107 protein-coding genes, 1 pseudogene and 1 riboswitch (2 of these 109 running past the window's edge) are annotated in these 114,864 nt (G+C 58.6%); of the genes and pseudogenes, 33 read left to right on the forward strand and 75 right to left on the reverse strand.

The window, feature by feature from the left end; all coding sequences use genetic code 11:
- Positions 1-228: the 5' portion of a ferredoxin gene (gene fdxA, locus H6F58_RS13010; RefSeq protein WP_060703425.1), read on the reverse strand. The gene continues 96 nt to the left of window position 1, outside the view; the window shows 228 of its 324 coding nt (coding positions 1-228); its start codon is at positions 226-228; its stop codon lies beyond the left edge, outside the window.
- A gap of 232 nt (positions 229-460) precedes the next feature.
- Here fdxA and H6F58_RS13015 point away from each other — a divergent pair, with 232 nt between their 5' ends.
- Both H6F58_RS13015 and H6F58_RS13020 read left to right on the forward strand, forming a co-directional pair.
- On the forward strand, positions 461-688 hold the full coding sequence (locus H6F58_RS13015) for a hypothetical protein (RefSeq protein WP_216660930.1): 228 nt from the start codon (positions 461-463) through the stop codon (positions 686-688).
- Positions 689-784: 96 nt separating this feature from the next.
- Positions 785-1,288: a helix-turn-helix domain-containing protein gene (locus tag H6F58_RS13020; protein ID WP_060702065.1), complete on the forward strand. Its 504-nt coding sequence runs from the start codon at positions 785-787 to the stop codon at positions 1,286-1,288.
- An 82-nt stretch (positions 1,289-1,370) separates the two neighbouring features.
- Here the strand turns inward: H6F58_RS13020 and H6F58_RS13025 are convergent, their stop codons facing one another.
- The 7 genes from H6F58_RS13025 to thiO all read right to left on the reverse strand — a co-directional run bounded on the left by H6F58_RS13025 (position 1,371) and on the right by thiO (position 7,764).
- Positions 1,371-1,808 carry a hypothetical protein gene (locus H6F58_RS13025; RefSeq protein ID WP_060702066.1) on the reverse strand — a complete coding sequence of 146 codons (438 nt, stop codon included), beginning with the start codon at positions 1,806-1,808 and terminating at the stop codon, positions 1,371-1,373.
- Entirely contained in the window at positions 1,789-3,696 is a 1,908-nt protein-coding gene (typA, locus tag H6F58_RS13030) for a translational GTPase TypA (protein ID WP_146275524.1), read from the reverse strand. The genes H6F58_RS13025 and typA overlap by 20 nt, the downstream gene beginning before the upstream one ends.
- A gap of 146 nt (positions 3,697-3,842) precedes the next feature.
- A complete protein-coding gene (locus H6F58_RS13035) occupies positions 3,843-4,385 on the reverse strand; it encodes a GNAT family N-acetyltransferase (RefSeq protein WP_195181912.1) in 543 nt (180 codons plus the stop codon).
- A 46-nt stretch (positions 4,386-4,431) separates the two neighbouring features.
- Positions 4,432-5,577, reverse strand: a complete 1,146-nt coding sequence (locus H6F58_RS13040) for a ThiF family adenylyltransferase (protein WP_195181913.1) — start codon at positions 5,575-5,577, stop codon at positions 4,432-4,434.
- A complete protein-coding gene (locus H6F58_RS13045; protein WP_146275530.1) occupies positions 5,577-6,395 on the reverse strand; it encodes a thiazole synthase in 819 nt (272 codons plus the stop codon). The genes H6F58_RS13040 and H6F58_RS13045 overlap by 1 nt, the downstream gene beginning before the upstream one ends.
- 2 nt (positions 6,396-6,397) lie before the next feature.
- Positions 6,398-6,643, reverse strand: coding sequence for a sulfur carrier protein ThiS (thiS, locus tag H6F58_RS13050; RefSeq protein WP_146275532.1), 246 nt, complete (start codon positions 6,641-6,643; stop codon positions 6,398-6,400).
- On the reverse strand, positions 6,640-7,764 hold the full coding sequence (thiO, locus tag H6F58_RS13055; protein WP_195181914.1) for a glycine oxidase ThiO: 1,125 nt from the start codon (positions 7,762-7,764) through the stop codon (positions 6,640-6,642). Before thiO ends, thiS begins: the two co-directional genes overlap by 4 nt.
- A riboswitch (TPP riboswitch) is annotated at positions 7,762-7,867 on the reverse strand. (Overlaps the previous gene by 3 nt.)
- Before the next feature lie 80 nt (positions 7,868-7,947).
- Here thiO and H6F58_RS13060 point away from each other — a divergent pair.
- A complete protein-coding gene (locus H6F58_RS13060) occupies positions 7,948-8,910 on the forward strand; it encodes a GNAT family N-acetyltransferase (RefSeq protein WP_195181915.1) in 963 nt (320 codons plus the stop codon).
- Positions 8,911-8,996: 86 nt separating this feature from the next.
- Here H6F58_RS13060 and H6F58_RS13065 read toward each other — a convergent pair whose 3' ends face one another.
- The 8 genes from H6F58_RS13065 to H6F58_RS13100 form a co-directional block, all read right to left on the reverse strand.
- Positions 8,997-10,226, reverse strand: a complete 1,230-nt coding sequence (locus tag H6F58_RS13065; RefSeq protein WP_195181916.1) for a mechanosensitive ion channel — start codon at positions 10,224-10,226, stop codon at positions 8,997-8,999.
- Positions 10,227-10,519: 293 nt separating this feature from the next.
- Positions 10,520-10,951 carry an OsmC family protein gene (locus H6F58_RS13070; RefSeq protein ID WP_060702073.1) on the reverse strand — a complete coding sequence of 144 codons (432 nt, stop codon included), beginning with the start codon at positions 10,949-10,951 and terminating at the stop codon, positions 10,520-10,522.
- Between the two features lie 4 nt (positions 10,952-10,955).
- Positions 10,956-11,417: a GNAT family N-acetyltransferase gene (locus tag H6F58_RS13075; RefSeq protein WP_195181917.1), complete on the reverse strand. Its 462-nt coding sequence runs from the start codon at positions 11,415-11,417 to the stop codon at positions 10,956-10,958.
- A gap of 131 nt (positions 11,418-11,548) precedes the next feature.
- Positions 11,549-12,343, reverse strand: coding sequence for an alpha/beta hydrolase (locus tag H6F58_RS13080; protein ID WP_195181918.1), 795 nt, complete (start codon positions 12,341-12,343; stop codon positions 11,549-11,551).
- Between the two features lie 156 nt (positions 12,344-12,499).
- Complete coding sequence (locus H6F58_RS13085) at positions 12,500-13,195, reverse strand: VOC family protein (protein ID WP_195181919.1); 696 nt, start codon at positions 13,193-13,195, stop codon at positions 12,500-12,502.
- A 107-nt stretch (positions 13,196-13,302) separates the two neighbouring features.
- Positions 13,303-14,070, reverse strand: coding sequence for an isocitrate lyase/phosphoenolpyruvate mutase family protein (locus tag H6F58_RS13090; protein ID WP_195181920.1), 768 nt, complete (start codon positions 14,068-14,070; stop codon positions 13,303-13,305).
- A gap of 83 nt (positions 14,071-14,153) precedes the next feature.
- Positions 14,154-14,642, reverse strand: a complete 489-nt coding sequence (locus H6F58_RS13095) for a GNAT family N-acetyltransferase (RefSeq protein ID WP_195181921.1) — start codon at positions 14,640-14,642, stop codon at positions 14,154-14,156.
- Complete coding sequence (locus H6F58_RS13100; RefSeq protein ID WP_195181922.1) at positions 14,639-15,169, reverse strand: GNAT family N-acetyltransferase; 531 nt, start codon at positions 15,167-15,169, stop codon at positions 14,639-14,641. Before H6F58_RS13100 ends, H6F58_RS13095 begins: the two co-directional genes overlap by 4 nt.
- Before the next feature lie 277 nt (positions 15,170-15,446).
- Here H6F58_RS13100 and H6F58_RS13105 point away from each other — a divergent pair, with 277 nt between their 5' ends.
- The 3 genes from H6F58_RS13105 (at position 15,447) to H6F58_RS13115 (ending at position 17,697) form a co-directional block, all read left to right on the forward strand.
- Positions 15,447-15,743, forward strand: a complete 297-nt coding sequence (locus H6F58_RS13105) for a hypothetical protein (protein ID WP_060702080.1) — start codon at positions 15,447-15,449, stop codon at positions 15,741-15,743.
- A 124-nt stretch (positions 15,744-15,867) separates the two neighbouring features.
- On the forward strand, positions 15,868-16,980 hold the full coding sequence (locus H6F58_RS13110; RefSeq protein ID WP_195181923.1) for a DNA alkylation repair protein: 1,113 nt from the start codon (positions 15,868-15,870) through the stop codon (positions 16,978-16,980).
- 102 nt (positions 16,981-17,082) lie between these two features.
- Positions 17,083-17,697, forward strand: coding sequence for a CDP-alcohol phosphatidyltransferase family protein (locus H6F58_RS13115; protein ID WP_195181924.1), 615 nt, complete (start codon positions 17,083-17,085; stop codon positions 17,695-17,697).
- A gap of 137 nt (positions 17,698-17,834) precedes the next feature.
- Here H6F58_RS13115 and H6F58_RS13120 read toward each other — a convergent pair whose 3' ends face one another.
- Entirely contained in the window at positions 17,835-18,341 is a 507-nt protein-coding gene (locus H6F58_RS13120; protein WP_195181925.1) for a 2'-5' RNA ligase, read from the reverse strand.
- Between the two features lie 367 nt (positions 18,342-18,708).
- Between H6F58_RS13120 and H6F58_RS13125 the strand changes: the two genes are divergently transcribed.
- The 4 genes from H6F58_RS13125 (at position 18,709) to H6F58_RS13140 (ending at position 22,570) form a co-directional block, all read left to right on the forward strand.
- Positions 18,709-19,560, forward strand: coding sequence for an alpha/beta hydrolase (locus tag H6F58_RS13125; protein ID WP_060702084.1), 852 nt, complete (start codon positions 18,709-18,711; stop codon positions 19,558-19,560).
- A 72-nt stretch (positions 19,561-19,632) separates the two neighbouring features.
- On the forward strand, positions 19,633-20,781 hold the full coding sequence (locus tag H6F58_RS13130; RefSeq protein ID WP_060703427.1) for an acetyl-CoA C-acetyltransferase: 1,149 nt from the start codon (positions 19,633-19,635) through the stop codon (positions 20,779-20,781).
- Positions 20,782-20,841: 60 nt separating this feature from the next.
- Entirely contained in the window at positions 20,842-22,041 is a 1,200-nt protein-coding gene (locus H6F58_RS13135) for an acyl-CoA dehydrogenase family protein (RefSeq protein WP_348536398.1), read from the forward strand.
- Positions 22,042-22,105: 64 nt separating this feature from the next.
- A complete protein-coding gene (locus tag H6F58_RS13140) occupies positions 22,106-22,570 on the forward strand; it encodes a phage tail protein (RefSeq protein ID WP_195181927.1) in 465 nt (154 codons plus the stop codon).
- On the opposite strand, the gene H6F58_RS13145 is transcribed toward H6F58_RS13140, so the two are convergent.
- Positions 22,567-23,400: an MBL fold metallo-hydrolase gene (locus H6F58_RS13145; protein WP_195181928.1), complete on the reverse strand. Its 834-nt coding sequence runs from the start codon at positions 23,398-23,400 to the stop codon at positions 22,567-22,569. The genes H6F58_RS13140 and H6F58_RS13145 overlap by 4 nt on opposite strands.
- 235 nt (positions 23,401-23,635) lie before the next feature.
- Here H6F58_RS13145 and H6F58_RS13150 point away from each other — a divergent pair, with 235 nt between their 5' ends.
- From H6F58_RS13150 to H6F58_RS13160, 3 genes are read left to right on the forward strand one after another with little or no spacing between them, the layout of a single operon-like run.
- On the forward strand, positions 23,636-24,319 hold the full coding sequence (locus H6F58_RS13150; protein WP_146275569.1) for an MSMEG_4193 family putative phosphomutase: 684 nt from the start codon (positions 23,636-23,638) through the stop codon (positions 24,317-24,319).
- A 10-nt stretch (positions 24,320-24,329) separates the two neighbouring features.
- Entirely contained in the window at positions 24,330-24,857 is a 528-nt protein-coding gene (locus tag H6F58_RS13155; protein WP_195181929.1) for a DUF3090 domain-containing protein, read from the forward strand.
- Positions 24,854-25,621 carry an SCO1664 family protein gene (locus H6F58_RS13160; RefSeq protein ID WP_195181930.1) on the forward strand — a complete coding sequence of 256 codons (768 nt, stop codon included), beginning with the start codon at positions 24,854-24,856 and terminating at the stop codon, positions 25,619-25,621. Before H6F58_RS13155 ends, H6F58_RS13160 begins: the two co-directional genes overlap by 4 nt.
- On the opposite strand, the gene H6F58_RS13165 is transcribed toward H6F58_RS13160, so the two are convergent.
- From H6F58_RS13165 to H6F58_RS13180, 4 genes are all read right to left on the reverse strand, one after another.
- Complete coding sequence (locus H6F58_RS13165; RefSeq protein WP_195181931.1) at positions 25,618-26,148, reverse strand: GNAT family N-acetyltransferase; 531 nt, start codon at positions 26,146-26,148, stop codon at positions 25,618-25,620. The genes H6F58_RS13160 and H6F58_RS13165 overlap by 4 nt on opposite strands.
- On the reverse strand, positions 26,145-26,867 hold the full coding sequence (locus H6F58_RS13170) for a class I SAM-dependent methyltransferase (protein ID WP_195181932.1): 723 nt from the start codon (positions 26,865-26,867) through the stop codon (positions 26,145-26,147). Before H6F58_RS13170 ends, H6F58_RS13165 begins: the two co-directional genes overlap by 4 nt.
- Before the next feature lie 16 nt (positions 26,868-26,883).
- Positions 26,884-27,309: a VOC family protein gene (locus H6F58_RS13175; protein WP_195181933.1), complete on the reverse strand. Its 426-nt coding sequence runs from the start codon at positions 27,307-27,309 to the stop codon at positions 26,884-26,886.
- Positions 27,310-27,389: 80 nt separating this feature from the next.
- On the reverse strand, positions 27,390-28,214 hold the full coding sequence (locus H6F58_RS13180) for a hypothetical protein (RefSeq protein ID WP_195181934.1): 825 nt from the start codon (positions 28,212-28,214) through the stop codon (positions 27,390-27,392).
- 134 nt (positions 28,215-28,348) lie between these two features.
- Between H6F58_RS13180 and H6F58_RS13185 the strand changes: the two genes are divergently transcribed.
- Positions 28,349-28,849 (forward strand): DinB family protein, encoded by a 501-nt coding sequence (locus tag H6F58_RS13185; RefSeq protein ID WP_195181935.1) that lies wholly within the window; start codon positions 28,349-28,351, stop codon positions 28,847-28,849.
- A gap of 234 nt (positions 28,850-29,083) precedes the next feature.
- Here the strand turns inward: H6F58_RS13185 and H6F58_RS13190 are convergent, their stop codons facing one another.
- Both H6F58_RS13190 and H6F58_RS13195 read right to left on the reverse strand, forming a co-directional pair.
- Positions 29,084-29,386, reverse strand: coding sequence for a hypothetical protein (locus tag H6F58_RS13190; protein WP_195181936.1), 303 nt, complete (start codon positions 29,384-29,386; stop codon positions 29,084-29,086).
- A 97-nt stretch (positions 29,387-29,483) separates the two neighbouring features.
- Complete coding sequence (locus H6F58_RS13195; RefSeq protein ID WP_060702097.1) at positions 29,484-30,491, reverse strand: AsnC family protein; 1,008 nt, start codon at positions 30,489-30,491, stop codon at positions 29,484-29,486.
- A 117-nt stretch (positions 30,492-30,608) separates the two neighbouring features.
- Between H6F58_RS13195 and H6F58_RS13200 the strand changes: the two genes are divergently transcribed.
- The gene (locus H6F58_RS13200; protein WP_195181937.1) at positions 30,609-32,036 is read left to right on the forward strand and encodes an MFS transporter; all 1,428 of its coding nucleotides are present in this window, start codon (positions 30,609-30,611) and stop codon (positions 32,034-32,036) included.
- A gap of 16 nt (positions 32,037-32,052) precedes the next feature.
- Positions 32,053-33,225, forward strand: coding sequence for an amidohydrolase (locus H6F58_RS13205; RefSeq protein WP_195181938.1), 1,173 nt, complete (start codon positions 32,053-32,055; stop codon positions 33,223-33,225).
- Between the two features lie 907 nt (positions 33,226-34,132).
- On the opposite strand, the gene H6F58_RS13210 is transcribed toward H6F58_RS13205, so the two are convergent.
- The 5 genes and pseudogenes from H6F58_RS13210 to H6F58_RS13230 all read right to left on the reverse strand — a co-directional run bounded on the left by H6F58_RS13210 (position 34,133) and on the right by H6F58_RS13230 (position 36,197).
- Entirely contained in the window at positions 34,133-34,669 is a 537-nt protein-coding gene (locus H6F58_RS13210) for an isochorismatase family protein (RefSeq protein WP_195181939.1), read from the reverse strand.
- A complete protein-coding gene (locus tag H6F58_RS13215; protein WP_171919681.1) occupies positions 34,669-34,968 on the reverse strand; it encodes a HigA family addiction module antitoxin in 300 nt (99 codons plus the stop codon). The genes H6F58_RS13210 and H6F58_RS13215 overlap by 1 nt, the downstream gene beginning before the upstream one ends.
- Before the next feature lie 8 nt (positions 34,969-34,976).
- Positions 34,977-35,258, reverse strand: coding sequence for a type II toxin-antitoxin system RelE/ParE family toxin (locus tag H6F58_RS13220; protein ID WP_195181940.1), 282 nt, complete (start codon positions 35,256-35,258; stop codon positions 34,977-34,979).
- 145 nt (positions 35,259-35,403) lie between these two features.
- Positions 35,404-35,958 carry a GNAT family N-acetyltransferase gene (locus tag H6F58_RS13225; RefSeq protein WP_195181941.1) on the reverse strand — a complete coding sequence of 185 codons (555 nt, stop codon included), beginning with the start codon at positions 35,956-35,958 and terminating at the stop codon, positions 35,404-35,406.
- Positions 35,955-36,197 (reverse strand): annotated as a pseudogene (locus H6F58_RS13230) (HigA family addiction module antitoxin). The gene H6F58_RS13225 and the pseudogene H6F58_RS13230 overlap by 4 nt, the downstream one beginning before the upstream one ends.
- Before the next feature lie 427 nt (positions 36,198-36,624).
- Between H6F58_RS13230 and H6F58_RS13235 the strand changes: the two are divergent.
- The 3 genes from H6F58_RS13235 (at position 36,625) to H6F58_RS13245 (ending at position 42,986) form a co-directional block, all read left to right on the forward strand.
- Positions 36,625-37,497: a hypothetical protein gene (locus tag H6F58_RS13235; RefSeq protein ID WP_195181942.1), complete on the forward strand. Its 873-nt coding sequence runs from the start codon at positions 36,625-36,627 to the stop codon at positions 37,495-37,497.
- 8 nt (positions 37,498-37,505) lie between these two features.
- Positions 37,506-41,078 carry a DEAD/DEAH box helicase gene (locus H6F58_RS13240; RefSeq protein ID WP_206693687.1) on the forward strand — a complete coding sequence of 1,191 codons (3,573 nt, stop codon included), beginning with the start codon at positions 37,506-37,508 and terminating at the stop codon, positions 41,076-41,078.
- A gap of 711 nt (positions 41,079-41,789) precedes the next feature.
- Positions 41,790-42,986: an IS110 family transposase gene (locus H6F58_RS13245; protein WP_195181943.1), complete on the forward strand. Its 1,197-nt coding sequence runs from the start codon at positions 41,790-41,792 to the stop codon at positions 42,984-42,986.
- A 408-nt stretch (positions 42,987-43,394) separates the two neighbouring features.
- Here the strand turns inward: H6F58_RS13245 and H6F58_RS13250 are convergent, their stop codons facing one another.
- From H6F58_RS13250 to H6F58_RS13270, 5 genes are all read right to left on the reverse strand, one after another.
- The gene (locus tag H6F58_RS13250) at positions 43,395-45,974 is read right to left on the reverse strand and encodes a DEAD/DEAH box helicase family protein (protein WP_195181944.1); all 2,580 of its coding nucleotides are present in this window, start codon (positions 45,972-45,974) and stop codon (positions 43,395-43,397) included.
- A gap of 2 nt (positions 45,975-45,976) precedes the next feature.
- A complete protein-coding gene (locus tag H6F58_RS13255) occupies positions 45,977-48,076 on the reverse strand; it encodes a site-specific DNA-methyltransferase (protein WP_195181945.1) in 2,100 nt (699 codons plus the stop codon).
- A gap of 176 nt (positions 48,077-48,252) precedes the next feature.
- The gene (gene ychF, locus H6F58_RS13260; protein ID WP_195181946.1) at positions 48,253-49,338 is read right to left on the reverse strand and encodes a redox-regulated ATPase YchF; all 1,086 of its coding nucleotides are present in this window, start codon (positions 49,336-49,338) and stop codon (positions 48,253-48,255) included.
- A gap of 61 nt (positions 49,339-49,399) precedes the next feature.
- Positions 49,400-50,497: a 4-hydroxy-3-methylbut-2-enyl diphosphate reductase gene (locus tag H6F58_RS13265; protein WP_060702139.1), complete on the reverse strand. Its 1,098-nt coding sequence runs from the start codon at positions 50,495-50,497 to the stop codon at positions 49,400-49,402.
- Between the two features lie 100 nt (positions 50,498-50,597).
- Positions 50,598-51,791: an SH3 domain-containing protein gene (locus H6F58_RS13270; RefSeq protein WP_171919678.1), complete on the reverse strand. Its 1,194-nt coding sequence runs from the start codon at positions 51,789-51,791 to the stop codon at positions 50,598-50,600.
- 295 nt (positions 51,792-52,086) lie between these two features.
- Between H6F58_RS13270 and xseA the strand changes: the two genes are divergently transcribed.
- Positions 52,087-53,349 (forward strand): exodeoxyribonuclease VII large subunit, encoded by a 1,263-nt coding sequence (xseA, locus tag H6F58_RS13275; RefSeq protein ID WP_146275621.1) that lies wholly within the window; start codon positions 52,087-52,089, stop codon positions 53,347-53,349.
- 32 nt (positions 53,350-53,381) lie between these two features.
- Entirely contained in the window at positions 53,382-53,612 is a 231-nt protein-coding gene (locus H6F58_RS13280; protein ID WP_060702142.1) for an exodeoxyribonuclease VII small subunit, read from the forward strand.
- 17 nt (positions 53,613-53,629) lie between these two features.
- On the opposite strand, the gene H6F58_RS13285 is transcribed toward H6F58_RS13280, so the two are convergent.
- From H6F58_RS13285 to H6F58_RS13300, 4 genes are all read right to left on the reverse strand, one after another.
- On the reverse strand, positions 53,630-54,493 hold the full coding sequence (locus tag H6F58_RS13285; RefSeq protein WP_146275623.1) for a PPK2 family polyphosphate kinase: 864 nt from the start codon (positions 54,491-54,493) through the stop codon (positions 53,630-53,632).
- A gap of 248 nt (positions 54,494-54,741) precedes the next feature.
- The gene (locus tag H6F58_RS13290) at positions 54,742-55,962 is read right to left on the reverse strand and encodes a pyridoxal phosphate-dependent aminotransferase (protein WP_060702144.1); all 1,221 of its coding nucleotides are present in this window, start codon (positions 55,960-55,962) and stop codon (positions 54,742-54,744) included.
- A gap of 109 nt (positions 55,963-56,071) precedes the next feature.
- Entirely contained in the window at positions 56,072-56,977 is a 906-nt protein-coding gene (locus H6F58_RS13295; protein ID WP_171919676.1) for a glycine betaine ABC transporter substrate-binding protein, read from the reverse strand.
- A gap of 40 nt (positions 56,978-57,017) precedes the next feature.
- Positions 57,018-57,488 (reverse strand): NUDIX hydrolase, encoded by a 471-nt coding sequence (locus H6F58_RS13300; RefSeq protein WP_146275627.1) that lies wholly within the window; start codon positions 57,486-57,488, stop codon positions 57,018-57,020.
- 112 nt (positions 57,489-57,600) lie between these two features.
- Here H6F58_RS13300 and H6F58_RS13305 point away from each other — a divergent pair, with 112 nt between their 5' ends.
- A complete protein-coding gene (locus H6F58_RS13305; protein ID WP_146275629.1) occupies positions 57,601-58,107 on the forward strand; it encodes an Lrp/AsnC family transcriptional regulator in 507 nt (168 codons plus the stop codon).
- Positions 58,108-58,196: 89 nt separating this feature from the next.
- Here the strand turns inward: H6F58_RS13305 and H6F58_RS13310 are convergent, their stop codons facing one another.
- Complete coding sequence (locus H6F58_RS13310; protein WP_146275631.1) at positions 58,197-59,057, reverse strand: MFS transporter; 861 nt, start codon at positions 59,055-59,057, stop codon at positions 58,197-58,199.
- 174 nt (positions 59,058-59,231) lie between these two features.
- Complete coding sequence (locus H6F58_RS13315) at positions 59,232-59,858, reverse strand: GNAT family protein (RefSeq protein WP_146275633.1); 627 nt, start codon at positions 59,856-59,858, stop codon at positions 59,232-59,234.
- Between the two features lie 86 nt (positions 59,859-59,944).
- On the opposite strand from H6F58_RS13315, the gene H6F58_RS13320 reads away from it, so the two are divergent.
- Both H6F58_RS13320 and H6F58_RS13325 read left to right on the forward strand, forming a co-directional pair.
- Complete coding sequence (locus H6F58_RS13320; protein ID WP_146275635.1) at positions 59,945-60,559, forward strand: 5-formyltetrahydrofolate cyclo-ligase; 615 nt, start codon at positions 59,945-59,947, stop codon at positions 60,557-60,559.
- Between the two features lie 83 nt (positions 60,560-60,642).
- Entirely contained in the window at positions 60,643-61,353 is a 711-nt protein-coding gene (locus tag H6F58_RS13325) for an SAF domain-containing protein (protein WP_146275637.1), read from the forward strand.
- 8 nt (positions 61,354-61,361) lie between these two features.
- On the opposite strand, the gene H6F58_RS13330 is transcribed toward H6F58_RS13325, so the two are convergent.
- The 9 genes from H6F58_RS13330 to H6F58_RS13370 form a co-directional block, all read right to left on the reverse strand.
- Positions 61,362-61,679 (reverse strand): hypothetical protein, encoded by a 318-nt coding sequence (locus H6F58_RS13330; protein ID WP_060702152.1) that lies wholly within the window; start codon positions 61,677-61,679, stop codon positions 61,362-61,364.
- Positions 61,676-65,896 carry a DUF4011 domain-containing protein gene (locus tag H6F58_RS13335; protein WP_244652588.1) on the reverse strand — a complete coding sequence of 1,407 codons (4,221 nt, stop codon included), beginning with the start codon at positions 65,894-65,896 and terminating at the stop codon, positions 61,676-61,678. Before H6F58_RS13335 ends, H6F58_RS13330 begins: the two co-directional genes overlap by 4 nt.
- 222 nt (positions 65,897-66,118) lie before the next feature.
- Entirely contained in the window at positions 66,119-67,705 is a 1,587-nt protein-coding gene (guaA, locus tag H6F58_RS13340) for a glutamine-hydrolyzing GMP synthase (RefSeq protein WP_060702154.1), read from the reverse strand.
- 158 nt (positions 67,706-67,863) lie between these two features.
- The gene (locus H6F58_RS13345; protein ID WP_146275639.1) at positions 67,864-68,328 is read right to left on the reverse strand and encodes a DUF3817 domain-containing protein; all 465 of its coding nucleotides are present in this window, start codon (positions 68,326-68,328) and stop codon (positions 67,864-67,866) included.
- Positions 68,329-68,375: 47 nt separating this feature from the next.
- The gene (locus H6F58_RS13350; protein WP_146275641.1) at positions 68,376-69,185 is read right to left on the reverse strand and encodes an SURF1 family cytochrome oxidase biogenesis protein; all 810 of its coding nucleotides are present in this window, start codon (positions 69,183-69,185) and stop codon (positions 68,376-68,378) included.
- Positions 69,186-69,395: 210 nt separating this feature from the next.
- On the reverse strand, positions 69,396-70,547 hold the full coding sequence (locus H6F58_RS13355; RefSeq protein ID WP_060702157.1) for a GuaB3 family IMP dehydrogenase-related protein: 1,152 nt from the start codon (positions 70,545-70,547) through the stop codon (positions 69,396-69,398).
- Positions 70,548-70,727: 180 nt separating this feature from the next.
- Positions 70,728-72,044 (reverse strand): BtrH N-terminal domain-containing protein, encoded by a 1,317-nt coding sequence (locus H6F58_RS13360; RefSeq protein ID WP_171919544.1) that lies wholly within the window; start codon positions 72,042-72,044, stop codon positions 70,728-70,730.
- A 364-nt stretch (positions 72,045-72,408) separates the two neighbouring features.
- On the reverse strand, positions 72,409-72,981 hold the full coding sequence (locus H6F58_RS13365) for a TetR family transcriptional regulator (protein ID WP_171919545.1): 573 nt from the start codon (positions 72,979-72,981) through the stop codon (positions 72,409-72,411).
- 4 nt (positions 72,982-72,985) lie between these two features.
- Entirely contained in the window at positions 72,986-73,570 is a 585-nt protein-coding gene (locus H6F58_RS13370) for a sugar O-acetyltransferase (RefSeq protein ID WP_195181948.1), read from the reverse strand.
- A gap of 110 nt (positions 73,571-73,680) precedes the next feature.
- Here H6F58_RS13370 and H6F58_RS13375 point away from each other — a divergent pair, with 110 nt between their 5' ends.
- On the forward strand, positions 73,681-74,895 hold the full coding sequence (locus H6F58_RS13375; RefSeq protein WP_171919547.1) for an MFS transporter: 1,215 nt from the start codon (positions 73,681-73,683) through the stop codon (positions 74,893-74,895).
- A gap of 215 nt (positions 74,896-75,110) precedes the next feature.
- Here H6F58_RS13375 and H6F58_RS13380 read toward each other — a convergent pair whose 3' ends face one another.
- The 4 genes from H6F58_RS13380 to H6F58_RS13395 form a co-directional block, all read right to left on the reverse strand.
- Positions 75,111-76,043, reverse strand: coding sequence for a 3-keto-5-aminohexanoate cleavage protein (locus tag H6F58_RS13380; protein WP_171919548.1), 933 nt, complete (start codon positions 76,041-76,043; stop codon positions 75,111-75,113).
- An 11-nt stretch (positions 76,044-76,054) separates the two neighbouring features.
- Positions 76,055-76,840, reverse strand: coding sequence for an SDR family oxidoreductase (locus H6F58_RS13385; RefSeq protein ID WP_206693688.1), 786 nt, complete (start codon positions 76,838-76,840; stop codon positions 76,055-76,057).
- 28 nt (positions 76,841-76,868) lie between these two features.
- Positions 76,869-78,191 carry an MFS transporter gene (locus tag H6F58_RS13390; protein ID WP_253917501.1) on the reverse strand — a complete coding sequence of 441 codons (1,323 nt, stop codon included), beginning with the start codon at positions 78,189-78,191 and terminating at the stop codon, positions 76,869-76,871.
- An 89-nt stretch (positions 78,192-78,280) separates the two neighbouring features.
- Entirely contained in the window at positions 78,281-79,324 is a 1,044-nt protein-coding gene (locus tag H6F58_RS13395; RefSeq protein ID WP_146278168.1) for a LacI family DNA-binding transcriptional regulator, read from the reverse strand.
- A gap of 592 nt (positions 79,325-79,916) precedes the next feature.
- Between H6F58_RS13395 and H6F58_RS13400 the strand changes: the two genes are divergently transcribed.
- Positions 79,917-80,333, forward strand: a complete 417-nt coding sequence (locus H6F58_RS13400; RefSeq protein ID WP_280521050.1) for a VanZ family protein — start codon at positions 79,917-79,919, stop codon at positions 80,331-80,333.
- Positions 80,334-80,396: 63 nt separating this feature from the next.
- Here H6F58_RS13400 and guaB read toward each other — a convergent pair whose 3' ends face one another.
- From guaB to H6F58_RS13425, 5 genes are all read right to left on the reverse strand, one after another.
- Positions 80,397-81,902 carry an IMP dehydrogenase gene (guaB, locus tag H6F58_RS13405; protein WP_060702166.1) on the reverse strand — a complete coding sequence of 502 codons (1,506 nt, stop codon included), beginning with the start codon at positions 81,900-81,902 and terminating at the stop codon, positions 80,397-80,399.
- Between the two features lie 121 nt (positions 81,903-82,023).
- A complete protein-coding gene (locus tag H6F58_RS13410; protein WP_171919550.1) occupies positions 82,024-84,117 on the reverse strand; it encodes an acyltransferase family protein in 2,094 nt (697 codons plus the stop codon).
- A gap of 351 nt (positions 84,118-84,468) precedes the next feature.
- Entirely contained in the window at positions 84,469-86,073 is a 1,605-nt protein-coding gene (gene groL / locus H6F58_RS13415; RefSeq protein WP_060702168.1) for a chaperonin GroEL, read from the reverse strand.
- Between the two features lie 33 nt (positions 86,074-86,106).
- Complete coding sequence (groES, locus tag H6F58_RS13420) at positions 86,107-86,403, reverse strand: co-chaperone GroES (protein ID WP_022874060.1); 297 nt, start codon at positions 86,401-86,403, stop codon at positions 86,107-86,109.
- Between the two features lie 193 nt (positions 86,404-86,596).
- The gene (locus H6F58_RS13425) at positions 86,597-88,099 is read right to left on the reverse strand and encodes an amino acid permease (protein WP_146275657.1); all 1,503 of its coding nucleotides are present in this window, start codon (positions 88,097-88,099) and stop codon (positions 86,597-86,599) included.
- A gap of 502 nt (positions 88,100-88,601) precedes the next feature.
- Between H6F58_RS13425 and H6F58_RS13430 the strand changes: the two genes are divergently transcribed.
- The 3 genes from H6F58_RS13430 to H6F58_RS13440 all read left to right on the forward strand — a co-directional run bounded on the left by H6F58_RS13430 (position 88,602) and on the right by H6F58_RS13440 (position 91,755).
- Positions 88,602-89,843, forward strand: coding sequence for a class I SAM-dependent methyltransferase (locus tag H6F58_RS13430; RefSeq protein WP_146275659.1), 1,242 nt, complete (start codon positions 88,602-88,604; stop codon positions 89,841-89,843).
- 153 nt (positions 89,844-89,996) lie between these two features.
- On the forward strand, positions 89,997-91,139 hold the full coding sequence (locus tag H6F58_RS13435) for a glutamate--cysteine ligase (protein ID WP_060702171.1): 1,143 nt from the start codon (positions 89,997-89,999) through the stop codon (positions 91,137-91,139).
- A gap of 343 nt (positions 91,140-91,482) precedes the next feature.
- Entirely contained in the window at positions 91,483-91,755 is a 273-nt protein-coding gene (locus H6F58_RS13440) for a hypothetical protein (protein ID WP_146275661.1), read from the forward strand.
- A 267-nt stretch (positions 91,756-92,022) separates the two neighbouring features.
- Here the strand turns inward: H6F58_RS13440 and H6F58_RS13445 are convergent, their stop codons facing one another.
- The 4 genes from H6F58_RS13445 to H6F58_RS13460 all read right to left on the reverse strand — a co-directional run bounded on the left by H6F58_RS13445 (position 92,023) and on the right by H6F58_RS13460 (position 96,988).
- Positions 92,023-92,496 carry a helix-turn-helix domain-containing protein gene (locus H6F58_RS13445; protein ID WP_146275663.1) on the reverse strand — a complete coding sequence of 158 codons (474 nt, stop codon included), beginning with the start codon at positions 92,494-92,496 and terminating at the stop codon, positions 92,023-92,025.
- Positions 92,493-94,787: an MFS transporter gene (locus H6F58_RS13450; RefSeq protein ID WP_244652590.1), complete on the reverse strand. Its 2,295-nt coding sequence runs from the start codon at positions 94,785-94,787 to the stop codon at positions 92,493-92,495. Before H6F58_RS13450 ends, H6F58_RS13445 begins: the two co-directional genes overlap by 4 nt.
- Before the next feature lie 258 nt (positions 94,788-95,045).
- Positions 95,046-95,720 carry an FCD domain-containing protein gene (locus H6F58_RS13455; protein WP_146275665.1) on the reverse strand — a complete coding sequence of 225 codons (675 nt, stop codon included), beginning with the start codon at positions 95,718-95,720 and terminating at the stop codon, positions 95,046-95,048.
- Positions 95,717-96,988, reverse strand: a complete 1,272-nt coding sequence (locus tag H6F58_RS13460) for an MFS transporter (protein WP_257745340.1) — start codon at positions 96,986-96,988, stop codon at positions 95,717-95,719. Before H6F58_RS13460 ends, H6F58_RS13455 begins: the two co-directional genes overlap by 4 nt.
- 200 nt (positions 96,989-97,188) lie before the next feature.
- On the opposite strand from H6F58_RS13460, the gene H6F58_RS13465 reads away from it, so the two are divergent.
- Positions 97,189-98,022, forward strand: coding sequence for a fumarylacetoacetate hydrolase family protein (locus H6F58_RS13465; RefSeq protein ID WP_195181950.1), 834 nt, complete (start codon positions 97,189-97,191; stop codon positions 98,020-98,022).
- A gap of 68 nt (positions 98,023-98,090) precedes the next feature.
- Here the strand turns inward: H6F58_RS13465 and H6F58_RS13470 are convergent, their stop codons facing one another.
- The 8 genes from H6F58_RS13470 to H6F58_RS13505 all read right to left on the reverse strand — a co-directional run bounded on the left by H6F58_RS13470 (position 98,091) and on the right by H6F58_RS13505 (position 107,721).
- Positions 98,091-99,668: a glycoside hydrolase family 32 protein gene (locus tag H6F58_RS13470; protein ID WP_261382991.1), complete on the reverse strand. Its 1,578-nt coding sequence runs from the start codon at positions 99,666-99,668 to the stop codon at positions 98,091-98,093.
- Positions 99,669-99,685: 17 nt separating this feature from the next.
- Positions 99,686-100,633, reverse strand: coding sequence for an ATP-binding cassette domain-containing protein (locus tag H6F58_RS13475; protein WP_146275669.1), 948 nt, complete (start codon positions 100,631-100,633; stop codon positions 99,686-99,688).
- Positions 100,630-101,547 (reverse strand): ABC transporter ATP-binding protein, encoded by a 918-nt coding sequence (locus tag H6F58_RS13480; protein ID WP_146275671.1) that lies wholly within the window; start codon positions 101,545-101,547, stop codon positions 100,630-100,632. Before H6F58_RS13480 ends, H6F58_RS13475 begins: the two co-directional genes overlap by 4 nt.
- A complete protein-coding gene (locus H6F58_RS13485) occupies positions 101,544-102,518 on the reverse strand; it encodes an ABC transporter permease (RefSeq protein ID WP_146275673.1) in 975 nt (324 codons plus the stop codon). The genes H6F58_RS13480 and H6F58_RS13485 overlap by 4 nt, the downstream gene beginning before the upstream one ends.
- Positions 102,519-102,523: 5 nt before the next feature.
- Complete coding sequence (locus H6F58_RS13490; protein WP_195181951.1) at positions 102,524-103,501, reverse strand: ABC transporter permease; 978 nt, start codon at positions 103,499-103,501, stop codon at positions 102,524-102,526.
- A 71-nt stretch (positions 103,502-103,572) separates the two neighbouring features.
- A complete protein-coding gene (locus tag H6F58_RS13495; RefSeq protein WP_146275677.1) occupies positions 103,573-105,249 on the reverse strand; it encodes an ABC transporter substrate-binding protein in 1,677 nt (558 codons plus the stop codon).
- A 44-nt stretch (positions 105,250-105,293) separates the two neighbouring features.
- A complete protein-coding gene (locus H6F58_RS13500; RefSeq protein WP_146275679.1) occupies positions 105,294-106,319 on the reverse strand; it encodes a LacI family DNA-binding transcriptional regulator in 1,026 nt (341 codons plus the stop codon).
- Between the two features lie 373 nt (positions 106,320-106,692).
- Positions 106,693-107,721, reverse strand: coding sequence for a LacI family DNA-binding transcriptional regulator (locus tag H6F58_RS13505; protein ID WP_146275681.1), 1,029 nt, complete (start codon positions 107,719-107,721; stop codon positions 106,693-106,695).
- 122 nt (positions 107,722-107,843) lie between these two features.
- Between H6F58_RS13505 and H6F58_RS13510 the strand changes: the two genes are divergently transcribed.
- From H6F58_RS13510 to H6F58_RS13520, 3 genes are read left to right on the forward strand one after another with little or no spacing between them, the layout of a single operon-like run.
- Entirely contained in the window at positions 107,844-109,316 is a 1,473-nt protein-coding gene (locus H6F58_RS13510; protein ID WP_186468086.1) for a glycoside hydrolase family 32 protein, read from the forward strand.
- Positions 109,313-110,218 (forward strand): carbohydrate kinase, encoded by a 906-nt coding sequence (locus H6F58_RS13515; protein WP_146275685.1) that lies wholly within the window; start codon positions 109,313-109,315, stop codon positions 110,216-110,218. Before H6F58_RS13510 ends, H6F58_RS13515 begins: the two co-directional genes overlap by 4 nt.
- Before the next feature lie 39 nt (positions 110,219-110,257).
- Positions 110,258-111,556, forward strand: a complete 1,299-nt coding sequence (locus tag H6F58_RS13520; RefSeq protein WP_146275687.1) for an MFS transporter — start codon at positions 110,258-110,260, stop codon at positions 111,554-111,556.
- Between the two features lie 350 nt (positions 111,557-111,906).
- Here H6F58_RS13520 and tsaD read toward each other — a convergent pair whose 3' ends face one another.
- The 5 genes in view from tsaD to alr are tightly spaced (each overlapping or abutting the next) and all read right to left on the reverse strand, a layout consistent with a single transcriptional unit that may run on beyond the window.
- Complete coding sequence (gene tsaD, locus H6F58_RS13525; protein ID WP_146275689.1) at positions 111,907-112,977, reverse strand: tRNA (adenosine(37)-N6)-threonylcarbamoyltransferase complex transferase subunit TsaD; 1,071 nt, start codon at positions 112,975-112,977, stop codon at positions 111,907-111,909.
- Positions 112,974-113,453, reverse strand: a complete 480-nt coding sequence (rimI, locus tag H6F58_RS13530) for a ribosomal protein S18-alanine N-acetyltransferase (RefSeq protein ID WP_146275691.1) — start codon at positions 113,451-113,453, stop codon at positions 112,974-112,976. Before rimI ends, tsaD begins: the two co-directional genes overlap by 4 nt.
- Positions 113,450-114,127: a tRNA (adenosine(37)-N6)-threonylcarbamoyltransferase complex dimerization subunit type 1 TsaB gene (gene tsaB, locus H6F58_RS13535; protein WP_195181952.1), complete on the reverse strand. Its 678-nt coding sequence runs from the start codon at positions 114,125-114,127 to the stop codon at positions 113,450-113,452. Before tsaB ends, rimI begins: the two co-directional genes overlap by 4 nt.
- Entirely contained in the window at positions 114,120-114,698 is a 579-nt protein-coding gene (tsaE, locus tag H6F58_RS13540) for a tRNA (adenosine(37)-N6)-threonylcarbamoyltransferase complex ATPase subunit type 1 TsaE (RefSeq protein WP_060703438.1), read from the reverse strand. Before tsaE ends, tsaB begins: the two co-directional genes overlap by 8 nt.
- Positions 114,691-114,864, reverse strand: the 3' end of a protein-coding gene (gene alr / locus H6F58_RS13545; RefSeq protein ID WP_236995183.1) for an alanine racemase. The gene runs 996 nt beyond the window's last position; the window shows 174 of its 1,170 coding nt (coding positions 997-1,170); its start codon lies off the right edge, out of view; its stop codon occupies positions 114,691-114,693. Before alr ends, tsaE begins: the two co-directional genes overlap by 8 nt.

Below are 114,864 nucleotides of genomic sequence, written 5' to 3' on the forward strand. Positions count from 1 at the left end.
GAAAAAGTCGACGTTGGCCTTGTAATAGTCGGCCCATTCGTCCGGCACATCATCTTCGTAGTAGATGGCTTCAACGGGGCAGACCGGCTCGCAAGCGCCGCAGTCTACGCATTCATCCGGATGAATGTACAGCGAGCGCTCGCCTTCATAAATACAATCTACCGGGCACTCTTCGACGCACGCCTTGTCTTTCACGTCGACGCACGGCTGAGCGATGATGTAAGTCACGAGGGCCGAGACCTTTCCTTGCACTTGGTGGTTTCAACACGAGCCGGCCGGATTCCTGGATGCTCTTTGAATCCCTTACCAGCTCAAACTACAGTCTAGTCCTGATATCAATACATCAAAGCGCCCGTGGGCCTGCTGTGACGTAACCGACCATTCACATTTCAGCTTCAGAGGGTTTAGATGAATTCTTCTTACGAAAAGATGACGCGCAAGAATGCTTAGTTTTAGTGATATGACTCCCGGTGAACGCCTAGTTGTGCGCTACCGCCTGCCTGTGGAAGCCAGCACGGCAAGCGGGCGCTTTAGCGACGCGTTGGGCGAGTTGCGGGAAGTCACGGCGGATTCGATCAGCGTGCAGACCCGATCGGGTCTTGTGGTCATCCCGCGGGCGTTGATCACCCATGCCAAGCTCGTCCCTCCGGCCCCTCAGCGCCGCCGGCCCCGGACGCCAAGGAACTAGTACCCGGCAAGATCAACGCTTCGCGGCGAACCGCTGTTGCGCGACATGTGATTTGATTCTGCCAATCACTCAACGATTTTCCCGTATGCTGTTTTTATGCCTTCTGACAAACTTGTCCAATCGCGAGCACGTGCACTCAGCTCACCGCTGAGGCTTCGTATCCTGCGCTTGTGCCTCCACGAGTCACGAACGAATAAGGAAATCGCGGACATTCTTGATCTGAATCCGGCCACGTCGCTGCACCATGTCCGGACCTTGGTGAACAACGGCTACCTCGCCCCGGAAGAGGCCCGGCGCGGCAATCGTGGCGCCAAGGAAGTTCCCTACCGGAGCACCAAGCAGTCGTGGGGAACGCGCATCCCAGACGCTGCTCCCATGCTTGTCGATACCTTCCTGCAGGAAATCGAGGGACTGGATCCCCAAGAAATCCAGATCATCCGCGTGGGCCTGAAGCTCAGCGAAGAGTCCCGCCAGGAAATGATGTCGCGGCTGCGTTCGGTTATTGAAGACTACGCGATGCGTGAGCCCGAAGAAGATGGCGTGGCAACCTCGCTCTTCTTGGCCCACCACCTGGACATCACCGGCAATAAGAGCAGCTAGAACTGCAGATTCCAAGATCTTTGCACTTGGCGTTAACCAGCGAAGGCGCACTTCCCAATCGCGGGAAGTGCGCCTTCGGTGTTTAGTCCGGGCGATGCTGTTTGCGAATAGCTCGCAGGGCCAGCACCAGGCCGATGATCGCAGGAATGATCATCCCATACATCCACAGGGCCGAAGCCAGCGCCGGTCCGGGGAGGTATTGGTAGTACTGCATGCCGAGGATCAGCTGGTCATTGCCGACGTAGGATATCAATCCCACGCAGACGTAGCAGCCGATCAGCGCCAGCGCCCCGGACCACAGTTTCCCTGAGGACACCGCAGCCCAGTACACCAGCAGGCCAAGCAGCAGCCAGGCTACTGCGACGCCCCACACCAGCGGCACGTCGTTTCCGGCGTAGCTGATGGAGGCGTGGATAGCAGTGCCGAACAGTCCTGCTACCAAGGCGGCAACAGCTCCGCGCCACAGCGCCGAGAGGTTGCTGCCCTGGTTTTTTCGCTGATTAGGCGCGAGCGCGTGCACGGGTTGCCTTGGCACGGTCATTGGCGTTCAGCAGCACCTTACGGATACGGATAGCTTCCGGGGTAACCTCAACGCACTCGTCTTCGCGAGCGAATTCCAGGGACTCTTCCAGGGTCAGAGTCTGTGGCGGGGTCAGGTTCTCGAAGCTGTCCGAGGAAGCAGCACGCATGTTGGTGAGCTTCTTTTCCTTGGTGATGTTCACGTCCATGTCATCGGCGCGCGAGTTCTCGCCAACGATCATGCCCTCGTAAACCTCTTCGGTTGGCTTCACGAAGAAGCTCATGCGCTCCTGCAGGTTGATCATTGCGAATGGAGTCACAACGCCAGCGCGGTCGGCAACAATCGAACCGTTGATGCGGTATTCGATGGCACCTGCCCATGGCTCGTAGCCTTCAGCCAGCGACGAAGCGATGCCTGCGCCACGGGTTTCGGTCAGGAAGCGGGTACGGAAGCCGATCAGGCCACGTGCAGGAACCATGAATTCCATGCGAACCCAGCCGGTGCCGTGGTTGGCCATGTTGGTCATGCGGCCCTTGCGCGAAGCCATCAGCTGGGTGATGGCACCCAGGTACTCTTCGGGCACGTCAATGATCATGTGCTCCATTGGCTCGTGGACCTTGCCGTCAACCATCTTGGTCACTACCTGTGGCTTGCCAACGGTCAGCTCGAAGCCTTCGCGACGCATCTGCTCAACGAGGATAGCCAGTGCCAATTCGCCACGGCCCTGGACTTCCCAAGCGTCCGGACGCTCGGTAGGCAGGATGTTCAGCGAAACGTTACCGATCAGTTCCTTGTCAAGGCGGTCCTTGACCTGGCGTGCGGTGACCTTGGCGCCCTTGACCTTGCCAGCAAGTGGCGAGGTGTTGATACCGATGGTCATCGAAATTGCTGGTGGATCAACGGTGATCAGTGGCAGCGGCTTTGGGTTCTCCAAGTCGGTGAGGGTTTCACCAATCATGATGTCCTCGATACCGGCCACTGCGACGATCTCGCCTGGTCCAGCTTCTTCAGCTGGAACACGCTGCAGACCCTTGGTAGCCAGAAGCTCGGTGATCTTCACCTGCTTCATGGTGCCGTCCTGGCGGGCCCAGTTAACCTGCTGGCCCTTGCGCAGGGTTCCGTTGATCATGCGCAGCAGGGCCAGACGGCCGAGGAATGGCGATGCGTCAAGGTTGGTGACGTGTGCCTGCAGAACTTCGCCCTCTTCGTAGGTCGGAGCAGGAACGTGCTTGATGATGGTCTCGAACAGCGGCTCGAGATCTTCATTGTCTGGCAAGGTGCCATCAGCTGGCTGGTTCATCGAAGCGTAACCGGCCTTGCCCGATGCGAAGACCACAGGGACATTCAAGATGGCGTCCAGATCCAGGTCTGGAGCTTCATCAGCCAGGTCCGATGCCAGGCCCAGCAGCAGGTCCATGGAGTCCGAGATGACGCCATCGATGCGGGAGTCCGGGCGGTCGGTCTTGTTGACCACGATGATGACTGGCAGGTTGGCGCTCAGGGCCTTGCGCAGCACGAAGCGGGTCTGTGGCAGTGGGCCTTCAGAAGCATCAACGAGCAGAACCACGCCGTCCACCATGGACAGGCCGCGCTCGACCTCGCCACCGAAGTCAGCGTGACCCGGGGTGTCGATGACGTTGATGGTCATGTTCTTGCCGTCAGCAGCTGGGCCGTTGTAGAACACGGTGGTGTTCTTGGCAAGAATGGTGATGCCCTTCTCGCGTTCCAGCTCGCCGGAGTCCATCACGCGATCTTCGGTTTCACCATGGCTGTCGAATGCGCCGGTCTGCTGGAGCATTGCGTTGACCAGGGTGGTCTTGCCGTGGTCAACGTGTGCAACGATGGCTACATTGCGAAGTTCGTCGCGACTAATGGTGTTAGCTGACATGCGTGAAGGCTCACTTCCGCTCGAGGATTTTGGGTCTAAGGAGTCGGGGCCAAAGTCGACCCAACAAACAAGTTTACGCTGTTCCAGCAAATACTCCGGCGCTCTGTGTCAGAACATACAAGAATTTCACGTAAAGTCGCGGAAAATCATGGGGTGGATTGGGTGGAAATCCAGTAGCGCAGGGTCTTGGATCCGTCGGCTGCTTCCAGGTAGGGAACCTGCGAGTCTGGAACTCCCCCGCACTTTAGTATCGTCGCGATGGAACCGAGATTCGTGCCCTCGCAGGTAACCAGCGCGCTCGACACGCCCGCCTCCTGGACTTCGCGCAGGCCAAACTGGCAAAGCGCAGTTGCCAACCCACGGCGGCGGTGCTCGGAAAGAACTCCGTAGCCGATGTGCCCGCCATTTTGAAGCAAGAAATCGTTAAGCTCGTATCTCACCGAGACACGCCCTACCAGTTCGCCGTCATCGAAAGCGCCAAAGAGCGCCGAGCGCACCCAGCCCTGAGGGATATGCTCGCCGCGGCGTCCTGCGCTCATCCGGTAGGTGTAGTCCTCCCACAGCTCATCAGCAGACCACGTCGGCAAGAATTCGAAATCGTCGTCCAGCATGGCCCAATGGGCGTCGATGGCCTGCTGCTCGTCTTGACTAGCTAGTTCGCGGAATTCGAGTGCGGCTGAAAGGGTCATGAAGCCATTATGCCAGTGCACAAATCCTTGCCAGCCCAGCCTCCGGCTAGTAGGCGATTTCCTGCCCCTCGATTTCTGCGAACCACTGCACTGTCCCGCCATCCAGGCTGTAAACCGTGCCGGTTCCCGTCTGTTGCCGCGACATATGGCTGGCGGCCTTTCGGGAGCGGACACCGCTCTTGCAAACCATCACGATGATGCCGGCATCGCGTGGTATTAGCGCATGCTCTCCGGCCAGCAATCGGTCCAATGGCACATGAATGCTGTGGGGAATCGCGATGATGTCACGCTCCCACGACTCGCGCACATCAACGACGAGCACCTCGTTGTCCCGTTGCATGGCAGCCAGCTCATGCACGCCCAGGCTGGCGCAAGGTTCTTCAACGGCGCAAGCCACCGGCTGGTACTGGCCCAGCTGGACGACTCGCTCGCGCTGCGGGTCGGCGACAAATTCCAAGGACCGGACACTGGCAGCCAAGGCATCGTAGAGCCAGAGCTTGCCGCTGAGCGTGAGGCCAATACCTGTAATCAGCTTGAGCGCTTCGGTGCTCATTACCGAACCCACCACTCCGCATAGTGCTCCGAAGACACCGCCTTCGGAGCAGCTCGGAACCGAATCAGCATCCGGGATTTCCGGGAAGATATCCCGCAGCATCGGGCCGGTTCGCGGGTCAAAAACCGATACCTGGCCCGAAAACTGGAAGAGCGTGCCCCACACCAGCGGGGTCCCGGTGATTTCGGCAGCGTCGGAGGCGAGGTATCTCGTGGAGAAGTTGTCGCTGCCATCAATGACAAGGTCGTAGGCGGCGAAAAGCTCCAGGGCGTTGTCTTCGCTGAGCCGCTGGTTGAGCGGGTCAATGACGACAGTGCTGTTGTGTTCGGCGGCCAGCCTCTGCACGGAATCGACTTTTGGCCGGCCGACATCGGATTCGCGATGCATGATCTGGCGCTGCAAGTTCGACAGCTCTATCGAGTCATCATCGAGTACGCCGATCCGGCCTACTCCGGCGGCAATCAGATAACTGGCGATGGGACTGCCCAGTCCCCCGGCGCCAATAATCAGGACCTTGGCGTTGATGATGCGCCGTTGGCCCTCTTCGCCTACCCCGGGCAGGGTCAGATGCCGTGAATAGCGGGCCAGCTGCCCCGGATCGATCCCTGAAGCAGGTTCGCAGAGCGGTTGGCGCAGCATTAGAATTCCCCGACCAAGGTTTGCATCATTCCCTGTGCGGGCGAGGAAGCAAGTGCGGTATCGCGTCGTGGAATCCTGCCGGCCAAACGGGCCGCGCGGCCAGCTCGCACAGCGTCCCTCATGGCCGCGGCCATCAGCGGAGCGTTATGCGCGCGAGTCACTGCGCTGGCCAGCAGCACGGCATCGCAGCCTAGTTCCATGGCCAGCGCCGCGTCGGAGGCTGTTCCCACCCCGGCATCCAGGATCACCGGAACATTGGCACGGGAAACAATGGTGGAAATATTGTGCGGGTTCAAAATTCCCAGACCTGAACCGATCGGAGCGCCAGCAGGCATGATAGCTGCCACGCCGGCATCCTGGAGCCGCTGCGCCAGTGCAGGGTCATCATTGGTGTAGGCGAAGACCTGGAATCCATCGGCCACAAGCTGCTCGGTTGCCGAGTACAGTTCCAGCGGATCTGGCAGCAAGGTGTGCTCGTCGGCAATCACTTCAAGTTTGATCCAGTCCGTTTCCAGCGCTTCACGGGCCAGCTGCGCGGTCAGTACCGCATCACGGGCGGTGAAACACCCTGCGGTATTAGGCAAAGGAATGACGTTGTTGCGCTGGAGCAGCTCATAGACATTGCCTGCCCCGGCAGCAGAGAAATGGCGGATGGCAACGGTGGTCAATTCCGTGCCAGAAATGGTGAGCGCGCTATCCAGCGTGGTTAATGAGGTGGCCCCTCCGGTGCCCAGGATAAGCCGCGAGGAAAGGGTGCGCCCGGCGACGACAAAAGGATCGTTGTTGAGATCCAGCTCGGTGAATTCTTGCGATTCCATGCTTAGCCTCCCTGGGCTGCCGTAACGAGTTCTATGCTGTGCCCGTCTTCAAGAGCTTTGCTGTTCCAGCTGCTGCGGGGAACGACTGCGCCGTTCACGGCCGCGGCCACCCCCAGCTTGCTGCCGTCGACTGCTTTTGAATCTGCGTCGAGTTCCTTGCCGATTTGCGCGCTGATGAATTCGCGCAGGCTGGTACCGGCCTCCAGCTGAACTTGCTGGGAATTAAAAATGATGTTGATCGATGTCATCCGAGGGCCTCCAGTGCGGCGGTTGCGGAAAGTGTTGGAAAACGTTGCGGATCAACGTCATTCAACAGTGGATTTCTTTTGTTGTTTTCAGCGAGATCCGCAGTCAGTTCGGATCCCAAGGGGCTGAGCAGCACCCCATGGCGCGAATAGCCAGTGGAGAGCACCAGCCCCGGGTCAATGCGCCCGATCAGCGGGCGGTCATCGGCGGTTGCCGGCCTTGGCCTTGCGATGACTTCGTTCAGCGAGCAGTCGATAATTCCCGGGACAAGCCTGCGGGCGTTGTCGAGCAAGTTGTACATGGCGCCCACATTGACTTCCGGGTTCTGGTCTTCCCGAACGCTGGCGCCGAGCACGAGGCTGCCGTCCTTGCGCGGAACCAGATACACGTTCTGCCGGTGGACAATGCCTCGAATAATCCTGGTCAGCAGGGCGGGGCCTGGCGGGCTTTGAATCCGCAGGATGTCGCCGTGCACCGGGCGCAATGGCAGCTTGCCCAGCCCCTTCACCGTGCCCAGCGCGGTGGCGATAATGGTTTGATCGGCTGCGAAAACTTTTCCTGTGGCCGTGCGAACGGCGCTGGTGCGTGATCCTTCGGTGATCAGCTCTTCGGCCTGCTCATGGACCAGGTCATTGTGGAAGTGCTGGAGCAGGATGCGCACGACGGAACGGGGATCGATCTGGTGGTCCTCAGCGCAGAGCACCGCCCCGGAAATATTGCTGGCCAAGGCTGGTTCCAAGGACCTGGCTTGGCTCGGCAGCAGTTTTTCGGCGGACAATCCCAATGAGCTCTGCAGCTCCACGAGATCGTGGAGCGCTTCGCGGTCGGCAGGTTCTGCCGCGACGACCAGGGTTGAGCTTTGCAGGTAGTCGGGACGCACGCCCGTGGCCGCTTCCAGGCGATCAACGAACTGGGGGTAGCGGGCGCTGGATGCGGACAGCAACTGGTGCAGGGGGCCTTGGCCCCAGACGGTTTCGGCAGCTGGGGCCAGCATCCCGGCCGCTGCGTAGCTGGCGCCCTGGCCAGGTGCCGGGTCGATGATGGTGATGGTGTGGCCGCGTGAACTGAGCTCGAATGCGGTGGCTAGGCCGATGATTCCGGAGCCAACAATGTTGACATGCACAGTGGCACGCTTCCTTCCTACGGCGGCATGACCCGCATCAGGTGTAGCGGTCGGCTCAGTGCCCTCTCAGCCTGGTCGGTTTCAGGCTCCCGCGGAGTATTTGCGATTATAAGCATGAGGCAGCCCTGAAAAGCGAACTGCAGTTGACTTAGTTCCGTCATCTTTTGTGATGTACTTACCGGCATGGCGCAACAGGAATATCCCTCAGAATTGCCCGTCGATTCTCAACTATTCAGAGCGGTTGCCGGTCTGGAACAGCAGCTTCTCAGTGCCTCGCTGCGTGGCAACCGAAAATTGCTTGGCGAAATCCTGCATGAGAACTTCTTCGAAATCGGCGCAAGCGGAAGAACGTACGACAGGGATCAAGTCATGGAATTGCTGGCCACTGAAGATCCTTCCGCTGAGCGGTTGCGCTTTAGCAAGCCCTTGGCCATCCGACTATCAGAAAACCTCATCCAATTGCGCTGGAAGGCCAGCGGCCATCGCCCGGCACTTCGCAGCTCATTATGGTTCCGCGAGCAAGGCAAGTGGCAGATGCTGTTTCACCAAGGCACGCTCACAGGCCACGGCGGAAGCAAGCCTGCAGGGCCTGGCAGCGTCCGGGCAACAGGCGTTGCCGAGGAATTCAGCGTGAGGCAGCTCAGCGCGTTGGACGCGGGCTCCGTATACGAGGCGTTCATTTCCCATCCGGATATGCGGCGCCAAGGCGATGCCGATACGCCGGCAAAAGCACGGGCCTACGTAGATGCCCTGTTGAACGGCGAACAAAGCCAATTCCCGTTGGCGATCACTGCCAATGACCGGTTGATCGGGCTTGTTTGCGGGACGCTGGATCATTCAAATGCCAATGCTTGGATTTGGTACTGGATGCATAAGGAGTATCGCGGTCGTTCGCTCACTACGAGGGCAGTTGCCACACTGGCGAATTATCTTTTTGATGATCTTGATTTCTACCGCTTGGAGCTTGGCCTGCGGGCCAATAATCCCGGTTCACGCAGCGTGGCCGAGAACAATGGTTTTCTGCGTGAAGGAACCGAGCGGGGCAAATTCCTCGTCGATGGTGAACGCATCGACGTCTACACCTACGCCCGGCTAAGAACTGATTTGCCCGGCGCTGTAGCTCCGCTGCCACTTCGCCTGCCCTAGGGCTGGGCCCAGACACAGAAACGCCGCGGAATCCTCGGTGGATTCCGCGACGCTCCTGACGTCCCCTTAGGTTCTGTTCGGGATGTTTATATGCCTGGCGACGCCGGCGGTGCCGGTGGTGCCGAATCCGGGCCGTTGGAGCTCAGCTTGTCGGTATCGATCTTGTTCAGGGTGCGAGCTGCTGCTTCGCGGCCGCCAAGCCCGAAGGCCAGGGCCGCTGCCAGGGCTGCGCCGATGACAATTGCGCCGAAGGCCATGTTGATGATCGAGTCCGCAATGCCCATGTATTTCAGGCCCATTGCAACGAACAGCGCAATGGCCGTGTAGCGGATAATCTTCGACGCAGTGGTGTCGCCCATGAACTTGCCGATCACGTTAGCGACGACGAAGCCTGCGGCAACGATTGCTGCACCGAAGAGGATCTTGCCACCCAGTTCCAGAATCTCATTGAGGATATTGGTGATAGCCGGGAAGTTCAGCATCTGTGCTGCCATCACGCCGAAGAACAGCACGATAGCAATCTTCACGATGCCGGCAATGATGCCCGATGCGCTCTTGCCTTCTGGAACAACGCCCCAGCCGGCAACGACGCGATCAGTGCTTACACCGTGGAGGGTAGACTCCAGCAGCTGTCCAACAAACTTTGCAATCAGGAAGCCAACTGCCAACAGCACCAGTGCCATGATGACCTGTGGGATGGCGGTGAAGACCAGCTGAAGCATTTGCTCAGCAGGCTGCGAAATGGCCGCGATTCCCAGGACCTGCAGTGCAGATATGGCAACAACCAGAAGGATCAGGGCGAAGACGATATTCGCGATGATATCGACGATCTTTGCTTGGGCCTCGCGAGACTGGACTTCATCTACCGGCTCATCGCCTGGAGTCAGCTTGCGGACTAGTCCGCTGAAGTCGACAGTTCCCAGGCCAGTGGTCAATAGCTGACGAACAATGTTTGCGATGACGTAGCCAATGAAGAAGATAAAGCCGGCGCCGATGAGGTTCGGGATGAATGCCATGACTCCGCCGAGCAGGCCCTGAACTGGCGTAAGAACTTCAGAAAGTGCAAAGACCTGAAGGATTGCCACGAGGCCAAAAAGCCAAACAATCAGTCCAGCGACCTTGCCAAGAGATTGGCCTATTTGAGCTCCGTCGTTTCCCTGCTTCTGCAGGAATTTCACCCTGGTCACTAGCTTGGCTGCAGCCCAGCGAACTATTCGCGCCACAAGCCACGTAATGATGAGAATGACTAGCGCAATGGCTACCTTTTGTAGCATTGACGCCCAGTCGATGTTGCCTAAGACGTTCTCAGTTTGCATGTCTGCTCCTTCAACGTAGGGACACCACGACCCTACGATGAAGGAACAGCTCTGACTAGGGTAAAGAGTTGATTTTATAGCCTGATTCATTGGAGTTACACAGCTCCAACTGCGAAAACCGCATCTTCCAGACAAGGATTCAACTAAAACCGCAGAAAGTGATTTCAAACACTACTGAAATGCAAAAAATTCGAAAGTTCCCAAATCGTCTATTCCGTGAATTTCCTTGGAGTGACTTGTAGTTTCTACGTTCCAGCGCTAGCTCACGAGTAGAAAAGTTGAGCTTTAACTATTTATTCAACTACTTCGCTGACGACCGAAGCCCCGAGTTCGACCGTGCGTGAGACAGTGCAGTATTTATCGTGCGACAACTTCACGATTCGCTCGACCATGCTGGCTGCTTTGCGTCCCTCTTCAGTATCAGGGAATTTCAAATCGAACCCGAGATGAATGTCATCCATGCGGCTGGCACCGTCTTCGGAAATCTTGTAGCCGCTGGCGCGCACATCAAATTTCTCTGGTTCGCTGCGACGAGTCGTCGCTACATCTACATCGATTGACGAGCAGCCGGCAATAGCTGCGAGCATCAGCTCCACCGGTGTCAGCAGTCCATCACCCTGGCCAAATTCAACGCTTGCCCCTGTTGCAAGGCTGGTGGCTGTGTACTTGCTCGATTCGGTGCGCTGAACAATAACTTCGCGAATTTCTCGGCTGTTTTCACTCATGAAACTATCGTGCCACGTTATCCACTCGTGAGAAGTCATACCGCCATAAAAGCCGCGGTGAAGACTCTTGAACGGCAATTGGCACCTGCCGGAACCCGCAGTTTTGGAAAAATTCAATGGCAAGTGTCCGTTGCGCGTCCAAATGAACGCCAGCTTCCGGGCTGTGTTCGATGATGTGGCTCAGGAGCAATCTGCCCACTCCATGGTGGCGATCAGCATGCCTCACCCAAAGAATTTCAATTTCCGAATCATTCCAAGCGGCGAAACCCTGAATCTGATCGCCTTGTTGGGCAATTCGCACGTGCAAAGTTTGCGAATATATGGATTCCAGAGCCGTGGCTACGGCATCGAGGTCATGTGCCGAGAGGAAATCAAGGCGGCATTCAACAGAGCTTTTCCAGACATCTAACAAGTCCGGAACTTCATCGATGCTCGTCCATTCGCGAAGGACAATCGAGTCTTCCATGAGCTGATTCCTGCTTTCGAACAACTAACCACCATGCTTGAAGGAAATCTAATCCCAGATCAGACTTTACTCAACAACTATTTTCAAGAATCAATCGGATTAGTAGTGGTAGACAGAGATAATCCAGGCTGCTACTTCGACAAAGGCAAACGCTGGACTCGTTCTGCCCAAGCCCGAATTTCGTGCGCCACTAGCGCCGGTTGCTCAATATGCACGTTGTGCCCAGCCGATTCAATAATCTTTAAATGCAAATCCGGGTAGCGCAATGTTAATCGTTGAGGATCTTCGAATCCGGTGACATGATCATCCCTGCCGCAGACGATTGAGACTGGAATGGAGAGTTGATTCTCCCGATGAAGCGGCAGCGGTTCAAGGAAATAGCGCTTGGCAAGTTTGGCCATGGCCCTCAAATTAGCCGACAAAACTCCGGGCAGAACCCATTTCGAGAATTCTTCCCATGCATCCCGAGTTTGGATGACGGCAACATCGGCGAATAGCTCAGCGTCTCTCTTGCTCAGGGACAGAAACAATTCCTGATCGTGGATTGCGACAGCACGTTCTGGAAGCGTCCGCTGCTCGCTATCCGGGTACACCGCCGGAGCAATGAGGAATATCCCTTGCACAGCATCCTCAAATCTGTCAGCGATCTCTTGGCATAGGAGCCCGCCCATTGAATTGCCCAGTACAGCGAACGGCCCATCGCCGATGATGGAATGAATTTCGCTCTCCAGCCAAACCGCGAGCTCAGGAAGTCCTCCAGCATTGGAAAGTGGATCGCTTTCCCCGAAGCCAGGCAAGTCGATGTAGTGGCGTTCGAAGATCCCGCTTTCGGCGAGCGCCCCGTCCAGCGGCAACAGGATCCGGTGATCGACACCATTACCGTGAATCATGAATAGCGGTAAACCACTGCCGTGGATCTCGTGCATCGGGTGTCGCTCATTTCCTTCGTCGGTGCTGGTCCAGGCTTGCTGGGACAGGACCGTGGCCAAGCATTCAATTGGTGGTCCTGGCCCTTCCAATACGCGTGGTTCTCAACCTCTCGCTACTCTTGCCCGGCAGCGACATGGATTTTTGGCAATCTGCTATGGCTGGCTGTTGGCGGCAGGGGCAGGCAAGATGCAGAATTCGTTTCCCGACGGATCCAAAAATACTCGCCAGGGAACCTCGCCCCATTTGTGATCGAGTTCAGTTCCACCCTGTTCTTGAACCATTTCCACAATCTGATTGGGGTCATCTCCCGGCTCCAGCCGCAGATCGAGATGGACCGAAGACTTGGCTGCGGTTTTAGGCTGCATTTCGGGAACTAGCCTGATTAGCGCTCCGGTACCGCTAGGGTGCACCAGAACGGTCGGGTCCTGGGAATCGGTGCGGAAACCGGTGAGATTTGCCCAAAACTGCGCGTCGCGTTCTGGATTGGCGCTGCGCAATTCCACGGCGAATAAATTCAGCGGACGCGCTCTTTCGGCAGAGCCATTCAGGACGAAGTACTGCCGGCCTGCGATGTCATTGCGCTCTTCGCGAGGCGGATTCTTCTTGCCAGCATCCGATGATGCGATACGGCTGCTGGAAGCTAATACCGGAAAGACACGTTGTGAAGCGGGTTCGGGATCGCTGACCGTGGGAAAACATAAATCCAGATATCGTCCGCCGGAAAATTGAAGCCGGGTTTCTAGCCCTCCTTCGTTGTCCGTAAAGGTTTCGGTATCCAGCAGTTCTTCCCAATACTTGCCCTGCTCGTGTGGCATCGCAGCATCAAAAACCAGGTTCTCCCAGTACATCTAGCCTCACTCATTCTTGTGCCGGCAGCTGGCACCTTTCCAGCGGCCTATTGGCCCGCCGCACCCAACTTCATTGCGGCGGGACCAAATCCAGCGGTGACTATTCTCTAGCTCGGGCGCCACGCGCTGAGCTGCTGGGAAGAAACTTCGGCCAGCCATTTTTGCCATAGCGGCCCGAAACTCACACGCCGCACGCCAAGTTTGCGCAAAGCCGAAAGGTCCCCGGCGGCGTGTGCTGTGACCGGGTGAGCCGTGACATTCACGGGAATCGAGACAGCTTGCACTGCTTGTTCCACCTGATCTGCTGTTGAGAGGGCCACCGGGTAAACGCTGCGGGCACCGGCTTGTTCAAGCAGCTTGATTCGCTCTATAGCTTCAGCCAATGGGTCAGCGAAGTGCTCGGTGAGTTTCACTGCGTCGGTGCGCCCATTGATCACAAAATCCACACCGGCTGCATCCGCGGCTGCTCGAACGCCATGGATGTAGTCTGCATGTTCTTGGCGGGCACGCACGCGTTTGCCCTCCCTGTGCACGACATCTTCAATATTGACCCCCACCGCACCTGCCGCGAATACACGCTCGAACAATTCTTGCGGGCTCAGGCCATATCCGGATTCCACGTCTGCGCTCACGGGCACGTCCACGGCCGAGGTGATGCGCTGGACTACAGCAAGGTAGTCGGCAAAATCCATCTTTTCCCCATCAGCACTCCCGATGGAATCTGCGACCGGATGGCTGCCAATCGTCAAGCTGGCAAACCCGGCATCGGCGGCCAATGCGGCACTGAAGGTATCCCACACTGTGGGCATGACGAGAAGATCACCAGATTCGTGCTGGTTCGCCAGTGTCCGGGCACGTTCTTTAAAATCCGACAAAGCTGCCTCCTGAAGAAAGTGGTTCGAGCCCAGTCTACGGAGCCTGAACCACTTGCCAACAGGTCAACAGCAATTTTTCAGCCTCAGGCTGATGCAGCCACCTGGGCTAGCGGCTTGACCATAATCAAACACGGGGTCCCAGCTCCCCAAAGCTCCGTTTCTTCCAGTGAGAGGAACCCCAGCTTTTCGTAGAATCGCCTCGTCTTGGCATAGCCGGCATCAGGATGCGAAGCACCTAGCGTCTTGACCTGGATCAGCCGCACGTTCCCGGCGAGCGCGTCGCGCTCAATGGCCGCAACAAGTTCGCTGCCGATTCCTAGTCCATGGTGCGCCCGATCCACCACGATCAGGTGAATCTCGACGGCTTGTGGAAAGTGGCGATCTACCAGGGCCACTGCGAGAACCTGCTGCTTGGTGTCGCGAACTGTCCAGGTTTCCTTGGAACTCGCTGCCCGGATGTATTGCGCGTTGGATTCTGGCTGGGCAAACCATTCGGGAACACTGGCTAGCAGGCGTGCAACGTCCTCCGGCACGGGTTCATCACGCTTCGCAATAATTTCGCTGGGATTCACTGGTCCATTGCCCCTTCACCGGATTCAGGCGCTTTCAAGGCATAAACCAGTGACTCTTTCCTTCCTCCAACGGTCGGTTCAGTGGCCATTCGGCGCTGGACGAATCTAAATCCAGATTTTTCCATGACGCGAATGGAGGCAGCATTCCCGGGGTCGCAGGTGGCTTCAACCCTGGTGAGACCCAATTTTTCGAACCCCAGCTTGAGCAGCAAATTTGCAACTTCAGTAGCAAAACCTTGACCCCAATATTCCTGGTTCAGGGTATAGCCCATCGCCCCTGCCTTTTGCGTTTCGCCGGTTCGCCAAATGGCGGCGGAACCTATGACCTTCCCCGCCACCATCACTGCCGCCATGATGCGTCCGGGTTGCCGTTCCATCGCGTCGGCGAGGAACTCCTCGGTTTCAGCGAGAGTGTTTGGCCCCCAGGTGCTATAGCGGCAGACCTCGGGATTTGATGTGTAGGCGTGAACAGCATCAAGATCGCTCCTGAGGAATTCTGCGAGCTCGACTCTTCGGCCAATGGCCACAACTTGCCGGGATCCGGCTGGAGCCGATGCCGGTCTTTGCTTGTATTGGCCTTCAGATCCAGATTTGATGACTCATTCCTTTAGTTTGTCGGGGCGTTTGGGGATGAAGCGCCGCAGCCTGGCGCCAGCTTCGGGGCCGGACCCTATCTGATTCCACAGCTTACCTGTGAGGATATTTCGTTGCTGTTAAGCGCGTTTGAGATTCTGAGTTGTTTTTGGAATCGTGGCACCCACATGCCCTGACCTTGGTATGTCCGCAACCGGAAGGAGAGCCACCGTGCTCGCACTGACCGATCAAGCAGCATCCATCGTGACCGCTATCGTCACCAACCAGTCCGAGGCCGAAAAGGCTGGCCTGCGCATCCACCAGGCAGAAAAGACCAGCACGCCTGAGGAAGCAGCATTTGCCATTCAGATCGTTCCCGAGCCAGAGGAAACTGATACGGTTATTTCCGGCGAAGGCAGCCCGGTCTACCTTGATGAACTAGTGGCCGACGAGCTAGACGACAAGGTACTGGACGCCGCCGTTGATGAACAGGGAAGCGTCAGCTTCCAAATCCTCGTCCAGAACTGACCCACTCTGGCTGGGAACCCCAAATGCTTCCAATGGGAGCCGCCTGTTCTGGCGGCTCCCATTGATTTTGAAGTTCATGTTCGGTTGATTCGCGCATTGCCGGGTTCCGGTAAAGAATGGCCTCATGCCATTTGCCGATCAACTCATTGGCGTTCCTGTCGCCAAGCAACTTATCCGCGAGCTGCAGGACGCTGCCCCTGGGCATGCCTTGAGCTCCCTGAACGCTGCAACAAAAAGCCTGCCTGATTTGAGTTTGCGGGAACGCTCAGATGCACTTCGCGACGGGCTCCTGGCGGACTTCCCGGAGAGCTACTCACAGCTCGCCGACGTCATCAAGGCAGCAGCACATGAATCGCCGTCCTTCACCGGTTGGATGATCTGGCCGGTCACCTCGGCCCTGGCCACTCGTGCGGCGAGTGAAAGTACGCAGACCGCGTTCGAGGATGCAATGGACATGATGGCCTTGCTCACCCCTCGCTTGAGCTCAGAATTCGCAATCCGCGTCCTGCTCAAGCACGACCTTGAGGCAGCCCTGCGTTTTGCACAGCAGTGGACTGCCTCGCCCGATGAGCATGTGAGGCGGCTGGCCAGTGAGGGAACCCGCCCGTATTTGCCATGGGCTGCTCGTGTCCCGCAAATCGTCAAGAATCCCACGCTCACCATTCCAGTCTTGGACGCCCTGTACCGAGATCCAAGCGAGTATGTTCGACGTTCGGTCGCAAATCATCTCAATGATCTGAGCCGCCACGATCCCGAGCTGGTCCTGCACACCGCACAGCGTTGGTTGCGGGCTTCAGATTCGACCACTTTGGCCGTGGTGAAGCACGGACTTCGGACCCTGGTCAAGCGCGGCAATCCTGAAGCCTTGGCATTGCTCGGCTTTGGCACCCCGACCGTGGAGATCGACGGTCCGCACATTGCCCAACCGCAGGTGCCATGGGGCGCAGAAGTCACTTTCAGCGCGACCGTGCGCAACACCGGCACTGAGCCAATGCCCCTTGCCATCGACTACGTGCTGCACCACCGCAAGGCCAACGGATCAACAACTGCCAAGGTCTTCAAGCTCACCACACGCACCCTGTCCCCCGGCGAAGAATTGGAGATCAATCGGTCCCATTCGTTCAGGGCGATTACCACCCGGCGCTATTACCCCGGCACCCACTCGGTGGCCCTTCAAGTCAATGGGTTGCCTACCCGAAAAACAGACTTTGAGCTGATGGCTGCTTTAACCGACTAGCGGCACTGGCGAGCCATCGGCGCATGGAGGGCAACTGGCGGTGAAGAGCAGGTTTTTGTCGAGCGCTTCTCTTGTATTTTTGCCTCCAGTAGACGATTGTTCATGTTAGGAGCAAAGGAGCGCACCGTGGCCATGGAAGCAGCAAGTCGCAACGATTGGGCCACTGTCCCGAACGCGATCACGCTGCTTCGTTTCTTCCTTGTCATCCCAATCTGCATTTTTTTGATCTCTGATACACGTCCGACGTTAACTGCAGTACTATTGCTGGCCTTTGGGCTCAGCGATTGGGTGGACGGGTTTATTGCTCGCAAATTCTCCCAAGTCTCGCCCCTGGGCATACTGCTTGATCCCATAGCTGATCGCCTGGGAATTGTCGCTATCGCCGTGGCCCTCGTTGCCGGTGGATTCATCCCAGTGTGGATCGGTGTGGTGATTTTCTTTACCGACTTGGTCTTGCTCTGCGCCTACTTTTTCCTGCGGTTGAGCGAACCGCCAAGTTCAACTCTCCTCGGCAAGTTCCGGACAGCATTGATCATGCTGGGACTGGCCTTCGTCGCGGCCGGACGGATTGACCAACTCTCCCTCTTCTATGTTCCAGGCATCTATATCCTCTATGCCGGGGCACTGCTGCACATCGTGGTGGGATTCGGCTACCTCCGGTACATGCGAAGTGAAGCCAGAACCGCCAACCGCCCCGGCAAAGAGACCAAGCCCTAGGGGTCTATGCGGTGCCCATGCCCCGGCAGGAAATGTGGAACGAGAATAGGCACTTCAGCGTCCGCCGCTCGGATCTTGAACTCGCGCTTGCACCGCCACAGGGCATCGATGCGAAATGATCCGATCCTGTTGCTGGATTATTCTCCGGCCAACAGGGTCAATTCCTGGATTTTGGGTTTCCACAACGCCGCCCGCGCTGCAGTGAACTCCAGCTGATGCTCGCTCCCCAGCTCATCTAGCGCCCTGACGTAGTCCGGAACAATTTCTCTCGGAATCCGCAATCCCATGGTGAGGTGCGGTATCCACCGTGGACCGCGCCCGTGGATATTCAGCGCGCTGATTTCCCTGGCTGCGATTTCAAGGTCATCGGTGGTTTCCATGAGCCACGCAACGGTCTGCTTGCGCTTGGTTCCAAAAACCACGGTGCCAACGCGTCGAAGACTAGCCGGAACGGCCGCTGGAAGCAGTTGAGCCGCACGCAGCGCGACTTCATCAGATAGTTCCGGTGCAAAGGTGATACTGATGTGCGGAGTTTGATTTTGCCTAGGAAATCCACGCGATTCCAGGTCAGCAAAGATTCCCCGAAGCTGCTCTTCTTCCTGCGCTTCCAGGTACAACAGAATATTCTCAGGTGATCTGCTCATCGTCCTACATCCGGCTACGCATTGCAGCGGTAGCGTCCTTCGGCCATCTGACGAGCTCCTTCATCCGTGGGACCGTAATTTGCAATCTTTTCATTCCACGCCGCAAGTTCTTGAACAAAACTACGCCCAGCGTTCACGGAAACCTGTCGGCGCATTTGCTGCCGAGAACAAGGCAGCTGGCTCATGGTTCCCCTGCTGTGATGATAGCAAGCACCCGGAGAGCGGAAAGTGCAAGGAATGCCGCGGCCCCTTGGTTGACGGTGCGGCCGATCAGGGACAGGATGAGCCTTGGAAGCACCGCTTCCAAAGACATCGGACGACCCCAGGCAGCCGCAGATTCGCAATCATCCAATGAGGTGCTCCAGACATGGCAACATATGCAATCAATGGTGTTCAACTAGGCGCGGAAAGCTTTGGCGACCCCGCCGATCCCCTCGTGCTATGCGTTGGCGGGACGACCATGCTCTCGTGGCCTGATCCGCTGTGCGAAGCGCTGTCCTCTTCCGGCCGGCACGTGGTCCGCTACGACCTGCGAGATAGTGGCCAATCGACAACGCTGGACCCGATGAATCCCTCATATACCTTGCGCGATCTGGCCAACGATGCTGCATCGCTTGCCCAGGCCTTGGACCAGCGGCGGGCACACCTGGCCGGCATCGGTGTAGGTGGCATGGTTGCGCAAGTTGCCGCCTTGGAGCATCCCGAAGCGTTCTCGGCGCTCACCCTGTATGGGACACGGCCTGTCGCACCAGGCCCGGTAGATGACGATCTTCCGGATCATGACCAAGCCACCATAGGCCAATTGTTTTCTCGCCCGATGCCGGATTGGGCCGATCGCGAGGCAGTGGCCGAGCATGCTGCGCAGGCCGCCAGCATCTTGGGCAATGATCCACACGAGGCCCGGCGCCTGTCAGCGCGCATTTGGGACCGCACGCCAGATCCTTCCGCGTCCATCCACATGGCCAACCAGCTTGGCATGGTCTTTTCACGGCTCGACTGCACTCCGCGTTGGCGCGAACGCCTCGGCGAGATCACGCAATCAACGCTGGTAGTCCACGGAGCCAAGGACCCGTTCTTTCCAGCCGGCAATGGGCAGGCCTTGGCACGCGAGATTCCCCAGGCCAGATTGCTTGTGCTGGAGCAGGCATCTACTGCGCTTCCTGGGCCAGCGGTTTCCCAGGTCGCCCAGGCAATGCTTGAGCTGACCGCCCTGCCCTAGACAATGGCCACGCTCTTGGGCATTGTTGTTCAAGCAACCACCAATGACTTGAGCATTTTCTGGAGGAACCTCATGGCCGAGGCTTACATCATCGATGCATTGCGCACTCCAGTAGGACGGCGCGGAAAGTCGCTCGCGGATCTGCATTCATTGGATCTCGCTGCGGCTCCGCTCGCCGAACTTGTCCAGCGCAATAACGTTGATTCCAAGGAATATGACGAGATCATTCTCGGCTGCATCGACCAAGTTGGCCCGCAAGCCATGGACATCGCTCGCAACGCATGGCTCGCTGCCGGGCTGTCCGAAGAAGTCCCGGGAACCACTGTGGAACGCCAATGCGGCTCCGGCCAACAGGCAGTCTCCAATGCGGCCCAAGCGGTGATGAGCGGCAGCAGCGATCTTGTGGTGGCTGGCGGTGTCCAATCGATGTCCAGCATCCCGCTTTCCTATTCCAACTCCGCAGCTGCAGATTTCGGATTCCCGGACCCTTATCGCGGTTCCAAGCTCTGGGCCACCCGCTACGGCGATCAGGAGATCTCGCAGTTTCGTGGTGCGGAAATGATGACCAAGCATTGGGGATTATCGCGCGAACAGCTCGAGGACTTCGCTGTCGGCTCCCACGAACGGGCGCTCAAAGCCCAGGCGCTTGGATACTTTGACCGTGAGATCCTGGCTCTGGGCCAGTTGCAGGCGGATGAAGGCCCCAGGGCTGTGGATCGCGGCAAGATGGCCAGCTTGTCCCCCATAGTCGAAGGCGGACTGCATACAGCTGCCACTGCTTCGCAAATGTCTGATGGCGCGGCCATGCTCCTGATTGCCTCGGAAGCCGCGGTCAAGCGATACGGCTTGAAGCCACGAGCTCGCATCCACCATGTTTCCGCGCGGGGCGATGATCCAATCATGATGCTCTCAGCACCAATTCGCGCCACCAAATATGCGCTGGAACGCACGGGCATGTCTTTAAAGGACATGGACCGCATTGAAATCAATGAAGCGTTCGCAGCGGTCGTCCTGGCATGGCAGAAGGAAACAGGCGCGGACATGTCCAAGGTCAATGTCAACGGCGGTGCCATCGCCCTAGGCCATCCCATCGGCGCCACCGGGGCCCGCTTGATGACCTCGTTGCTGCATGAGCTGGAACGCAGCGGCACCAAGTGGGGCCTGCAAACGATGTGCGAAGGTGGCGGGCAGGCAAACGTCACCATCATTGAACGGCTATAGCGTTGCGCCGGAGCGGAATCATCTGCGGGCCATATGCGCCGCGGGGAAAGGGCAGAAATCGTGACCACTGATCCTTGGAAAACCTACGACCTGAGCCAGCCGCTGGACACCGACTATCTATCGGCCTTCGCAGGAATCACCCCGGCGGACCGGGGCCATTGGCAGCGGGCCCGGCTATTTGCCCAGGAAGTCATCCCGGTCATCAATGGGCACTGGGAAGCAGCGCACTATCCAACGCAATTGGTCCGGCGGATGGGCGAGTTGGATCTGCTGACCGATGGCCTGGAGATTCCCGGTCATGCGGTGTTCTCCCCGCTTGCCGCAGGCCTGGTGGCCATGGAGATTTCCCGGGCGGACGGATCGATGGCCGCCGCCGCCGGAGTGCAGGGTGGACTGGTTCTGCGCAGCTTGAAGCTCTTCGGCACCGCGGAACAACAAGAGCGCTATCTCGAACCGGTCGCCACCGGAACACTCCTGGGCGGATTTGCGCTCACCGAGCCACACCATGGTTCTGACTCCGTGAGCTTGGAAACCAGCGCTCGCTTGCAAGGCGACCAGTGGATTCTCAACGGCCACAAGAAATGGATTGGCAATGGAGCAGCGGGCGGCATCACCATTGTGTGGGCCCGGGACCAAGCCGACGGGCAAATCAAGGGATTCATCGTTGAGCAGCAAGCTCCGGGATATGAGGCCGCCCCCGTTCGCGGCAAGGGCGTGCTCAGGGCCATCGAGCAAGCGGAGATCAGGCTCCACGAGGTGCGCGTGCCGCGTTCTGCCCTGCTGGCCAACGCGGTTTCATTCAAGGATGTATCGAAGGCGCTGGTTGATACCCGGGTCAACGTGGGCTGGTCGGCGCTGGGCCACGCATTATTTGTATTTGAAGCCGCGCTTCAGTATGCCAAGCAGCGCGAACAGTTCGGCAAGCCGCTGGGCGCCCATCAAATGGTGCAAGAACGCCTGGCACAAATGCTCGCGGAGCTGACCAACATGCAGCTGCAGTGCGCCGCGGTGGCGGCCGAACAAGCCGCTGGCAGGCTTCGGCCGGCACAGGCCTCATTGCTCAAGTACCACAACACCCGTGCCGCCCGGCGCGTCGCGGCGACGGCGAGGGACATGCTCGGCGGCAACGGGATACTGCTGGAAAACCATGTGATCCGCCATGTGGGTGACATCGAAGCGCTGCATACCTATGAAGGCACCGAATCGGTGCAGGCGCTGATCTTGGGCCGCGATCTGACCGGGATGAGCGCGTTCGGCTGAAACCGCCAGCCTTGATCGCCTACGATGAGCTGTACCGTCGAAGTTCTAGTGCAAAGGATTGAATGTGGCGTATCTGGTTGATTTCAAGGATGTCTCCACCGAGGGGTTCGAATCCTCCCCCGTGGCCCAGGCCCTTGCCGGATTGCGGGCAAATGAGGCCCGCTATCTGAAAAACAAATTCGATCACGACCTGGTGCTTGAAGACGCCTCGGATGCCGACGGCGTCATCGCATGGGTCCACAACATCTTGGCTGAGGAACGCGATCTCCACATCGCTTCCCGCCCCTTGCAGGCCTGCGTTTTTGAAGCCGACGGAGCCAAGCGCGCCTACGTCTTCTACGAGTCGGGGCTGTCCATCAACGTGCTCTACGGACTTGCCGACGGGGAAAAGCGTGCCGTGGGGTTCAAGCTGTCTGATGGCATGGAGGTTCCCGAGGAGCTCGCCGACAAATTCAAGTTCGCGCGCCAGAAGTCCAAACTGGCCGGCACTATCCGTGGATCCTACTTCGTCATCAAGAACGAGTACTAGTCCCCCAGCTGGGCGTACACGTCTTGGACCGCTTCGCGCAGGAATTGAGCTGGCCAGATTTGCAGCAGGCCCGCAGAAAATCGGATCTTCCCGGCCGGGATCTCTTGCGCGTGGGCGGCGCTCAATTCATCGGCGAGCAGTTCAAGCTGCTGCTGTTGCCGAACAACGAAAGCGCGATCCACCGGCGTGCCATGCCCAGGAATAATGGCATCGGACTCGCCGATCCGCTCCAACAGGGATTCGAGGACTAGGGGCCATCCCAGCGGATGCGCGCCGGATCCGAACATCGTCGGTCCTGATTCTTCAACGATGTCGCCGAGGAACCAGATCCCCGCATCCGGGATGCGCACTGCAAGATCCGTATCGGTATGGCCCGGCGCCAGCGGCAACAACTCGATTTCCCGGCCTCCCAGGCCAATGGTGGTTGGCGCTTGAACCGGGACTGTGGGCGGGGTGAGAACCACCTCCTGCCACGACTTGTCAGGCTCCGTGCCGGGATGATTCTTGACCTTGTCCAGATGGGGTTTCTCGTAGTTCGCATAGTGCCGGGCAATCAAATAGTGCCCATAGATGGGGATGCCTTTGGCCTTGAAAACCTGGTTGCCGAAACTATGGTCGTAGTGGGCGTGGGTATTGATGGCGGCCATGATGGGCAGGGACAAGCCTTCGGCCACATCCTCGATGATCGCCAATGCCTCCGCGGGATTATTGCGAGTATCAATCACCACGGCTCCGGTGGGTCCCAAAACCAGTCCGATGGAAACATCCAGCGGGTCATAGCGCCGCTGGAATACGCCATTGCCTACTTCAATCCATTGGCCATTGCCCATGTCCGCTCCCCTGATGTGGCCTACTGCCCACCACGTCGCGCAGCCTGGTGAACCAGATCTGATACTAGCGCGGTTTCCGCCACCTGTCCTTGCGGGCTCTTGCTGATTCGCCCGCGGGAGGACAGTGCTCCTGGGCCGCTGCGAGGCGGTTTCGACTTGGGGTGCGCTTTTTCGCAACAGGGCGGAATACCGGCAAATTCTCGCATGGCTTCTGCCAGATGGCTAGGCTGGGATCATGGCCACAGTAATTCTTGTGCGGCACGGCCGCACTACCGCCAACGCCTCTGGTGTTCTGGCCGGACGAGCCCCTGGAGTAAGCCTCGACGAAACCGGCAAAACGCAGGCCGCAAGAACTGCGCTGCGGCTGGCCGAGGTGCCTTTGGCAGGTATCGTTTCAAGCCCGCTGGAACGCTGCCAGCAGACAGCCCAGCACATTATCCAAGCGCAAAAGAACGCGCCAGAACTGCTGCTTGCACAAGAGCTCACCGAGTGCGATTATGGCACCTGGCAAGGCAGCGCCCTGGCCGAGCTTTCCACCCAGGCTTTGTGGTCCCAGGTGCAGGCCAACCCCTCTGCTGTCACTTTCCCGCAGGGCGAGTCGATGGCGGGCATGCAAGCACGGGCCGTTGCCGAGATACGGCGCCTTGACGCCGGATTCGAGGCGGAACATGGAACTGGGGCGGTGTGGGTTGCCGTGAGCCATGGCGATATCATCAAGTCGGTACTGGCTGATGCGTTGGGCATGCACTTGGACCTGTTCCAGCGCATCAACGTCGGCCCGGCATCTGCATCGATTGTCCACTACGGTTCGGGTTCGCCTCGTGTGCACTCGGTTAATACTGACGGCGGGGACCTGTCTTGGCTGGCCCCGGGATTGCAAGCAGCTGACGCCCCTGTGGGTGGCGGAGCAGGAAACTAAGGAAGCAGACATGGCGAGCGAAGTCCACGAATTCAACTGGCCGGATCGAGTAGTCATTGGCACCATCGGCGAGCCCGGTTCCCGCACCTTTTATCTGCAAGCGCGCGCCGGATCAGACATGACCAGCATTGCCCTGGAAAAGCAGCAGGCAGCTGTCGTCGCAGAAATGATCGATGAGATTCTCGATCAGGTCGCGACCGCTGCGGGGAATTCTTTCAGCGTTCCGACCCATACTCCGGTGGAGCTGGTGGATAACGATCCGCTGGAAGAGGTCGACGAAGCCTTCAGGGTCGGGTCTATGAACCTGGGGTGGGATGCCACCGTGGCCCAGGTGGTGCTGGAAGCATTTTCCCTTGATGAAGCGCATCCCGAAGACGAGCCCGAGGCCGTCATGCAGGTGCGCATGCCCGTGGGCACGGCGCGGGCCTTTGCCATGCGCACCCACGAAGTTGTTGCCGCCGGCCGCCCGGTCTGCTCGTCGTGCGGCTATCCAATTGATCCAGAAGGACATACCTGCCAGAACCCTGAGCTTCCATGACCCAGCCGGATCTGCTCGCCGGTGAACTCGAACTCACCGGCCGTATCACCACGGCATCCAATGCCACCTTTTTGGGCACCATCGGTGGGTTGAGCGTGGTCTACAAGCCCATTGCCGGTGAAAAGCCGCTCTGGGATTTCCCGCAGCACACCCTGGCCAACCGCGAAGTTGCCGCCTACCTCGTCTCCGAGGCGCTGGGCTGGAACCTTGTTCCGAAGACCTGGCTGCGCGATGGCCCCTTTGGCGAAGGCATGGTGCAGCTTTGGCAAGAAGTGGACTCCGAGCAGCATGCGGTGGATCTCGTGGCCACCGGCAATCTCCCCGCCAAAGGCTGGAAGACGGTCTTGCACGGGCAAGACGACATCGGGCGCCAGGTGAGCCTGCTTCATGAGGACACCGCTGTCCTGCGCCGGATGGCGGTCTTCGACATCGTGGCCAATAATGCGGACCGCAAGGGCGACCACGTGCTGGCGATGCCTGACGGTCACCGTTATGGAGTAGACCATGGGCTGAGCTTCCATGATGAGCACAAGCTTCGCACGGTGCTTTGGGGGTGGATTGGCCAGCCGCTGGATGACGAAGAACTCTCCGGCATTGACCGGGTCAATACCGCATTGGGCTCAACGCTGGGCGAGCAATTGGGCAAGCTGCTCAGCGATGTGGAGCTCGAAGCTTTGCAGCAGCGGTGCCTGTTGCTTCGCCAGGATGCCCGCTTCCCCGGCCCGAGCGGTGATATGCCCGCAGTTCCCTGGCCGCTGTTCTAATTAGGCCCGGCTGATGCCTCTGCGCCGCAGCCAAGCTTTCGGCGCCAGATCCGCGAGGCGGATTCCACGGTCCCCTGTCGATGGGGTGCCACCTGGCTCGTGGGCTGATAGCCCATCTTCTTCCAGAATGGTTCAGCCACGTCCGCATTTGCATCCACGATGGCCAGCCGAAGGCAGCCGAGGCCTTCGGCTCCGCGCAACTCCGTGACGATGGCTTCATGCAGCCTTCGTCCAAGCCCCTCGCCAACCCGCTCGGAGTCGGCCATGAGCAACCCGATATGCGCGGTCCCCGGCTCGGGCCAGCCAATGATGACATCTGCGAAGGCCAGCAATCGGTTGCCTTCCCACAATCCATAACCACGCTTCTGGGCGGCAACAGCGTTGGGTGGCAGCGCCGTGAGCGCTTCCTGCGCTGCTCCGGGCTCAACGCCATGGCCCTGGATGCGCACTGCATAGCCTGCGTTGGATTCCATGAGCCGTTGCAAAGCGCGCGCATCCTGAAGTCCGACGAGCCCGAACACGCTCATGCTGCCCTCGCTTCAAAAATCATGACCGCTTGGCTTCCGTCAAATGGTGTCCGGTTCCAGTCACCCCGGATTGCATCAACCGTGAATCCAGCTGCCTGCAGCTGGACTTCCAGTTGTGCGACGGTGCGGAAAGCCAGCACCAGATCTTCATGCACTGTTGCTCCCGTGGTCGCGAATTTCGAGAATGATTCGAGGAGTATCTTCCCTTCGCTGAGTTCTTGAACCTTGCACCATTCAGTCACCGGTCCGAATGGCGTGTCTCTGGTGGAAGGCTCTTCGCGCGCCCAGGATTCCCACGCTCGTCGTTCCGGGTTTCGGCTTTCAAAGGCGAGAACAGATCCGGAGGACAGGCTGCGCCTCAAATCCTGCAAGGTTCGTTCCCACTGCTGGTCCGGAATGTGCTGCACCACGTTGCCCGTCATGACCGCCAAGTCGAACAGCCCATGATCAAGGGCGCGTGAGTCGCCCTCGACCCATAGAACTTCGCTGGCGCCGGCTCGCTGGCGGGCATAGTCAAGCATGGCCGGCGATGGATCCATGCCCACGACTTCACGCCCTTCCTGCGCCAAGGTGACGGTGAGAATTCCAGTGCCGCAACCGAGATCCAAAATGCGCTGCACGCCAGGCTGAACGGCGAGGGATCGGTAGTAGTCATGGTCTGGCCCGTCAGGATTTTCTCCGTCGTACAACGCGACAATTCGAGGGTCGTAATCAGCCAAGTAGTTCTCGATTCATTCATTGGTTGTCATGCACCTCGCTGTCGGGCGAATTTGGCGATGTCGAAGGAGCCATGATTTCGATGCGGTTCCCGAAACCGTCGCGGGCATGAAATCGAATATACCCTTCGAAAGATTCCCGCTCTGCCCACGAGACCTCAAAGCCGCCTGACTTGATCCGATGTGCTGCGGCCTCTAGCTCCGCCAAGGAATCGCACACGAGTCCAGGATGGGCTTTGCGGGCGGGCAGGAACGGCTCCTCTACACCGAGATGGATTTCGGCGACGATGGCGTCGCCGTCATAGGCCCGAAACCAGCAGCCGCCGCGGCCTGCCAGGGCTTCAGGCTTATCCACCTCATGAAGCCCCAGGGCTTGGGCATAGAATCGGCGGGCTTCTGCTTCTTGCCCCTGCGGCATTGAGACTTGTACATGATGCAGTTTCACTTCTTGCTCCAAATCGCTCGTTGGTGAGTGATGCCAGTTGGCTTGTCCAGACAGCTTGGGTCCGCGAATTCCAGCAGGTACTAGCGTTTGAAAAATTTCCGCATTCTCATGATTAGCCCCTCTGCCCGCTGACCCTGTTGGTGCCGCAAGTCCCGTGCCGCTTCTTCTGCATATTCCAGTGCATAGTCATCCTGGCCGTCAAAAGCCTGCAGAACTTCGCTCAGATCCCCAATGACCAGTAAATCAATATGGATTCCGGTGATTCGATCCTGCGCATCCCGCGTCTCCAGCACCGGAAATACCCTCCCGGGGCGGGCGATGAGAATTGCTATATTCTCTGCATCTGCGGCCTTGGGCAATCGAGTGAAGAGCGAGCCGAGCGGACCATCGATTTCTGTATCCATGCGGTCGAACCACCCGGTGCCATCGCTCGGTGAAATCACCGAATCGAACCAGGTTCCAGGATCATCGGGCATGGCCCGAACGATGGCTTCGGCGTCCACCATTGCAACACTGGACATCTGCGACGAAGGTATTCCCTGAAGACCAGGCATCACCGCTACGCCCTCGACCGGGCGGACGCCACGTTCTGAACCACCGGTGGCAAAAACCGCGGGATGGATCGAGGCGGTGGGATCACCGGACAGCATCAGGCTCAGGTAGGCTGGCCTGCTCATCGCCAGATCATAGCTCTCCGGAACCCTCGCAATCGTTGCTACCACCTTGTAGTCTCCCGGAGGGATGGTGAGCAGGCCGGGGTCCTGCAGATATAGCGGATCGCAGAGGGCCAGTTTGCCCGAGCGTACGCAAAGCGTTCCGAGTACATGCGTTTCGAGCGTTGCCGGTTGGCCGTCGGGCAGCCTGAATACGCCTGTTCGCAAAGCGAATAATCCGTCGGGGCCCATCGCCATCCTTCCTCGTCCATTCCGTGTTTCAGGAAGCACTGTCGCCAAGTTCAGCGTACCTCCCTCCATGGTCTCCGGGCCTTCGGAGTTCAGCTTTCATGGCCAAGGATCCAGTTGGCGTGCAGAATGGGCTTATGAACATTACGGATGTCTTTGCCGATTTCGCCCAGCGCCCCATCGAGGCTGCCCGCAACCTCCCGGCGCTTTCCGCCGAGCAGCTAAATGCCCACCCAGCCGGGCACCCCAACTCGATCGCTTGGCTGCTGTGGCACGCAGGAAGGGAAATCGACGTTCAGCTCGCGCACCTGAGCGGAGGGAACGAAGTCTGGGAATCCTACCGCAGCAAATTCGGCTTGGGTGAACTCGGCGATTCCGTAGGGTACGGCCATTCACGGGATCAGGCCCATCAGATCCAGGTTCCAGATCAGCAGTTGCTGGTGGACTATGTTCAAGCCTCCCTGCAAGCTCTCATTGAGTACACCGGAACGCTCTCAGAAGAAGACCTGGACGAGGTGATCGACCATGGCTGGGATCCCCCGGTGACTCGTGGAGTGCGCCTGGTCTCCCTCGTTGATGATGCCACCCAGCACGTCGCCCAGGCCGCCTACGCGGCCGGTGCTGCTGCAGGGCAATAGCCGAAACTGTGCTGCACGAGCGCTGTTGGTTACCACCAAGCGCCCAGGAAACCGCAATTGCCACCTGGACTTTTCAGAGCTCTTCAAATCCTGCTGTTTATGCCCGGCATCAACGGGGCAGTTGAAGTCATCGGTCCGTGTAGGACGGGAACACTTGCGCTGCCCTCGGTCAAAGAAGAAATGGCACCCGGCCTCGGCCAGCTGGAAACCTCGGCCAGCGATCCATGGCTACCGTCAAGCGAGAAAATCAATGGGAAAGAGCTCGGTCCTGCTCACCACACGATCCCGTTCTTCGGACAGCGCAAGCCTGCGAGGATCCGAGAGATAGGAATCAAGTGACGACTGCGAGGGAAAGCGGAAGATCTGCACCTCGCCAGGTGCGGCCGCGTCAGATATGCTCTGGACGCGTTGCACCACCTGTCCCCCGTGCTCCGGAATCAGTGCCAGCACTCGATCCTCATACGCCTGAAGACCCGCAGCTTCACCGTCGCGTGCCCACAACAAGCAGCAAAGGCTCAGCCCACTGATATTGCTCATGGCCCAAGCATAGCCTCCGCGCAATTCCGTGGTGCGAGGTGGAATGCGAGCAAACGCGACGCAGCTATTGCCCTCTATTCGGCGAGGTTTTGCATATTCATAGCAACGGTATTGCTATACATCCGACGCGACGCCCAGCATCATCGAGAATCTGTCCACCACGCTTGAGTGTTTTCAAAGCGACAAATCGTTCTTGGACAAAACTTTGTGGCGCTAGCTTCTGAACGGTCATCTCGTGTTCATGGGCAGCCTTGAAATCACGTAGCCAGAAAGTGGCCGCGAGATTCGAGGAGGCAATCATTCTTGCGCTAACTCTGCACGCTGGGTCATTTGCAAGTATCTGCCCAACGCGGTCGACATCAGCGGGCGGGACAGACCAAATTATGTTGAAGTCCTGCAACCCAGCGCTAGTCAGCCTGCCGCTATCGCATCGAAACGCTATAAACCCGCTGGCTATCAGTTTTTGCACGCGTCGTTGAACTGTCTGAGCTGACACTGAGAGCATTTGGGCTAGGTGCTGCCAACTCTGCCGGGCATCAACGAATAACATTTTGACGATCTCAGAGTCTAATTCGTCCGGTCGAAAGTAAGGCAGGTCCGCGGATTCCGAATCAGAGATTTGTTGTTTTTCTGCCACGGCCAATGTTCCGCTACTCCACTCGTTCGCTTGGCGATAGATTCGTGAAATAGGGCTAATGTGCCGGCTTCGCACCCCTGGCAGATTCCGCAAGGTCGTCTGGAGCTTTTCCATTCCCGCATTGTGCGATGATGCAAAACAGTCAATGTGGAATTGACGATGATGAGTAATGAGCGCCACGGTTCCAAACGCGGGCTCAGCACAGAGCGCTTCGGCGAGTTCCTCTTCCCGTTCTGGTTCGCATTCAATAGTCATGAATGCCGACCAGCCAGTTTCCAAAAACCGTGCACCCGGGATGACCGTGGTCCAGGCAAGACCCTCCGACTGCAGGAATTCCCAGCGCCGTGCAACCGTGGAGCTGGATACCCCTAGAACAAGGGCAAGCTTGCTGAATTCGACCCGCGGATGGACTTCCAGGGAGCCCAAAATCGCAAGGTCCAATTCTGACCCGATGGAAGATTTTTGCATTGGAGCGACCCTTTTTGGATGAAAGCGAACATTTCACCGAACGTTCACGGCCCATTTTTACACTTGTGATGGCAGGCACACAAGTTGCTTCGCCTCAATTCAAGGTTGGGAATGTTAATGGGTAAAGCGGTCCAGCTCACCACCAAAGTTGCCCCTAAGGGCACTTTTATCGGGCTAATGGCACTACTAATCACAATCGAGTCCCTCAGCGGAGTTGTACAAGGTTTTCTCAACCCAATACTTCCCGCGTTGGGTCCCGTGTTCGATATCGATGCCCCCACGATCAACGGAATTTTCCTTATCGCCAACGTGAGCTTCGCGGTTCTGACACCCTTGATTTCACGGCTGGGCGATAGGTTCGGATACAAGCGAGTCCTGCTGGCATCCACCGTACTCGTTGCGGCAGGAGTCGGGCTGCTTTCGTTTGTCCCAAGTTTGATCGCAATCATTGCTGGCGTAATTCTGATCACATGCGTCGTGGGATTTATTCCGCTGATGATGGGCATTCTGCGACTCACCCGCCCTGAGGAAACGCGTCGAGGCGTCAGCTACCTGATCGGCACCCTCATGATCATGGTCGGGATCGGAGGCTTGGTGGCAGGCGTCTTAGGAGCGGTAGATCCATTGCGCGGCTTCTGGATCGGGATCCCCTTCGCCGTAGCAGCAATCATCTGCGCGTTGCTCTTGCCCGATACTCCCAATCCGGCAAAAGAACCGATCGCCGCGCTGCCCATGATTAGCTGTCTTGTTGGGATCATCCTGTTCATGACAGGCCTCTCCATGGCACCTGACTGGGGGTGGGGCTCCTGGCGAACTCTTGTTTCCATAGTTCTAGGGGCTGGGTTATTAGCCGCATGGGCGTTGATGGATTCACGGCCTCGCGACGAGGTGCGACGCTTTACCGATCTGAGAATGCTCAAGTTGCGGTCTATTCGGAGCGTATCCATTGCAACTTTTTTCTTTGGGTTTGCTTCGATTAGCTACTTCGGCACCAATGGGCTGGTCCTGCATTCCGATCGGTCTTCAACGGGCTATGGTTTTGATTTTTCGCCCATGATTATCGCCGTCATTCTCGCGGTGACATCCCTGTTCTCTTTGTTCTCCTCACTGAGCGCAGGGCCGATTATGAATCGGATTTCCGAACGAGTGGCGCTGGTTTCATCTGGGCTTCTTCTGGCCGGCGGATTCGTGGTGTTCCTGGTCGCTGGGCACACGCTGATTGGGTACTTTATTGGTTTCAGCATTTTCAATTTGGCCCTGGGATCTTATCAAAGTGCAACACGTGCCCTCAGCGTTGAGGGAGTTCCGGTAGAGGAAACATCGTCAGCTGCTGGCATTAATGAACTGGCATTGTCTGTGGGCATCGCCTGCGGTGCCGCCGTCATCAAAATGCTGTCCAGCATGAATGTCGATGCACAAGGCGCTATTACCGAACAGGGTATTCACCTCATTTGGGCCACCCTCGCAGTAGCCTCAGTCGTTGCCGCAGTTGCAGGCAGTCGCTTCTCTAAACGTCAATTCACACGTCCCATTCGACAGGCCTGAGGAAACAGTGCAGCAAATGAAGAAGAGCACAGAAATTCCTATATTGATGAAGCTGATTGATGGTGCGCTCAAGAACAGCAATCGCGACGTCGTCACGCTAAGTCATCAGATCCATGAGAATCCTGAAATGAGCGGCGAAGAATTCTTTGCCCGCCAGTCAACGATCCGCCTATTGGACCGCTACGGCTTCAACCTGGACGCGACGCAGCCCGAGGCTCCCACTGCATTCAGCATGCGCAAAGGAACCGGCCAACTAGTCGTGACGCTATGCGTTGAATACGATGCACTTCCTAACATCGGCCACGCCTGCGGACATAACGTTAATGCTGCAGCCAGCGTCGCGGCAGCCATCGCCCTGAGCACCATCTGCGACGAACTCGATATCACTGTGCATGTTCTTGGCACCCCAGCTGAAGAAAGTCACGGTGGCAAGATAGACCTCCTCAACGACGGATTTTTCTCGACATCGCATCTGGCCATGATGGTTCATGCAAGTGGCCAAGACACGGTTGGAAACTCCTCCCTTGCACTGAACGCCTGGGACATTACCTATCGCGGGAAAGCGGCTCACGCGGCTGCCGCGCCCGAATTGGGAACAAACGCTTTGGATGCAGCCAATATTGCCCAGTATGCCATCGCACTCGCACGACAACAGCTGCCGATGAAATCGATTATCTCCCTGATTGTGATGCAGGCAGGACACTCGGTAAACGTCATTCCTGACGAGAGCACATTGAGGATTGAGATGCGCGCGCCCAATATCGATCAACTGACGGTCATCAATCAAAAAGTGCGTAATTGCCTCACGGCCGGCGCCATAGCCAGCGGGTGCGAATTACATATTCAAGAACGCGGCAACACCTTCGCGGAACTCCGCCAGGATTCTTTTCTTTCCTCGGCATATGCAACAGCACTCTCAGAACGCGGAAGACAAGCCGTTTTCGATTCCACTCCCATTGCTTCAACGGACATGGGAAATGTTTCGTTGGCTGTTCCTTCCATTCATCCGATGATTGGATACGACGTTCAGTCGGCTTCCCACCATTCAAAGGAGTTCGCATTCTACGGAACCACCGCTCAAGCCGACACCGCAATCATCGACGCAGCCTATGCCTTAGCAGGTGCCGTTGTGCGGGCAGCGACGGACAGCCATCAGCGTACTCGGCTGCTCGAACGTACCGAGCCCTAATTTCGATCGCGCTATCCCCGAATAATTCGATCCTTCGGAGCTGGAAATCCGGATAGCGTCATCGTCGGCTGCGCAAGGAACTCCCCAGCCGCTCATTAGCGCGTGGGGAGAACCGGCGCACCACCGTAATTGATGCTGCCGAACTTGCTGGTGGAACACCCGGCCAGCCGGAATTTCCTCCCGTCGCCCACTGTTGATCAGGCCAGCAGTAGGTTGCGGACCCATTGGCTTCACTCTCCAAGCTGGGCTGGAATGTTCCTGCGAGTATTCGATTCCTGATGGCAGATCGTTCCTTGCCTCGTAAGCCGATACGGATCGCGTTCGTTGCCCATGGCCATGAATTTTTACCTGCGACGTGGCGTGGACGAGCAACAGTTGCCCTACGGATCGCGAACCTAATAGAAAAGGGGCGAGTTCCTCGCGGCATCCGAGATAGCCAAAGTCAACGCCGCCCGTTACCACCATTTCAGGTGCCGCACGGTTCATAAGGAGCTCACCCTGTCGTTGACCGCGCCCTTGGTTGGAGACCAGCCCCGTAGGGACATTGCTGCTCGGCGCCTGATGGTGAACCGGTAGTTCACCTCACCCTAAAATCAATTCCCGAGTTCGCCGGCAGGGCATGGACGTAGAACCCGGGCCACATGGCGACTCGCACCACGTGAAGTATTCTCGACTGGCTCTCGTTCCACCGTATCGATGCAGTGCCTCTGCTGATTGCGGAATTGGGTCAGGGCCGCGGAAGTCCTAAATCAGAGTTCAACTTGTTCAAGTCGTACATGGGTCAAGGATTCTTGCTGACGATGACCATGTATAAACGCCCCCGGCTTCAATAGAAACCGAGGGAGTTTGAGCTGAGAAGTCTTAGACGTTGAAGCGGAACTCCGCGTTGCCTCCACACATGCCAACCTCAGAGCATGACGTCAGAATGAGTCGCAACGTCGAACCGTTGTCCCGGATATCGCAAACCTGCGTAGTACATGTTCGTGTGTGCCACGATCTGTGCCCCTGTGACAGTTACGCCATCCCACTCGGCATCCCCTGTCGTGTGTGCGTCGCCCACAAGAGTGACGTCGTATCCCTCAACGGCTGCACGCTGAGTCGTCGTTCTGATGCAGTAGTCAGATTGGGCCCCCGCAATAATCAAACGTGTCGCCTCTAGCCGGTCGAGCGTCTGCCTCAGAAGCGTTTGCGCGAACGCGTCACGATAGTTCTTTCTCACTACTGCCTCGCCGTCGATCCATTTAAGTGGAGCGACAAGATCCCATGCGGGCGTGCCCTCACCAACTGGATCGTGCATTACCCAGATCACCGGAACGGACCGCGATCTCGCCCGTTCGACGAGCTTAGCGACACGTTTGGCAACGCCATCCGCATCGAAGCATCCTGGGACTACGCCCTGCTGCATGTCAATAATCACGAGTACTGTTTCAGCAGTATTCGACATCAGGCGACCTTCAGCGGCTTGATCTCAGCGATCCGGTCGCCGGCAAGGTCTTGGGCAATCTCCAGCTCATAACGCGTCTGCAGATTGAGCCAGAACTGAGGCTCCACACCGAAAAAGCGTCCGAGGCGCAGTGCGGTGTCCGCAGTGATCCCCCGCTTGCCGTGCACGATTTCGTTAATCCTGCGCGGCGGGACACCGATCGACACCGCGAGCTTATTCTGGGTAATGCCGAACCCTTCGATGAAGTCCTCCATCAGGACCTCCCCCGGATGGATCGGCGGGTAGAGTTTCTCGACCATCTCTTCTCCTAGTGGTAGTCCTCGATCTTCACGTCCTCAGCGCCAGCTTCGGTCCAGCGAAAGCAAATGCGCCACTGATCGTTGACCCGAATGCTGTGTTGGCCAGCCCGATCGCCTTTGAGCGCCTCCAGCCGGTTGCCTGGTGGCACTCGAAGAGCATCCAACGTCGTAGCAGCATCGAGCAGGTGCAACTTGCGATTCGCGGCTTTATGGACGCGTGGGTCCAGCCGCTTCGCCGGCTCTCGACGCCAGACCTTCTCGGTGTCGCGGTCGGCGAACGATCTGATCATAAAACCAGTATATAACGGACTCCGTTAATAACGTTAGACGTTATACCGGAACTACATCAGGCTCCGGCACAGAGCAACCCTCTGGGCTAAAAAACGCACTGTGCTTAAGATAGCGACCGAGTCCCCCTCAATGGTGATCACTCGATCACCATGCGCGCCCCCGCAGATCGATCGTGCCAGCGGGCCACGCTGAAAGTTCAGAGGCTACGGGCAGTACCAACAGTGGTTGCCCGGGCAGATCATCGGCTGCCAAGCCGTCCCGTCCGATCGAGCGCTCGGCCACCCAGACTCGACTCCATCCGCATGATCTGTAAAACGGTACGACTTCCTCCCGGCATCCGAGGTACCCAAAGTCAATGCCACCGGCATCCAGCATCGACTGCGCGGCACGGGTCATGAGCCGCTTTCCGAGTCGTTCACCGCGTGCGTGCTCGGAGATCAGTACTCCCCCGACTCCAGCAATCACCACCTCGGCATGGCCCACGCCGATGGTGCGACGCGCCCAGCCCACGTGCCCAACGACGCTGTCCGCGGATCGGGCGATCACATGGAAATCATGAGGCGCATAGCCGTATGGCTGATTCGGGATCCAGTATCCGAAATCGTGAAGATACTCTTGGTCAAAAAGACGCCTCAGATCATCAACGTCTCCGGCTGTCAGCGCTCCGTGCGCCACGACTGAGATCGACAGATCCGTCATGAGAACTTCAGTGGCGTAATGGCGGCAACCGTGTCACGCAGCGTGCGCCGCTCGAGCCGCAATTCATAGTTTGCTTGCATATTCATCCAGAATTCCTCGGACGTCCCGAATTAGCGCGCCGGACGGATCGCCATGCCCGCCGCGATGCCACGTTTGCCGTGCACGATCTCGATGATCCGGCGCGACGGCACATCCCTCGACCTAAGCGGCGTCGCGAGACGGATAGCGACGGATGCCACATCCCTGCTTTGTGAACATACCTGTTGTGTCCGACGTCATTTTGCAATGAATCGAGTTCTAGACGCAACCCGGATTCCTTAAGAATCCGAGGGCGTTGAAATTAGACATGATTGGAAGTTGAGGCGGAACTCCACCACGTCCCATTGCTAAATAACCTTCGACATCATTGTCCGCCTTCATTGTGCGCCAGACCTTGCAGGTCGATGCGATGCGGGTAACAAAGGCGGGGACGGACGCGCAGCCCCGACGCACCCGAACAATGTGACAGAATAGAGGCCAGTCGGCCGCACTTTGCGACAAAGAGCAGTCGCACCTACGGCCGTTCTTGGCCTACGACCGTTATACGCATGGGGAGGATACACCTTGGCTGGTCCTGCGTCGTCACCAATCTCATCCTCGACAACGGTAAAGACTCAGGTCCCGGCCGTGACCGCAGCTGTTGCAGAGGCCAACGCGGCCGTCCACAATGGCAAGCTGACAAGCTTCCTCACCATCACACAGAAGGCTCCGCCGAGGTCTCAGATGTGCACCTGGCACCTCAGCACAGCGGTAGGGCTATCTCCTCTCGATCGGGCTTCAGTGGCGTGGATCGTCGCCGCGGCTGCGATGAAGTACCGTGGTGGAAATTCGATCGTCTACTCGACCTGGCGCGACGCCGCGCTCGCCGGCGTGAGGCTGACCGGCACCGACCGCAAAGTTGTAATGGCGTTTGTCGACAGCGTCTTCGGCCTACCACCCACGGGCAAGAGCGAGGAACATCTCGTCGGGCACGTGGCGGAATGGATGTGGTACCTCCACGCCTGCGAGTCGGTCGACCCCGCGCGCACTCCCGTCGTCCTGGAACCTCCCAAATTCAACGTCACCGAGCCTGGCGCCGACGGGTTCATAGTCTTTCGCGAGACGGTCACCAACGAGCACCACTATCGCCTATGGGAGCTCAAGAAGCACACCGCAGCAGGGTCCGTCTCTTCGACCGTCAGCACCGCCTACAACCAGTTGAGCACCAACGCTATGCGGTATCTGGCTCAGCAGGTCTCGATCTATTCGACCAGCGAAGGAGCTGTTGGCGAATTGTGCAGTAAACTCGTCGAGTTTTGGTTGGAAAGCCACGAGCGCGCCGGCGTCGGTATCGGCGTGACTTCAACGACCATTCCCCCGCCCAACACCTGCTTCACTACGATGGGCAAGCACTTCCCCGGGTTCGACAAACCCGGACAACTTGAAGGGCTACTCGTGGCGGTCGAGGACCTCTTGGAGATCGCCAAAGACGTGCGGGGGTACCTGTGGATCGTGCTCTAAACACCGATATGCTCGCCGAAGTTCTCGGTCAACACTCTCCAGGGGTCCTGCCCACTGTCGAGGAGCTAGCCGCACTGATCGCCGAGGTTGAAGTCCGCGCCTTCATCGAGCCGACCGACGTCGACGACAGCCTTCTCCATACGGCTTGGTACTTACATGGCGTCGCGTCGGCAGAACAAGCCGGAGACCTTTATACCCCGGCACGACAGCAGCGTGCGTTCGCCGTTTCCGCGCACATCTTCGACCTGGCGTTGAACGATCCTGGCCGGACGATTCACGACCAGCTCACATTGGCCTTCGGCGCACAGGTCGGCTACCGCCGGGGCGATCTAGAACCCAACGCGACGGCAATATGGCGCCGTGTCAATTGCCACTTGGACCACCCTCTGCCTGAGACGGACGAGTCCGGCAGCAGAGATGCCAGCGCCCAATCGCCCGACAATGACCACGTCAGGGACACCGAAGCGCTTACCCGCCTTACGCGCAGCCTCGCGACCATGGCCCTGCGTGCCGGCATCGCGTTTCTCGGGCTCGACGCGCGACGCATCCAGCTCCTGTTGAGCCGGTGGCGAGGCGAGATCGACTCGATACGGACAATGCTCGACCAGGACTCCCTCACCTCTACGATGTTCGGTCCTGCCGAGGCTGTCGCCCAGGCCGTCGGTGACCTCATGGTCTTCCTACGCTACGGCGACAGCGACAGGCTCGAGACCGCGAGAGTACACCTTCAGTCCGTAGTTAACCTCAGGGCCGGGCAGGGCGATCACGACGCAAGGTGGGTCGCCGTGCACCTTTTCCACATCGCCGAAGAGATGGAATGCTCGAGCGTGTGGAGTGTGCTGCCCGACGACACGCCCCCGATCGTCGCCCAGGCATTCACCGTTGGGACGCCTCCGGTGCTGACCCTGTGGCCTCCGCAGCGTGACCTGCTGACCCGCTCGAACATGAACCCGCTCGACCCCGCCACACGACGACTACTGCTCTCGGTACCCACCAGCGCGGGCAAGACACTGATCGCGCAGCTGCTGATCTGTCACCATCTGGTTACCCAGCCTGGCAATGTATGTTACGTTACGCCACTGCGAAGCCTCGGACGAGAGATGCGCCAGGCGTTGGCCGGGCGGCTCCGGATCATCCAGAAAGGCCTGGGCGCCAACTTCGCCGACTTCGGCAACATCAACATTGAACAGTTCTTCGCCCTGCTCGACGAGCCGGCCGACAGCTCCGTGGAGGTGATGACCCCCGAGCGACTAATCCACCTGCTGCGCCACGACCCTTACTCGGTCATCGAACGGTATTCTATGTTCGTCATCGACGAGGCCCACTTGCTTGCCCAGCCCGGTCGTGGGCTCCTGCTTGAGACTATTCTCGCCGCCCTCAAGACCACCGACGCACGAGTCGTGTTGCTCTCTGGCGTTATGGGCAATGCACATCAGATAGCTTCGTGGCTCAACCCCACCCAAGCTGCAACGCTGTTCGAATCAGGATGGCGCGGGCCGCGTCGTCTGCACGCGTTGCTCTACTCCAACGTCAAATGGGACGACTTCACTCGTCTCCCCTCGAAGTCGTCTACGTTCACCCATATCGAGCGGTACCCGATCACCGCCGACCTCCGGGTGCGTCCAGTTGAGGGCATTACGCGACGGTTGGCAACGCGCGCCGAAACCCCGATCGGCTTCCTCGAACGCAAGGTTCGCCCGCCTAGCGCTGGCAGGCGCGACGTCGACAACTACGACGCTTTCTACAAAATGTGCGCGCGCACAGCACGCGATTTTATTGATGCCGGCAGTTTATTAATGATCCTGTCGCAACGCAGGTACGCTCGCAACGCGGCGCAGGAGCTCGCTGCGATGCTAGACGTCACCGATACAACCAACGAACTGTGCGAGTTCCTCATCGAGCGCCTCGGAGCCGAGCACCCCCTTATTGAGTGCGTTCGCCACGGCGTAGCCTATCACCACGCAGGGCTCCCCATCGATGTCCTCGACGAGCTCGAACAGGCCATGCGTGCAGAGATGCTGAAGTCGATGTTCGCAACCTCCACGATGACGGACGGAGTCAACCTACCCGTGCGCACCGTGGTAATCTGCGAGACACGTTACGAGGGACAAAACTCCGGTCAGCAACTGGATGGTCCACGTCTACTCAACGCCGTCGGCCGTGCAGGCCGCGCGGGCAAGGAGACCGAGGGGTGGATCATCCTCGCCCTGAACCAACGGCCCCGAGACGTCGACTTCGATAAGCTGCAGCCAGTCGATAGCGACTTGGAGATCCTGTCGACCCTGAACTCCGAAGTTGCACTGGCTCGTTTGGTCGAAGTCGAGGCGCTGATAGCTGAGTCTGCCGACGCGCTGTTCACCGTCGAACATGGCGAAGCCGCCGATTTCGCTGCGTATGTATGGTTCGTCCTGTCCGCGCAGGAACGGCTCGCTGCAGTCACCGCGGATGCTGACTTCGCTGGCACGATCGATGGTTTACTGGCGTTCGTGCAGCTACCACCGGATATCGTGGCACGATGGAGGGCGTTGGCCGAGCATGTGCAAACGTTGTACGAAACAACTCCGGCCGAAACGCGGCTGACTTGGACTCTGAGTGGTACGACGCTGGCAAGTGCGCGATGTATCGAAAAGATCGCCCTTACTGTCGTCGAGCAAACAAAGACGCTGTTCTCTGAGATAGACGAACTCGGAAACCAGAGCCCCGTAATGCGAACGCTGACTCTCGAGGAGTCAATGCGCGTCCTCGACCTATCTGGAGCACTAGGCGCCCTTCTACAGCTACCCGAGGGCGCAGGTGTGTGGAAGTTTAAGACTAGCATCGGTGCGAAAACAGCAATCGACGTCCCAATCACGGTTGCGTTGAGTGGTTGGCTGGCCGGATTGGACATTCCCGACCTAGCCCAACTGATGTTGCCTGGAGTGCCGGACGTTTCATGGCAGCTCGAGCAGACGGTCGATGCGATAAGCGGGGCTTTCGAGCACTTTCTGAGCTGGACCATCGGAGTGGTCACCGCTCAGGCGAACGAGTACCTACTCAGACAGGGAAGCATCGAGGCGTTCCCCGAGAACCTCGCATACTTCGTCCGGTACGGGGTCGATACAACGATTGCTCTCAACCTCCTCACCAGTGGCATCCGGTCGCGAAGACTCGCGTACGCGATTGGTGAACGTGCCACAGCGCTCGGGCTGAACTGGTCGCAGGTGCGCGGCTGGCTCCGCGACCTGCACATCGACGGGTGGAAAGATGAGTTCACTATTGCTCGGCGTGAGGTCGAAGACCTGCTCGAATTCTGCCGTTCGCCGACCACGAGCCCGCTACGGCAGCTACTAGAACAGCACACGACTACTGTCGACCTGCACACGCCAATGGAGCAGCCTCCAACTGCGGGTACGCTACTGGTCGAACTACGGATATCACACAGTTCCGAACCGATCGAGGTATGGGCCGTAGGGACGACCAGCTTCCGGGTTGGGATCATTGCCGCTGCTTCACACACAGATGTCGCCCTGCTCGGGCACAGCGGACTGGAGTACATAGCGGAAACAGATGGCAACTTAGTGAGGTTCCGCGAGGTGCGCTGACTTCGCTCCCACCTACCAGAGCCGCATTGTTGATTCTACATACCGGTCCGGCAGCGCCGCGCCACTTTACTGGACCGTCTCCAGATTTGCCGTAGGTTACTTGTGCCGGAGCCCGGCAGGTTCGAGCAACCAATGCAGTCGTTCGAGCGAACTCCCATGCCGGTATTTGCCATTTTTCTCGGATTCACAGATCAAGTACATTCACGCCAGGCTTGTCCATCGCAGGGATGACACCACCATCAAAATTGTTCAAGCAGTATTTCGCTATTCCGGGTTATGAGGCTCACTTCGACACAATGGTGGCAGCAAGCGAATGCATGGATCTATTGGAAGCCGATCAGCTGTTCGCTCGGTCGCGAAAATTCGGACCATGTCTAAACTCTCTTTCAATGATGTAAACAGAAATGCCCTGAATTAAGGGCGTGACTAGGGGTTCACACAAGCGTTATGACAGGCTCGCCCCGTTACCTTGTTGATAGCTCCTCAATCAGAGGATGATAGGAGCTGTCAGCCAACCAGTCCCGGTATGGTGTCTTGCCCCTGTTTTCAATGATCCGGGTGTTGACACCGAGGCTGGAAGGCAGCGAGGTGATTGCTAATCAGGGGCACGACGTCAACAATATTGGACGTCAGTCGTAACGTGGGTGTAAGACTTTGCTACCGGTCGCTGGCCGACTTTGAACACCGTACTAGTTCAAAGGAGCGCTAGTCATGAAAACCACTGATGTCGAGATCTTCCTCGGTTTGGACGTCGAGAAAACCGAACATTGGGCCTGTGCTCTGGCTGCGGACGGCACCAAAATCTGGAACAAGACACTGCCCAATGACGAAGCAAAACTCACCAGCATTTACCAAGAGCTCGCCACGCGGGGTGCCGTGCTCGTGGTCGTGGACCAGCCGGCCACCATTGGCGCCCTGGCCGTTGCAGTGGCCCAAGACATAGGAATCAGCGTTGCTTACCTGCCCGGACTGACCATGCGCCGCATCGCAGACATGTATCCGGGCACCGCGAAAACCGATGAGAAGGACGCATTCATCATCGCTGACGCGGCCCGGAACATGCCACACACCCTGCGTGGCATCACCGTTAGCGACGAGAACGAAGCCACGCTGGGCATGCTTACCGGTTTCGATCTGGACCTCGCCCGTCAAATTACCCAGACCAGTAATCGGATCCGTGGCCTGTTCACCCAAATCCACCCGGCTTTGGAACGTGTCATCGGCCCATGGCTGGAGCATGACCCTGTACTTGAGGTCCTGGCGTCTTGGCCCACCCCGGCAGCATTGAAGAAAGCCGGGCAGGCACGTGTAGATGCCAAGCTGAAGAAGCACGGGGCGCGTCGCCACACCGCCTGGACCGCCATTTTATTCGAAGCCCTGGCAACCCAGCACGTACTGGTTGCCGGCACTGACGCCGCCGGCCTAGTGATCCCTCACCTTGCCCGGCAGCTGATCGCGTTGCACGCCCAACGAGCGGACGTCGCCGGTCATCTGGAAAATCTGGTGGAGGCCCACCCTCTTTTCCCAGTCCTGACATCAATGCCAGGGGTCGCCGTCAGGACTTCCACGATCGTGATTGCCGAGATCTCCGGCAAGGGATTTACCAGCGCTGCCGCGCTGGCTTCCTACGCAGGATTAGCACCAATCACGCGCCAGTCAGGAACCTCGATCAAGTCTGAACGAGTCAGCCGTGCAGGCAACAAACGACTGAAACGGGCACTATTCCTCTCAGCATTCGCCTCGATTCGTTTTGACCCCGTCAGCAGAGCTTATTACGCCCGGAAACGTGCCCAAGGCAAACGGCATAACCAGGCGTTGATTGCGTTGGCCCACCGCCGGTTGGTGGTCCTGTTCGTGATGCTTCGTGATGGAACTTTTTACGATGTTCCGGTGCCTGCGAATGCTTGACAAACAACATAGGGCCCCACTGGCCTCTGCTGCACACGGTACGTCCGCAAAATGCCACACTGTCAAGGGCCATCTCGTTCTGCCCACTGCGTCGGAGTCCGCTTCGCCTCGCTCTTTGCAGACGAACATGTCCGATCGCTCTGCACAAAACGACGTAAAGTCGGATCGCGCAGCTCTGCGCCGCGCCAGGTTGATTCGTCGTAGTAGCCACTAACCTCGGGCTACGATAAAGAGACGTGTGCCTGTGTTGACGAAGATGAGTGAGGTGTCTGCCAAACGGAGATGAACGACAGGTCAACTTTCAGAAATACCAGGGCGGCTACGTGTCCCAAGCTTGTTCAGAGCAGGCATGACCTTAGATGCAGATGGGCTCGCAGCACATGAGGACTGCGAGCCATCTGTGTTCAGTCAGTGACCGTAACCTTCTGTAACGGTAGGACTGGAAAGACCTTTCAAATCGGTCCACGATTCAGCACGCTTCACATCGGATTCATAGGCGATCAGATATCCCCATCCGGTGTTGACAAACTTTGGTTCGCTGATCAGTTTATTAACCAGTGTCACAGCGGCCTTGCGCTTTAGGCCAACGACTTCGTCGTCTCGGCCCTTGTCTGATTTGCCTTCGACGATCCAATAGATTCCCTTTGTGTCGAGCGCAACGAAATCAGGGTAGTAGTTGTCCCGCGTGGAGTACGCGATCGAGGCCCGATCACTGCGATACAAACGCTTCCACCAAACGATCTCTTCAGAGTAATTCAACTTCATTGCCAGCATGTACTCTGCGCTCCAGGAGTCGAATGACGCGGCTGGAAACAACCCCTTCTCCCAATCACCGTAGTACTTGCGCAACTTGAACTGAGACTGCTCCGTGTCGTCAAGCAGTCTAAGCACGTCCTCCCCCAATGGAAGAACGAACGACTGGTCAATCGGTAGTTCCACGGGGTGGACTGTGATCTCAGTCTTGGTACGGCTAGCATGCTCTTTAATCTTGGAGAGGATCAACCTCTCAAGTTCGGAAACTGCGGAGTCCTTTGCTTTCTCCGTCCAATCCTTGATAGCGGCCTTGCGAATGAACCGAGGAACGACACGGTTCTTCAACTGAGTGATGTTCGTACTCGACTGCGTCAGCTGACCCAGACTGACAACACGTCGAGTCGATTCCTTCACAACCGCGTCCGCCTCAATGAGTTCACTGTCAACAGTCACGTCTTCAACACGTTCTGCCTTCAGCGTGTGCTTATCGCGCGAGGCCACTAACTTCTTGCGATGTAGAACTTCCCCAGAGTCGGATACTCGCTTGGCAGCTTCGTCAATATCATCGTCCTCAAGCTCTGTGAGGTCGAACGGTTTCATCGTCTTTGTCATTAATGTAGACGGGAAGCAGAACGTTGTTCCTTGAAACGCACTGTTGATCTTGATGGTCACAGGTACTGATATCCCCTGCTGGTCTAGGCTTTCTTCGTCGTCGAGCTCACGCGCAATCAAAGATGTCTCAGTTTTATCACTTCCAGAAAGAGACTCGCCCGGTTCGGCACTGGAGGCAGACTCTTGCCCCTGCGAAGCATCGCTCGCATCAGCACGGGTGCTATCAGCTGTAGGAGATGACACAACGCTTGGCTCTCCCTCCGGCGCACCGGCTTGTGCTGTGCCTACAAGCTGCCCGCCGCTGATGCCGTCTTTGATAGCACCATCGAGTCCAAACGTCTGCAAAATGTTCTCGTCATTAAGCAGCTCTTCGAAAGAGGTATGTGCCAGTATGTCCAACTGGTCAATTCGTGGGATACCTGTGCGCTGGCCGAATGGCAACCGTAGCCCCCGCCCCATTGTTTGCTGAGTTAGCACCTCGGACGCCATTGCTCGCAAGGTACACATGACGGCAATGCGCTTTGTGTCCCACCCTTCTTTGAGCTTGTCGACGGAAACCACAACCCGCACAGGCGACTTTTGGTCATCGAGCTCATCGAGACGCTTACGAGTTACTTCGCCGTCGTGCTCGTTGTCGACCTGGAGCACCGCCTCTTGGGAGCCGCAATAGCCGGGGCCCCGCAACAACTCAGCTGTCTGCGTCGCGTGTTCGACATTAGCGCAGACAACGAACAATGCGGGCTTAGTACCGCTAATGCCCTTATGTGTTTGGACGTAATTGCCGTAGGCGGCCTCTTTGTTGCGCAGCAACGAAAGAGCGTCCCGAAGTTGTCGTTCCTCGGATTTCTCCCCCTGGTAACCGGACTTTCGGAACACAAGCACAGGTGTCTTTACGTAGCCGTCGTTGATTGCCTGGTACAGAGGGTACCTATAAATGACGTTGTCATTCTTCGACACCGATGCAGTCAACCCGATTGTGGCTGCGGGTTTGAGGTCCTTCAGCGCCTGGTTAAACGACTTAGCAGATGCCCCATAGAGGTGCGATTCGTCCGCGATCACAATCAGGTCATCAAGATTGGTCAGGTATTCATAGAGCGACCCTGCATCTTCTTGGAACTTGCGGATCTTCGTCCGCTGCCCCTCGATGCCGTCAGCCTTCGACGAGTCCGCGGTCTGCTTGGGAGCCACTAGCTGATGGACGTTGAAAATAAAGACCATGGAAGGATCAATACCTTCTGACGTCGACTTTAGAGTCTGGCTCATTCTCCAGGCATCGTACGACTGAGGGCTGACCACTGACGGTGGGATTGGGAAGCCTCCAATGTATCGGGTAGTTCCCTCGCGGAAATTCTGCACAGTTTTGTTCTGTACCACCAACGATGGCGTTATTACTATAACGTTTGAAATTCCTTGGCGCCGGAAGTACTCCACCGCTGCCGCCATGAGATAGGTCTTTCCTACACCAGTGGCAATGTCTAGAACCAGAGGACGCAAAGGATCGATGTCGTCGGTCAGTTCAACGATGAGTTGCCGGAGGCCTTTCTTGTTGGGCTCGCGCAAGTCGAATTCAAGTGCGATCTGATTGATCAGGCCTTGATCAAGAGAGATGGGGAGTGTGGCCATGGTCAGTTCATCTCCTGCGATTCGAGCTTGAACATGTCGTTAGGGACGGCAACGGCGACGCACCCTCGTCCTGTCGAGCGCAGGTACTGCCGTACGCCGTCTTCAATTTCCGTGGCAGCGATAGTCAACCCCTCGCTGTCGCTGAGGTGGGCGAGCAAGTCTTCTGCCTTGGAACGATCTAGCCGACCTTCAACGACCGCCAGTCGCATTGCGCCCCGAACCCCATCGAAGTACAGGTCCTCGGGGGTAAGCCGGAAGTTGAGGTTCGCTGCGACGGACTTCACCAGTACTTCCCCTGTTGCGGCCTCCTTCAACAGGACCAGCCCCAAATCTGTGTCATAGTCGAAACATGAAGGCGAAAGGTGCGCCACTGTGAATCCGCCGCCGCCGCGCCAATTTAGTGTTGCTTTTGTCTTCCTAGTTTTGGCGAGATACTTGAGCGTCTTGATTTCCTTTGATTTCAGAAGGCTTTCCTTAAAAGTGAGCTCTGTAGCTGCTGCGGGCTCAGGCGAGTCCACTGAGTCTGCGGGGTCTTCCTCAGACCCCTCCGGAAGCAGGTCCAGTTCCTCTTCAACGTCTTCTCGTTCTTTGAGGAGTTTGGCGAGAGTCTGGGTGAATTGGAAAGCTTCTGCAGCGGTGATGTCCTGCGGAAGTCCGTCGACCGTGGCGTCGACCCGCTGGCCATCGGTGAGCGTCACCCCGCCGGCATCTTTGTCCTCAATGACCTTTTTGAGACGGGGAAGGATAAAGTCGTTCAACGTCGTATCGATCAGCTCACAAGAAATCCAACGTCGGCCCATTTTCTGCGCCACGGCGGCTGTTGTTCCGGAACCGGCGAAGACGTCGAGAACGATGTCGCCTGGTCGAGTTGCGATCTGAATGACGCGTTCAAGTAGCCTCTCGGGCTTTGGGGTGGAGAACGGCTTCTTACCTGGGAACAGCTTCTTTATCTCCGACTTAGCTGCCCGGTTGTGGCCGACCTCTTCGTTGCGCCATAGAGTCCGGGGGTTGGTCCCGTCTGCGGGAATATAAGCTTTGCGCCCCAGGCCTCCGGTGGATCGAATCAGAATCCTGGGCAGATTAGGTTTTTTGCGCCGTTCCGCGACGAGTGTACGCGCTTGTTCCAGAGGCACATCAAGAACGATCGCACAAACCTCATCTGAAGCCTTTTCAAACGGCACACCTTCATTTTCAGCCCTCCACTTGGCATCGTGAAGGTTTTCATAGCGGTATGGTGCCCACTTGTTGAGCTCTTCAAAGTAAGTATTCTGGGAGAGCCTCCAGCTTCCACCCGCCGGCGGTCGCATCATCTCGCCAGTCAGTGGGTTCTGGATGGCGTAGCACATTCCGCCGGAACCGTCACCCTTATTTGCCGTTGGATTGTCGTCCCACCACGGACCAATCGGATCATTATCAGGGTTTGAAAATCGGGCATTATCTGCTTCAGTTCGCGACATCTTGTTGAGCAATGGGCTCCGCGTTTTGCCGTAAACGATGATGTTGTCATGATCGTCTGAGAATCCATCCCCGCGTCGTGGCGAGTCGGCTTTCTCCCAGACCACCTCTGCGATGAAGTTTCCCGCGCCAAAGACTTCGTCCAACAGTAAACGCATTCGGTGGTTTTCCGCGTCGTTGAGGTGAATCCAGATGGTTCCGTCGTCGGCCAGGAGCTTGTGCATGTGGAGCAGCCTGTCCCGCATCATCGTGAGCCAGATGGAGTGCTCTAAGTTGTCTTCATACTGGTCAAAGGTCTTCTCCGTGTTGAACGGAGGATCAATGTAGACGCAACGGACCTGACCGACATACTTCTCAGTGAGCTCAGGAACTCTCGTGAGAGCTTCCAGGACATCCCCAGATTCCCCGAGAACAAGTAGATTGTCTTGGGTAGGTTCCAGGTCAGCACGCCCCGAGTAGACCTTCGTAGGGTCCTTGGGGCTTTGACTACCCGTAACGACCTCATCGATGACGAGTGTGTGCGTCTCGCAATACCGGGGGTCTTTAGGATCTACCCATTTGTAGTCATAGCGTCCCGTTGCCGTAGGTATCAGCGCCTGATCCTTATTATACCAAGTCAGCTCAAGTAGCTGCCTCTTGCGCCCCATGAACAACTCCTTCGTACCTCAAGCCATATATGAAGAAAAACGGATGCGATGATTTCCTGGCCTTTTTAGGGGTTATTGAAACCTTGGACTCAGCCCTCAAAAACTGCTACAAAAGTACCCCCAAACAACGTTTACTACATGTTTCTGTAGCAAATGTTCCCAGTGATAGCGACGATTTACACGTTGAAGCGGAACTCCACGACGTCGCCGTCCTTCATGACGTAGTCCTTGCCTTCAATGCGGGCCTTGCCGGCGGACTTGGCGTTGGCGATCGAGCCCAGCTCCACCAGGTCATCAAAGGCCACAACTTCGGCCTTGATGAAGCCACGCTGGAAGTCGGTGTGGATCACGCCGGCGGCTTCCGGAGCAGTCGCGCCGCGGCGGATGGTCCACGCACGGGTTTCCTTTGGACCAGCGGTCAGGTAGGACTGCAAGCCCAAGGTGTCGTAGCCAACGCGAGCCAGCTTGTCCAAGCCGGACTCTTGGATGCCGGCATCTTCCATCATCTCGGCAGCTTCGTCTTCTTCAAGCTCGGCCAGCTCGGATTCGAACTGGGCGTCCAGGAAGATGGCCTCGGCAGGTGCCACCAGCTCGGAGAGCTTGGCCTGCATCTCGGTGTCGGCCAGCCCGGCCTCATCGGTGTTGAACACGTAGATGAATGGCTTGGTGGTCATCAGCTGCATTGGAGCGAGCTCTTCAAGGTCGATGCCCTTGGTCTTGCCCGCGGCGAACAGGGTGATGCCTTCTTCAAGGACCTTCTGCGCGTTGAGCACTGCATCCAGGAAGGACTTCTCGATCTTCTTGCTGCGCAATTCCTTCTCAAGGCGCGGCAGCTGGTTCTCGATGGTCTGCAGGTCGGCGAGGATCAGCTCGGTAGCGATGGTCTCGATATCCGAAGCCGGGTCCACCTTGCCGTTCACGTGGATGACGTCGTCATTGACGAATGCGCGGGTGACCTGGCAGATCGCGTCGGCTTCGCGGATGGTGGCCAGGAACTTGTTGCCCAGGCCCTCGCCCTCGGAAGCGCCCTTGACGATGCCAGCGATATCCACGAAGGATACGGTGGCTGGCAAGATGCGCTCGGAACCGAAGATCCCGGCGAGCACCTTCAGGCGCGAGTCAGGCAACGGCACGACACCCACATTGGGTTCAATGGTTGCGAACGGGTAGTTGGCTGCCAGCACCTGGGCACGGGTCAGCGCGTTGAACATGGTGGACTTGCCGACGTTGGGCAGTCCGACGATTCCGATAGTAAGAGCCACGGGAGAAAATTCTACCTTTTGCTAGTGATAAGCGCGCAATTGCCTGCGGCGCAGGAATTCTTTAGTTGGACTGCGGGCGGGTGCCGCGGCCGCCCAGGGCGCGGTCCTCGTCGCCGGCTTCCTTGAGCTTGCCGCGGATTTCCTTGGGCAGCGAGAAGATGATGTCCTCTTCGGCGGTGGTCACCTCGGCCACGTCGGTGAATCCGTAGTCGGCCAGCAGCGAGACGACCTCGCGCACCAGCACCTCGGGCACCGAGGCTCCGGAGGTCACGCCCACAGTGGAAACGCCCTCGAACCAGGACTCGTCCACCTCGTTGGCGAAGTCCACGCGGTAGGCGGCCTTGGCCCCGTGATCCAGGGCCACCTCGACCAGGCGCACCGAGTTCGAGGAATTGGCCGAGCCGACCACGATCACCAGGTCGGCCTGCGGGGCGATGTTCTTGATCGCGGCCTGGCGATTGGTGGTGGCGTAGCAGATGTCATCGCTGGGCGGATCCTGCAGATTCGGGAAGCGCTTGCGCAGCCGGCGCACGATCTCCATGGTCTCGTCCACGCTCAAGGTGGTCTGCGAAAGCCAGATCAGCTTGTCCGGATCCTTCACCTGCACGGTGTCGGCTTCTTCCGGATTGTTCACGATGGTGGTGACCTCCGGGGCCTCACCGTAGGTGCCCTCGACCTCCTCGTGGCCTTCATGGCCGATCAGCAGGATCTCATAGTCGTTCTTGGCGAAGCGCACGGCCTCGCGGTGCACCTTGGTGACCAGCGGGCAGGTGGCGTCGATGGTCTGCAGGTTGCGGTCCGCGGCGGACTGGACCACCGCTGGGGAGACGCCGTGGGCAGAGAAGACCACCAGGGCGCCCTCGGGAACTTCCTCGTTTTCCTCCACGAAGATCGCTCCGCGGGACTCCAATTCGGAAACCACATGGAGGTTGTGCACGATCTGCTTGCGCACGTACACCGGAGGCCCGTAGTGCTCCAGGGCCTTCTCGACAGCCACCACGGCGCGATCCACGCCGGCGCAGTAGCCGCGCGGGGCCGCGAGCAGGACCTTGCGCTCGGAAACCTGCGGGGACGCAGCGGCGATCTCGGCCGGGGTGCGGCGAACGCGCGGGATCCGTGGAACTGGCAGCGATACCGGGATGGAAGTGGAAGTAGCCATATCTCTAGTCTACGAACTGCATGCAAGTTAGCCCATGCTCATATGATGCGCGCCACCATCTGCCGGCTGTGAGTTCTGCCTCCACGCTCCCCCTGCCCGCTCAGCAAGGCAGCGAGCTGGGCAGCTTCACGCTGGTGCGCACGATCGATCCGGCGCCATCCGATCCCCGGTAGGCACGGCAAACCCCGATGCCGCGGTTGGCCAAATTGGCTTTGATCTGGCGCAGCGAATCCGGTGAGAACCCGTACCACTGCATGTGCATCAAGACGGTGTCGCCGGGGACCGCTGCGGAAGCGCGGGAAATGGTGATCGACTTGGATTTCACGTCCCAGTCCTCGGTATCCCTCGTCCAGATCCACATGGCCATGCCGCGGCTGTCGTAGCCGCAGCGCACCGATCCATCCACGGCGCCGTAGGGCGGGCGCCCGAAGTTGGTGTGCACGCCGGTGCCGCTCAGTTGAGCCCCGGCCTGTTGGCAGCTGAGCGGGCGCAGATCGGGATGGCTGATCGAATGGTTGATAACCCATTGGCCCTTGGCCCGGGCCAGGCTGGGCAGGTCCACCCCGTAGCGGGATTTGTAGGAGGCAATGCAATCACCCGTGGGAGCGAGCACCAGGCCGATATTGGCGCTGGCAGCATAGTCGATGGCCGCCTTGTACTCGTTCAGGGTGCGCGGGCAGTCATCAAAGGTCAGCACGACTCGCGAGGTCCGATTCGGGCCGCTGTACAGCGGAGCCGACGGCGGCTTGGGATAGGTGGTCACATAAGTGCCGCTGACCCAGCCGGTAAATCCGCCATAGCTCACCTTGTACCAGCCATTGGAGGCCCGCGCGTAGGCGGGAACCGTGGTTCCTTTCGGGATGGTGATCAGGATCCGGTAGCTGGTCGAGGTGCCGGTGCGCAGATTCAAGCTGTCGAGAGTTCGCACATTGGCCGCGACCACGTAGTAGTCGCTGACATACCCGGTGCGCCCGGAATAGCTGACCTTGTACCACCCGCTGGAGGCCCGCCCCAGGACCAGCACGGAGGTGCCTTTGGGAATGCTCAGCAGCACGGAATAGGCTGTGGAGGGCCCGGTGCGCAGGTTCAGATTGGCGGTGGTTCGAACCCGGGCAGGCAGGTCGATGGACAATTCGCTGGCCACCGTGACGCTAGCCGCTCGCGCCACGGGCGCTACGCTGCTTGCCGGAGTGGCCGCCGCAGCCAACGGAATCGAACCGGCAATGAGGCCCGCGGCGAGCGCGAGGGCTCCGAGCGAGCGAGTGGCAAGGCCATGAAAATTTTCCCCAAGCATGTTGACTGCGTCCTTATGAAGTTGTTCCCCAATGCTCAACAGTGTCCGCGTGCGATGGGCACCGGGCAATAGCAAGGCCAAGGCTTGTCCAAATTGTTGGAATTACTCCCAGCCGTTCTTCGCCGCAGGGAAAATGACCACAAACTTCACCCGTTTTGTCACCAATGCTCCACTTTGCTGGCGCCCTCACCCCTGCCCCTAATCCGCTGAACCGTCGGCCTCATGCGGTAGTCTCACTTGTGCAGCAGCAACGCGCAGGCTGGTGCAACGTTTCGATTCCCAAGGAGCGGCCCGGATGGAGCCCCAAACAGCAGCGAGCTTGCCAAGCACGGCAGGGCAGACCACGGCGGATAATCCTTGGCCGTTGCGAGTCCTTTCGGAAAAGCTCAAAATCCATATTGAGAACTCCCCCTTCGCCTGGGTTGAAGGGCAGCTTCTGGAAGCCAATGTGCGCAACGGGCACGCCTACCTGACCCTGCGCGATGTCGATGCAGACAACTCGTTTTCGGTGACCATCTGGTCCTCGGTCATGCGCAAGCTGGAGACCACGCCACAGGTTGGCTCCCGCGTCGTTGCCCGCGTCAAGCCAAGCTTTTATGCCAAGACCGGGCGCCTTTCGCTGAACGCCACCGACCTGCGGCCGGTCGGCCTGGGCGAGCTATTGGTGCGCCTGGAGCGGCTACGCCAAGCACTGGGCGCCGAAGGCCTTTTCGACCCGGGCCACAAGCGGGCGCTCCCGGTGCTTCCAGGACGCATCGGCTTGATCACCGGACGCGACTCGGATGCCGAAAAGGATGTGCTGCGCAATGCCACGCTGCGCTGGCCCTCGGCACAGTTCAGGGTCATCAATACCGCAGTGCAGGGTGTTGACGCTGCTACCCAGGTCATGGCCGCGCTCAAGGAACTCGATGCTGATCCAGACGTTGATGTGATCGTCATTGCCCGCGGCGGTGGCGCTCTGGAAGACCTTCTGCCGTTTTCCAATGAGGAACTGGTCCGCGCGGTCTTCGCCGCGCAGACCCCGGTGGTCTCGGCCATCGGCCACGAAGCTGATCGGCCGATCCTCGACGACGTGGCGGACTTGCGCGCCTCAACCCCGACGGACGCGGCCAAGCGCATCGTTCCGGATCTCAATGAGGAATTCAGCGGATTGCAGTTGGCACGCAACCGCCTTGAGCGCTCCATCAACAATTTGCTGGAACGCGAGGCCCAATTGCTGGCCGCCGTCCGTGAACGACCGGTGCTGGCCAACCCGCAGGTCATGGTGACCAGCCGTGCCGAGGACCTGGCCCGCTATCGGCAGCGTTCCAGCGACCTATTGCACTACCGGGTGCAACGTGCCCGCGACGAGATTACCCATCTGAAATCGCAGGTTCGCGCCCTCTCCCCGCAACAGACCTTGGACCGCGGCTATTCGGTCACCCAGTTGGCCGACGGCAGCATTGTGCGTGAAGCCGCCAACGCTCCGGTCAACACCGAAATCTTCATTCGGCTGGCATCGGGCCAATTGGCGGCGCAAACCACCGAATCCCTGCCTGCCGGCGACGCCGCACGCTAACTCGAACCAACGCGAACTACCCTGGAGCCATCATGACTGCACAAATCCCTGAAGATATTGCCAAGCTCTCCTACGAGCAAGCCCGCGAAGAACTGCTCACCGTGGTCAACCAGCTGGAGACCGGCGGCGTGGCTCTGGAGGCTTCACTGGCTCTGTGGGAACGCGGCGAAGCCCTTGCCGCCCACTGCGAAAATTGGCTCAATGGAGTTTCGCAGCGCCTGGAGCAGGCCCGCGCCAAGCAGGTCGGCGCAGACTCGGAATAATCCTGATTGGCTGAAGGCTACCTGGTGGCTTCCAGCCGGGCTTTTTCAGCTGCCACATCGAAGTCGGCTGCTGGCCATGGCACGGTAATTTGCTGCAGCGTGTCCAACAGCAGCTCCGCAACGCACAGCCGCGCCCGCCATTTCTGATCCGCAGGAACTACCTGCCATGGGGCTGCAGAATTATCGGTCCGGTTGATGGCGATCTCGTAGGCCTGCTGGTAGTCCTCCCACAGCAAGCGGTCATCGATATCCCCGGGCGAGTACTTCCAATGCTTGTCCGGGCGTTCCAGGCGTTCAGCCAGGCGCTCGTACTGCTCCTCCTTGCTGATATGCAGCATGACCTTGATCGGGTGGATGTTCTGCTGTGCCAATTGCTTCTCGAAGTCCACGATTTTCATATAGCGAGAATCAAGGATGTCCGGGCTGGCCAGTTCCTTGACACGGGCGATCAAGACGTCTTCATAGTGGGAGCGGTCAAAGACTCCAACCATTCCCCTGCCTGGCAAGCGCTTGGTGATGCGCCACAAGAAATCATGGGCGGATTCCTCGGGCGTGGGAGCCTTGAACGCATGGTGCTCCACCCCTTGAGGATCCAGCATGCCCATCACGTGGCGAACAATGCCGCCCTTCCCCGAGGTATCCATGCCCTGGAGAATCAGCAGCACCGAAGGCGCGGCCTGTCCCTGAACCGATGCCGCGAAGAGCCGTTCCTGGAGATCCGAGAGCGGCTGGGCGATCTCTTCCATGCGCTGATGCGCTGCCTTCTTGTTCTGTGGCGCATCCTCGGGCCACCACCCGGGATCCTTGGTTGCCCTTTGTGAAAGTTTCAGGCCCGGCTCGGCACGCAGGGCTTCGAGCAGGTTCGCGGGGTATGTGCTCAAGGCAGGCTCCTTCTTCGGTCTTCACTACCGTGAATCTGGATATTTGCCAGCGTACTGGCATTAGCCCGCGGTGTCTCGAAGAATGAATTTGAACGGTGAGTCTTTTCAAGAATTGATCGTCCGGCAAGCCGAGAGTTCTGGATCAGCCAACTGGCTCCGAAGGGTTCCACAGATGAATTTGGACAAAAGAAAACACCATCGCACGACCGCAATTATTGGCCGTTGTGCGATGGTGTTTTCCGTTGCTTCTATGCGCGAGCGCGCCAGTCCTCCAAGAACTGTCCGATCCGTCCCACGGCGTCGGTCAAGTCCCGCACGCTAGGCAGGGTCACCAGCCGGAAATGGTCGGGACGCACCCAATTGAAGGCGGTGCCCTGGGTAATAAGAATTTTCTGCGCCTTGAGCAGTTCCAAGGCGAAAACCTCGTCGTCGTGCATCGGATACACTTCTGGATCCAGTTTCGGGAACATGTACAGCGAGCCCTTGGCCTTCTGCACCGAGACTCCTGGGATGGCCGAGAGCAGGTCGTAGGCCGCATCGCGCTGTTCCAGCAGGCGTCCGCCGGGCAGGATCAAGTCGTTGATGGACTGGTATCCGCCCAGCGCCGTCTGAATCGCATGCTGCGCTGGCACGTTGGCACATAAGCGCATATTGGTCAGCAGGTTGATGCCCTCGATGTAGTCCGCGGCCTGGTGCTTGGGGCCGGAGATGGCCATCCAGCCTGCGCGGAAACCACATACGCGGTACGCCTTGGACAATCCGGAGAAGGTCAGGATCAGCACGTCATCGGCTAGCGAAGCGGTGTTGATGTGCACTGCGTCTTCGTAGAGGATCTTTTCGTAGATCTCATCCGAGTAGACAATCAGACCATGCTTGCGCGCCAGTTCCAGAATCCCCTCAAGGGTTTCCTTCGGATAGACGGCACCGGTGGGGTTGTTCGGGTTGATGACCACGATGCCCTTGGTGCGATCGGTGATCTTGGCTTCCATGTCTTCCAGGTCGGGAAGCCATCCCTCTTCCTCGGTATTCAGGTAGTGCACCGGGGTGCCACCGGCCAGCGAAACCGATGCGGTCCACAGCGGGTAGTCAGGGGCGGGGATCAGGATCTCGTCGCCGTTGTTCAATAGCGCATTCAGCGACAGGGTGATGAGCTCGGAAACACCGTTGCCAAGGTAGATGTCGTCCACGCCAATGGTCTGGATGCCACGGGTCTGATAGTACTGCGAGACCGCGGTACGAGCAGAAAGGATGCCGCGGGAATCCGAGTAGCCCTGGGCATTTGGCAGGTTGCGAATCATGTCGACAAGCACCGCGTCGGGCGCCTCGAAGCCGAACGGCGCGGGATTGCCGATGTTCAGCTTCAGGATACGGTGCCCTTCGGACTCCATGCGCTGCGCATGCTCCAGCAGCGGACCGCGGATGTCGTAGAGGACGTTGTGCAGTTTCGTCGATTGCTTGAATTCTGCCATGATTACACTTTCTCATGTCAGGTGTGCAGAACACACCTTGTTACTCGGCCACCGTCAGGTGGGGCCGAAATCCTTGGTGGTCGAATTGCTGGAGCAGTGCCATGCGCTGCTAGTCGATAATCCATTCCCAGCGGGTCGCAGCCTGCGCGGGCTTCATCGCCCCGGGCCCGGTGACCATTCGATTCAAATCCACCAAGGTCTGTTGTGACAGATCCCCGGTGATTTTGTTGAATTCGCCGCGGGCCTTGTCATCCACGTTGCCGTTGGCCAGCAACATGAAAGGCTGCGCGTCAAAGAGCTTGGCGGTATCGGAAATGCTCTTGAAGCCCTCATCGGAAATCATCGCGTTGCCGGCGCTCAAGGCGACGGCGCGGTCCACTGAAGCTCGCAGCTGAGTCGCAAGATCAGCGCTCTCCACCACAGAAACCTTCGGCTTCTCGCAACCTTCGGTTTTGAGTGCCGCTTCCAGATTCTTCGTCTCGGAATCATCGGTAATGATGGTGATCTTCTGGCAATCACCAGCCAACGAGGACAGGGAATCTATACTGTGCGTTTGCGCCTCGGCCGAGCTCATCACCAGGACCTTGCCTGAATCAGCGGCGCTCAGCTCCAATGCGGCGACCTTGCCATCCGAATCATTGATCTCGGTGCGCAAATTCTTCAAGTCATCAACGGAGAGCACACCGTCTTCGCCCGTGATGCCGGCGGCGTCCTTGGACATGCCCAGCGCAGCTCCTGCGTAATCCACGGCGATGTCCGCCTGGCCGTCAAGTACTTGCTGATAGGGGTCGTCCGTGGACTTGTTGATCTCTACGTCGTATCCCTCGGCGCTCAAGGCATTCTTGTAGACCTCGGCTAATGCCTGCTGCACCGGCTGCCCGCCACGTGCCAACTTCAAAACTGCGCCCTGGCTCGACTCAGCCGGAGCCGCCGGTTCGTTATCGGTGCAAGCAGACAGTGGCAACAACAGGGCAAGGCACAGGACACCAAGACTGGAGGTTTTTCGCAAGTTCATATCCCTATTGATTCTATGGCAGAGTTTTTTGATTCGACGGTTACTCGCGAGGCGCGGTCAGTCGCAAAATGCTGTCCACCCGCTCAATGCAATTGAGCTGGTCGATTTCTTCGCGCGAGAACCACGCGGCCTGGCTGGTAGATCCATTGACCTCATGGCGCAATTCGCCACCGGTAAGTTTCGCCCGGTAGGTCACGGCCACGGTTTGCATCGGATGCCCTTCGCCCGAGTAGCGTTTTGCCCCGGGAATCACACCGGTGGTGACATCCAGCAGGGACAGCTCCCCCACCGCGTAACCGGTCTCTTCATAAACTTCGCGTTTAGCACCTTCGACAATTGGTTCGCCCAGGTCGATGCCGCCGCCGGGAAGCGACCAGCGAGGCGTGAATTTCGGATCACGATGGCGCATGTCCCAGAGCGTCAGCAGTATCTTTCCTTCGTGTTCCACCAAGCAGTAGGCCGCAAGCCTGGTATCGAAGAATTCACCGGTATGCTCTGAACGTCGTGTCATAACCCCAATATATCGGTTTGTTCACCGTTTATTTTCCCTATCGCTCAGGGCATGAGCTGGTTTATTGGCCAAATATCGCGCTGAAGGCTTGCGAATGTGATGAAATATTCTTATGGCCCAGCACTCAGAGCATTCTTCAAACGTCGATCTTGATGAAATAGATCGAATCATCATCGACGAATTGGTCGCCAACGCGCGCATCTCCAATGCCACACTCGCCCAGCGTGCAGGCATCGCCCCGTCCACGGCCCTGCTGCGCACCCGCTCACTGGTTGAGCGCGGCATCCTCACCGGCTACCACGCAGAGGTTGCCCTCGGCACTGTAGGCCGCACCGTCCAGGCCCTTATCTCGGTGAAGCTTCGCGCCCATGACCGCGAAAAGATCGATACCTTCGTGGAGCGCATCCCCAGCCTTCCAGAGGTGCTCTCGATGTTCCACGTTTCGGGCGGAACCGACTACCTTCTGCATATCGCGGTCGGGTCCACCGACCACTTGCGCGACTGGGTGCTGGACAACCTGGCCACCGACGAATCGGTGGGCCACACTGAAACCACTTTGGTCTTTGCCCACCACCGCGGCAACCGAGGACCACTGCCTTCAGACGACATGTTGAGCTAGCTGGCGCCCCAGGAACTCAGCTCCCAGGCAAAGCGATGGCCCCCACCGAATTTTTTCGGTGGGGGCCATCGGCCTCTGGTGCGAAATCTTTATGCGCGGCGGCGCTGCATCACTGCATCCAAGTTCAGCCGCGGCTTGGTGCTGGAAACCGAAAGATCAGCCGCAGGCAAGGTCCCGGTAACTGGAGGAACAGTTTCGGCCACGGGCGCCTCGGGCTCCTTGGGAGCCGATTCCTTGGCGTGCTCCTCACGCTTGACGGCTACCGAGGTCACGGCGGCACGCTCTTCAGCGGAAACTTCCGAAGCCAGGCGCTTGGCGTCTTCGGAGGCCTTCAGGCTGATCTGCTTGCTTGGACGCAGCGGCTCTTCCGCTGGCAGCGGAGCTTTCGGCATGCGCTGGGCAGCGGTTTCGCTGGAAGCCTGGGCAACCTTGGCGATGCGTTCAGATGCCGCAACGTAGGTTGGCTTCGGCACGCGGGTTGGCGCCCAGGTATCAGGCTGCTTCACGCCGCCATGGCCGTGGGCCACACGCAGCGCTTCGGCGCGAAGTTCTTCTGCAGTGATAGCTGGCGCGCGGCGGGAGGATCCCGGACGAGCGTCAAAGACCTCTTCGCCTTCGTGCTTGCGGGCGATGACCTGGTTGGCCGAGTCTTCAAAGGCTGGGGTCTGCATCGCCTTCTGGCGGGTTGCTTCCAAATGCTCAAGCAGCTTGCGGTTCCGGTCCCGGACCGCGAGCATGCGCAAGGTGGCAAATGAGAGCACTGCGACCAGGGCGAAGATCCCTACTGTTCCGAAGGACAGTGCGGTGAAGGGGGCCAAAACGACTCCGAGGACGGTGGCGATAACTGCCAGCGCGCCCACCAGCGCAACGGACAATCGGCCATAGCGCACACGTATCTTGAGTTTGGTCGCAGCAACTTCCTGCGAAGCGCTCTGTGACGTGCCAGCCATGTGCGTCCTCCATCACCGATTGAGTCGGTCAACTTCCTTAGAACCGGGTACGGCTCTTTCAAATCAACCCTATGCAACCTTTCTTGCGGTGACACGCACATATGTCGGTGTGTCTATAAGTTTTCAGCACTACTTTGCGCGATTCCAAGGGCCATCGGCTGAAGAAACTCGCATTCAAGCTTTGCGTTCGTAGATGCGTTCGAGCATCGTGCTCGAAAGCTCTTCGCGGTTCAAGGCAAAGGTCCGATGATCACGCCACGCGCCATCGATGTGCAAGTACGCCCGGCGCACCCCTTCGTCCCGGAATCCCAGCTTCTCGACTACTCGCAGGCTCGGGGCATTTTCCGGACGGATGTTGATCTCAAGTCGATGCAACTGCAGGTCATCAAAACAGTGATCGACCACCAGCGCACATGCTTCGGGCATCAGTCCGAAGCCTGCATGGTTGCGATCAATCCAATATCCGATGGAAGCAGTGCGCGCGGCACCGTATTGGACTGCGGACAGCGATACCTGTCCGATCAATGGCGGCCTGGACTGATGCAGCTGTGGCAGGGCAATCGCCCATGAATAGCCGGTGCCGTCCCGCGCCGCCTCATCCTTGCCGGCGATCATCTGCCGATAAGTCATCGACTCCGGCGGTCCCATCGGGCTGGTGGGATCCCATGGGCTTAGCCATTGCGCATTGGCATACCGCAAGTTGATCCATTCGGTCTCGTCGCGCATGGTCAACTGGCGCAGCAGCAAACGGTCCGAACCCAGTTCGGGGACCAGCTGCGAGGCACGGCGAGAGAAGAACATGAGCACATCTTAATACTCCCGGGTGGCTTAAATGCATTGCATTGCCGGCCAGATGCAATTCGTTGCATTTTGCGTAAGCTGGTGCCATGACTGAGAACCCTGCGAAGAACCACGACACCGAGAAGAAGGCTGTCCGTGCATCCATCCGAGCGGCCAGAGCTTCGATGGATACCCGGACGCGTGCCGAGCTTGGCGACAAGCTGGCTGGAACAGTTCTCGGATATCTGGCGCAGAGCACCGGTATTGTCCGCAAGGTTGCCGCCTATACTTCCTCCCCCGGCGAGCCTGATACCGCGAAGCTCCTGGATGCCATGGTCGATGAAGGCATCGAGGTGTTCCTGCCCGTATGCGAACCAGGGTTCGCCTTGTCCTGGGCTGCCTATGTGCCGGGGATTGAATTCCAGCGCAGCACCCTGGCCCCGGTGATGGAACCGGTAGGGCCACGGCTGGGAACGCAGCTCTTTGATGACATCAATACGCTGATCATCCCGGCGCTTGCCATCGATGAGCAAGGGCTTCGCCTGGGTCAGGGCGGCGGCTACTACGACCGCTTCCTGCCGCTCATCGAGGATTCCCCGGTGCGGGTCGCGGCGATCGTTTACGACAATGAATTCGTCCCTGCCGGAACCTTCCCTGTCGCCGAGCATGACCAGCCGGTGGACCTCGTATTCACCCCCGCACAGGTGCACCAGATCATCTAGGGCGCGTGCCTCCGGGTTCCTGCTTACTCACATTTCGCAACCGGGCGAGCCAAGCGGTGGACGTCCACAGCTTGCATGGGAGGATGAACTATTTCTCCAGGCCCTCCACGGCGCCCCGTCCCCCAACGATTCCCCGGCCGAAACTGCGTCCTGTCCGCACGCGCAGCGAACTGCTGCGGCGCTATCGGAAGCCCCTTGCCATGGCCTTTGCGCTCTTGGCCTTGGCTGGTGTGCTCAATGTCTTTTCTTCGGGGCAATTGACCCAGCGCGAAGTGGTCATAGTGACCAGCGATATTGCCGCAGGAAGCGAAATCTCCGCCACCCAGATTTCGCTGCAGAGAGTTCGGCTCGACCCGCAGGATGAGGAAGTGTTCCATTCCCCCGAACAGCTGGTTGGCCAGCGCATAGCGGTGGGGCTCAGCGCAGGAACGGTAATTCGCAAGTATGCGTTGGTGGGCGAGCAGCTCCTCGCCGGCACCGCTGAAGGCACCGTGGCCGTCCCGTTGCGCTTGAGCGATCCCGCAACGGTGACCCTGCTTCATCCCGGCCAGCTGGTGGACATCGTCCTGACCACCGGTGACGGTTTTGACCGCGAGATCGCCTCGCGCACTATTGCCCAATCGGTGCCGGTGCTGTGGGTGCCGCACAGTGCCGCTGATTCCGAATTCGGCATGCTCAGCGGCGCGGCCCCGACCGGTGAAGGGATTATCGTGGTCGCGGCGGCCAGCAGCCTCTCGGATGACCTGTCCGGCGCGGTATCGCGGGGCAAGGTCTCAGCCGTCTTGGTCAACTAGCAAGGAGCTCAGCCCCAGTGCGGCGGTTTTTCCCGCTTCATGTCCTCGGCGAGATCTTCTTTCGCTTCTCCCCACATCCGGGGGTCCTGGTCCTTGGCGACAAATTCAGCCAATGGATCAGCGCTGCGTTGCGCCTGGTTTCGGGCAATAGCCGAGGCCGGGCCATCAGCGGATTGCGGGTCCGCCAAGGCACGGTCAACCGAAGCCGAGTGCGGAACCGGAGTGTAGCTTCCGGTAAGTTGAACGCGCTGTTCCAAATGCTGTGGTGGTGCGACAACGCGCGGCCGCTTGCGGCGGCCGCGCGTTGGTTCTTGCTCAGAAGTCATGACTCCTTGGGCTCCGACCGCTCAGCGGACTGGCTGGCTGGAACCGGTGCTGGGGTGGCGCTCGCCTGCGCGTCGGCAGCCGATGTTTCCGCGGCCTTGGCTTCCTTGCCATCAGCCTGCTTCTCGCCAGAAGGCTCGCCGGCCGCACCCTGCTTGGTCTCCAACTTGGACTTCGCCGTCTTGAGCAATCCGGTCTTTTCCTTGGGCGCTGGTTCGGTGGTCACCTCGCGGGCTGACACCGGGCGGGCTGCTGCCACAGCACTGCGCGAAGGCGAATCCCCGGAGGGTGCCGGGCTGCTCGATGATTTCAGCGCCAGGGCCCTGGCCAGGCGTTCGGTGACGGCGCCCGGGTCGGTGAACACGTCAATGGTCCACAGCGGGACGTAGCGCCAGCCATGCTTCTCGAAGAATTCCGGGCGCAGCCGGCTGCGCTCGCGAACGGTCAGCTCGGAATAGTGCTCGGTGCCGTCATACACTACCGCCAACGGGCGGATTCCAGTGTCAGCGGCATCAAAGACGTGGGCTGAGAGGTCGAGTACGCCGCGGTAGTCTTCCGAGACGATGGCCCCGCGTTCGCGCAGGCGGCGAGCCAAGTCAGAGACCAGCGGGTCAAAGCGCGGGTTGCGCATGGCGCTGACTCCCGAGTCCCCGGCCTCAACGCGGCCGAAGAGCTCGAAGAACTGGCGGGCGCCGCGGTAGACGCGGTTCAGATCCACATCTCCTGGCAACAGGCTGGAGACCAGGGTCATGCGGCTTCGCGAACGAGTCATCGCAGCGACAAAGAGCTGTTCTCCGCCTTCGCGGGAGAGCGCGCCGAATTCGTGCAAGGTCTTGCCGTGCGGAGTGCGCCCATAGCCCCAGGCAAAGATCACGGCATCACGGCGCAGGCCGATCAGGCGGTCCATGGTGGTGACAACGAATGGCTCCTGCTTGGAACGCAGGTAGTCCATGGCGTACTTGTGATTTGGCAGCTGGACCCGAATGGCTTCGGCAATGGCTGCCGCGTGGCTGCGATTCGAGGCGATGACGGCCAGGGATTCGCGGCCCTGGTTCTTGAAGTGCTCGAAGACCAAGTCGACAACGCGAGCCACCTCGGCCGCGGTGGTCTGCACGCCATCTTCGCTATTGGACAGCGAACCGGTGGCGTCAGGCACGTACTCGCTGCGCAGCAGCGGCGAATTGCCGCTGATATTCACGGCCATCGGCAAGCGCGAGATGCTGGAGTCGTAGTAGGTGGTGGACAGCTGCTCCACCAGTCCCTCGTCAATCCCCCGGTACACGGTGGACAGCGAACCCGAAACCAGGACCTTGTTCAGCGCGCTGAGCGCCGAACGCTCCTGCTGGAGTTCCACCGCGCGGGCGGTCGGGTCAACCGAGACTTCAAAGCGCTTTGGCCCGCCAAGCATTTCATCGCCGATGGCGATGACCTGGCTGGAGCGCCGCAAGGCATCAAGGACCTCGCGCAGGGCAAGGTAGTTGGCTTCCAGGAGGATGACCGCGTCGAATTCCGCGTCTTCTGGCAGCGCGCTGCCCAGCAGCAGCGGAGCCGAAACGATCACCGGCGTCAGCGAGTTGGCCAGCGGGGCGCCGAGCTGCAAGAGGCCGGCAATGCTCGGGTTGCCGGACTTGAGCATCTCGCGCAAGGCCCGCGAACCGGCGCGGTGGTCGGCCAGGGCGGCCTTCCAGTTGCGCGACAGGGCCCAGCGGATGCGCTGCGGGCCGGCAGCGATATGCGCGCCGTCGGCCAGTCGGTAGTCGGCTTCGATTTTCTCAAGCTTGGAGCCGTCGTTCATCGCCAGGAAATCATCCCCGGAAATCATGGCGTCCAGGACGGACTGCCACCAGGCCAGTTCCAGTTCGCTGTCTACCGCGTCGGCATCGATCTCGCGCTCGGCGAAGTCGTCCAGCAGATCGCCCAGTCCGGCTTCAGCCAGCTGCTCGGAGATCAGGGTGCGCTCGGGCAGTTCTCCCAGATCTTCGCGGCGGTCAACGAGCGCTGCAATGGTATCGAGCAGCTCGGCGATAGGCATTTCGCGCAAGCGCGAGCCCAGGGCCGCTGGAAGCATGCCCGCCAGCTTGTCGATCCGGGCTCCTGCGTCATGGTAGCCGGCTTCAACATCCAGCAATCCGCCGGGGACCTGCGGGTTGCGCTGGCTGGTGGCGATGGCGCGCCAGGCATCGCGCTGCACCGATACTGCCTGCAGGGCTGCCTGGAGGTCGGCGACGTGCATGCCCGGGCGGACGTATTCCTTGGCGATCTTGCGCAGCCGGGAACGGACGATGGAGCCCATTTCCACGCCATGCTCGCGGCGCCATGCGCTGGTGGCGGTGGCCGCGATCAGATCGTCGATGTCGCCCTCGAAGATGTCCGATTCGAACTTGTCCAGCGAACCGCGCACGGCGACAAGCAGCTGGAGCTGGTCGCCCCACTTGTCGTAGCTGTCTTCGAGCCGGATCTGCGACTGCTTGGCGATCTTCTCCATGTGCTCGTGGAGAATTGGCAGGTCGCGGCCCAGGCCGCTGGCCAGGTTCAGGGCCTGCTCGGTGGCTTCGGCATTGCGCAGCGGCGCACCGTGCCATGGGCTGGTGGTGTGCTCCTTGGAGTACGCGCCGAGCTGTGCCGCGCGCTTGAGCTGCGCGGCAACATGGCCGCGCTGCCCCATGGAGTCGAGGACCGAGCGCTTCAGGCGCACGGTGGTTGATGGCGCCGGTTCCAGCGCGGAGAGCCGCGCCAGCTCCTGCATGGCCTGGTACGGCGAGCAGCCCCAGCGGCTGCGGACCGAGTGCAGCGACTTGACGTGTTCGTGCAGCGCGTGGCGGGATTCGCGCAGGCGCTTGAAGAGCGAGCCTAGCTGCGGCTCGCTGGCCTTCTCGTTGCGCAAGATGGCCTTGGTGAGCAAGGTGCGCAGCTGTTCTGGATCCTCATTGGGTTCCAGCAACAGGCTCGCGGCATCCAGCTGTTCGTTGAAAAGCTTCACGAATTCTTCGGCGGCTGAGCGCTGCTCGGCCACCACCAGCACGCGCTTGCCCTGCGCGGCCAAGAGCGCGGCGGCGTTCAGCGCGGTCTGGGTGGCACCGGTGCCGGCGGCCGCATTGATGGCTACCGATTCCCCGGCGGCGACGTAGTCGAGCATCTTCGACTGCGACTCATCTGCATCCAGCAGGTAGAGCTCGTCTTCCGGGTCGCGTTCATCCGAGGACTTGACCAGGGTGCTGCTGCCGGTGTGGACCTTGCGGGTGGAAGGTTCCTCCACGGCGCCGGCATCGGATTGCTTGCGCGGGCGGGTGCTGTCCTTGAGGATGTTGCGCACCCGGCGAAGACGCGAGCTTCCCTCTTCGGCGGACTTGGCTTCCTCGGGCTTGGCATCTGCCGCTTCGGGCGCGTCGCCGGTCGGCTTGGCGGTTTCAGGCTTGGCAGCCGCGGTGTTTCCCGGCTTGGCTGCCACCAGGTTGGCCAGCGCTTCGGAGGCCTTGGAGTCAACGGAGTCCTTGGCCTGCTTTTCGCTCAGGTCCTGGCGGATCAGCGCCTCGATGACCGGGTGCGATCCGGTGAGCTTGGCCGGGTCTGCCGGGTCCATCAGCTCGGAGAAGGTGGACAGCAGCAGCCGGTGGCCCACGACCACGCCGGGCACTTCTGCCATCTGGTGGCGCAGCGCGTCCATGCCGCGCACCGGATCAAAACGGGCAATGGAGTAGGCGGCGGAGTCAACGGCGCTGACATCCACCGTGGCGTTGTGGTCTGCCTCGAATTGGCGGACGAATGCCGGGGAGACGGTGGCACGGCCAACAAGCTGCAGGTCGTAGTCGTCGGCATCAACGTGCTTGGTCAGGGTGATCCGGCCCAGCATGATCGGCGCGGAGACCGGTTCGCTCTTGCCCTCGTGCACGGCACGCCAGTTGGCCACACCGGCGGCCAGGTAGCCGACGTCGATGCCGCGCTCTTCCCAGAGCTCGCTGATCTTCGAGGCCAGGGCGCGGGCGGTGCGCCGCGCGGTGGCATACTGCTCGGCATCATGCAGCAGCGTAGAGAGCCGGGTGCGCCGGCCGGCAAGAAATTGCGCCAGCCCGGAGGGATTGGCATGGGTGATGTCGATGCTGTTGGACGTCGACGGGGCAAACCGCAAGGTGGTATCTGCACCCGCGCTTTGCCCCAGGGATTTCACCCAGGTTGCTACCCGCTCGGCGGCAGCATTCTGTCCACTAGCCACGACAGTCATTCCCTTCACTGAACCGACCACTTTCGGGCGCACTGCGGTGCAGAGGCGCCTCTTTCTAACGTAGTGCACAAGCCCGGCAGATCAGGGATGCGAAACACGTTTTAACTGCGGGAAGCGGAACCGCAACCGGTGGGCGCACCTGTTTGAGGTGCAGCTCACCGGCAGGCCGGTTCCGCTTCCGATCCACCAGCCGAAGCTGCGTGGACTAGCAGTATTGCGGGATTACTCCCACTCGATGGTTCCTGGCGGCTTGGAGGTCACGTCCAGCACCACTCGGTTGACCCCATCGACCTCATTGGTGATGCGGTTGGAGATCTTCGAGAGCAGATCGTAGGGCAGGTGCGACCAGTCGGCGGTCATGGCATCCTCGGAGGATACCGGACGCAGCACGATCGGGTGGCCGTAGGTGCGGTGATCGCCCTGCACGCCTACCGAGCGCACGTCGGCGAGCAGCACGACCGGCATCTGCCAGACTTCCTCATCCAGTCCTGCAGCGGTCAGCTCGGCGCGAGCGATCGCGTCGGCCTTGCGCAGGATGGACAGGCGCTCCTCGTTGACGGCGCCGATGATGCGGATGCCCAGGCCCGGGCCGGGGAATGGCTGGCGGCCGACGATTTCCTCTGGCAGGCCGAGTTCGCGGCCCACGGCGCGGACCTCGTCCTTGAACAGGGTGCGCAGCGGCTCGACCAGCTCGAACTGCAGGTCCTCTGGCAAGCCGCCCACGTTGTGGTGGCTCTTGATGTTCGAGGTGCCTTCGCCGCCGCCGGATTCGACGATGTCCGGGTACAGGGTGCCCTGGACCAGGAACTTCACCGGCTCGCCCTCGGAAGCTGCCTCGGCGATGATCGCCGCTTCTGCCGCTTCGAAGGCGCGGATGAATTCGCGGCCGATGATCTTGCGCTTGGTCTCCGGGTCGGTAACCCCGTCCAGAGCAGAAAGGAAGCGCTCGCGCTCGTCGGCGATGTACAGCTTGGCGCCGGTGGAAGCGACAAAGTCCTTTTCAACCTGCTCTGCTTCGCCTTCGCGCAGCAGGCCGTGGTTGACGAAGACACAGGTCAGCTGGTCGCCGATGGCGCGCTGCACCAGGGCAGCTGCAACAGCGGAGTCCACGCCGCCGGACAGGCCGCAGATGGCCTTGCCGGTGCCCACCTGGGTGCGGATGCGCTCGATCTGCTCCTCGGCGATGTTGTCGGCGGTCCAGTCGCCGGCCAGGCCCGCACCGTTGTACAGGAAGTTCTCCAGGACGTCCTGGCCGAACTCGCAGTGCTTGACTTCCGGGTGCCACTGCACGCCGTAGAGGCGCTTTGCCTCATTGGCGAAAGCTGCGACCGGAGCACCAGCGGTGGTGGCCAATACTTCGAAGCCCTCTGGAGCTACGGAGACGGAGTCGCCGTGGCTCATCCACACGGTAGGAGCCTGTGCGGCCCCGGCCAGGATGGAGCGTGCTTCGCCGTCAAAGGCGGTTGCGGTGCGGCCGTACTCGCGCAGGCCGGTCTCCGCAACGGTGCCGCCCAGGGCGTTGGCCATGGCCTGGAAGCCATAGCAAATGCCCAAGACCGGCACGCCGGCTTCAAACAGGTCGGCCCCGACGGAAGGGGCACCATCGGCGTAGACGCTGGAGGGACCACCGGAGAGGATGATCGCTGCAGGGTTCTTGGCCAGGATGGCTTCGGTGGACAGGGTGTGCGGAACGATCTCCGAGTACACACGGGCCTCGCGTACGCGGCGAGCGATAAGCTGCGCGTATTGGGCCCCGTAGTCGACGACCAGAACCGGCTTATGTTCTGGATTGAGGGGAGCAGTAGTCACCGTTACAGTCTACGCGGTTCGCCGCCCGCGAAACAGCCGGAGAACTGTCATCAGCGTCACCAAGCGCCAAGCCGCCGACCCTAAGCCCGGCCATGTACGCAAACAGCGGGCGAACCAGGTGTTCTGGTTCGCCCGCTGGCTGATGGGTTCTTGCCCTATTAGTAGCGCTTGGCGGCCTTGGGGTGGGCGGCCAATTCGCGGTCCACTTCTGCATGCACCTTGGACTCGGTGTAGAAGGACAGGAATGGAATCACGCCGCCGAGAGCGATCGTAATGAAGCGCATAAATGGCCAGCGCATCAGCGACCAGAGGCGGAAGTCAGAGAACAGGTACACCACATACAGCCAGCCGTGGGCGATCAGGATGCCCAGGGAGATGTTCGCTCCCCCGACTACTTCGGCGCGGTTGTACAGGCCGATGGAGTTCGCTGCCCCGTCTGCCAGGGTGCCGCCAACAAAGAGTTCCAGGGACCAGAAGTACTTGAAGATCATCTCCACGACCAGCAGCAACAGCATCACACCGGTGATGTAGGCAAAGACCTTGTAGAACTTTGCGGCGCTGCGAATCTGCGCTGGGGTGCCGCCAAATTTCCGGGGCTTCGGTGCGGGGGTGGTGCTGGACATGGCTGGTGGTTCCTTCCGAGTCATGAAAGAGGTCGGTATGCGTGATGCTAGTCGTTCGTGGTGCCCGGCGGGCTCTGTTCGGTGCCTGCATCGCGGGCTTGGGCGGCCCGCTCGGCAATCTCATCGAGGTCCCGCTGATAATCATCGCGGACCATGCGGTACCAGAGGAAGACTGCGAAGCCGGCGAAGAGGACCCATTCGATTCCGTAGAAGACGTTGAGCCAGTTGACCTGGGCTTCCTGCGGCTGTGGCCCGACGTAGATCATGTCGATTCCGGGCTGTTGAACGCTCTGGCCCTTGATGGTGGTGATCTCGTGGGCTGAGATGAATCCGTCGTAGAGGACCGAATCCCACATATTCGCCAGCTGCGCTGAAGCGATCGATGGGAGGGTCTTGCTGCGCAGGTCGTGCTCGTTCTCCGGGCCTTCGCTCGGCAGCAGGCGACCGGTGATTTTCAGTTCTCCCTGAGGCGCTGCCGAAGGCGTGGTTTCCTCTGGCTGCCAGCCGCGCACTACCGCTATGCCTGCATCCTGCTTCGCGCCATCAACCTTGAATTCGCTGATGACCCAGACGCCTTTTTTGCCGTTTTCGATTCGCTCGTCGATGAGCTGGTCGGTTCCGGGAACAAATTCACCGGTGAAGGTGACGATTTGATCCGCTTTGGTGCCCAGAAGCTCGGTGCCGATCTCTTGGTGATTGATCAGTTCTACCGGCTTCTCGGTCTTGTCGACCTTGACAATGGGCTCGCTCTCGGAGGCGCCGAACTGCCAACCCGAGAGGGCGACGAATCCGGTGGCGAGGGCGAGCGCGGCAATGAGGGCGCCGATCCACTTGGGCTTCAGAGCGGTTTTAAACACCCTCTAACCGTACTTCTATTTGGTGTAGAACTCGAAATAATGAGGGCGTGAGATTGGCCTAACAACCATATTTTTGCTTCTTGGGAACGAACCACGCAAGCTGTTCGTTGAGTTCCAGCGCCCAAGGCTGCGCACGCAGACCCGAGGGGCGACGTCGTTAAACGAATCGAGCCCAGTTCATTTTCGTGAACTGGGCTCGATTCCTGGAGATCAGTAGCGGTCAGACTCGTATGGGGAAAGAACCACGTCTACACGCTGGAATTCCTTCAGGGTCGAGTAGCCGGTAGTGGCCATCGAACGGCGCAGTGCGCCCACCAGGTTGGAGGTGCCGTTGGTTTCATGGGATGGGCCATAGAGGACCTTCTCCAGGGAACCGACGGTGCCAACCTTGGCACGGTCGCCACGTGGGCTGGCTTCGTGAACTGCTTCCATGCCCCAGTGGTAGCCGGCGCCTGGTGCTTCTTCGGCACGAGCCAGTGCGGTGCCGAGCATGACAGCGTCGGCGCCCATGGCGATGGCCTTGACGATGTCCCCGGAGTTGCCCATGCCGCCATCGGCGATGACGTGGACATAGCGTCCGCCGGACTCTTCGATGTAATCGCGGCGTGCAGCAGCTACGTCAGCAATGGCGGTAGCCATCGGCGCGTGGATGCCCAGGGTGCGACGGGTGGTCGACGAAGCGCCACCACCGAAGCCGACCAGGACACCGGCAGCACCGGTGCGCATCAGGTGCATTGCCGGGGTGTAGCCAGCGGCACCGCCAACGATGACAGGGACGTCGAGTTCATAAATGAACTGCTTGAGGTTCAGTGGTTCCGTGGTCTTCGAGACATGCTCAGCCGAAACGGTGGTGCCGCGGATGACAAAGATGTCTACGCCGGCAGCAACTACGGTCTTGTAGTGCTCTTGGGTGCGCTGTGGAGTCAGCGATCCGGCAACAACAACGCCGGAGTCGCGGATCTCGGAGATGCGCGAGGTGATCAGTTCCGGCTGGATGGGTGCCGAGTACAGTTCCTGCAGCTTGGCGGTGATCTTCGGGTCGTTGCGGGTTGCCGCCTCGGACTTCAAACCGGCGATTTCAGCCAGCACGGCTTCCGGGTTCTCGTACCGAGTCCACAGGCCTTCGAGGTTCAGCACGCCCAAGCCGCCGAGCTTGCCCAGGGCAATGGCGGTGGCCGGCGAGGTCACCGAGTCCATCGGTGCGCCCAGGATAGGGGTGTCGAATTGGAATGCGTCAATCTGCCAGGACACCGAAACGTCCTTCGGATCACGGGTACGGCGATTCGGTACGATCGCTACGTCGTCCAGGGAATATGCCTTTTGTGCCCGCTTGCCGCGGCCGATCTCAATCTCATTGCTCACCTAACTAGGTTACCAAGTATCGGCCGAATTCCCGCTTTTCATAGAGCTACGGCACTCTGTCGTGACGTTTGTAAAGCCCCGCATAGCAACAAAACTGTCACCGGAACGGACGAAAATACCCTGGCCTGCGGTGAAAGCTGGTCACCGCAGGGCAGGGCTGAGAAGATAATAGTTTCGTTCTTATCGAGTTTTCGAAACCAAGGATTGAGCGGTACCTGCCAGCGCCGACGCTGCATGGTGTTCGGCTTCGGCAATCCGGTCCATGGCCTCGGCCATTCGCTCAAACATTGCACTGCGATCTTCCACCGCGACTTCTGGATCGACGAGGTCCGCGAATTCATCCCAGAGCTGGGCCAGCTGCACGTAGTCTGCGCTGTGCTTGCCCAGTGCCGACAATCCTGGCAGGCCGGAAGCTTCGTCGAGGAAGTCCGCGTAGAGTCCGCGCAAAGCGCCTTCGCCGCCAAAACGCGTGTCCGTGAGGAACCCGGAGAGCTGGTTCATGGCACCGGCTAGTCGTTCAGGGTCGGCAAACATGCGAGTCCAGCCGGTTTTGGTGGTGGTGTCGCGCAGCCGGGCTGCAAAGCTGTGCATCCCGGTGATGCCGAAGTTCTTGGCGAAGTGCTCCGGAATGCCGGAGAGCTCACGGGTTCCCAAAAGGCGCGAGGTTGTTTCCTCGATGGCTTCCAGTGCATTGGCGGCCAGGGTTTCGGCCTCTGGCGAGCGCGTGGAAGGCACCCACGCCTGCCAGTGCTTTTCCTTCTTGCGCTTGGCCCGGGCGAAAGCCAGATCCTCTGGGCTGATGACATTCAGTAGGCCCGAGCCATCATCGACCAGCAAATCATCTTCGTGGTCCCCCACGACAACCAGATCAATGGTTTCCGCTTCATCAACTTCGTTGCCATCAATCCATGGCAGTGCATTGATGGCTACTCGAACCACCACAGCGCGCCCGGCATCCAGTGCTGCATCCATGTATTCGGCAGCCTTCTGGGCGGAGCCGGTGGTGCGTTCATTGATCGTGGCACCGCAGCGAGCCAGCAGGTTCTGGGTATATGGCTCCGGGTGGGCACGGGTGACCAGGGTCGCGGTGGTGGATTCGGCATATTCAAAGGTGAAGACCATGAAGCCGATGCCGCCTGCCAGCCCTGCCAGCAGTGCCTGGCTCAGTGGAGCGCTGGTCAACGGATTGGTGACGCCGGCTTGAACCAGGACGCGGTGCCAGAGCGCGGCATCGTATTGGATGACATCTTCTGGTGCCGGGTATTCCGGCAGCTCATCTTGCAGAGCTGGCGCGGGTGCAGGTTTAGGAGCCTTGGGCTTGGCCCCGATTTTTCCTTCCCTGGCTTCTTTGGCGTAGTCACGAGCCTGGGCAGCACGAGCAGCTTTAGGGCTTTCCGGTTTCCCGGTGAGGATGTTCTTGCGCGCGGTGGTGTAGCTCTCCCCCGTGCGCGCCATGCGTTCTCGTGCTTGCTTCTTCAGGTTGGCTGGCTGGCCCAAAATGTAGTCCTTTATTGGCGGTCGCGCACAGTCCGCGGGATCCCGCGCCGATTGGTGCTGTCTGCCCATAATTCTACGCGTGGTCGATCAGTTCCCTGGTCGCTATCCGTGGTGAGAAATGTCTGGCTCAGGCTGGCGGCCCTTGTGCCCGTTATTTGCCCCGCCACCAGCCAAGCTGGCCAAGGCATTTTGCTTCCCAGGGCGGTGATCCGCCGTCAATTCCGTGGCGTTCCGGGTGCCCGTTGGAGGTTTCCCGCGCCGACGGACTCTCCCCTCAGCAGTAGATTTTTCCGACACCATCTCGTTTTGCGCCCCTCGGGGTTCCCTGCCCTTCAGGGCACAGGGAACTATCGCGGAGTGGCTTCTAAAGTCTGGTAATGCGAGCGATGGCGCTTCGGACTTCTTCAGGGTCGCGTGCTTCTGAGTCCAAGGCTCTGTGAATGGTCAGCCCCTCAATCATGGCGTCTAGCAGGCGGGCGGTCTGCGGGTCGAAGTGGGCCCCTAGCGCTAACTGGCTGCGCCCCATCCACCAGGTGGTGATGGAGCGGAAGGAAGCATCACGGGTGGCGAGGGTATATAGCTCATGCGACAAGATCAGTTCATCACCTTGACCGCTACTGGCTTGCAGTATCCGTTCAAACACCGCTTGGCAGGCAGATTCCCTATCGGCAGCTTCGGCCATCTGGCGCTCAAATCCATTGCTGATGCTTGTGGCGAATCGGCTGAAGGCGCTGTGCAGGAGGTCGTGCATGCCGTCAAAGTAGTAGGTCATCGCCCCGAGCGGCACACCTGCCTGGGCCGCGACTTTTCGGTGCGAGGTGCCCGTGACTCCGGAGTGCGCAATTACTTCAAGGCACGCATCCATGATCTTCTCGCGGCGTTCAGGATCATTGCGGCGCCCCAGGCGTGAACCGGAGGAGGAATGCTGAGAGGACATCTAATTATCCAATGGCCCTGATGACGCGAGCTGGGTTGCCCACGGCAACGGTATTAGCTGGAATGTACTTGGTGACAACAGCGCCGGCGCCAATAACCGAATTCTCCCCGATGCTCACTCCCGGGCACACAATTACACCGCCTCCAAGCCAGACATTGTCCCCGAGGATAATCGGCGCGGCTGCTTCAAGCTTGTCGCGGCGAGGTTGCGGGTCAATCGGGTGGGTGGGCGTCAGAAGCTGGACGTTGGGTCCAATCTGGCAGTCTTCACCAATGGTTATGGTCGCAACATCCAATGCGGTGAGGTTGTAGTTGATGAAGGTGCGGGCTCCGATGTGCAGATTCTCGCCGTAGTCCACAAAGAGCGGGGAGTTTACATGGGCGCCTTCGCCCAAGGTGCCGACAAGTTCTGCGAGGATCCCGCGTGCTTGCGGATCCGCCGCGACATCCGCGCGGCGATAGGCTTCGGCCAGCTGGACGCCACGCTGGTGCAGACGTTCATTCTCGGGATCATCCGCGATATACAGGTCACCTGCGAGCATGCGCTCGCGGTTGCTGCGGGAATCTCCTTCAAAATAATTCTCAGTCATGGGAGTGAATATACACGAGATTTGAGTACACTCGTACATATAATTTGAGTAGTCGTCCAGGCAGTGGCGATGCTTCCATCCCCCGGCACGGCGAAAGACACCAACGCCCCATGTATTCAATACTCCTGACCATCATCTACCTCGCTTTCATCAGCCTCGGACTCCCCGATTCACTTGTGGGCGCTGGGTGGCCGGTGATGCATCAAGACCTTGGCGTGCCGCAGTCTTTCGCCGGTATCCTCACCATGGTCATTGCCATCGGAACCATCTTTTCCAGCCTTGCTTCGGAACGGTTGACCCGCAGATTCGGCGCAGGTGCGGTGACGGCAGTCAGCGTTGGACTGACCGCAACCGCATTGTTCGGATTTTCGTTCTCCGGCTCATTCTGGATGCTTTGCCTCTGGGCTATTCCGTATGGCCTAGGCGCGGGAGCGGTAGACGCAGCCCTGAACAACTACGTAGCGCTGCATTACGCGGCACGGCATATGAATTGGCTGCACAGTTTCTGGGGCGTGGGAGCCTCGATCAGCCCATTGATCATGAGCCATGCCCTGACATCCGGGATGGGATGGCCTGGCGCCTACAACGTTGTTGCCGTCATCCAAATCATCCTCACAGTGGCACTGGTCCTCACGCTGCCTCTCTGGCGCAAAGTGAATACCATGACCCCGCGGAGCCACAGCCGCACTGAGGTCGAAGCCGATCCAGAAGACATTAAAGCGCCGGCAACCGAAGCAGCCCACGTTCCACTGACACAAGTCCTGAAAATTCCGGGCGTCATGCTGGTCCTCGCGGCGTTCTTCGCGTACTGCGCGCTAGAAAACACCTCGATCCTCTGGGCTACGACGTACCTTGCCGGCGATCGTGGCGTGAACCCTGCAACAGCGGCCGCCTTCGCCTCATTCTTCTTGCTGGGCATCACCGGCGGACGCTTCCTCGCTGGATTCTTCGCTGATCGCATTGGCGACCGCAACCTGATTAGAGGCGGCTTCATGATGGTGGGAATCGGTGGCCTGATGCTCCTGCTGCCGCTGGAAACCAACGGCGTTGCCCTGGCCGGGCTCGCTATCGCCGGCCTGGGATCAGCACCGATTTACCCCGCCATTATTCACTCGACTCCGGCGAATTTCGGGCGCCACAACTCACACGCGATCATTGGCATTCAGATGGCCGCAGCCTACCTCGGCTCGACGTTGATGCCTCCGCTATTCGGCGTCTTGTCTTCCTGGGTGGGACTGTGGCTCTTCCCGCTCTTTGTTCTGCTTCTCGCCGCCATGGGGATGATCTTCTCAGAACGCCTGAACCGTCTTGTGGATGCCAAGTAGCAGAAAATGTAGTGCTGATTCCCCTGCACCTACATAGTTCGTCTAGCCGGCCCCACTGCTAAGGTCTCCTAGACGGTTACAGGACAAGTAACACAGCTATGAACTGCTACGTCGATCAGATGCAATCGACGAATAACGCGGGATTTCGTGCCAAAGGAAGATGTAATTCCGTGATACGCCCGGAATTACATCTTCCTTTCCGTATATATCTACACCTAGAAACCTACTTTGTCCCTGCCCTTCAAGGAAAGCATCTCGCGTGCTTCATCCGGGCTGGCAACTTCAAAGTTCAATGCTTCGAGAATTGTGCGGATTCGAGTAACTTGCTCAGCGTTGGAGGCGGCGAGCTGCCCAGGACCGATCCATAAGGAGTCCTCTAGTCCAACGCGTACATGGGACCCCATCGCCGCACCAATAGTTGCCAGCGGCATCTGGTTTTTCCCAGCACCGAGAATCGACCATTCGTAGTTATCGCCCAAGAGCCGGTCGGCAGTTCTCCTCATGTGCATGAGGTCTTCCGGATGCGCGCCGATTCCTCCCAGCAGGCCAAAGACTGACTGAACAAATAGCGGCCCGCGTGCCATTCCCCGCTGGTGAAAGTGGTTCAGGTTGTTCACGTGGGAAATGTCGTAGCATTCGAATTCAAACCGCGTGTCGTTGGCATTGCCTATACCAAGGATCTTCTCAATGTCGGCGAAAGTGTTCTTGAAGACAAGATCGCGTGAATTTTCTAGGGCTTCACGTTCCCATTCATGCGCGAATTCCTGGAACCGATCAAGCATCGGGAAGAGTCCGAAGTTCATCGACCCCATATTGAGTGAAGCAAGTTCAGGCTCAAAAGTCGCCACCGGAATCATGCGTTCTTCAACGCTCATGTGTGGAGATCCACCGGTAGTGATGTTGATGACCGCGTCAGTGCTGTTTTTCAGTTTCTCTAGGATTGGTTCAAAGTGTCTCGGGTCCTGGGACGGACGCCCGTCTTTGGGATCGCGTGCATGCATATGGACTATTGCAGCTCCGGCCTTTGCTGCGCCAATAGCGGCTTCAGCAATTTCATCTGGAGTAACTGGCAGGTGCTTAGACATCGAGGGTGTATGGATTGCGCCGGTTACAGCACTGGTGATGATGACTTTGCGTTTGTTTTTCACAATGGCTCTTTCTAGTAAAGCTTCTCGGTATTGCCGTCTACTGCCATGGCTTGGCCGTTGATGCGTTGGGCCATTTGACTGGCCAGGAACACAGCCATGTTCGCAATGTCTTCGGCCTCAACCAGTTGATTCAAGGACGATTGCGCATGATAAAGATCCGAAACTTCGGCTACTGGACGCTGAAGCATCGTTGCTTTAGCCTCGATGACGGCCTGAATCCTCGGTCCGTTGACTGCACCGGGACAAATAGCGTTTACACGGATTCCTTCGCCGCCGAGTTCGATGGCCAAGGTCTTCGTTAATCCGACAACAGCCCATTTCGATGCCGAGTAGGGGCTTCGCCCCGCCATTCCAAGACGCCCCGCTGCAGAAGACAAATTGATGATTGAAGCACATTCGGATTTCCTCAGCAATTTCAGCAAGTATTTGATGCAGAAAAACTGTCCATGAACGTTGATATCAAATGTGGTTTTCCAAGCCTCGGCATCCAGGGTTTCGATGGGACCGGTCGGCCCGGCGATCCCTGCATTGTTGACGAGGACGTCAAGCCCGCCAAGCTGGTGCTCAACCTGCTCGGCTAGATTCTTTACCTGCTCTTCGTCCGAGACATCACTGACCGCAGCGGAAAATCCGCTGTCTTGCGCAGCCTTAACTGCTTCTGGATTGATGTCGGTGACGAAAACTTTCGCACCAAGATCTTTGAATGCTGTAGCTATAGCCAGGCCTATACCTGCGGCGCCAGCCGTGACCAGCACTCGCTGTCCGTCGAGGTCGAGTTTGATATTTGCATTGCTCAAGGTCTTGAGACTCCCTGCTTGGATTTCTTTAATGGCCAGACACGCTGGCTTTGGACGGGTCTTCGGTGCCTCGACGCAACTTCAACGTGAGTACGGCACCAATGGCGCACATGATGACAATGAACCAGAGGCCAGACATCTTGTTGCCGGTGATTTCTTCCAGAAGGCCCATGACGTAGGGACCCAGGAAACCTCCGAAGAGTCCGACAGTATTGACGAATGCGATGCCGCCGGCCAGTGCTGCACCCGAAAGGCGAGTCGCCGGGTAGGTGAAGAGAATTGGTTGTAGTGCGAAGAAATTGAAGGCGGCAATGGAGAAACCGATCAGCCCAAGTACTGGTCCGCCAATGGCTCCTAAGGCGAATCCGGCCACAATGCCAACCATGCTTGCGCTGGCGACGGTTCGGGATCGCGATCCATCAGTGGCCAGTCGCGGAATGAGCAACGCGCCAATCGCCGAGAACAGCCATGGGATCGAAGTCAGCAATCCAATTTGAACGGATGTCAGCTCTCCATAGGTTCCAATAATTGATGGCAGGAAGAAGCTCAACGCATAAACCGCGATTTGATGCGTAAAGTAAATCGCAACTACTAGAAGAATCTGCTTGTCCTTGAGCACATGGCGAAGTTTGGAATTACCAGCTGCGGCAGCTCCGGCTGATTCTTCAGCCGCAATGCGTGCTTCTAGGTCTTCAGCCTCGGCTCGGGTAAGAAATTTTGCTTCGGATGGCTTGTTTGGCAGCATTTTCCAGACCACCAACGCCAGGAAGCACGCTGGAATGCCCTCGATAATGAACATCCACTGCCAACCGTGCAGGCCGCCCAGGCCATCCATGGTGAGCAACAGTCCTCCCAGCGGAGCACCAATGACGTTAGCTAGTGCGACCCCCAAGAGGAAGAATCCGTTGGCACGGGCACGGTCTTTCACCATGAACCATTGTGTGATGAAGTAAATGACTCCGGGGAACAGGCCAGCTTCGGCAATTCCCAGAAGCATCCGCAAGATGTAGAAAGACCACTCGCCCTGCACCAAGGACATACATGCTGATAGCAATCCCCAGGTGATCATGATTCTCATGATCCAGAAGCGTGCGCCGACCCGATGCATGATCAGGTTCGAGGGGATTTCTGACAGCGCGTAAGTCAGGAAGAACAGGCCTGCCCCGATACCGTACGCGGTAGCAGAAATACCTAGATCGATCTCCATTCGATCTTTTGCCATGCCAATGTTGGTCCGGTCGATAAACGCAATAACGTACGCAGCGATGAGCAACGGCATAATGCGTCTGAAGATGAGTTTGTTGAGAACCGCGGGTGAGCGCATGCCTGGGGTCGTTTTTGATGCCTGCATGGGACGTTCCTCCTGAGTGAAAGCATGACGAATAGCGGCCCGAAGGCCGATGAAAAGTTGAATATGAAAAGTTCGACGGCCAGTTGCAGCTAGTCGTCCGGGCACCCACAGGTAGTACCGATGTGTAGGCTGTGGCTGCAGATGGTGTGTTTGTAGGTCTTCCGCGGTTCTACGATTTGCTCCCACAGAAGCTCGAATGATCGTTCCGCCATTTCTTTGACCGGCTGAACGATGGTGGTGAGACCGATAAGCTTCGAGCGGCTTCGTATCAATCCGTCGCATCCGGCCACCGCGACATCTTGCGGAATCTTGAGCCCCAACGACAAGGCATGCTCCATGACGCCGATAGCGATTTCATCGGAACCGCAGACGACCGCCCGTGGTGGATTGCCGGATTCGAAGAGCCGCTTGGCAGCGATTTGGCCGCCCTCGGAGCTCAATTTTGTGCTGATTCGGCGCTCTCCAGTGATTCGAATTCCACGGCTCGCTGCCACCCGGACGAAAGCTAGCTCCCGTAGTTGAGAGGCAGTAGACGTCCTGGGACCGATGATCGTGGCTACGTCCGTGTAGCCATGATCCAGCACATGGCTCATGAGTTCTCCAGCCGCTCCGTCATCGTCAATTCCCACGAAATCTCCGGGAAGATGCTCGGAACGCCTCGACAAGCAAACGAAAGGTATTTTCTTCTGGCGGAAAGTTCTCAAGGACCGCGAATCTTCCCTGATGGCCGCGGCGATGATGACTCCGTCAACATTTCGGGTGGCGAGTGTCCCCGCTACCTGAGCCAGTGCTTCAGGATCATCACCGGTGGTCGCTACAAACACGTCAAAACCAGCAGCTGCCGTTGCGTTAATAATGTGCTGGGCCCATACCGTGTACATCTGATTCACGATATTGGGAAGAACTAGCCCCACGACCCTGGTCAGCAGTGGATCGTGGTGCTCCCCCGCCGACTGAGGACGATAGCCCATTTCTCCGGCTATTTTGAGAACGTGCCGCCGGGTTTCAACCGAAGCCCCTGGACGTCCATTCATTATGTAGCTAACCGTCGCCGCCGAAACTCCAGCAGTTCGGGCCACTGCTGCTGCGGAGATGCGTGTTGGCCGAACTGAATTTTGCGACTGGGTGGTCATCACGCACCTCCATTGGTGGCTCGAAACTCTTTTTCTAAATGCTTGTGATCACCATTACATGCCATGAAATACCCTTAAGCAACATTAAGCTGGCTCATTGGATAGGCCAAGACAGAACCCCCTAAGTAAGCGTTGCAGCAAATGCGTCGCTCCAAGAAGTCACTAGTTTACTTACGATTGCTTAATCGGTGGAGTAGCTTATCGATACTGGTCTCAGGGCAACTCAGGCTCGCTCCTGCGCTAGTGGCCCGTTGCTGTAAAACGCTCGTTGTTGCGGAAAATTGATCCACCGAAGGTGCGCAGGACCCCTATTTCCTTGGAGGGACCTTCAGGTGTTGCCTACATTGTCGAGACTGGCGTTTCCGGATCGCTTCGTGACGGCGCGTTGTTCAACCGCGCCGATTTTGCACGACTTTGTTGCGGCATCCAGAAGTCGGCAACTGATTATAGGGAAGATTGCTCGTCGGCTTTGCTGGCTTCGAAGAATTAGAATCTATTCAGTGATTAGTTGCGGACAACGCTCTGACACCCGAATCCACCATCGGCTCCGAGGAATCCACTGAGAACACAGTTCAACTACCCGATGCTCCGAATGTGGGCTTTGCCATCGCTATACTTGCTGGCGATGATTGCCATAGCGTTTTGGCCAGTCCCCGTCGATTCTTCAGCTGGGCCGGCTCTAGCCTCTTCGCTGAACTGGCTACATGCCCACGGCGTTCCCGCTTTTGTGGACTACGGGTTCGTGGAATTTTCAGCGAACATTCTCTTCTTCATTCCGCTGGGAATCTTTCTTGGAATGGGTCTTGGTCGATTCTGGATAGCAGCGATTGTCGGAATTGTTGCATCGGCTCTGATAGAGCTCGGACAGCTGCTATTCCTCCCGAACCGGTTCGCGACGCTATCTGACGTCGCGGCCAACTCTTTGGGTGCTGCTCTCGGCACTGCAATATGGATGGCCGCATATGGAACTCATTTGAAGCGCAAAGCGCGCAAGGCATCTGCAGTCTGAAATAAAAAACCCGCCCGGAACAACGCGTGAGCGCCATTCCGGACGGGAAATTTTCAGATGAATTTAGCGCGAACGGTAGTTCGGAGCCTCAACGGTCATCATGATGTCGTGCGGGTGCGATTCCTTCAGGCCGGCTGCGGTGATGCGGACAAACTTGCCGCGCGCCTTCAGCTCAGGAACGGTGCGACCGCCAACGTAGAACATGGTCTGGCGCAGGCCACCAACGAGCTGGTGGGTCACTGCAGAGAGCGGGCCGCGGTAAGGAACCTGGCCTTCGATGCCCTCCGGGATCAGCTTCTCGTTGGTAGGCGCGTCAGCCTGGAAGTAGCGGTCCTTGGAGTACGAGGTGTTCTTGCCACGGGTCTCCATGGCGCCCAGCGAGCCCATGCCGCGGTAGGCCTTGAACTGCTTGCCGCCCATGAAGACCAGGTCGCCTGGGGACTCTGCAGTACCAGCCAGCAGGGAGCCGAGCATCACCGAGTCGGCGCCCGCAACCAGTGCCTTGCCGATGTCGCCCGAGTGCTGCAGGCCGCCGTCAGCGATCACTGGCACGCCAGCTGGGATCGCGGCCTTGGCTGCTTCGTAGATGGCGGTGACCTGTGGAACGCCCACACCGGCAACGATGCGGGTGGTGCAGATGGAGCCCGGGCCCACGCCGACCTTGATGGCGTCGGCACCGGCGTCGATGATGGCCTTGGCGCCCTCGTAGGTAGCAGCCTGTCCGCCGATCACGTCAACGTGGGCAGCGGCAGGATCCTTCTTCAGGCGGGCGATCATTTCCAGCACGCCCTGGGAGTGCCCGTTGGCGGTGTCAACGACCAGTGCGTCGACGCCGGCGTCGATCAAGGTCATGGCGCGCTCGTAGCCTTCGCCGAAGAAGCCCACAGCGGCAGCCACGCGCAGGCGGCCTTCCTCGTCTTTGGTGGCCAGCGGGTACTGCTCGGCCTTGTCGAAGTCCTTGACGGTGATCAGGCCGGTCAGCTTGCCCTCGTCATCGATCAGCGGGAGCTTTTCGATGCGGTTCTTTGACAACAGCTCGATGACCTTCTCGGGGGCCACGCCGTCCTGTGCGGTGATCAGCGGCATGCCGGTCATGACTTCGTAGACCTTGGTGGTCATGTACTGCTCGCGAGCCACAAAGCGGGTATCGCGGTTGGTGATGATGCCCAGCAGCTTGCGATCCTCGTCCACTACTGGCAGGCCGGAAACGCGGTACTGTGCGCACAGCTCATCCCATTCAGCCAAAGTGGCGCCTGGGTGCACGGTGACGGGGTCGGTGATCATGCCCGACTCGCTGCGCTTGACCTGGTCGACCTGCTTGGCCTGGTCCTCGATCGAAAGGTTGCGGTGGATCACGCCGATGCCGCCCTGGCGTGCCAGTGCAATAGCCATCGGAGCTTCGGTGACGGTGTCCATGGCCGCCGAGCTGATGGGCACCTGGATGTTGATGCGCTTGGTGAAGCGGGTGGTGGTGTCAGCTTCCGAAGGGATCACATCCGTCGGGCCAGGCAACAGCAATACGTCGTCGTAGGTGAGTCCTTCAAATGCAAAGGGGTTGAACTCAGTCACGTAGGAACCTTTCGGGGCGAGAACGGAGGTTGGTTAAATGGTAGAGCCCTTTTGGCGCTGCAGTTATTCCCTTGCGGGGCACTGTGTCCAAGCTCATGCCCCACCAGGTCTCCGACAGGACTTATTGCCAGCCGGTAGCCTTCTTGAAGGCCTCGGCAAACTGGCGCTTGGCACTGAGCACAAACGTCTTGGACAGGTGCGAATCGTCCAGGTACGTCGATACATTGCCGATCACAGCTTTGCAGACCCCCTCGGGGCAGAGCAAGCCTGTCATGTCCAATGACACCACTTGCTGGCCGTAGTCGTGCTGGGCCAGGAATTCCTGGACCGGGTTGATCTGCGCCAATGCTTCGTGGGCGGAGCCGTCGCAGGCTTCAAGATGGCTTGGATTCGAATCCACGCATTCGGGAATGGAGTAGGTGTAGCGCGGGGTATCGCGCATCGCGATCACCTGGCTGCCGGCATCCAGGAAAGGCTGGATGGCTTCGGCATAGTGATCCACGATGGTTTCCTGCTCGCCGGGGCTGCGCAGGTACTCATCCGGGGCGGCCACGGTTTTGCTGGCGGTGGTGAGCACCATCTTCGGAGCCAGATCAGCGACGTACTCCTCGGCGGCGTCCTGGAAGTTGGCGCATTCGGCTTCGTCGCGGTCGGCGTCGGAGCCGTAGCGGCATCCCGGGTGGAAGACCAGGATCCAGCTTCCGCCGGATTCCTCCATGGCGGCAGCCGCGGCCGCGGACCAGTGTTGCATATGCGAGTCGCCAAGCATGACCAGATCCGGGGAACCATCGAAGTTGCCGCCCTGCTCGCAGAACATGATCCGCTCATCATCGGGGTTGTTGGACCCTGCGCAGGGGTTGCCCGGGGTCTGCCATTCGTCGGCCAGCTCGGTAGCCAGCGGCAGGGTCAGGGCCGCCGGTGCCGGATCCCAGTCCTCGGGGGCAGTCGCCCCCGGGTTATCGGTGGCGGTCTGCGACGCGGCCAGCGCCCGGCGGTGCTCCACGTTGTTTTCCCATGCGGTGACCGACAGGCTGGCGATGCCCAGGCCGATGGCCACGACTGCGATTTGGCTGATGGCCTTAAGCCCGGTGCTGGGCATCCAGTGCGGGAATGCGAGGTTGTTCTGCCAGGCGATGACCGGCTTTTCGACGAACCTTGTGGTGCACCACGAGGCGGCGATGGACGCGGCGATCAGCAGGGTTCCAGCCAGGAACGATGCCTTCTGATTGCCGGAGACCTCAAGGTAGAAGACCAGCATCGGCCAATGCCACAGGTACATCCCGTAGGACAGGTCCCCGAGCTTCACCAGGGGCTTCAGCGACAGAACACCCGACGGGTTGGCCCAGGCACGTGTTGCCGGAGCCGCAATGATCAGCGCGGCGGCCATGGTGGGAATCAGTGCCATGAAGCCAGGGAATTGGCCTTGGACATCCAGCACGGCACCGCTGGCCACGATGGTGATCATTCCGGCCCAGCCTGCGATGCGGCGGATCTTCTCCGGGAGAGTTGAAAGCCATGGCAGGGCCAAGGCCAGCAGGGATCCCAAGGCGAATTCCCACAGCCGGGCACCGGTGTGGAAGTAGGCGACCTGCTGGTTATTGGCGGTGATGTTGATGGAGAAGGCCAGCGAGCCAATGAAGATGGCGCTGAAGAACGCTCCTGCTACCCACGCGAAGTTGAAGCGGGAGAAGAACAGCTTCCAGATCAAAGCGCTGAATGCCAGGACCACCGGCCAGAGAATGAAGATCTGGCCTTGCACCGACAGCGACCAGAAATGCTGCAGTGGCGAGGCCGAGGAAGTGTTGAAGGCGTAGTAGTCGACCTGGTGGTTGGCCAGATACCAATTCTGTTGATAGAACAGCGAAGCCTTGGACTGGTCGATGAGTTCCAGCCAGCGAGTGCTGGGCAGAATGATCCAGGCGGCAACCACCACGCTGACAATGACTACCGCAGCTTGCGGGATGAGCCGGGAGAAGCGGTGCAGCCAGCCGGTGATCAATGGCGGGCGTTCACCGCGGGATATCCTGCGTGCGGTGGATGAGGTGAGAAAGAACGCGGAGAGCATCAGGAAGATGTCCACTCCACCGGAAACCTTGGAGAACCAGATGTGATAGCACATCACCAGCAGCACTGCGAGGGCGCGAAGGCCCTGCAAGTCGACCCGGAAACTGGAACTTTTGGTACTGTTCCGGGGCTGATTGAGGGTGTGAGTCACAGGCTAGGCTTCCGTCGGGAACTCGGGCACGTCATCGGCAGCATGGATCTTGACACGTCAGACAACCATCCATGTTATCAATCGACCCTGTGGGCCGCCTGCAGAAGTGCGCTCCCCTGGTCCCCCTCAAGGCATTAAATGCAAAGACTGTAGGGCGATGACGTGCGCGGGATTAATGGCTTGCCGTGGCGAACCGGTGCAAACTTTTTTGGCGCGTTGATACTCGTCACGTGCCAATGGCCGCGAATTCATCTACGGCTCACCTGCCAGCGGGATTGGGATAAAAAGAAAGCCGCCGCCGGTCCACGAGTGAACGTGGTCCGGCGGCGGCTTCAAAGCCGTCACAGCTGATTAGTGGCTGTGCGCTTCTTCCGCTTCCTCAGCAGCCTTTTCGGCAACCAGGGTTTCGGTGGTCAGCACCAGGGCTGCGATCGATGCCGCGTTGCGCAGCGCCGAACGGGTCACCTTGACCGGGTCGATGACACCTGCATGCAGCAGGTTCTCGTAGACTCCGGACTTGGCGTTGAAGCCCTCATTTGCTGGGGACTCTGCCACCTTGGACACAACTACTGCACCGTCGAAGCCGGCGTTGGTAGCGATCCAGAACAGCGGCTGCACCAGTGCGCGGCGCACAATGGCCACACCTGCGGCGACGTCGCCTTCCAGGCCGGTGACGCGAGCGTCGGAATCCAGCGAGGTCAGTGCGTCAACCAGTGCGGTACCGCCACCGGCAACGATGCCCTCTTCCAGAGCGGCACGGGTGGAGGACACGGCGTCCTCGATGCGGTGCTTGCGCTCCTTCAGCTCGACCTCGGTGGAAGCACCCACCTTGATCACGCCGATGCCGCCAGCCAGCTTGGCCAGGCGCTCGGAGAGCTTCTCGCGGTCCCACTCGGAATCGGTGCGGTTCAGCTCAGCCTTCAGCTGGGCTACGCGCTCAGCAACATCTTCCTCGGTTCCCGAGCCATCAACGATGGTGGTGGAATCCTTGGTGATGGTGACGCGGCGTGCCGAGCCAAGAACCTCGGTGCCTACCTGGTCCAGGGACAGGCCCAGTTCCGGGGAGACAACCTGGGCACCGGTGAGGATGGCCAGATCCTGCATCATGGCCTTGCGGCGGTCGCCGAAGCCTGGAGCCTTGACGGCAACCACGTTCAGCAGGCCACGCAGCTTGTTGACCACCAGGGTGGACAGGGCTTCGCCCTCAACATCCTCGGCAATGATCAGCAGTGGCTTCTTGGCTTCAAGAACCTTTTCCAGCAGTGGCAGGAATTCTGCCACGGTGGAGATCTTGGAAGGATTGATCAGGATCAGGGCGTCTTCCAGGACAACTTCCTGGCGCTCCTGGTCGGTGATGAACTGCGGCGAGAGGTAGCCCTTGTCGAACTGCATGCCCTCGGTCACTACCAATTCGGTAGCGGTGGTGGAGGATTCCTCGATGGTGATGACACCGTCGGTGCCAACAGTCTTGAAAGCCTCGGCCAGCAGTTCGCCGATTTCATCCGACTGGGCGGAGATCGCTGCAACGTTGGCAACCTTGTCGGCCACGGCAACAGCGTTAGCTGCCAGTGCCTCGGAAACAACCTCGGTAGCCAGCTCGATGCCCTTGCGAACATCGCCTGGTGCTGCACCGGCGGCGACGTTCTTCAGGCCTTCCTTGACCAGGGCTTGGGCGAGCACGGTGGCGGTGGTGGTGCCGTCGCCTGCTACGTCATTGGTCTTGGTGGCTACTTCCTTGGCCAGCTGCGCGCCAAGGTTCTCGTATGGATCTTCAAGATCGATATCACGAGCAATCGTGACACCATCGTTGGTGATGGTCGGGGCGCCCCAGGTCTTGGCAAGCACCACGTTACGGCCTCGTGGGCCGAGGGTGACCTTCACCGTGTTTGCGAGCTTATCGATTCCCGCTTCGAGTGCGCGTCGCGCTTCCTCGTTGAATGCTAGCTGCTTAGCCATGCATTTTCTCCTGAAACTTTAGAGAGGTTGGCGTTACTTTACGACGACTGCCAGTACGTCGCGAGCCGAGAGCACCAGGTACTCTTCGTTGCCGACCTTGACCTCGGTTCCGCCGTACTTCGAGTACAGGACTACGTCGCCTTCAGCAACGTCTACAGGAACGCGGTTGCCCTTGTCGTCGATGCGGCCTGGGCCTACTGCAACAACGGTGCCTTCCTGTGGCTTTTCCTTGGCGGAGTCTGGGATAACAAGACCCGAAGCGGTGGTAGTTACGGCTTCGACCTGCTTGATGACAATGCGGTCTTCGAGCGGCTTGATGGAGACAGACATGGTCTCTCCTTTTCGTGTATGAACCAATGGTGGTAGGGGTGCGCCCTATGGCATTGGACCAACCGTCGTCGCGGTGCCAGTTGGTGGTATCCAGTCAGGCGGTGGTTCTGCAAGCACAATGCATGCAGAACTTCCACCACTGACTTTAGGACGAGATTTAGCACTCGGTCAAGGCGAGTGCTAATCAAGCCCCTTAGTTCGTCACACCGGTTCGCGCAGAGCGCACAGCGGCCGACTCTTCAATGTCCTCTGGAGCGGTGAGGTCCATATCGGAGAGCTTGACCATCTTGGACTTGGTCATCATGCGATGTCCCAGCCACAGGCCCAGGAACAGCGGCAAGCCAATGTAGGAGGAAAGCACTTCCAGCCCGTGCCCGGCCAGGACTGCCTGGTAGTTTTGGCCGACAATCACTGCAATGAGCATCAAGAACGCCACGATGGGACCCAGCGGGAAGAACGGTGCACGGTAAGGCAGGTCCTTGACGCTGTACCCCTGGGCCAGATAGCCGCGGCGGAAGCGATAGTGCGAGACCGCAATACCCACCCAGACGATGAAACCGCACAGGCCAGAAACATTCAGCAGCCAGGTGTAGGCAGCACCCTGGCCCACCAGTGCGGTCAGGAAGCCGAAGAGTCCCACCGCGGCAGTGGCCAGCAAGGCCATAACCGGCACACCTCGGGAATTGGTCTTACCGAAGACCTTTGGCGCTTTGCCATCATGGGCCATGGAGTAGAGCATGCGGGTTGACGCGTAGAGGCCCGAGTTACCGGCGGAGAGGATAGCGGTGAGGATGACAGCGTTCATGGCAGCTGCCGCGAAGGCAATGCCGGCGCGCTCGAAGACCAGGGTAAATGGCGAGGAAGCAACGTCAGCTTCGCCGCTGGCCAGCAGGCTCGGATCAGCGAATGGGATCAGGCAGCCGATGATGAAGATGGCGCCAATGTAGAACAGCATGATGCGCCAGAAGACCCGGCGGATGGCCTTGGGCACTTCGCGCCGCGGATCCTTGGCTTCACCGGCGGCCACACCCACCAGCTCAGTGCCCTGGAAGGAGAACCCGGCAATCATGAAGACCGAGATGATCGAAAGCCAGCCGCCGTGGAAAACGTCTTTGCCTTCCTTCCAGTTGGCCAATGGATCAGCCTGTGATCCAAGAACGCCAAAGATCATCAGAACGCCGGCAGCCAGGAAGGCGATCACGGTAACTACCTTGATCAACGCCAGCCAGAATTCACCTTCGCCAAAGGCCTTGGCCGATAGCGCGTTCAGTGCAGTCAATGCGGCCAGGAAGAGCCCAGCCCAGACCCATCCGGGGACATCGGGCAACCAGAAGCTCATGACAATGCCTGCGGCTACGAGCTCGGCCGCAACGGTGATGGCCCAGTTGAACCAGTAGTTCCAGCCAATGGCGAAGCCGAAGGACGGCGAGACGAAGCGGGTGGCGAAGGTCTGGAATGAACCAGCCACGGGGATCTTGGCGGTCATCTCCCCCAGCGACTGCATCAGCAGATAGACCATGAGGCCCACTGCCGCATAGGCCACCAAGGCGCCGCCCGGCCCGGACTGTGCGATGGTTCCGCCCGAGGCGACGAACAAGCCGGTACCGATAGACCCGCCGATGGCAATCATCTGCAGGTGGCGGCTGCTCATGCCTCGCTTGAGTTGATTCTGGGCCAGCGGCGCAGGGTCGCTCATTGCCTTGGCGCCTACGGGCGATTGATTGCTCGACGCCATCGTCGTTCGCTGCATAGATTTCTTCACAGGTGCCATGGAACACCAAAGCGAGCGCGAATGCGACCTGAGTCACTTCAGTTTTTCCGTGCGCATTTCAGCTTCGCCAAGCAGGGCCGGCGATATACCTGTCCATCACGCCAAACTGAACGGCAGACTGTAAATCAGCCAAAGCACTACCTGCCAGAAGCTCTTGAAGGTTTCCACAAAGGATTACGCTTCCTAAACAAATGACGTTCCATGAAATAGCATCGCTTACCCAAGGGAAAAGTCCGCTTCATAATCCCCGTACCCGGATCCACGCTCGGAACGAGCCGATGCTTCGTCTTGAACTGCCCTGCCTGAACTTCGAGACGATCAAAAGAATCCGAATATGACGCCGTTATGTCACATAGCTCACAACAGCCAATCGGCCGCAACGAGTCCCGCGAACGAAGAGGCAAAGCATCAACGCTAGGCTTGAACTATGGCCCAGGCTTCTAACGACTCAACGCTCAACGATCTGTTCGCCGCTCTGCTTTCCGCGGACGGATGGCAATTGCTCTCCACCATTGATCCATCCATGGTTGCTTCCAAGGATGCCGCGTGGACGCTGAACGAAAAACTGCGCAAAGAAGGCCACGACCCCCAGGTGGTCCGCGCCGTCATTGCGCAATCAGAGCTTCGCTTCAAAGCACGAGTGAAATTCGGGCCCTTCGCCGATTCCCTGATCTTTACGCCGGCAGGCCTGGAACAGGCAACACGCTTAACCATTGCAGGCTTGCACGCGCAGCGCTTCACAAAGGCCGGGGCCACTCACGTGGCAGACCTCGGTTGCGGAATTGGCACCGACTCCATCGCGCTGGCCAGCGCCGGATTGCAGGTGACCGCGGTGGAGAAAGATGAAACTACGGCTGCAGCCACCACCTTGAACCTGATGCCCTTTGAGAATGCCACCGTGATTCACGGCGGTGCCGAAGAAACCGACCTCGCCGGAATCGACGGCGTCTGGCTGGATCCAGCACGGCGCACCGATGTTGCTGGCAGCACCCGCCGGCTCTTTGACCCAGAAGCCTTCTCCCCTCCCCTGTCATTTGTTGAGAAGCTCGTGGACTCTGGTCTCGACGTCGGCGTCAAGCTGGGCCCCGGACTGCCGCATGAAGCAATTCCCGCCAATGCGGAGTCCGTGTGGATTTCAGACCACGGGTCGGTCATCGAAGCCTGCCTGTGGTTCGGCAAGCTCAAGCGCGAAAATGTTGCGCGCGCTGCGCTGGTGATCGATAAGGATGGTGCGCATGAACTCACCAGCGACGTCGCTGCCAAGAATGATCCGGCAGCCGAAGTGGGCGAGCTGGCAGCGCACATCTACGAACCCGACGGTGCAGTCATCCGCTCGCACCTGATCTCCAAGCTCTTGGAAAGCACCGGCGGCCATCTGCTCGATGAGCATATTGCGTACTTCACCCACGAGGAACAAATCGCGACGCCTTTCGCGCGGGGCTACAAGGTGCTGGCAGTCCACGACTACAACGTGAAGAAGCTTCGCAGCTGGGTCAAGGCCAATGGAATTAGCACCTTGGACATCAAGAAGCGTGGCGTTGACGCAACTCCAGAGGAACTTCGCAAGATCCTCCTGGCCGGCGCACCCAAGGGCGCAAAGAACCGGGCAACATTGATGCTGGCACGCATTGGAGAGAAACGTGTGGCGTTCGAGGTCTCGCCTCACTAATCTAGGGTGATGCACCTCCCATCGGCTGGGTATCCCGCCCGATGAGTTGCACTACATAGAATAGGTACGGAGGAACATCGATTTTCGGTGAATTTCCAGTCCTGTTTCCCGGCTCCGGAGCAATCCGTCCGAGACGTCATCACTAGGAGCGCCGTGCAAAAAATCGAGTTCGCCCAATCTGCCCAATCCACCATCGGTGTTGAATGGGAAATCGCCTTGGTCAATCGCGAAGATGCGGACTTGTGCTCGGTAGCCGAAAAAGTACTTGATCAGCTTAAGGAAGATGCAGGGCTAGGCCACGAGGATGAGCATCCAACGGTCAAGCCTGAACTCCTGATGAATACCGTTGAGGTAGTCACCGGAGTGCACAACACCGTCGCCGGTGCCACCGAAGAACTGCGCACCAACGTGCGCATGCTCAATGACGTTGCCGGTGATCATGGAGTGGACCTCTACTCCGCTGGGTCCCACCCTTTTGCGGCGCCGACCTTGCAGCCGGTTACCGACAAGGACCGCTACGCCAAGCTCATCGACCGGACCCAGTGGTGGGGGCGCCAGATGGTGATCTATGGCGTACACGTTCACGTTGGCTTGGACAGCCGCGACAAGGCCCTGCCCATCACCGATGGCCTGATCAACTACCAGCCGCACTTCCAGGCGCTCAGCGCTTCCAGCCCTTACTGGGGTGGCGAAGATACCGGTTACGCTTCGCAGCGTTCCCTGATGTTCCAGCAGCTGCCCGCGGCCGGCATCCCCTTCCACTTCAATTCATGGTCCGAATACGAATCCCACATCGCAGACATGCTGCATACCGGCGTGATTGACGATGTCTCGGAAATCCGCTGGGACGTTCGCCCTGTGCCACGTTTTGGAACCGTTGAAATGCGCATCTGCGATGGCTTGAGCTCGCTGGAAGACATCGCCGCGATTACCGCGTTGACCCAGTGCCTGGTCCACGACATGTCGATGTCGATTGAAGCCGGCTACAAGATCCCGATCATGCCAGCGTGGTTCCGCGTGGAGAACAAGTGGCGCGCGGCCCGCTATGGCTTGGACGCTATCATCATCTTGAATGCCCAGGGCGATGAAATGCTCGTGACCGATCACCTGCGCGCCGAGGTCAAGCGCCTCGCTCCGGTTGCCGAGCAGCTGGGTTGCTCCAAGGAGCTGCAGGGCATCATCACCCTGATTGAATCCGGTGCCGAGTACCAGCGCCAGCGCAAAGTCTTCGCTTCATCTGGCGGGGACTTCCATGCCGTCGTGCGCGATAACGTGGCGCGGATGAAGGCTGTCTAAAACTAACTACAATTCCTCAATGACAAGGGCGGCCGGATTTTCCCAGCCGCCCTTTGCCTATTCAAGTGCTGACACGGATCTGCGCACAGGAGGTTCGCAGTTCGCCAAGACGGTGATGGCCTCAAGTGGCCTGCTGCTGATGTCTGCAGCAATCACAAGCAAAGTTGCGATTGACGAGCATTCATCGCCATCGTCCATTGAAAATTCTCTTCGCAGGGCACCCGGACCTATTCGGTGGTTGCACCCTCCTGTTCCAGTTGATGTGCCGCGCCCCTGCCCTTTAATCCAATTCGTGGTTATACTGAGTGGCGATGACCGTTCACGAATACTGGAAGGCGCAATCATGATGAAGAAAGCACTTGCCCGCCTGGCTGTCTCAACGGCCGCCATAGCGCTCGCTGCGGGAGGGCTAACCGCCGTAGCCCTGCCCGCCCAGGCAGGTTACACCTACCTCTACCCCACCGACTACTCGACTTTTGACGCGTGCAATACCAAACGCCTCACCATGAATTCTTCATGGACCCGTTCTAGCCAGTGCTTCATCTATTACGACACGGACCGCTACGGCAACCGCGTTGGACCCAACGTATGGAAGTTCTACGTCACTGTACGGTAGGCGCTTGAGCTTGTCCTGAAGGACAAGCAACGCTCCAGCACCAGCCCAGGCCAGCAGCAAACAATTACCGCGCGAGCTGCTGCACTGGCTGGCATTCGGGACTGGGAACGCAGCCGCGCATATTCTGCGGTTCGTTGCATGCGAAGTCGAAGTAGAACGCTAGCGTTCCTTCCCGGTTGAGCATTGCCTGTACCCACAAAGCCCACGGGCGGTTCCCGATCAGTGATCGGAAACCGCCCGTGGGCTTTGCTTCTGCTATGTCAACGCCTAGTCGCGGAAGCGTTCTTCCACTTGCTCAGAGAAACGCAAGAGGAGCGATGCGAGTTCCGAGACATCTCGCGGATCCCACGCTGCAAAGATGTTCCAGTACTCGGAACGCGTGGACCGCTTGATCTCCTTGAATCGATCGAGCGCGAACTTGGTCGGGCTGACCAAATACACCCGTGCATCATGCTGCGAACGCTCCAGCTGAATCAGGCCCCATTGTTTCAGGTCCTTGAGCTGGCGTGAGACCACCGACTTATCCATGTGGCAGCCAGCAACCAAATCGGAAACCGTCAGGTCCTCTCCGGGACGGCGCAGTGCGCACAGCAGCACTGCCCGCAACACCGAGAACCCGGCGCCACGCAGCTCCGGATGGAACTTCCTGGCGTTGTGAGCCATGCGCTCCTTGACCGCGGGAGCCAGCCTGGCGAATGCCGCTTCGATGTCATCTAGCGCCGCACCGTTGGCGTCGTTCACGACTGCTCACTCCGATTTGGCCCTGTCGCACCGCCTGATGCTTCCTCGACTGCAGGTGATGGCGCGACAGGCTCGTCAGCAGCTTCTGGTTCAGTGTTGCCGGCCCCAGCAGCGTGGCGCCCCTGCATCCTGCTGACAGCACGGCGCTCGGCGCGGGCCTGCAGCTGCAGTTCTCGCTGAACGCGCTCGGTGTCATCCACGCGCTCCCCCAGAACATTCAATCGCTGGTCATAGGATTTCAACGCCTGGACGACGTCGCCGACCTGCTCTTCTATCTGGGCATGGGCGGCACGGGCCTTTTCCAGCGTGGTTTGGAGCTCTTCCACCATGAATTCAACGCGAGCGGACTCGTGATGGGCATCAATCTCCGCTGCCTCCAGCGGCTGGGAGATGGTCGGCTCGGTGCCTGGCTGGCGAGCATCGGTGCTGGCACCAGTGCCCGGCTGGGCACTGCGGGTGCGCATGACCTGCTCGGCAAGATCGCGCTCATCCATCCGGCGAGCCTGGCGCACCTGGCGACGGGCCTCGCTCAGTTCGTCCTCTGATGGAAGAGTGATGGCCCCGGTGGCAACGAGCTCCTCGTAGCCGCGGCCGCCACGTTCAGCCGGCTCCAGTGCGGAAAGTTCTCCGCCCAGCTCCTCTTCGATCTGCTCCGAAGCTGACTTCTTGGACAGCGGCTTGTTCGGGAGGAAGATGGCACAGATCAAGGTGACGATCGCCAGTGGGACTACCAGCAAGAACAGGAAGGCGATGGACTGGCCGTAGGAGCTTTCCACGACGGCGCGCACTGGTTCGCACAGGTCGTTCACCGCGGGCACGGTGCCGCTGCCCAATGACTTGAGGCTGTCGGCGCAATCAGGATTATCAACCAGGAGCTGCGGAACACCGGCTGCCTTGTTGATCTCCTCGACGGCCTTGGCCAGGCCGTCCTTCATCTTGTCAGCCACCTGGGTGCCCAAGACGGAACCCAGAACGGAGACGCCAATGGTGCCGCCAAGGCTGCGGAAGAAGGCGATGGCACCGGAACCGGCACCAATCATGCGTGGAGGCAGCGAGTTCTGCGTGACCAGCACCAGGTTCTGCATCAGTACGCCGGAGCCCAAACCGAGCAGGAACATGCCCAGGTCAACGAACCACAGCGGGGTGTCGTAGTCGATTCGCGACATCAGGTACAGGCCAACGCTGAGCACCACGCCGCCACCGACAACATACTTCTTCCAGCGGCCGGTGCGCGAGATCAGCTGGCCGACGATGATGGCACCGAACATGGAGCCAAGAACCATTGGCAGGGTCTGCAGGCCTGCGTGAGTGGGCGTGAACCCGCGGGCGAGCTGCAGGTACTGGCTCAGGAAGACCGAGGTGCCGAACATGGTGACGCCCACGGCGACCGATGCGATGGATGCCAGCGCAAAAGTGCGCTGGGCAAAAAGGCGGATCGGGATGATGGGTTCCTTGACGTGCAGTTCCCAGAGCACGGTGGCAATGATCAGCACGCCGGCAGCGGCGGCCATGGTGATGCTCTGCGAGGAGTTCCAGGCAAATCCGCCGGAGTCCGGGGTCTTGCCGCCGAGGCTGATCCAGATCAGTAGCAGGCTGATGCCCGCAATGATCAGTGCTGAGCCGAGGAAGTCGATCTTCGTGGTGCCCTTTACGTGCTTGATGCGCAAGGTGGCCTGGATCAGGATCAGCGCGCCAACGGCGAAAGGCACGCAGACGAAGAAGCACCATTCCCAGCCCCAATTATCGGCGATAACGCCACCCAGCAGCGGGCCGCCAATCTGGCCAACAGCCATCACGGCACCCATGATGCCCATGTACTTGCCACGCTCGCGAGGCGAAATGATGTCTGCGATCACCACCTGGACCAGGGCCATCAGGCCACCGGTGCCAACCGACTGGACCAGGCGCCAGCCAATCAGCCATGACATCGCGCCCTCATGGGTATCGCCGCCGATCTGGCTGGAGAAGCCAGCCGCTACGGTACCGGCCACGAAGATGACCAAGGCTATTTGCAGCATCGCCTTGCGGTTGAAGATATCGGAGAGCTTGCCCCAGATTGGGGTAGTGACGGTCATGGAAAGGAAAGCCGCAACCAGCACCCAGGTGTACTGGGTATTCGTGCCGTGGAGGTCGGCAACGATCAATGGCATTGGCGTGGCGATCACCGTCGATGACACCAATACGGTGAACATCGCGGCCATCAGGCCAGAAATGGAAAGCATTACCTGCGCCGGCTTCATGGCGGCTGCAGGTTTTGCCTCGGTTTCTAAGGGCGGTGCAGAAGTTGACATTACTCAACCATCTAAAAAAGGTTGAATATTGTCAACTTCTTATTTAGAACCGGACACTGGTGGAAAATTGCATTGCCAGGCTATTTATTACGCTGATTTCCGGGGGTCGCACCCCACTGCCAACCCGCCCGCCAAGCGATACGGGAAAGCAAAATGTCGCCAAGCTCACAGGTCAATTTCCTGATTGAATCCGCAAAGGAAAGTGGCCGACGGGAAATTGCCCAGCCAGCGCCGGAGCAGAAATGGCCTCCTTGGCCGCTATGGCATCCAGCTCATGCAGTAGTCAAGATTCTCGATCACTGTTCTGGCCGCGGCTTCAGAGTCTCCGGCTTCGATGGCGTCGACCAGAGTTTCATGCCCCTCGCGCAGGCATCCATCAAACCCCTCGGCGAGCCGCTGGACCATCTTGGCACCGTGGAAAACATCGCCGAAGCCCTCGTAGATCTCATGCATCAGCGGGACGCCGGAGGCGCGCGCCACTTCCAGATGAAACTGCCAATCGGCCTGCGACCAGGCCTGGAAATCCCGAGCCTTCCACGCTTCATCGCGTTGCGCCAGGAGCGCGCGCAAAAGCTGGACAACATGCGCATCGGCTGCGTGGGCGGCGAGCCTCGCCGATTGGGTGTCGAGGGCAAAACGAACCTGCAGCACGTCACGGTCCGAGTGCTCGCGGTAAATCCGCTGCGCGGTGCCGCTGATCTCATTTGTGGCCCGAACGTAGGTCCCGTCGCCCCGGCGGACTTCGAACATGCCGGTGCGTGCCAAGGCCTTGATGGCTTCGCGCAAGGTGCCGCGCGAAATGCCGAACTCCGCCATCAGCTCGGGCTCGGAAGGAATGCGCTCGCCAACAGGCCAGCGCCCCTGGGCTACCCCGTCTTGCAGCTTGGCGGCTACTTCATCGGCCAGGGGCCGCCGCATCGGCGTGGCACTCATGCCTGCCCCTCCTCGGATGCCGCATCCACCTCAACGAGGTGCCGTGATTCATGATCCTGTCGAAGGCCCCCGAGCTTGTAGCAGAACAGCAGCTGCACCACGGCGCAGGCCAGGATGATCACCAAACCGGTCGTCCATGATCCCAGGGCGCCTTGCATGATCCCCAGTGCAAAGGGGCCGATAGCGGCAATCAGGTAGCCAACGGATTGCGCCACGGTGGATAGGGCCGTGGTTTCTTCTGCGCTGCCCCCGCTGCGGCTGAGCATGAGCATGACCAGCGGGAACACGCCGAATCCAAGGCCGATCAGAAGCGAGGTCAACAGCGACAATTCCACCGGCAAGAACAGCAGGGCAGTGAAGCCCAGGACTGAGCAACTGGCAGTCAATACGAAAGCGGCGCGTTGCAGCCCCGGCTTCGAAGCCATCCAGAGCACCGCCAGGACGGCAAGAATGCTGACGCCCTGAACGATTCCCAGCATCAGGCCCGCGGCGACCGGTTCCAGTCCCCTCGATATCAGGATGTGGGGCAACCAGCTGACCACCGTGTAGACCAGCAAGGACTGGATGCCGAACACTGTGGTGAAGAGCAGGCCCTTGCGCGTAGCCAGCAGGGCCCAGGGAGAGACGTGGGCACCCGGTGAGACGGTGGCCCGCTTGCTCGAGAATGCCAGCGGTATGAAGACCAGCAGTGCCATGAAGGCCGGAATTGCCCACAGGGCCAAAGCTGTTGTCGGCGAACCTGCCTTGGCGGCCAGCGGGACGCTGATCGATGAGGCCAGGGTTGCGCCAATGGACATGGTTGTCGTGTAGGCCGCTGTCATCGAAGCTGCGCGGTTCCCATGATATTGGCGGATGAACGAGGGCATGGCGACATTGCAAACAGCCAGCCCGCACATGCCTACTACCGTTCCTCCCAGCAGGGCCCACGTTGAATCAGCCACGCGCAGCGCCAATCCGGCCGCAAGCATCAACAAGGAAAGGGCGATACCGAGCTCAAGGCCTGTCCGCCGGAGCACCGTGCTGGTCGCTGCCCCAGCCACCGCAAAGCACAACACCGGGATGGTCGGCAGCAGCGAGGCAACAAAGGTCCCATACCCCATCAGCTCCTGCAGGTCGTGGAACAGCGGCGATGCCGACGCAATTCCCATGCGCAGATTCAGGCCGACAAGGATGACGGCCACGACCGCGAGGAGATTCGCCCTCCATGCGGGTTTGAGGGCTTCTTGATCTGCTGGCTGGTTCGATGGTCCAGTTGAATTAACACTCACACCTAAACATTAGACGTTTGATGTTTGATAGCGCGATTCTTGTGACCCGCCTTATATCGCGCTGGCTCATGGCCCATCAGCGGAAGACGGCGTTGAACAAGAATCGCAAGCCCGTTGCCATGAACCGCAAAGCGCTCCTCCCTGTAAACAAAACATCGCCAACCACAGGATCACACTGCTTCAGTAGGTAGGATTCGAATATGCCTGAAGCCGTTTACCGAATCGCGCGCGTTCGCCCCAAAGACAGTGAACCAGCAGCAATCGCCGAACAATTTTTCGTCCGCAATGACGCTGCCGATTTCGATTCTGCGGAAGGCCGCATGTGGAAAGTCATCGCTTCACCGTTTGCTGGCTCGCGATCGAATCAGAATAGCCCTGCACGGCCAGGCTGGCACATCGATGATCTGGTAGCCGAAGAGCAGTTTGATCTCCTATCCCCCTGCAACCCAACGAACATCTTCGGGATGGCGCACAACACCGGGGCTCCAGGCCGCGCCTTGCCGCCGCAAGCCTTCCACAAGGCAGCCAGCTCGGTCGTGGGTCCCTTGGACGCCATAAAGCTGGATGATAGCGGTGCGCGCGTTGATCCGGAAGCAGAGTTGGCTATCGTCATTGGCCGGCCCGCCAAGAACCTCACGCTGGAAAATGCCCGTGAAGCTGTTCTCGGCGTAACCATCGGCAATGACGTGACGGACCGTGACGCCCAAAAGGCTGATGAGCTGTGGATCAGCGCCAAGAGCCCTGATACCTTCACTCCGGTGGGCCCGTGGATTGTTGCCGGCTTGGATGACAGCGATCTGGAAGTCGGCATCGTGCACAATGGCGAAGCTCTTGCAACCTCGACCACTCAGAATCTCGGGTGGGGCGTTGAAGAGATCCTGGTCTACCTCAGCGGATTCATGACCCTGCAACCGGGCGATCTCATCTTGACCGGTTTCCCTGCCAAGTCCCGGCCAATTGCCGCGGGCGATGACGTCATTTGCAAGATCCAGGGAATCGGGGAGCTGAAGAATCCAGTAGTTCAGGCCAGCTAGTGCGCTTCGAAGGAGTCGAAACGGGCAGGTGCCCAGGAAATTCATTTCCTGGGCACCTGCCCGTTTTTCTATGCGAAGCTCAGGTTGCGCACCGTGAGATTCTTGTACGTTGCCTTGCCTCCGGAGACGAAGAGCTTTATCCCGGAATCTGATACCAGCGGGAACACTCGATGCGAATGAACTATCCGTCCGTCGCCAAAGAACACTTCAACGCTGGAGCGGTCAACCAGGATCCGCACCTTGATTTTCCCTCCGGGTACTTCCAGCGGGCTCTTGGTTTCGCTCTTGTCCCCCGGGTGGAAGCTTGGCTTGCGGTTCACGTAGGCGAACCCGCCGGCCAGGTAAAGCCCGGTGGCCACGTGGCGGGTGCCGGTCCGGGCCCTGCATATCTCGAATCCGATGTTCTCAGGTGGATTCGCAGGGTCCCAGTTCAAGTCGCATTCCAGCTCATAGGCACTGCTGGAGAAGGCCAAGACCTGCTTGCTGGAAACGGTTGGGCTGCCCAGGCTGGTGCTCGGGCCAGCAAGCTTCGCCAGTTCAGCCACCGGAACCGAAGCGAAGTAGTAGCCTTCGGAGCCGGCAATCAAGCGGATTTCGCGCACAATCATGTCATCGCCGTTATAGCCATCGGTGGCCATGCTCGGAGCATTGTGCGGGTAATCCCAGAAGTTGTTCCAGCCGATGGCACGGCGCAGCTCGGGGTTGACGCTGCCATCTGCACGGTGATCCGGATAGGTGACCGCTCCATAGAAGTCGAATCCCCAGTCCAGCCACTGCGGGTCATCGTCCTTCGCAGTGAAGGCCCGGCCGTCAAATTCGCCCAGCCAATAGGCATAGGTTGCCGGCAAATCACGTGGTTTGCCGTTGGCGCTCGTGCCTAGCACCCAGTGTTTTGTTCCATCCGAGGCCTGAATCTGGAATAGATCCGGGCATTCGAGAATGCCCAAGTTGGTCCGCACAAATTCGCTGGTACGCTTCCACTGCTTCAGGTTCGGCGAAACGTAAATTCCAAGACGATCACCCTCTGCGTTTAGCATGACCCAGCGGGAGGTTTGCTCATGCCAGATGACCTTCGGATCGCGGAATGCTTCTTGGCCAGGGTTGGCCAGAACCGGTTTGGTGCCGCCTGGCTTGAACGAGCGTCCTTTGTCCGTGGAGTACCAGAGGAACTGTGCTTGTTCGTTCTCAGGCGCCTGGGTTACCAGTGCTATGAGGGCGCTCTTCCCGTAGCCAGCGGTGTTGTTTTCATCAATGACAATTGACCCTGACCAGCAGTCGCCATTTGGACTGTCATGCTTGCTGATGGCGACGCCGTGGTCAGTGAAATTCACGTGATCAGTGGTGGTCGTCAGGCGCCAGCTCGTACCAGCGCCGCCAAGGATGTAATCCTCGTTGTACAGGTAGTAATACAGGTATTCGCCGTCCAGGTAGATGGGACGCTGCGGATCATTTTTCCAATTGTCCGGAACGCTGAAGTGGTAGCTGGGACGGTAACTCATCGCGCTGGACACATTATTCCCTGTTTCTGTTCGCGGGGTCACCGATGCCGCGTGAGCTGTTCCCGCGCCAAGTCCGGTCAGGCCCAAGGCGGTCGCGGAGGCCAGAGTCGTGACGATGCTTCGACGGGACGGACCAGCTTTGGCCACGCTGCTCGTTTTCAGATTCAAATCGTTTCACTTTCGTCAGCCAGCACCCAGTGCTGGTTGGCTTCATCGATGACATGCTTTTTCAAATTGGAGCTGCTTGACCAGCGTGCGATTTGCTCACGCAGGGCAGCACGCTTGGAAGCGTCGAGACTGCCGTCGCGGTCTGGATTAGGCACAGCTCCAACGAGAAGCTGGGTGTATGGATGCCTCGGGTTCTCCAGCAGCTGCACGGATTCCCCTGACTCGACAATTCGTCCTTCGTTGAGCACCGCAATTCGATCTGACAAGTAGCGGGCCGAGGCCAAGTCATGGGTTACGTACAGGATGGCGATCCCGCGCTCGTCGCGGAGCTTATGCAGCAGGTTCAGGACGCCAATGCGCACGGATACGTCAAGCATGGAAGTAGGCTCGTCCGCCAGGATGACACTGGGCTTGGCTGCCAGGACACGGGCGATGGCGATACGCTGGCGTTGCCCGCCGGAGAGCTCATGCGGGAAGGAGGAGAGCACGTCCGGGCTAAGCCCCACGGTGCTGACCAATTTGGCCATCTCGCTGCGCTTGGACTTGATCTCGGGCTGATGCAAGGCCAGGGAACGTTCCAGAATGTGCTCCACGCGGAAGGTCGGATTCAACGATCCGAAGGGATCCTGGAAGACCATCTGCACGTCACTCCGGTACTCGCGGGCGGCTGCGCCTTTGAGCCCGGCAATGTTCTGCCCATTGACCAGAACTTCACCGGAATCCGGAGTCTCAAGCAGGGCCAAGCAACGCGCCAATGTGGATTTGCCAGAGCCTGACTCCCCCACCAGAGCGACGATTTCTCCGCGCTGAATCTCCAAGTCAACATTCCTCAAAGCAGGAACCTTCTTGCGGCTGAAGAGCGATGAGCTGTTGTAGGACTTGCTCAACGCACGAATGTTCACGGCCGGGCTAATTACGGTCTTTTCTGTTGTCGTTGAAGTCATAGCGCTTCTCCTTGCGACAGCACTGGTTGATTACTCGGTGCAACCCAATGGCCTTCGCCGATGTCTTCCAAGTCCTGGACGTTCGTGAATTTGACGCCTTCTGCCAGTCCAGTGAGTTTGACCTTTGGTCCGCGCAACGGCGGGAACGCACCGAGCAGTGCCTGGGTATAGGGATGGCGGGAACCATGGCGCAGGATGCCTGATGGCGCCAGCTCAACAATGCGGCCTCCGTACATGATGCCAATGCGGTTCGAGAGTTCCAGCATCAACGACATGTCGTGAGTGATAAACAGGATGGCAAAGCCCAATTCTTTTTGCAGTTCACGGATCTGCTCCAGAATCTCTTGCTGCACCACCACGTCCAGTGCTGTGGTTGGTTCATCAAGGACCAGCAATCGAGGGTTCAACGCACAGGCCATGGCAATGACGATGCGCTGACGCTGCCCGCCAGAAAGCTGATGCGGGTAGGCGCGCAAACGCGCTGGATCAATGCGCACCATTTTCAGCAGCTCTTCAGCGCGCTGCATTGCTGCGGCACGGGTACCACCACGATGTGTGCGGATCACGTCAACAAATTGCTCGCCAATCCGGGTGACCGGATTCAGCGAGTTCATAGCTGACTGGAACACCATGGCGACATTGTTCCAACGCCATGCGCGAAGTTCTGCCTCGGCCATGCCCAACACATCTTTGCCGTCGAAGAGGATCTTGCCGCGGGTAATCCGGGCAGGATCTTTCAGTAAGCGCATGATCGAGTTGGCAATGGTTGACTTGCCACAGCCAGATTCCCCGGCCAGGCCAAAGATCTCACCGGAGTGGATGGTGAAGCTGACCCGGTCCGCGCCGCGCACGGCACGTTCATCGCTGACGTATTCAACAGTCAGGTCCTGGACTTCCAATACCGGGACGCTCATTTTTCTTCCTTTCGCGCAACGGTAGTTGCCGCGGTGCTCTTCGTTGCGTGTTTTGGACGGCGAAGACGCGGGTTGGTGATTTCGTCTACCGCGTAGTTGCACAGTGCCAGCGCGAATGCGACCAACGCGATAGCCAGACCCGATGGCACAAAAATCCACCATTGGCCGAGCATCAAAGAGCCGTCGCTGGTGGCCCAGAACAGGTTGGTGCCCCAGGAGATCGTATTGACATCTCCCAGGCCGAGGAATTCAAGACCGGCCTGTGCGCCAATGGAACCAATGATGCAACCAAGCAATGTGGTCATTACCACCGAAGCCATGTTGGGGAGCATTTCGCGGACCATAATGCGCAGCGGGCGCTCACCCGATACCAGAGCCGCGGCAACATAGTCTTTTCCGCGGATGGACATGGCTTGGGAACGCATGACACGCGCGCTGCCCGCCCAACCGGTAATCACCAGGACAACAATGACCGTGCCAATGCCAGGAGGCATGAAAGCCGCGAGGATCACGAGCAATGGAAGCCCCGGAACCAAGAGGAAAACGTTGGTGACCAAGGACAGCACTTCGTCCAGGCCGCGCCCGAAGTAGGCTCCGCTCAGACCGACCAGGACACCAATTACGGTAGAAAAGATGCCAGCGGAGAAGCCGACAAATAGCGAGGAGCGTGCTCCCCACAAGGTGAGCCCCAGGACATCCTGGCCCTTGCTGGTGGTGCCCAGCCAGTGTTCCATGCTCGGCATGCTTGCACCGGCGTTGGTAATGCGGGATGGGTCTCCGGGAAAGATCACGGGAGCAAGCAAGGCCAAGATGATGAAGGCCAGCAGGATGCTGAGGCCAGCTACAGCCTTGCCGTTGCGCAGCAAGGTCCGTACTAATCTGGCGGCACTGATGCGGGCGCGCGCGGAGGTGCTCTCTTCGGCTGCTTGCTCCGCGACGAGGGTCTGAGGATTTGTTACATTCTGGCTCATGATGATCAGCCCTTCCGCACACGAGGGTCAAGCCTGACGTAGACCAGGTCTACGAGGAAGTTTGCAATGAGCACCGCAGCGGTGATGGTCAAGAACATGCCCTGCATCAGCGGGTAGTCAAGGCCTTGGACCGCGCCGAGCAGCTGATAGCCAACACCTGGGTAAGCGAACACCACTTCCGTCAGCAGCGCACCGCCGACAATGAACCCGATGCTCATGCCCATGCTGGTGACCGACGGCAGCATTGCATTGCGTGCTGCGTAGTTCAGCATGATGCGTTGCGGACGCAAGCCCTTGGCCTCGGCCATCAAAATGTAATCTTCAGAGTTGGTGGCAATCATGGTGTTTCTCATGCCCAGCATCCAACCGCCCAACGAGATCAGAACGATGGTCAAAGCGGGCAAGACCAGGTGTGCCGCTACGTCCAGGATGAATTCGAGATTGAACCCCGGAACCAGGCCAACAGAGAAGGCATGGCGCATCGGTGCAATCCCCATGTTGATTCCAAAGATGTACAGGGCGCCCATGGCTAGCCAGAAGTACGGGAATGAGCCGATGAACACCAGCAGTGGTGGTGCCACGGAGTCCAGGAAGCCACCGCGGCGCCAGGCCGCAAGGATGCCCAAGAGATTGCCGAGGATCACGGCGAAGATCAGTGCCGTTAATCCAAGCAACAGGGTCCACGGCAGCTGCGAGGCAATGACCTCGGAGACTGGAGTGGGGAAACGGGAGATCGACATCCCAAAGTCGCCAGTCAGGATGCGGCCAAGATAGCCAAAATATTCAGGGATGATGGGGCCGCCGTCAACGCCCATCAACGTTCTAAGTGATTCGACTTGCTGCGGCTCAAGTCGTTGCTGCGATCGCGATAGCATGCGGGTGACGGGATCACCTGGCATCAGCTTCGGGAGCAGGAAGTTCAGGGTGATGGACGCCCAGAAGGCTAGGAGATAAAAGCCCAGGCGTCGTAAGAGGAAACTCATGATGTGTGTCCTTGACTAAGGATCGCAACGCAGTGGGCGGATGGCATCCGCCCACTGCGGGGGAAATGTTGCTAATTCGCTGGTTCCAGGCTGGTGAGCACAAGAACAGTGGTTGGTGCCCGGTTGCTCAGAGTCGCGTAAGGGTTCTCTTCAGTTGGCCAGCCAACGAAATTCTCGGTGGTGTAGGCGCCCCACTCTGGGCCAGCGAACAGTGGAACGACTGGTGCCAGTTCGCTGTAGCGTGCCTGCAGGTCATTTACGACCTGCTTTTGTTCGCCTTCATCGCTGGCAGCAACGAATTTGCTAAGCAGCTCATCTGCTTTCTTGTCGCTGAAACGGTGGTAGTTATCGAAGGTTTGCTTGCCTACCGGCTTCACGTTCTGGCTGCCCATGAGGTTCAAGTAGTACTGGTACGGGGTTGGCGCGTTGGCAGTCCAAACGATGCCAGTATCAAACTCACCAGTTTCGTAGCTTGCGGTCACTGCTGCCCAGTCAGGGGAATCGACGGTTGCCTTGATGCCTACATCCTGGAGGTTCTGGGCGATGATGTTCGCTACAGAGAGCCAGTCAGAAGAGGTTGATCCTACAGAGATGTCAAAGGTGAAAGGCTTGCCAGCAGGTGTCGTGCGCTGGCCCTGTGCGTTCTCCTTGTAACCGGCCTCGTCAAGAAGCTTCTTGGCTCCTTCAACATCATGCTTGGTCCAGTCGCACTTCTCTACCACTGAAGCGTCGCGCCATTTGTCGTAGTTGCCTGACAGGCCGGTGCAGTCTGCTGGTTCGGTGTAGGCAGACATGCCAACCTTGACTACCTGTTCACGGTCAACTGCCATGCTCAGCGCCTTGCGCACACGAACATCGGAGAATTCCTTCTTGGTGGTGTTCAGCTGCCAATTGATTTCTGCGCCTGTGGTTGGGAACCAAAAGTGGCGGTGCTCTGGATCCTTGTCCACGTACGTGGATTGGATATCGGGCATGTACGTTTGCGTCCAGTCAACGTCACCGGAGATGGCAGCCAAGTTGGCACCGTCGTTTCCGGCGAAGGCGAGCATGCGAATGCCACCGATTTTCTGCTTTTCTGGTTGCCAGTAATTCGGGTTCTTCCCCAGTTCAAAGGACTGTGCCTGGAAGTTGGCAACCTCGGTGTATGGGCCGGTGCCGATTGGCTCCGGGTTCTCCTCATTTCCAGGCTTCTTGAACTTGGACCAGATATGCGCCGGAACGATAACTTGCTGGCCCAGTTCATACAAAGCCGGGGTGTAGGCCTTCTTGAAGGTGAACTCCACGGTGGAGTCATTTGGAGTCTGGATGGACTTCAAATAGTCGTAGCTGCCAAGTAGCTTCTTCTGCAGTTCTACGGAAAGCTTGACGTCCTTGGAAGTCAGCGTGCTGCCGTCAGAGAACTTAACGCCTGGACGCAGGTTGAAGGTCAAGGATTTGCCGTCCTTGCCTGCGCTCCAGTCAGTGGCCAGCCACGGCACGGTGTCGCCACCTGCTGGGTTGTAAACCAGCATGGACTCATAGATGGACTGGCCGGTCATCGGCGCAGCATTAGGCGAAAATGGGTTGAAGTTCCTGGAGAAAGTTCCCATGTCTTCCCGCGGAATGGTGAGGAACGCGGCGCTTGCTGAAGCCCCGCCTCCTTCAGTTCCGCCAGGATTAGAAGCGACGCACCCGCTCAAAGCGAGTGTGCCGACCACAGCGGTTGCCGCCACGGCAAGGTGCGCGCGGCGTAAGTATTTGATTATCATTGAAGTTCCTCATCCATTCATGTGATGTGTAGCGGAGGGGAAGCTCATCTTTGGCCGTGCATGGCCACAGATGAACGAATGCGTGGAGGGCAGCCGATGGTAATTTGGCGATTCTCAATCGGTGAGCCCTCTACCATTTGATTCAGTAGAGACACCCCTGCCATACCCAATTCTTCAAAGGGCAAGGCAATGGTTGTCAGTTTTGGTCGCATATGCGGTGCCAGAATTTCTTGATCATCAAATCCGACGATTGAAATATCTTCTCCCACACGCAAACCACGTTCTTTAATTGCGTCATAGGCGCCCATAGCGATCCGGTCATTTCCGCAGAAAATTGCGGTTGGCGGATCAGTCTGGCTTAGTAACGCTTGCGTCCCGTGATATCCGCTATCAGCTGTTCCATCACCGGGGACGATTTTTGTATCGTCTGGTTCTATCCCGTGGTCACGCAGGGCCTGCTTCATACCGGTTTGGCGCCCGATTTGTGCAGGGATCCCCATGGCAACGGTGATATGTCCAATGTTGGTGTGCCCGGCCCTAGCAAGAATTTCAGCAGCAGCGTAGCCGCCACCGATTTCATCCGGGACTATTGACGGAAACTCACCGTCAGCGTCGAAACAATTGACCAGTACACAGGGAACTAATTTTGCGTTGTCCGGCACAGTGATTTGACGGTGCCAAGTGGTTGCAATGATCAATCCACCGACTTGCTGTTCCAGCAGCTTCTCCACGGCACGTTGATCCATGCCGGGTTCATCATCGCTAGGCGCGACGAGTAGAAAATTTCCGTCTTTCCATGCTGCCTGTTGTGCTCCTTTGATCACATCAGTTGCGAAGGGCGACGTCGCAATTTCGGTGACCAGACCGAACCAAGAGCTGCGTTTGCTGGCCAAGGTTCGTGCGGCTGCGTTGGGGCGGTAGCCCAGTTCGCGGGCCGCCTGGTTGATTCTTTCTCGCGTGGTTTCAGGGATGCTCGATTCCGTCCGTCCATTGAGTACAAATGAAACCGTTGTTCGGCTGACTCCGGCTGCCTTGGCGACATCGGCCATGGTGACGGACTGCTGGGACATGTCCCCTCCTCCCCTATGAGATCACTGCGTATCCTGCCGTGCAAATGATTTGCTAACACGATTCAGTAACGCGCGTTACTACGCTGAGAAATAAGGTAACTCACATCACTTAGGAGTGTCAAGAAGGTTGGTCCGACCGGATGCAAACCCATTGTCCCCGCAATTTTTAGCGCGCAAAACCCTAAATCGCAAGCAGGAGCTCGTAGTGCTTTCATGATCCTGTGTAGGGATTTCGCAACCAGTAGCAACCAAACGGCACTACACAATTCACGACGGAACATGGAACGCATTCCACGCAAAGCCACTAGTGGGACGTCCAAGAAAACGGTGTAGATTTTTTGAAGCCAGCGCAAAAAGACGGACGTAGCTTCGTTCAGTTTCGCTTCATGGAGTCGCGTTCAATGAGCGGCATATCAATCTGGTGCTCGCCAGGCTCCAGGCTTCCCTCGAGCAGCAAATCTACAGCAAGGGCACCCATTTCCTCATAGGGAAGCCGGATAGAGCTCAGCTGCGGTCTCAAGTAGCTGGCAATGATCTCATCATCGAAGGAGAGGACCGACAGATCCGCTCCCGGGGTCAAGCCCTCTTCGGCGAGCGCTTGGAAGACGCCCATGGCCACACGGTCGTTGGCACAAATTATCGCTTCGGGCTTGTACCCCTCGGAAAGCATCTGCGTAGTGGCTTGGTACCCGTCAGTGGGGTTCCAGTCGTCGAGCACCCAGTGACCGAGAACTTCCAGGTTCGCTTCAGACAAGGACCTTCGCAGAGAGCCAAAGCGGCGCGTGATGCTGGGATACGTCCTGGGATCTTTTTCAGCGCTTCCCAGCTCGCCGATGACTGCGACGCTGCGAGCACCGGATTCAACGACATGCCGGACCGCTTTAGCGCCAGATTCATTTTCATTGGGAAGAACCGCGGTGCAGGGGCTGTCATCAATGCCGTTGACCAGAACGGTGGGTAATCCAGTCTGGGGAATCTTCAAATCTCGCTGACGGGAATCCATGAATCCAAGAATGAGCCCGTCCACATCTCGGTGTGCCATCTGCTTTATGGCTTCAGCCATTTGCTCAGGTTTGCCAAAGGTCTCAGCAATGAGCACCGTATGCTCTCGACTTTCCGCCGCGCGCAGGATGCCAGTGATCATTTCCGAAGCGAAGCGGGTGACCGTCACCTGGTCGGAAATAAAGCCAAGTGTGCGCGTCTTGCCACTGCGCAATGATTGGGCCGCGGCATTTGGACGGTACCCCAGTTCCTTTGCCACCCCGCGGACTCGTTCCGTTGCCTCAGCCGACAGCCGCGATCCCGGCTTGTTATTCAGAATCATGCTTACTGCCGCTTTGGACATGCCCGAGGCTTCTGCCACATCGGCTAGTGTGACCCGTTTTGCTTTGTGCGATTCCACGTTTCCCTCTTGCGAATGACCTAAATGCAATTATTCGACCCTAGCCTATTGCCGGGCTTGGATCACACTGCTAGAGTTTTTTGCTAAATGCATTTAGCACCACTTATTGAAGGATGGCATCGTTGCCCAAAACTCAGCTGGTCGCGGTGAAGCGACCACAACTGCACTTCACTGCGAAGAAAAACTGGATCAATGATCCCAACGGATTGTTCTTTGATGGAAAGCAGTACCACATGTACTTCCAGCACAATCCCAATGGCGTTGGCCACGGCTACATGTCGTGGGGCCACGCAGTGAGCACCGATCTGGTGAACTGGGAAGAATTGCCCATCGCCATCCTGCATGGCGATGTCGCTGACATCTTCTCGGGGTCCATCGTGGTGGACCACGAAAACACCAGCGGCTTCGGCGACGGCACAGTTCCACCGGTTATTGCCATCTACACCGCAGCGGCCAAGGACGAGTCCAACCAGTCCCAGGCCATCGCCTACTCGCTAGATGGCGGGGAAACCTTTACCAAGTACGAGCAGAACCCTGTGCTTGACCGTGGTTCCAAGGACTTCCGTGATCCCAAGGTCATCCGCTACGAATCCGAGCGGGGTTCCTACTGGGTCATGGTTGCTGTTGAAGCCATCGAACGTCGAGTGCTGGTCTATCGTTCCGAGAACTTCAAGGACTGGACCGAGCTATCCAGCTTTGGTCCTCAGTCCGCCATCGCAGGAATCTGGGAATGCCCAGACCTCTTCCAACTGCCAGTAGCCGGCACCGACCAGCTCAAGTGGGTACTGATTGTTTCACTGAACCCAGGCGGCGTTGCCGGCGGCTCTGGTACCCAGTACTTCATTGGAGAATTCGATGGCACCTCCTTCACCCCTGATCAGGATCAACAAGTCCGGGATAGCTTCGAATTCGAATCCTTGAAGCAAGGCAACTGGCTGGATTGGGGCCGCGACTTCTATGCCGGCGTCAGCTTCCACGGCCTGCCAGCAGACCAGCAGACTGTCATTGCCTGGATGAGCAACTGGGATTACGCCCGGGAACTCCCCCATGATGGATGGCGCGGATCCATGAGCACCGCCCGTCGCCTCGACCTCGTAAAGAATTCTGACGGAAAGTTTGAGATTCGCCAGTGCATTCTTGGATTGCCGGCAAGCGAAGTTGCTGCTTCTGTTGCTCCAGCTGGCGAAGGCCGTATCGAGCTAGGCTCCCCTGCCCTGCTTGAGTTGGCTGTTGGCGGCGACGCGAATGGATCAGCGGCCCTTTCCCTGTTCCGAGCCGATGACACACTTATCAGTGAACTCACCATTGAATCCGAATTGATTCAGCACCGCCGCGAAACAGGCAAGGTGGATCACGAGCTCTACGCCTCCAACCAGCGCATGCCGTTGCCAGCAGATACGGGTGAACTAACTGTGCAAGTTTTGGTGGACCACGGATCTGTAGAAATCCTTGCGGCTAATGGCCTGCGTTCCCTGACGGATCAGCTGACCGGTGAAGAAGCACCAGCCTATGCGACGCTGCGCGTAGCAACCGGAGCGAGTGTGACTTTCAAAGTCCTGCCACTCTCGGATAAGTCAGTGGAGCTCAACGCATGAGCCGCATCAACGTATTAGGCGAATCCCTCGTCGACGTTGTTGGCGATAAAGCTCATCCAGGCGGTTCTCCGCTGAATGTCGCTGTCGGACTGGCTCGGCTGGGCCACGAAGTTCAGTTCTATACCGAATTCGGACAAGACGCCTACGGCAATCTAATTGCTGAACACCTTGGGCAAGCTGGGGTGCATGTTGCCGCAGGCTCAGTGACTGAACGCTCCACATCCGTGGCACTGGTGGAGATGGATGAGCATGCCAATGCGCACTACAGCTTTGATATCCACCAGCAGATCCCTTCGGTTCCAGTTGCTGAAGGCGCGAATCTGCTTCACACCGGTTCAATTGCGGCGTGGATTGAACCATCAGGCGAACGCATTGTTGACGCTTTCAAAAATGCAGCGGACGAGGCGCTCCTAAGCTACGACCCAAACCTGCGCCCTGATCTTGTTGAGGACCGAGATTCAGCACTACAACGTATCGAATTGCTCATGAGCTTGAGCCATATCGTGAAGCTCAGCGACGTCGATGGACAGTGGCTCTATCCAGATCTAGACGCATGGGAAGTTCTGGAGCACGTAGCTAATCTCGGTCCAGCTTTGGCAGTGATGACTCAAGGCGGAGACGGGTGCTTGGCTCTTTCGTCAGGTCAGCGGTTCGATGTTGCTGCTTCACCTACCAATCTGGTTGACACCATCGGTGCAGGCGACGCGTTCATGTCCGGGCTGCTCTTTGGGGTTCTGGACAATCCTGGATTAGTTGAAGCACTTCGTAACGACGTGGCTGCCGACTCTGATGAGGTTGAAGATGCACTTCGTCATGCATTAACCTCAGCTGCACTGACCGTGGCCCAAGCCGGAGCCAATCCCCCGTGGATTCAACACTTCTCCCTCGCAATTTCCAAGTAACTTCGCTTCATAGCTTTCACGAAAGAATCCAGGACAAAGATGGCTGGCTTTACAACAACTCTGAAAAATCCCACTTACCGCCAAAGCTCATTCTCGATGCTCTTATTCTTCGCATCGTGGGGCATCTGGTGGTCCTTCTTCCAGATTTGGCTCACGAGCGAATCAGCTGGACTGGCTTTGAACGGCGCCCAAGTGGGTACCGTCTACTCGGTGAATTCACTGGCAACACTGGTTTTGATGTTTGCCTACGGAGCCATTCAGGACCGTCTAGGCATTAGAAAGCATCTGGCCGTCATTTTGGCTTCCGTGACCGCGCTGGTGGGTCCGTTCTGTACTTGGGTTTATCAGCCTCTGCTGCAATCGCACTTCATGACTGGCGTTATTTTGGGTGCCATCGTGCTGTCGATTGGATTCCTTGCAGGTGTTGGCCTATTTGAAGCCTTGACCGAACGCTTCAGCCGTCGATTCAACTTCGAATACGGGCAGGCCCGCATGTGGGGATCCTTCGGCTACGCCGTCGTCGCGCTGGCCGCTGGCTTCCTTTTCACCATCAACCCGGCACTGAACTTCTGGATTGGTTCCGCTCTGGGCTTGATCCACCTCTTGTTGCTGGTCTTCTCCCGCACTGGTGAACCACCGGTGATCAAGAAGACTGCAGTTGAGGGAATCTTGTCTCCTGCTTCAACTCCGACGATTCGCGATATGCTCAGGCTCTTCCGGTTGCCGAGCCTCTGGCTGATCATTCTCTTTGTGATGCTGTCCTGGACTTTCTACACTGTCTTTGATCAGCAGATGTTCCCTGATTTCTACACCGGGCTCTTTGAGACTCCGGAGATTGGCCAGCGGGTCTACGGCATTCTGAACTCAGTCCAGGTCTTCCTGGAAGCCGCCATGTTAGGCATCGTGCCCATCATCATGCGCCGTGTTGGCGTTCGCACTTCGCTGCTCCTGGGCGTTTCAATCATGTTCATCCGCATCCTCGGATGCGCCCTGGTTGATGATCCAATCTGGGTTTCGGCCATCAAGATGCTGCACGCCATCGAGACTCCGCTGTTCATCTTGCCCGTTTTCCGTTACTTCACTTTGCACTTCAACCCCGCTCTGTCGGCAACCTTGTACATGGTTGGGTTCCAAGTGTCGGCACAGATCGGCAACGTCATTCTGTCCACTCCCCTCGGTGCCCTTCATGACCGCATGGGATACCAGCAGACCTTCATTGCCATCTCGGTCGTTGTTCTGTTTGCTGGCGTGTACGGATTCATTGCCCTAAAGAAAGACGATCAACAGGTTGACGGTGACCCATTCATGCGGCACTCAAAAGCTGCAGTTGACGCATAGCTCACCTAGCTAAGGACAACTGCTGCAACAAGGGCGGGCATCCATCAAGACTGATGGTTGCGCGCCCTTACGCCTTCGGCAACGACCTACTCGTTCAGGTACCAAGGCGGGGTCGGCAGTGAGTCCCGTTTTTCCTAACGAACGCAGTTACGTAAGCGCCTAGCGGGTACATCTGACGGTAACTGCGGCGAGAAGTAGAAGCAACAATGGCACGGCATCAATTGATGCCGTGCCATAAGTGTTGTCACCAACAATTATCCCAATGACTCACGAGAGCGTACATCTCATGGCAATCGAAAAGATCTCGGTCCGTTTGTTCGACGAGCAGTTCGAAGATGAAAAGTATGATTCTAGTTCAGAACAATGTTGGTCACTGGCTGAGACGAGTCTGTCGCGAAGTCCAGCCCCGATGGAGCAACTCCATCAGCCACTAACTGCGCGCCGAGAGCCGCAACCATGCCACCATTGTCGGTGCACAAGCTGAAAGGTGGAACCACCAAGGCAATACCCGCTGATGTGCACCGAGCCGCGAGCAACTCGCGCAGTCGAGTATTTGCCGCAACTCCCCCGCCAAGAAGCACCGTCTTCAGACCATGCTCTTGCATTGCCCGGACAGCCTTGGACGTGATCACGTCAACAACGGCTTCCTGGAAGGAGGCAGCGATGTCTGCCACTGGAATTTCTTCCCCGTTGGCTTCGAAATGCTCTACGCAGCGAGCAACTGCGGTCTTCAATCCGGAGAATGAGAAGTTATGGCGGTGCTTGCCAGGATTCTCTTCGCTGCCCACAAACTTAGGCAGGGTCAGTCCTCGTGGGAAGCGGAAAGCCTTGCGGTCTCCGTCCTTGGCTGCCTTATCGATGGCAGGTCCACCCGGGTATCCCAGACCTAGCAGGCGAGCAGTCTTGTCGTACGCTTCACCGGCTGCATCATCAATGGTGGAACCCAGCAATTGCACGTCGTTGGTCAGCGAGGCGACCTTCAAGATTTCGGTATGACCACCCGATACCAACAATGCGCCGAAGGTCGGTGGCAGCACGGTTCCTTCAAGCACTCCAACACCAACGTGAGCCACGAGGTGGTTGATTCCGTATAGTGGCTTGCCGGTTGCCAGAGCCAGTGCCTTGGCGGCCGAGACTCCCACCATGAGTGCGCCAGCTAGTCCGGGTCCGCTGGTCACGGCAATGGCGTCAATGTCGTCGAGAGTTAACTCAGCGGTGTCCAAAGCAGACTGCAAAGTGGGAACAAATGCTTCGAGGTGCGCACGCGCAGCAATCTCGGGAATCACTCCGCCGAAGCGTACGTGCTCATCCATGGAGCTAGAAACTGCGTTGGCCAAGAGGCGGTTACCGCGCACAATGCCCACACCAGTTTCATCGCATGAAGATTCAATGCCTAGAACAATAGGTTCGGTGGTGCTCATGCTTTGTGTTCTCCCTCTTGTCCCTGCAGGGCATCCAATTGCAGTCTCATGATCAATGCGTCAATGCCGCCCTTGTAGTAGCCCACGCGCCGATGAATGGTTACAAATCCCATTGATTCATACAGTCCAATTGCCGTTGGATTATCAAAGCGGACTTCCAGCATGACATCCAACGCGTTGCGTTCTTTGGCCGTTTCAACAAGAAGCGTCAGCAGCTTGCGGCCCAGCCCCTGCCCCTGGAATCCAGGGCTGATGGCAATTGTCTGAACATCGCTGATCGGCAAGACAGTGCACAGACCGGCATAGCCAATGACCTTGCCGTCGCTCTCATACACCCAATAATTGCGAGTTTCGCTTTGTGCCAGTTCGGATTCGAAGGCAGCCAGTGGCCAGGCATCCTCTGGGAACAGCTCAGTCTCCAGCTGGTGGACCTCAGGGATATCGCTGACGGCCATCTCACGAAGAGTCACGCTCATGCCTTGGCCTGCTTCATGAAGGCAGGAACTTGGGCGTCCGACTCTCGCAGGTACTGCGGCGCTGTGTTGGCCAGGTCTTTTCCTGCGGCCAGATCGCGCATGCCTCGCTGTGCCAAATTCGCAGCGTCCGCAATCCAGTCAAAAGACTGCTCTTGCGGGTTCGCTCCAGCTTCTCGAAGCTGCTCGGCATAGATCCCTGCACCAACGCCGAAAACAGGTAGCGCTGTCAGCGTTGATGCCTCCGCTACATGCGGGCCGTCAACGATCTGACCGGTTTGGTCGTAGCGAGCCCAGTACACTTCTTTGCGGCGTGCGTCAGAGGCAACGATAAATTCTGCCGGAACGCTATCCGTTGCAAGTACTCGTTCGGCGAGCGCGTGGAGGGACATCACGCCATATACCGGGATGTTCCAGACGAAGCTGAAAGTACGTGAAGCAACAAGGCCAACGCGAAGCCCCGTGAAGGGACCTGGGCCAATGCCAACAAAAATGCCGGCCAGATTTTGGCCTTCTTCTCTGTTTTCGTCCAGCAGGTCACGCACGTAGGAGGCCAAGGTTTCTGTTTGGTCATTGCCTTTGGGCGAAGTCTTCTGGGCGATAACTGAACCAGTCGTGGAATCGACCAGTGCAACAGAGGCGTGCGCCGAGGTGTCGATGGACAGATAGTTAGGCATGCTTCTCTCCGGTGCGCTGTGCATTGATAGCAGAGCGCAGGTTGTCTTTCAGCTGGGCGAAGTTTTCCGAGTCCCAGCGTGGTCCGATGGCTTTGAGAGCGAACTCCCTGGGCTCATCCAATTCTTCTTCGGATTCTTCCCATGGATTCTCTACGGCTACGGCGTTGACCTCGCGGTCCAGGGTGATTTCCAGACGCGAATCCGTAAGATGTTCCACCTTGCCCAGGCCCCACTCCACGACAGTGACCGATTCAGCCAAAGTGGATTCAAGGTCGAGAGTGTCTACGTCATTCTGATCTTTCAGACGGTAGGCATCTACGTGAATCAAGGTAGGACCATCAGCCAACGACGGGTGCTGGCGTGCCAGAACGAAGGTTGGCGAGATGATTCCTTCACGGACGTTCAGCCCAGCGCCCAGCGATTGGGTCAGGGTTGTCTTGCCGGCACCTAATGCGCCGGTGAGGATCACAAGATCTCCAGCCTTCAGGTGCTTGCCTAGCGCTTCGCCTAAGGCTTCGGTCTGCGCGAGGTCAGTGAGCTGGCAGGCAAATTCTTTAATCGCTTCATTCACCGGCTTCACCCCAGCTGCCTTCCACGTAATGGCGCGGCACTCGTGGCGAAATTCTCGTCACTACTTCGTAATTGATGGTGTTGGCAGCATGGGCCCAGGTATTCACCGATTGGCCTCCTGCGCCAAAGATGATTGCTTCTGCGCCCAAGTAGTCTTCAGGGGAGAT

The organism is Glutamicibacter sp. FBE19, from assembly GCF_015524875.1.
Lineage (GTDB): Bacteria > Actinomycetota > Actinomycetes > Actinomycetales > Micrococcaceae > Glutamicibacter > Glutamicibacter halophytocola.

Excerpts from the sequence above, each read along its gene's own strand:
- typA (WP_146275524.1), bottom strand. The coding sequence starts at position 3,696 with ATGTCAGCTAACACCATTAGTCGCGACGAACTTCGCAATGTAGCCATC.
- H6F58_RS13300 (WP_146275627.1), bottom strand. The coding sequence starts at position 57,488 with ATGACACGACGTTCAGAGCATACCGGTGAATTCTTCGATACCAGGCTT.
- H6F58_RS13480 (WP_146275671.1), bottom strand. The coding sequence starts at position 101,547 with ATGAGCGTCCCGGTATTGGAAGTCCAGGACCTGACTGTTGAATACGTC.
- H6F58_RS13085 (WP_195181919.1), bottom strand. The coding sequence starts at position 13,195 with ATGTACTGGGAGAACCTGGTTTTTGATGCTGCGATGCCACACGAGCAG.
- H6F58_RS13365 (WP_171919545.1), bottom strand. The coding sequence starts at position 72,981 with ATGTCCTCTCAGCATTCCTCCTCCGGTTCACGCCTGGGGCGCCGCAAT.
- H6F58_RS13145 (WP_195181928.1), bottom strand. The coding sequence starts at position 23,400 with ATGGGCAATGGCCAATGGATTGAAGTAGGCAATGGCGTATTCCAGCGG.
- H6F58_RS13205 (WP_195181938.1), top strand. The coding sequence starts at position 32,053 with ATGAAGAAGAGCACAGAAATTCCTATATTGATGAAGCTGATTGATGGT.
- H6F58_RS13195 (WP_060702097.1), bottom strand. The coding sequence starts at position 30,491 with ATGCAAAAATCTTCCATCGGGTCAGAATTGGACCTTGCGATTTTGGGC.
- H6F58_RS13270 (WP_171919678.1), bottom strand. The coding sequence starts at position 51,791 with ATGCTTGGGGAAAATTTTCATGGCCTTGCCACTCGCTCGCTCGGAGCC.
- H6F58_RS13335 (WP_244652588.1), bottom strand. The coding sequence starts at position 65,896 with ATGACTGTCGTGGCTAGTGGACAGAATGCTGCCGCCGAGCGGGTAGCA.
- H6F58_RS13115 (WP_195181924.1), top strand. The coding sequence starts at position 17,083 with ATGTTAGGAGCAAAGGAGCGCACCGTGGCCATGGAAGCAGCAAGTCGC.
- H6F58_RS13065 (WP_195181916.1), bottom strand. The coding sequence starts at position 10,226 with ATGCAAACTGAGAACGTCTTAGGCAACATCGACTGGGCGTCAATGCTA.
- H6F58_RS13265 (WP_060702139.1), bottom strand. The coding sequence starts at position 50,497 with ATGGCTACTTCCACTTCCATCCCGGTATCGCTGCCAGTTCCACGGATC.
- H6F58_RS13455 (WP_146275665.1), bottom strand. The coding sequence starts at position 95,720 with ATGAGTGCCACGCCGATGCGGCGGCCCCTGGCCGATGAAGTAGCCGCC.
- H6F58_RS13390 (WP_253917501.1), bottom strand. The coding sequence starts at position 78,191 with ATGCAGGCATCAAAAACGACCCCAGGCATGCGCTCACCCGCGGTTCTC.
- H6F58_RS13450 (WP_244652590.1), bottom strand. The coding sequence starts at position 94,787 with ATGTCAACTTCTGCACCGCCCTTAGAAACCGAGGCAAAACCTGCAGCC.
- H6F58_RS13215 (WP_171919681.1), bottom strand. The coding sequence starts at position 34,968 with ATGGTCGAGAAACTCTACCCGCCGATCCATCCGGGGGAGGTCCTGATG.
- H6F58_RS13345 (WP_146275639.1), bottom strand. The coding sequence starts at position 68,328 with ATGTCCAGCACCACCCCCGCACCGAAGCCCCGGAAATTTGGCGGCACC.
- H6F58_RS13045 (WP_146275530.1), bottom strand. The coding sequence starts at position 6,395 with ATGGAATCGCAAGAATTCACCGAGCTGGATCTCAACAACGATCCTTTT.
- H6F58_RS13425 (WP_146275657.1), bottom strand. The coding sequence starts at position 88,099 with ATGAGCGACCCTGCGCCGCTGGCCCAGAATCAACTCAAGCGAGGCATG.
- H6F58_RS13315 (WP_146275633.1), bottom strand. The coding sequence starts at position 59,858 with ATGTTCTTCTCTCGCCGTGCCTCGCAGCTGGTCCCCGAACTGGGTTCG.
- H6F58_RS13295 (WP_171919676.1), bottom strand. The coding sequence starts at position 56,977 with ATGAACTTGCGAAAAACCTCCAGTCTTGGTGTCCTGTGCCTTGCCCTG.
- H6F58_RS13475 (WP_146275669.1), bottom strand. The coding sequence starts at position 100,633 with ATGACTTCAACGACAACAGAAAAGACCGTAATTAGCCCGGCCGTGAAC.
- H6F58_RS13325 (WP_146275637.1), top strand. The coding sequence starts at position 60,643 with ATGAACTATTTCTCCAGGCCCTCCACGGCGCCCCGTCCCCCAACGATT.
- H6F58_RS13290 (WP_060702144.1), bottom strand. The coding sequence starts at position 55,962 with ATGGCAGAATTCAAGCAATCGACGAAACTGCACAACGTCCTCTACGAC.
- H6F58_RS13210 (WP_195181939.1), bottom strand. The coding sequence starts at position 34,669 with ATGTCGAATACTGCTGAAACAGTACTCGTGATTATTGACATGCAGCAG.
- H6F58_RS13485 (WP_146275673.1), bottom strand. The coding sequence starts at position 102,518 with ATGAGCCAGAATGTAACAAATCCTCAGACCCTCGTCGCGGAGCAAGCA.
- H6F58_RS13120 (WP_195181925.1), bottom strand. The coding sequence starts at position 18,341 with ATGAGCAGATCACCTGAGAATATTCTGTTGTACCTGGAAGCGCAGGAA.
- H6F58_RS13370 (WP_195181948.1), bottom strand. The coding sequence starts at position 73,570 with ATGACTGAGAATTATTTTGAAGGAGATTCCCGCAGCAACCGCGAGCGC.
- xseA (WP_146275621.1), top strand. The coding sequence starts at position 52,087 with ATGGAGCCCCAAACAGCAGCGAGCTTGCCAAGCACGGCAGGGCAGACC.
- H6F58_RS13395 (WP_146278168.1), bottom strand. The coding sequence starts at position 79,324 with ATGACCACCCAGTCGCAAAATTCAGTTCGGCCAACACGCATCTCCGCA.
- H6F58_RS13035 (WP_195181912.1), bottom strand. The coding sequence starts at position 4,385 with ATGACCCTTTCAGCCGCACTCGAATTCCGCGAACTAGCTAGTCAAGAC.
- H6F58_RS13110 (WP_195181923.1), top strand. The coding sequence starts at position 15,868 with ATGCCATTTGCCGATCAACTCATTGGCGTTCCTGTCGCCAAGCAACTT.
- H6F58_RS13500 (WP_146275679.1), bottom strand. The coding sequence starts at position 106,319 with ATGTCCCAGCAGTCCGTCACCATGGCCGATGTCGCCAAGGCAGCCGGA.
- H6F58_RS13200 (WP_195181937.1), top strand. The coding sequence starts at position 30,609 with ATGGGTAAAGCGGTCCAGCTCACCACCAAAGTTGCCCCTAAGGGCACT.
- H6F58_RS13440 (WP_146275661.1), top strand. The coding sequence starts at position 91,483 with ATGATGAAGAAAGCACTTGCCCGCCTGGCTGTCTCAACGGCCGCCATA.
- H6F58_RS13130 (WP_060703427.1), top strand. The coding sequence starts at position 19,633 with ATGGCCGAGGCTTACATCATCGATGCATTGCGCACTCCAGTAGGACGG.
- groL (WP_060702168.1), bottom strand. The coding sequence starts at position 86,073 with ATGGCTAAGCAGCTAGCATTCAACGAGGAAGCGCGACGCGCACTCGAA.
- H6F58_RS13150 (WP_146275569.1), top strand. The coding sequence starts at position 23,636 with ATGGCCACAGTAATTCTTGTGCGGCACGGCCGCACTACCGCCAACGCC.
- H6F58_RS13400 (WP_280521050.1), top strand. The coding sequence starts at position 79,917 with ATGTGGGCTTTGCCATCGCTATACTTGCTGGCGATGATTGCCATAGCG.
- H6F58_RS13305 (WP_146275629.1), top strand. The coding sequence starts at position 57,601 with ATGGCCCAGCACTCAGAGCATTCTTCAAACGTCGATCTTGATGAAATA.
- H6F58_RS13430 (WP_146275659.1), top strand. The coding sequence starts at position 88,602 with ATGGCCCAGGCTTCTAACGACTCAACGCTCAACGATCTGTTCGCCGCT.
- H6F58_RS13250 (WP_195181944.1), bottom strand. The coding sequence starts at position 45,974 with ATGGCCACACTCCCCATCTCTCTTGATCAAGGCCTGATCAATCAGATC.
- H6F58_RS13220 (WP_195181940.1), bottom strand. The coding sequence starts at position 35,258 with ATGATCAGATCGTTCGCCGACCGCGACACCGAGAAGGTCTGGCGTCGA.
- H6F58_RS13075 (WP_195181917.1), bottom strand. The coding sequence starts at position 11,417 with ATGGAAGACTCGATTGTCCTTCGCGAATGGACGAGCATCGATGAAGTT.
- H6F58_RS13070 (WP_060702073.1), bottom strand. The coding sequence starts at position 10,951 with ATGAGTGAAAACAGCCGAGAAATTCGCGAAGTTATTGTTCAGCGCACC.
- H6F58_RS13160 (WP_195181930.1), top strand. The coding sequence starts at position 24,854 with ATGACCCAGCCGGATCTGCTCGCCGGTGAACTCGAACTCACCGGCCGT.
- H6F58_RS13155 (WP_195181929.1), top strand. The coding sequence starts at position 24,330 with ATGGCGAGCGAAGTCCACGAATTCAACTGGCCGGATCGAGTAGTCATT.
- H6F58_RS13015 (WP_216660930.1), top strand. The coding sequence starts at position 461 with ATGACTCCCGGTGAACGCCTAGTTGTGCGCTACCGCCTGCCTGTGGAA.
- H6F58_RS13375 (WP_171919547.1), top strand. The coding sequence starts at position 73,681 with ATGTATTCAATACTCCTGACCATCATCTACCTCGCTTTCATCAGCCTC.
- H6F58_RS13190 (WP_195181936.1), bottom strand. The coding sequence starts at position 29,386 with ATGAGCAATATCAGTGGGCTGAGCCTTTGCTGCTTGTTGTGGGCACGC.
- H6F58_RS13020 (WP_060702065.1), top strand. The coding sequence starts at position 785 with ATGCCTTCTGACAAACTTGTCCAATCGCGAGCACGTGCACTCAGCTCA.
- H6F58_RS13320 (WP_146275635.1), top strand. The coding sequence starts at position 59,945 with ATGACTGAGAACCCTGCGAAGAACCACGACACCGAGAAGAAGGCTGTC.
- H6F58_RS13080 (WP_195181918.1), bottom strand. The coding sequence starts at position 12,343 with ATGCACGAGATCCACGGCAGTGGTTTACCGCTATTCATGATTCACGGT.
- thiS (WP_146275532.1), bottom strand. The coding sequence starts at position 6,643 with ATGACATCGATCAACATCATTTTTAATTCCCAGCAAGTTCAGCTGGAG.
- H6F58_RS13520 (WP_146275687.1), top strand. The coding sequence starts at position 110,258 with ATGGCTGGCTTTACAACAACTCTGAAAAATCCCACTTACCGCCAAAGC.
- H6F58_RS13185 (WP_195181935.1), top strand. The coding sequence starts at position 28,349 with ATGAACATTACGGATGTCTTTGCCGATTTCGCCCAGCGCCCCATCGAG.
- rimI (WP_146275691.1), bottom strand. The coding sequence starts at position 113,453 with ATGAGCGTGACTCTTCGTGAGATGGCCGTCAGCGATATCCCTGAGGTC.
- groES (WP_022874060.1), bottom strand. The coding sequence starts at position 86,403 with ATGTCTGTCTCCATCAAGCCGCTCGAAGACCGCATTGTCATCAAGCAG.
- H6F58_RS13490 (WP_195181951.1), bottom strand. The coding sequence starts at position 103,501 with ATGAGTTTCCTCTTACGACGCCTGGGCTTTTATCTCCTAGCCTTCTGG.
- H6F58_RS13180 (WP_195181934.1), bottom strand. The coding sequence starts at position 28,214 with ATGGGCCCCGACGGATTATTCGCTTTGCGAACAGGCGTATTCAGGCTG.
- tsaB (WP_195181952.1), bottom strand. The coding sequence starts at position 114,127 with ATGCCTAACTATCTGTCCATCGACACCTCGGCGCACGCCTCTGTTGCA.
- H6F58_RS13165 (WP_195181931.1), bottom strand. The coding sequence starts at position 26,148 with ATGAGCGTGTTCGGGCTCGTCGGACTTCAGGATGCGCGCGCTTTGCAA.
- H6F58_RS13040 (WP_195181913.1), bottom strand. The coding sequence starts at position 5,577 with ATGCTGCGCCAACCGCTCTGCGAACCTGCTTCAGGGATCGATCCGGGG.
- H6F58_RS13330 (WP_060702152.1), bottom strand. The coding sequence starts at position 61,679 with ATGACTTCTGAGCAAGAACCAACGCGCGGCCGCCGCAAGCGGCCGCGC.
- H6F58_RS13240 (WP_206693687.1), top strand. The coding sequence starts at position 37,506 with ATGCTCGCCGAAGTTCTCGGTCAACACTCTCCAGGGGTCCTGCCCACT.
- H6F58_RS13060 (WP_195181915.1), top strand. The coding sequence starts at position 7,948 with ATGGCGCAACAGGAATATCCCTCAGAATTGCCCGTCGATTCTCAACTA.
- H6F58_RS13125 (WP_060702084.1), top strand. The coding sequence starts at position 18,709 with ATGGCAACATATGCAATCAATGGTGTTCAACTAGGCGCGGAAAGCTTT.
- H6F58_RS13515 (WP_146275685.1), top strand. The coding sequence starts at position 109,313 with ATGAGCCGCATCAACGTATTAGGCGAATCCCTCGTCGACGTTGTTGGC.
- H6F58_RS13310 (WP_146275631.1), bottom strand. The coding sequence starts at position 59,057 with ATGGCTGGCACGTCACAGAGCGCTTCGCAGGAAGTTGCTGCGACCAAA.
- H6F58_RS13225 (WP_195181941.1), bottom strand. The coding sequence starts at position 35,958 with ATGACGGATCTGTCGATCTCAGTCGTGGCGCACGGAGCGCTGACAGCC.
- H6F58_RS13465 (WP_195181950.1), top strand. The coding sequence starts at position 97,189 with ATGCCTGAAGCCGTTTACCGAATCGCGCGCGTTCGCCCCAAAGACAGT.
- H6F58_RS13280 (WP_060702142.1), top strand. The coding sequence starts at position 53,382 with ATGACTGCACAAATCCCTGAAGATATTGCCAAGCTCTCCTACGAGCAA.
- H6F58_RS13495 (WP_146275677.1), bottom strand. The coding sequence starts at position 105,249 with ATGATAATCAAATACTTACGCCGCGCGCACCTTGCCGTGGCGGCAACC.
- H6F58_RS13245 (WP_195181943.1), top strand. The coding sequence starts at position 41,790 with ATGAAAACCACTGATGTCGAGATCTTCCTCGGTTTGGACGTCGAGAAA.
- tsaD (WP_146275689.1), bottom strand. The coding sequence starts at position 112,977 with ATGAGCACCACCGAACCTATTGTTCTAGGCATTGAATCTTCATGCGAT.
- H6F58_RS13255 (WP_195181945.1), bottom strand. The coding sequence starts at position 48,076 with ATGGGGCGCAAGAGGCAGCTACTTGAGCTGACTTGGTATAATAAGGAT.